A 115,343-nucleotide genomic window follows, 5' to 3' on the forward strand; every position below is an offset into this window, starting at 1 on the left:
CAACGCGTGGCATTTTCACTATGCGTTGATTTTAGTGATTAAGGTGGTTTGCGGCAGCTTAGGTATTGCGTTGCTCACCCCTTAGCAGGGCGTTAGCATTATTTAGCAGGAAATTTCCAAATGGAAAAAATCTTCGAATTAGATTTATCAGACAAAAGAAAACCAAAGTTTGAGCTATACCGAGAGATTAGCCCTTCAGACTACGATATCTATGAAAAAGATATAGAAAACTGGTTTGCAGAAAATTTGAACGTACTTTTCACAGATGCTGACTCCGTGTTTATCTTGTCCCAAGAATCCAAAGGGGAGAAGCAAGCAGATATACTTGGTATTGACTCCCAAGGTAATTTGATAATTATCGAATTAAAAAGAGGACTTGCCGATCGAACTACCGTTGGACAGGTATTAGATTATGCCTCCACGTTATCCACTTGGGAGTATGAGAACTTTAACGCTCGGTACAAGTCTTATACAAACAACGGAACTGAATTAATTGACGAATATCGTAAATTCGTTGACTCCCAAGATTTTTCGAAGGATGAGTTGTGTAAGAAGCAAAGATTATTCATTGTTGCTCCACATTTTGAAGAAGAAATATCTCGAATAGTGCATTGGTTAAGCAGTTACGATCTACCAATTGATGTTGCGCCTTTTACATTGTATCTAAAAGGGGACGAACTACTCCTAAAAGTTAATCAGATCAATGTCGAACCATTATCTTTTGGGTGTAAATGGGGAGGCGATTGGTTTTTTAATACCAATGAAACCTATAGCCGGGGCGCATATAAAAATATGCTAGAGCACTCTTGCATTGCAATTTATGGCTACTCTAACCCAGAAGAAATGCTTTCGGCACCTAATGATGGAGATCGTGTTTTCTTTTATAGAAATGGTGTCGGGATTATTGCAATCGGTGAGTTTGAATCAACTATTGAGCCCAGCAATAGTATTTTTGGTAAGAAAGATGAAGGCGAGTATATAAGGAAAGTCAAAAATATAGTCGAAGTTCCGAATGGCATTAGTGCTTCAGAAGTTAGAGGTTTAGGATATAACTTACCAGTAAGAAGTACTTTGTGTAAAATTTACAATGATAAAGTGGCAGATTTAATTGTGCGTAGAGCGAAAGCATAATGCTAACAAAGCATTTAAGAGTGATTCGCAACGCGTGGCATTTTTACTATGCGTTGTGTTTAGTGTTTAAGGTGGCATGCGGAAGCATCGGTATTGCGTTGCTCACACCTTAATGCGGCGTTAGGGGCTTGAAGGAAAAGGTAAGCATGGAAATTGCTTTTCAGCAGATAAACATTGATGATTTCGAATTGTGCGTTGCTGCGAGAAAAGATGCATACTTTTGTAGTTTTGGGCATTACGATGGTTTCGACGACTTCATCAGTGGTTATCGTGAACGAGTATTAGACCGGTTAGCAACATCAGGATGGTTCTATATCCATATATTTGTGGATGGTCAGTTTGCAGGGCAGCTAGAGTTTCGTAGCTTTTCACCCGAGCCGGAGACTGGCTATGTGTATCTCATTTACTTAAAGCCAAATTTTCGTGGTTCAGGGCTCGCTGCAAAATTGAAGGATTATATTGTAAGCACGTTGAGTACAGCGGGTTGTTTGCGTGCAGTACTTTCAGTAAGCCGAACTAACCATCGAGCTCTCACATTCTATAAGCGCCATGGTTGGGAGTTCGTGCGCAAGAATCCCAAGCACGATGAAACAGACTTTTACCAACTTTGGCTACGCACCTAACAAACTGTTCAAGAGGGACTCGCAACGCGTGGCATTTTCACAATGCGTTGGTTTTAGTGTTTAAGGTGGTCTGCGGCGGCTTTGGTATTGCGTTGCTCACCCCTTAACAGAGTGTTAGCCGTCATGGAGCTTGCTATACTCAAAGTGATAGAATAGTATCACTTTAGTATTCCTTTGGAGCAGCTCTCATGAAAGTAGAACTAGTTACATCACTTAAACGTCAAGCAACTAAGATCCTCGCCGATCTCCACGACACCAAAGAACCAGTGTTAATTACTGAACATGGTAAGCCATCGGCATATCTGGTTGATGTTGATGATTACGAGTTTATGCAAAATCGCTTGGCGATTCTGGAGGGGATTGCACGAGGTGAACGTGCATTAGCTGACGGTAAAGTGGTGAGTCACGATAAAGCCAAGGACAAAATGTCAAAATGGCTGAAATAATCTGGACTGAGCCAGCGTTATCTGACCTCAACGATATCGCTGAATATATCGCACTTGAAAATATCGTAGCTGCAAAGCAGTTAGTGCAAACGATCTTCTCCAAAGTCGAACGCCTGCAAACTTTCCCAGAGTCAGGTCGTATTCCATCCGAGCTAGAACATTTAAGTTATCGTGAAGTTGTCGTTAATCCATGTCGTGTTTTCTATAAACAAGACGGTGACAAAGTGTTTATTCTGTTTGTTATGCGTGCAGAGAGAGATTTGCGTAAGTTCCTGTTGAGTAAGCAGTAACCTTTAGGAATGAGCGGCTAACAAACTGTTTAAGAGCGATTCGCAACGCGTGGCATTTTTACTATGCGTTGGTTTTAATGATTAAGGTGGTATGCGGGAGCTTTGGTATTGCGTTGCTCACACCTTAACAGGGCGTTAGAGCGCAGGAGAAAAAAGTATGAACATGACCGATATAGTTGAATACATTTCATATCTTATTGCCGGCATTATTATCGCTCCCTTCGGCTTTATGTTGTTTAAAGAATTCATCGGTAAAGATCGCAAGACGGCCACAAATGAAGTCAAATCTACGGTAGGAGACGACTCGAGAAAGTTCCTGGGCGGTAGATATAGTGATGCAGTTGTAGGTCAGTTTGTCGAGTTTAAACTGATAATAGCGATAGGTTTGCCAGTAGTTCTATTTCTAGAGATCTCTTCCTTGGTAAATTCTCTTTTGAAAGTTCTGTTCAACCTTTGAGTTACGCTCTAACAAACTGTTCAAGAGGGATTCGCAACGCGTGGCATTTTCACTATGCGTTGGTTTTAGTGTTTAAGGTGGTATGTGGCGGCTTTTGTATTGCGTTGCTCACCTCTTAACAGGGCGCTATGTTTAAGTTTAGTTTTATCAAAATAAAAGGTTTTTATGGGAGTTAGTTCGAATTCAATAATTCACTTTACCGATAGCTTAGATGCTATTAAAGGGATTATAAAAAATAGTTTTAAACTAAAGTATTGTCGAGAGTATATATACATTGGTGATGATTCCTATGTGGATATATTAGTGCCAATGGTCAGTTTTTGTGATATTCCGCTGTCTGAGATAAAAGAGCATATAGATAAGTATGGTTCGTATGGAGTAGGGCTAACAAAGGAATGGGCAAGAAAGAATCATCTTAATCCCGTTTTGTATATAGATAAGAACTCTTTTTTAAATAAAACTCTGGGTTCTGCGGTAGAGTCATATATTATAAGTAAGCATCAAGGAAAGAATCCACTACACGCTTTACCCATCGAAGATCGTCCAGTTATTGATATATTGAGATATGTTAAAAATTACCAAGAGGATTTAAAAAGAAAAGAAGAAACAATTCCAGATTATCGGTTTTATGACGAGCGCGAATGGAGATATGTTCCAGATGTAAATGAAGATATAGGATTTTGCTTCGATAGGGATAAATTGGAGGGGTTTGAAGACGTATATGCTGATAGTCAAGAAAAACTAAGCGATCTAAAGTTATCATTCAGTCCTGAAGATATTAGCTATATCATAATAAATGATGACAGTGAAATTCATGAGATATTACGGTTTTTGAAAGAGACTATGGGAGGAGAGTTTTCTTATAAATCAATCGAAAGGTTGTCAACAAGGATTTTGACTGTAGCTCAAATAAAAGGTGATTTTTAAACATAACAAACTGTTCAAGAGGGATTCGCAACGCGTGGCATTTTCACTATGCGTTGGTTTAAGTGATTAAGGTGGTATGCGGCGGCATCGGTATTGCGTTGCTCACCCCTTAACAGGGCGTTATAAAGCAGAGGAACATCAGTGAAACTTGGTAGAAATGAGCCATGTTGGTGTGGCTCAAAGAAAAAATACAAACGTTGTCATTTAGGGCGTGATAAACAAGCTCCTGTTGATAAAGGTACGATAATGAAAGAGATGAATAGCTTCAACTCAAAAAAATTTTGTAGCGTACCAGAATCGATGAAATCTGAATGTTCAAAGAAAATCATCAAAGCGCATTCAGTATCAAAAAGCTCCTCCCTAAAATCTATAGCAGCAGATGGACATGTTTATACTACCTTCAAAACAAATCATGACTTCTCTATGTCTAAAAGAGTCCGTCCAAAGAAAGTAGGTATTAACCAAGCCTCAGTGTTTACTGGTTTCTGCTCAACTCACGACAAAGACATATTCGCTCCGATTGAAGACAATGCGTTTGATAAAAGTCCATACCATTGTTTTCTTGTGACATATCGATCTTTATGCCGAGAACTTTTTGTAAAAGAGAGCGCTGCAAATACATTTAGCTTTGCCCAAGAGTTAGATAAAGGTAAATCTCTTAGTGAACAAGTCATGATACAACAAATGGCTAAATACTATGGTTCAAATAATGATCTTACAATGGGAGACCTGCGGTACCTGAAGCAGAAGCTTGATCACATGTTTACGGCTGCTGCCTTTGATGACTTACATCACTTAGTCGTGGAACTTGAATTACCTCCGCGGGTTATGACCAGTGCGGTACTGGGGTATACGGTTGGCTTCGATGGTGAACTGCTTCAAACGATATCTAATGATCCCAAGGATGTACCAGATTATGTGTTCATTAACTCTTTTGCTTCTGAAAACAAAGGGTACATTGTCTTGTCGTGGTTGAAAGAGCATTCAAGAAGCAATTTAAAATTTGTTAACCAACTCCTTCAGACAGGTTCTGTTTCAAACTCACTTTCTATTTTCACCTTCGCAATGGTTGAAAATATTTACATATCACCAGAGTGGTGGGAAAGTCTAAACGAAGCAGAGCAAGAAAAAATTTGTGCTATTTATGCTCAAGGCGCTACCGAGCATACAGACAATAATGTGTTAGTTGGAATTCCGGTCTTGGATGAAAACCCTCTAATAAACACGGTCACAGTTGGGGAGTTTGCTTTGTAACAAAGCATTTAAGAGTGATTCGCAACGCTTGGCAGTTTCGCTTCGTTCAAGTATAGCCAAGCGCTGCTCACACCTTAATGCGGCGTTATATTGCCATTGGAGATTTGCGTGGAAATTGATGATTTAATTTATTCTATTCGTGAAATCATTTCCGATGTTGCTATTGAGACTGAGCAAGATTCAGTTCTGTATTCTATTGTTTCGGTTGATAATAGTGCAGACTACAACTCTGTCATATATAGCTTGTACATGCTAGAAGATACTCAGTTGGCAAAACATGCCTTTCTTATCCGCTGTGAATCTTTGTCAATTGGTGAGCTCTACCTTTATTTCTACGGGGTTTTTAATGCTATTTATATGCAGCAACAAGCTTTGTTAGTAATTCTTCGAAAAATGGGTATAGAGTTTAATCCTAAGGCACTTCGGGATTGTACGATCTTTGACCTTCGCAATAGCTTTGCTGCTCATGGTGCAAATCGCGGAGGGCGGGATGTCAAAGAGCATAGTTTCATTCTCGATCGTCACGCATTGCAGACAGGCAAAGTTAGCGGTTACTCGGCGAATCACGAAAGTGGCTTTATGTCTCATGATTATCACATTAGTGATTTGATAAGTGATTGAGATATAACCTTATTAGCTCATATTGAGTTGATCCATGATAGGGTCAGAGAAAATAGTAAGCTGACAATATAACAAATTGTTCAAGAGTGATTCGGCACGCGTGGCATTTTTACTATGCGTTGGTTTTGGTGATTAAGGTGGTATACGGCGGCTTTGGTATTGCGTTGCTCACCCCTTAACAGGCTACATGGATTCCCCCGGTTGCCAAACATCCGCTAAACTTCAAGTGATGGGTTTTGGACTGCCGCTCTACATTCGGCCTACTTGTCAATGAGTTTGTGTTCATCGTGGCCCTGATGACTTGCGCGACTGCGGTGCCTTATTCGTTAGACGACATCTAGTGTGTCCGCCGCGTTAACAGGCTCTCCGCAAGTGGTCTTAACCTATCTCCATCATTAGCGTCTGCAATGACCCGGTGGGTTTAACTCTTAATAACGCTGCTTAGGCTTTAAGAGGCTAAGCAGCGTAGTTCTCATATTCGGTTTGATTGTGGAGTAAAGACCAGATGATGTGAGCATTTTTCGCGGCAAGTGCCACAATCGCTCGGTTTAGTCCTCGTCTTTCCTTTATTTGGCGACACCACTGACTCAACCTATCTTGTTTATCACCAATCGTGGTAATGACAGCTCGAGCACCGTGAACGAGTAAGGTACGAATATACTTGTCGCCATGCTTCGTTATCCTCCCTAACCTATTCTTTCCTCCTGTAGAGAACTGTTTAGGGACAAGACCTAGCCAAGCTGCGAGGTCTCGACTCTTATCAAATTGACTGCCATCACCAATCGCCGCAATGATGGCGGTTGCGGTCTGTGGCCCCACGCCTCGAACCTTCAGAAGTCTTTTCGTATTGTCATGTTGTTTTGCCATAGACTGAAACGTAGTTTCTGTGCCTTCAATTTGTTGGTTAAGGTTTTTTAGGTGCGAATATGCTTCGTTGATAATTTGTCGCGCTTGATGTGGAAGTTGATTTTCAGCATCTTCTAGAATATGTGGAACTTGCTTCATCAGAGAAGCTCTTCCTGTAGGCATGACAACCCCAAATTCAGACAATATGGCGCGTATCCGGTTCATCAATGCAGTTCTTTCTCGAACCCAGTGCTCTCGCATGCGGTGAATTGCCAGGACGGCTTGTTGTTCAGGCGATTTTATGGGGACAAATCGAGTAGATGGTCTCTGGACAGCTTCGCAAATAGCAGCGGCATCATTCAGGTCGTTTTTTCCTTTTATTCGGTAGGGGGCAAACATATTTGGCTGCCATAATACGACAGTCATGACCGAGTTGATTGAATGTTCTTGCCCAATAATGAGCGCCACCGCAAGCTTCTAACCCTATACGCATAGAAGGCAGTTTTGCTATGGTATTAAGCAACTTAGAGCGTGTGACATTCTTGTGAAGAATGACTTTGCCATGCTGGTTAATAGCATGAACGCTGAAGTGATTTTTAGCGAGATCGATACCGCAATAAGATAGATTAGACATGGAGCCTCCAGTAATAGTGTTGATCACTTGAGTGTAGCAGATCTTCGGGAGGGGGAATCCATGTCATTCGTTATGCAGATTATCAAATAAAGAGTAATTAAATGGAAAACGGTGCAAATACTATTGGTACGTTATTAGGTTGGAATGATCTAGGCTTGTTTGCGTTAATATTTGCCACATTGTAGGTCATAATAGGTTTTTGGTTGCAATCACGAATTCGATATTCGATTAAAAATGAGTACGATCAAAAAATCGAACAGCTAAAAGTTGACTTCAACTTTAGCATCAAAAAGAGAGAAGAGGCTGCTTTAGTAACTGATTTGTTAGCAGAGTGGATTGGTCGTCCAGAAGATTGTAAAATGCTCAACAAATTACTTTGGGAGGCATCTCTTTGGCTACCTGACGAAGAAGCTTTAGAGATAAACAAGCTTCTCGCTCATGAAGGGGATATTACTACTAAGAAAATGATAATTAAAGTTCGTAAAATTATTCAAGGTGGAGAAACGAAAGTTACAGCTGATGATTTGACTAGTTTTGCGAACAAATCTGCATAACAAACTGTTTAAGAGTGATGCGCAACGCGTTGCATTTTTACTATGCGTTAGGTTTAGTGGTTAAGGTGGTATGCGATGGTGTCGGTATAGCATTGCCCCACACTTCAACAAGGCCCTATATCTCAGGAGAAAATATGAAGATAGAGGTGCATGAAATATCACCCCATGAAAAGGAATTGATTCAAAACTTGCTGCAATTTTACGAGTACGAATTCTCAATATATGAAGAAGATGATGTTGATGAGAAAGGCTATTTCGAGATTGCAGATATTGATGAATACTTCGATATTAAAGAATACACGCCATTACTAGTTCGAGTCTCAGGGCTACCAGCTGGTTTTGTCATTGTTAATTCAGACCCAAATGCTGAACAAGGGAGATACCTCATTGAAGAGTTCTTCATAATGAAGAGGTTCCAGCAAAAGGGCGTGGGGAGTGATGTGGCAAGTCAGGTTTTTGATATGTTCGCCAAGATTGGGTTGTTAGGGTGATAAGTGAAAACGTAAAAGGTCAATCATTCTGGAAGAAGGTAAATAGGCCATTACACTGATGGGGACTTTTCTGTTGAGGTTTTCAACGATGAATCGTGGGAAGGCCCGATATATACATTTAGTAAGCCAAAGTAAGGAATACGTCACTCGTGGCTTAATATAATAGAGCGTCCTAGCGATGGACGGACAAGCGTTAACGGGATTTTTATATGCTAAACATTCGGCAAGCTCATACCGGAGATATAAGCACCTTAAAGAAGTTACAGTTTCAACTTCATGAATACCATCAAGCGAATTTACCAAATGACTTCTTATCACCTGATGAAATAGAACAAAACATCGATTTACATAAAATCATCGAAAGTGAAAGCTCGATTTTTCTTGTTGTTGAAAATGAAGAGCATTTAGTGGGTTTTATTTTTGGTGAGCTATGGGATCGCAAGTCTTGGACTTTAAGGCAGCGTAAGATTGCAAGTATTGAACAGATTTCGGTGGATTTAAGCTTTAGAAATCAAGGCGTCGGGCTGAGGCTAATCGAAGCATTTGAGGAGCTGGCGATTTCTAAAGGTGGGGAAGAGCTTTGGTTAGAAGTTTACTCTTTCAATGAAGCCGCATTGAGTTTGTATCGCAAAGCCGGTATAGAACCCAAAATCCAAATTGGCCAAAAGGCGTTAGTCCGATAATTCAATGAATAAATGATGTCATGAGCCTGTTGAGATAGGTATTTCCCATGCTCGTTGTGAGGTACAACCTCTGAGACTCCTGTCGCGGAATGGTTCTCCACTCTTATCGTGAAAGAGCTGGTACGTCTGTGTTCGATGTATAACAATGCATTGAAGAACTTATGGAAAAGTATCGTTGATAATCTGAGTATTAATGTCTTCGATACAAACAAGGATGACACATGGACATTTTGATTTTTTGTTTAATCGTTGCTGCTTTGCTTCCTTATATTGCAAAAATACCCCTTGCAGTTGCTATGCACAAAGCTGGTGGCTACGACAATAACTATCCTCGTGAACAACAGGCTGAATTGAAAGGATTTGGTGCTAGGGCGTTAGCCGCGCATCAAAATGCTTTTGAATCTTTAATAGTATTTGCCTCTGCGGTTGTTGTTGCTATATCGACCGACACTATCAACGTGAATGTTCAGTTCCTAGCGTTGACACATATTGTCTTCAGAGTTGCCTACCATGTGCTTTATTTATTGAACTTGGGCATTTTGCGTTCGATATCTTGGGCAATTGCGATGGGCTGCGCGTTTGGCATTATGGGGCAATGTCTTTCTGGTTAATCGTTCGAGAAGAATCATATTGAATTAAAGAAAAACGGCCCGTCAGGGGAGTTGGGCCGTTACAAGTGTAAAGCTGATTAACGTTCAGGAGTCGTTAACAGTCTCACTGCGCTGTCTACCGCATTGTCGATACCTTGTCGGCTCTCCAACTTACCAGAACTTGCCGGGCCAAGTGCGCATGCGTAAAGAGCAAGCTGCTTATCAAATGGCAAATCCAATTGCTCATAGAGATTTTGGCGAATCTTTGCGTGGTGTTCTGGTTCTTGGTTAGCAAGGTTGACAAGCGTGTCGTAAATAAGCGTTTTCATATAATTCCTTTTTTATTGCACGGGGTGCATATGTATTGTATTCGATTACAATCAGAAATTAAGAAGCACCAATCACAGAAAAATGGTCTGATATAAATTCGCTAAGCGAAGTAACTTCGATATAGCAGGAATTTAAAATTCAATAATATAAATGAAACTCTGTGTTGGTTGTTTTGCTGATTCTACGCACGTCAATGCTATGAAAAAGAGCACTAATTTTGCGAGGCGAATGGTCTGAATTCAGGCTCTAAAAAGCTTACTTTCTTGTAGCCTAAATGGTTTAGTGATTGTCTTTTGTTATTCACGAATCCGTTAACAAAAGCAGATGAAAAATGCACAAGTTTGATTTTGAGAACTTCGTATAGTGAGAAAAAAAGAGCGGTCAATCGCTCCTTTTTCTATTTGTGGAAGTACTAACCATCCAGGCGCTTAAACACATCGTTAATCAGGCGCTCTCGGTCATTTATTGCTCTGTCGAGAAAGTCTTTTGGTGCGTTCGTTTCTGGAGCGTACTTACTACTCCAAATCATCATTTCTAGAAGAATAGGCAGCATATCCTTGCCTTTTTGTGTCAGAGAGTAGACCTTTTTTCGCTTGTCAGAAGGGTCTACCTGTTTCTGAACTAATCCTTCTTTTTCAAGATTTTCCAAGCGACTCGACAAAATGTTTGTGGCGACTTTTTCTTCTGAGCCTTGTAGCTCGGAGAAAGAGTGTTTACCAAAAAACATCAGATCTCTCAGCACAAGCAGGCTCCATTTATCACCAACGATATCCAGAACATTGGAAATAGGGCAGTCGGAGCGTCTAGACATGATATTCCTCGATTTAATCTTTAAAACTGTGGTTATGATAATTCACTTGCATTTTGCAAGCAAATTATTTAACTTGCAAAATGCAAGCTAAGTTAAAGCCACGAGGAAGTGGGCGACGAGAACCGAAATTGGAGTAACTTATGACTAATTCAAAAATTGAGTTTGAATCCTTTATTAAGGCTCATTGGAGTCAGGAAGACAAAGCGAATGCAGAGGCGGCGTTGACGTTTGTACAGCAGATAATGAACGATCATAACTTTGACGCCATCCGAGAGCGCTTCAAAGGTAAAAACTATAAACAGCACAATCGCAATATTACAGATGGTATCGAAGGCGTTATCAAAACCATGAGTGATTTGGTGAAAAATGCACCAGAGTTTAGTTACGATGTGAAGCACGTTTTTGTTGATGGAACACACGTCATTGTGCATTCTCATGCCACGCTTAAGGCAGCACATCGTGGTGATGATTCAAAAGGGATGAACATCATCGATACATGGAAAGTGGAAGATAGTGAATTAGTAGAACATTGGGATGCAGTTCAAGGAATCAGCATGGACATGCGACTGTATAACCTGTTTGCTGGTGGTAAGGTACGGAATACAAATGGGGTGTTTTAAAACGCTCGTATTTCCGTTTCCGAAGATGGAGTGTAAAGGGTTTAAGTTCGTGCGTTAACTCTCCATTCTGTTCATCACAAAGCATGTATTTAAAGGATTAAAAGAGCACTCGTATGGAGAAACATTGCGTCGTTCTTGGCGGAGGTGGTTGGATGATGGGAGAGATCCCAAGCCAACTCGACCAGTACATCTTGTCTTTAACAGGCAAGAAGAACCCCAAAATCTGTTATCTCTCAACTGCTACTGGCGATGCGGAAGAGGTCATCACCCGCTTCCACAATGCTAAGTTGAGCGAACACCTCACGCACTTTCCTCTGTTCAAGTTAGAGAAAGGCTGGCGAACCAAGTTGTTCGAGCAAGATGTGATTTACGTTGGCGGTGGCAATACCCGTTCTATGTTGGCTCTCTGGAAAGAGTGGGGCATCGATGACATTCTCAAAGAGTGTTACAACCGCGGCATCATACTTTGCGGGATGAGTGCTGGCGCTATTTGTTGGTTCGATTATGGGATTACCGATAGCGATCCAGAGGCTTACACCATCATCAAAGGGCTCGGTCTTTTGAAAGGTTTAGCATCTGCTCATTTTGTTGAGAACGACGAGAAACATGACCTGTTTGAGCGCTTTGCTCATAGCCATCTTGATGTGATCTGCTACGGCATCAGTGATTATGCCGCCCTGCATTTTGTCGATGGTAATCCAAGCAAAGCCATATATAGCGATGAGAATGCTCAAATCACAATCCGAAATGACAATGATGAGATTTCAAAGAGATAAGCCCAGCTTAGATGCGCTTACACGACTGTGCAAAAGCGGGAGTAGATGTCTTCTATTTTGGCTTCGAAGGCAGCCAAAGGCATTACAATGGCAACAAATTTTGTTATCTGACAGCTTAAGAGTGCTGGGCAACTACCAAACTTCAATAAACATCGGAGAGCGTGTCTCGAAAAGCGCTTTGAGTAACAAGCATCAGTTTTGGGCTTTGCACGTTTTGGCAACATCAAAACAGTACATGGGCGACTATGATGAAGCGATAAGCTTGTTCATACAAAGTCAGGCGTCTGCCACTGAGCTGTATTTGAGCTTTAGTTATCAGCATTTGGGCAAGTTGTATGTCGAGCAGGGGCGATTGAAGGAGGCAGAAGCGCTGTTTAATGAAGCACTTAACATCAGGCGAAAATACGATAAGCCGCTTCTGGAGTCATCGACGTTAAAAGCGCTCCAAGGATTGGAAGAGTTAAGGAAGAAGAGTACAAGGAACGTATATGAACCGTTTTTCATTGCCATTGTATTGCTAAGTGGACCTTCCGTGTTACCTATTAGCCTAGAAGCATTCTTCCTCGTTGAGCTCGTTGGCTTTCTAGGAATATGGTCAATCTGTTCCAGCTATGTATATGCTATCTGTGCTCACCCTTATACACGACGCTTTTGGGCATGTTTTACAAGTCCGGAGCAGCATTGGCTTACTCATTTTCCAATGATAGAACTGAAACGTCGTCCGTCTCTCCTCATTCACATGCTGCCATATCGAAGCGTTGTAGTGTGGTCCATCCCTATACTGGTTAGTGTTCAGCTTATGGCAGGTTTTCGCTTTTAGTACAGATTTGTGACCGGTTAGAAAGAGGCGATGTAATTGAACTAAATATCAGTCTGTTTCTAATTGCTAGTCTCTCCAAACTCTTTATATGTCCTTTTGACTAACTTATCGCTAGTGGTTTGATGAGGGCATAGGCGACTCAGGGAGGAGAGTAATGGAAGCACATTGGAAAGTAATAGAAGCCTTAGCGAATGGCACGAACCCGATAACAGGAGAGGCGCTGCCAAGTGAATCTCTCTACAACGAGCCTATCGTTATTCGAGCAATGTTTGTTGTTTTGCAAGATTTAAAGCAATCATCAAAAGTGAACAAAACCAAAAGAACCATTGAGCAAAGACAGCGAGAAAATGAATCGAATGGTTTACCAAAGAACGCAGGATTGCCTTGGACACCGGATCAGCGCGAGCGTTTATCTGAGCAGTTTTCCTCTGGTACAGAAATAACCTCGCTCGCAGAAGAGCATGGTAGAACCCGTAATGCCATAACCGCGGAGCTAAAAAAGCAAGGGCTGATAGAAGCTTAACGTTTCAATAAACAGCTTCGTAAATAAAGAAAGCCCCGCAAATAGTGCGGGGCTTTGTAGCGACAACCATGCGTTAAGAAGGGTCGATACCTTTGATGCTTTCGACTTTCTCTTTTCTATCTCTCGATACTTTTCCTAAAACTAGGCGATAGCTGGCGTCAAACTTGGTTTGTTTCGCTCAACGACGCTAATTGAAATCGCTAGGAACAGAATATCTTTCACAAGGAAAAAGTTCGCAATCAAAACACCGTCGGAAACTTTCCAAGTATTTGGTGTCGTAACTAGGAAGCTCAGTGTCGCGAGGAAGATAACGCTTGCAGCAATACCAGAGTAGTAAGCAACCGTTGGCTTTTTCAATCCAACCAATAGGCCGAGTGCGACGATGATTTCGGTTAAGCCAATGATATTAGATACGGCTTGAACGGAAATGATGCCATATAGCCAAGACATGGCCGGGTGATTAACCACCAAAGGTTCAATTAATTTGGCTTCAGTTGGGGTGAATTTATAAATACCCAACCAGATAAGAACAAGGGCAACGCCAAATACGCCAAGGTAGTAACCAAATTGTGTCGGTTTTTGGGAAACAGATGATGCATGCATAATAACTTCTCCTATAAAAGCATGTTTTCAAATGACCGACAGTTGAATTATAAAATTCTTGAATTTATGGTTATATAAAATAACTAATGTCTATATAGCAAAAAGACGAAGAATAAAAAGGATTGGCTTAGATGGAATTTATTCCTGTAGATTTATCACGTCATTTGGATTTGTGTATCGCGTTTCGAAAAGACGCTTATGAGGTCAGTTTTGGCCATCAGGATGGGTTTGATATTCAAGAAATCACTTCTTGGTTTCAATCGATCGTCAATGACAACGAAGCGGGATTCTTCCATGTCATCAAAGATGGTCAAATCATCGGGCAACTGGAGTGCCGACATCCGGTTTTGGACGATGAAGGGCTGCGATTTGGTTACATCAACCTGTTTTACTTGAAGCCAGAATTCCGCAATCAAGGACTAGGGGAGCAGTTACAAGACTTCTTATTGAAGCGTTTTATTGATGGTGGTTGTGCCTACGCCAGATTACGCTACATTCCGGGCAATGATGCCGGTGAACGTTTTTATCGAAAACATGGCTGGTATCCAGTGGGAGAGCCAAGTGGGCGAGGGCAACTCATGCAGATTGATTTATTAAGAGGCATTGGATGATTATCCGTGAATTTCGTGAGCAAGATGCCCCGATACTGTGGGCTCTTTTCTACAACACTATCCGCAACATTAATCTTAGAGATTACACCGAGCAACAAGTGAAAGCTTGGGCGCCGGACGAATTTGATGCACAACTGTGGCTAAAGAAAATGACCGCTATCCAGCCTTTTGTCGCTGAGCTAGATGGCGTCATCATTGGCTACAGCGATGTTCAGCCAAGTGGGTTAGTCGATCACTTTTTCTGCCATCATGAATACCAAGGCCAAGGTGTAGGACGTGCATTGATGACTCATGTAATCAAACAAGCAGCAGCAAAAGGGCTGGATAAGATCTATTCAGAAGTGAGTATTACCGCTCGTCCTTTCTATGAGCACATGGGTTTTACTGTTGTGAACGAGCAGAAAATCGAAGTGCGTGGTGCAACGTTAACCAACTATGTAATGGAAAGGCACTTAGACAAAAAGGATGTGTGATCAATAAATAATCCTCGCTCAATTAGTGAGCTTGAACACAGATACCGCATGTTTTCTGCGGTGAATAAGAGTTCATTGATCTAACACCAGAATTCCTCCTCAAAAGCGCGCGCATAATTTCTCTTCGGAGTGGCGAAAGGAAGCCAGTTAAAACAGCTCCTTACGTCAGTTATCTCACGGCAAACCATCTCAGGAAGAGAAGTAGTACTATGCGCCCTTATCTCAAATACATCATCCCAACGGTGATCCCTTTGCTCATTTTGCTGATGCCATTGTCAGCGTTTCCATTTGAAGGTATGACCATCATTCAGCAGCGCGTTATCGCGATATTTTTGCTCGCTGCACTTTGTTGGGTATTTGAACCGATCCCAATTTACGCCACCTCTGTGGTGATCATCGTGCTTGAGTTGTTGCTCGTTTCCAACAAGGGCATCATTTTCTTTCGGCTTGATGAGGGAGAGCCTCATTTTGGTGAGTTGCTGCAATACAGTGACATCATGGCGACGTTCGCCAGCCCAATCATCATGCTGTTCTTAGGTGGATTCTTCCTCGCGATGGCGGCAACCAAGTATCGATTGGATGTGAACTTGGCGCGCGTACTGCTTAAGCCGTTCGGACAAAACCCGAAATACGTCATGCTGGGTTTAATGCTGATTACCGCAATCTTCTCGATGTTCATGTCGAACACAGCAACGACGGCTATGATGTTGTCAATCTTGACGCCGGTTATCGCGGTGTTTGGCCCGAAAGATCCAGGACGCATTGCGTTTGCGTTGTGTATCCCTGTCGCCGCAAACATCGGCGGTATTGGTACTCCAATTGGTACGCCACCAAACGCGATTGCATTGAAATACCTAGTGGGTGACAACCTTATTACCTTCGGTGAATGGATGGTGTTTGGCGTACCGTTTGTCATTGTGATGATGGCGCTAGCATGGTTCCTGATCGATTTTCTCTACAAAGCTGAGACGACCAACATTGACCTCAACATCAAGAGTAAATTCTTGAAAACGCCGAAAGCCATCATTGTTTACATCACGTTTGCGGGCACGATTCTGCTTTGGTTGATGGGCTCGGCGCACGGCATGAACTCATACACGGTAGCTTTGATTCCGGTCGCGGTATTTTCACTGACGGGCATCATTAACAAAGAAGATCTTAAGAAGATTTCTTGGGATGTGCTTTGGTTGGTATCAGGCGGTATCGCGCTAGGTCTAGCACTTGATAAAACAGGTTTGGCGAGGCTGGTGGTTCACAGCATTCCATTTGATGAATTCTCGCCTTATGTGGTGCTGTTCGGTGCGGCATTCCTATGTTTGCTGATGGCGAACTTTATGTCTCATACCGCGACAGCGAACTTGCTGATGCCAATTATGGCGGCGCTCGGGACTTCAATGGCATCGTTAACACCTCTCGGTGGTGAAGTGACGCTGATCCTAGTTGTGACCTTTGCGGCATCGCTTGGTATGTCTCTGCCAATCAGTACGCCACCAAACGCGTTGGCTCACGCTACAGGCCATGTGCAAAGCAATCAAATGGCGCGCGTTGGTGTCGTGTTAGGTGTGGTTGGTGTGTTGCTGAGTTTCTTGATGGTGTGGATCCTTCACACCGTAGGGCACATTGGTTAAGCCATGTACGAGAGCAAATTAGATACGCTGGTAGAGCGTTATTTCAATCATATCGAGCGTCGCATAACGGTGTCGGCAGGCTCGGTATTGATTGAGCAAGACGGCTACAACGAGCGGCTCTATTACGTATTGTCTGGCGATCTTGCTGGTTATTTCTCTGAGGATGGCAAAAAGCAGACTCAGGTGTTTGCGGCATCGAAGGGCGCGTTTATTGGTGTGCACAGTTTCTTCTCTGGAACGTGGACCGCCTCTTCAACGGTGATTGCACAAACGGACGTTGAGTTAGCGTGGATTGAGCGTAATACACCTGCGGTGGAAGCAGGTAAATACGGCCCTTTAACCGCGCAGTTTATGCCGGTAATGGTTAACGAGCTTTCTCGCCGTCAACGCCGAGCGATGCAAGAAGCGTTGGGCAAAGAGAAGGCATTGCAAAAACTGCACACCGCAGAGCAAATGACGACACTTGGCCAACTTGCAGCAGGTATTGCGCATGAGCTTAACAATGCCATTGGTGTGGTAAGCAGTAAGTCAGAGCGCTTGGAATCGGTGATCATGGGATTGCTTGAAGAGGTGCATCCTGAGGCGAGTCAGTTTTTTGATTTTGGATTGATGCAAGGGCAAAAAATCTCTTCAAGTGAAGCAAGAACACGAGGACGACACTTCGAGAAATATTACGGTCTGCCGAAAGATTTAGCCCGTGAGTTAGCTCGCGCTGTCCCGACCGATTACCTTAACGAGCATTGGTTAAAGCGCCCAGAAGAAGCGATTCGTTACTGGCAGATGGGACGTGATTTGCACGATCTGCGCATTGCTTCAAAACACACCGTTGGCATCGTGAAATCAGTGAAGCAGTTAGGCCGTACAGACATAGACAAAGAAGAAGGGCTCAGAGTCAACGACTCAATAAACCAAGCGCTTGCGTTGCTACAAAGCGATTTAAGGCGTGTCAGTGTACGTTTTAGTCCGGCTGATTTACCTTTGTTTGTAGGCTCGCAAACCGAACTGGTGCAAATTTGGGTCAACATTTTAAAGAACGCTTGCGATGCGATGAGAGAAACGGACTCGCCAGCGATAGAGATACAAACGCGTGTGAGCAAAAATAAGATCTTAGTAACCATTGCAAACAACGGTCCTGAGATTAACGAAGCGACACGCAGAAAGATTTTCCGACCAAACTTCACGACCAAGAAAGGTGGCTTGTCGTTTGGCTTAGGGCTAGGGCTGTCGATCGTGAAGCGAATTGTGGCGGGCTATAACGGTTCGATTGCAGTGAAAAGCGACAGCGAAAAAACCATATTTAGAATTAAACTACCGGTAGAGGACGAACATGGACAAGCTTAATTTAATTTGCGTTGATGACCAGCGAGAGGTGTTAAGCGCGGTTCTGCAAGACTTACAGTCGTTAAGCCAGTGGCTCAACATTGAAGATTGCGAGTCTGCCGATGAAGTACTTGAATTAATGGATGAGTTAGACGCGGAAGGTGAGATGATTGCGTTAATCATTTCTGACCACGTGATGCCGGGTAAAACCGGTGTTGAGCTGCTAACTGAGATCTCCAAAGACAGTCGATTCATCCGTACGCGCAAAGTGCTGCTTACCGGGCAGGCGACGCACACGGACACCATCAATGCGATTAATTCCGCGGGTATTGACCGTTACTTCGAAAAACCGTGGCAGGCAGAGCAATTGGTGGAGTGTGTGAGAAACTTGGTGACGAAGTACATCTTCGATATGGGCTTAGACTACACCGAATACCACGAGCACTTGGATCAGAATGTTGTGTTTGACCGTCTGAGATAACCGCTAAAAACGATACAAACTGAGCTAGAAAACTCGCTAGCTCAGTTAGATTTTGTCGTTGTTTGAAGCTATTGGTTTAAAAAGAAACTACTGGCTTAAAGTGTATCGACTGGCACTGGCCACTGATAGTGGTTTCGAGAACCAATAACCTTGCAGATAATCCACGCCCATTTCCGCAAAGAAATCACACATCTTCGCGTCTTCAATGCCCTCAATCACCACTTCGATATTCTGTTCGCGACACATGGTGATCAAGAATTTCAAATACTCATGTGACGAACGGTTGGTGAGGGTTTTCCACGCCATCGATTTATCGATCTTAATTTGCGTCATTGGCAAATCAAAGAAGCAGTTTAACGAGCTGTATCCTGCACCAAAATCATCTAAGGAGAGGGCGAAACCAAGCTCTCGCAACGTATTTAATGGCGCAATGGCGGCTTGGTTATTGTCCAGAATAAAGGTCTCGGTCAGCTCAAGCACAATGGCTTGCGGCTCTATGCCGACCTCGTCTGTCATCGCTTTGATTTTGCTCGGGAACTCGCTATTGAGAAGCTGTAAAACAGACACGTTCACATTCACGCGAACTTGATTTTGATAGCGTTCGCGATAGCTCTTAATGAACTGACATGCCTTCTCAAACACCTGGTAGCCAAGCTCGACAATCAAACCTTTGTTTTCCGCTACAGGGATAAACTCATCCGGGTAGATTTCGCCAAACTCTTTGCTGCGCCACCGTACCAGAGATTCAAAACTCACCACTTGCAGATCGGATGCACTGACGATTGGCTGAAATTTTACGCTCAGCGTTCTTTCTTCCAGGGCGTTTTTCAAACCTTGCTCAATAAAGAAATAACGGTCCACTGCATACTGCGTTTTCTGGCTGTATACCGCGATGCGATCTTTGTTCTTTTCGTTCGCGTATTGGCATGTGCGGGCTGCTTTACGGACGATCTCTTCGGCAGAATGTTCTGGGTCAACACAAGGGTATAAGCCGATGCTGATGTTGCTGCCGAGGTACTGTCCTTCTTCCACGACTGCTTCGTGATAGTTTTGCTTAATGGTCTGAGCGTAGGCTTGAAGCGCTTCCAACGGCACATCATCGAGCACGAGGATGGCAAAGTCATCATCGTGAACCCGATAAACGGTGCAGTTAGGGGAAGGGAGGTGGCTTAAGGTTTGCAGCAATTTCTCAACCAAGCCGTCGACAAGCTCACTGCCGTACTGGTTGAGGTAAGATTTGATCTCTTCAATCTGAATGTAAAAAATCGATGCGTGAGTGCTTTGAGATTTCACTAACTCATTAATATTCAGCAGCAGGTGCGCGCGGTTTGCCATACCAGACGCGTTGTCATGGAAGGCGACCTGATGGATGTAGCTTTCCATCAGCTTTCGCTCAGAAATGTCTCTGTGGCTGCCAACCATGTAATGACCTTGTTCTGTTTCTTTGGTCATTGCGACGCCTTCAATCCAAACGTATTGACCATTTGGTTTGCGCAGGCGGTAGGTTGTCGTTACACGTGTATTGTCGGTATTGATGTGGGCGTCAACGCGTTTAGACAGGCGTTCTCTGTCTAATGGATGCACCAAATCTAACCATCTATCGAGGTTAATGCGGCCCGCATTGATGCCAAATTGCTCATAGAAGCGCTGGTTGTAGAAAACCATGGTGCCAAACTCATCCATGTAGAAGAGTCCTTCACTGAACACATCGAAGATATGGATGAAGCGTTGTTCAACGATCTGCAAAAACTCGCGATCGTGCTCAGAAATGGTTTGATCAACCTTGTTGGTCAAGATACTGCCTCCGCAATCCAAATTGCTGTGGAGATAAGTATATAAGTCGGGCTACACGCAAATGACATATTTTTGAAGTTTGTCCTTTTACACTGCAAACGAAGCTAGTCGAATCAGATTGGCAGTCTGTTGTGTTAATGAGCTTAAAGAGTTTCTGTGTAATAGAGTAATTATTAGAATAATGCGACTAATAATCGGTATTTATAAAACTTTGGTCAACAGTAAATACTATTTGTATTAAGTAGTTATTGATTCAACACCCAAATTATCGAAATTCTTACCACTTGTGATGATTATTTGAGCTAAGCCCATAAATTAAAAGTGGTTTATTGAACGGTGAACGTCTCATATATTGACTGAATGCTCATTAATTTTAAATGATAGCGAATTCTTATAACAGTGAATGGTCAGATCTCTTATAATGCGTCTGCTAAATAACAGGTGTTAAAAGTTTCGCGATATGCAGTACAAACCAGAAGACTCAATAAAGATAGCCATTGCAGATGTAAGTATCGGTATGTTCGTGACTGCAATCGAACAAAATAAACGCGTTAACCTCGCCAATGCGGGACGTGTTTCCACTGCGCAGGGCATTCAAAAGCTGCAAGCAAGTGGGGTGAAGTTCGTTTGGGTCGACCAGAAACTTTCTGCTCAAGAGTGCGTGTTCAAACCTGTTGAAGAAGAACACGATGTCACCTTAGCAGCCTCTGAGGTTATGACTACGCCAAAAATTCAACGCGCGTTTCGTTCTCGCGAAGCGCAGCATAAACGTGCCAAAAAACTGATTGCGGAAGCGAAGTGTTTGGCGCAAAAACTGCTCAACCAAACCTTTGAAGGCAAGGTCATTGAAGTCAACGAGATTGAATCGTGGGCGGATGACATGATCGACAGCGTCTTTATCGACTCTGACGCGCTTCAGTGTGTGTCGGCGCTGCGGCAAAAAGACAGCTATTTGCTTGAGCATTCAGTGAACGTCGCTTGTTTGCTGGTTTCTTTCGGTAAGCATTTGGGCCTCGATAAAGACACGCTCAAACAGTTGGCGATTGGTGGCATTATTCATGATGTGGGTAAAATCAAAGTCGATGACGAGATCTTACATAAGCCAGCGCGTTTAACGCCGGAAGAATTTGAGCACATGAAGCTGCACCAAGTGTTCGCAGGTGAAATCATTCTTGGCGTAAAAGGCCTGAGTGATGTCAGCCGAGATGTGTGTTTGATGCACCATGAGAAGCTCGACGGTACCGGTTATCCGTTGGGTTTGTCTGGCGACCAGATCCCAATGCACGGGCGCATGAGCTGTATCGTGGATATCTACGATGCGTTAACGGCAGACCGCGTCTACAAAAAGGGCATGAGTTCGGCTGAAGCATTCAAAATCTTGTTGAGTTTGACGCCATTCCATCTCGACCCAGATTTAGTGTACAAATTCATCAACTGCATCGGTGTTTACCCAGTGGGTTCGATTGTTCAATTAAGCGATGGTCGAGTCGGCATTGTTTGGACATCCAGCGACTCGCAGCCGCTAAAACCAATCGTGAAGTGCTTCTACTCGCGCAAATACAAGCGTTACATCGATGTGGCGATGGTGGATTTGAAAAACAGCTCTCACTCGATAGAGAAAGCCATCGCACCTTCATCGTTAGAAGTAGACCCAAAACCTTTCTATGACTAACGTACAGTGACTGCTTATTTGATGCGATCTGCGAATGATCTTGTCGAATAAGTAATCACTTTACATGGTTGCATATTCCCAGTATGTTGAATGCATAACTAAACAGCTCAAAGTAGGTTAGGGGAGAGATAAACAGAGGTTTGTTACTCTGATTTCTGACCCTGACTTCCTGCCCTGGCTTCTAAATCAGAGCGCTCATTGAGGATCTCGATTAACTTTGAGCTTGTTCAGTTGTGGTTAGAATGATGTGGTGTTTTGCTCTATTGCGTTTCATGGATCGAAGCGAGAGTAAGACAGCTATTCCACGTGATTCGCTTATTCATCAGCACATTGGAAAGGAGCGCCAATGCAACTCGATACTTGGATCTATTACACCCTCGCAATACTTGTCCTGACTGCTTCTCCTGGCCCGAGTTCGCTACTTTGTTTGAGCAAAGGTGTGAGCAACGGGTTTCGCCACGCCTTTATGACCGCACTTGGTAGCCTAGCTGCGATTACTATTATTCTTACCCTGTCTTTCACTGGTCTTGGTGTTGTGATTGCTTCTTCGGAGCTGGTCTTTAACATCATCAAATGGTGTGGCGCGGCGTATCTTATTTGGCTTGGTATCCAAGCGTTGCGATCAAAACAAACCGATTTCTCACAAGCAAAACCAGAACAAGCAGCGTCCGATTATTTAAGTGCATTTACCAGCGGCTTCATTGTCGGTTCGAGCAACCCTAAAGCGATCGTATTCTTCACGGCACTGTTTCCTCAGTTTATTGATCCTTCTGTATCGCTATTCTCTCAGTACATCATTTTTGCTAGCACGTTTGTGGTGTTCGAACTGAGTTGGTTAACCTTTTATGGCTTGTTGGGTGTGAAGACATCGGACTGGTTATTTGCAAAAGGGAGAGCTAAGTTGTTCAACCGTCTGACTGGCGGCGTATTCATCAGCGCAGGTGTTGCTTTGTCGACCGCGCATCGAAGCTAAATGACAGCAGGTTAAGCTAAGTTATTAAATCTTAGGCTAAATTAGAAAAACCTTATTTCCAAAATGGAAATCGGCGTTTTGGTTTTTTTCATTAGTGGCAAAGACTCTTGGCGCGTAGAATTCAACGCGTCCCTTCAAGATTGATTTGAAATGAACAAATAATTTGAGGGGCGTATTCGTTGTATTTTCTCCAGGAACATCTTAGATGACTCAAAGCCTTTCTGATCTTCAGCAGCGTTTCCTTGCTATCGCGACTGATAGCAACTTGTCTCCAAAACAGAAATCAAACTTTCTTGCTTTGGAAGCCGAAGCCACTATTCCATATATGACCGTCTCTGACGAGGTAAGCCAAGCAATGCAGCAAGGCGTCATATGTGACATGTTTGAAGGTCACGCGCCGTTTAAGCCGCGCTATGTTTTGCCAGATTACGCAAAATTTCTTTCTCAAGGTTCTGAATACTTGGAGTTAGCTCCAGCAGAAGATTTCGATGATGCGATCAACATGTTGACCATCATTTACCATCATGTGCCTTCGGTAACCAACATTCCGGTTTACCTTGGTCAACTTGATGACGTGCTAATGCCTTACGTTGGTGAACTCACTGACGAGCAAATCTACAAAAAGCTAAAACACTTCTGGATCATGCTTGATCGCACGTTGCCAGATGCGTTTATGCACGTGAATATTGGCCCGACGGACAACATCATTTGTCGTACGATTTTGAAAGTAGACGCCGAGCTAAAACAGATCGCGCCAAACTTAACCTTCATGTACGACGAAACCGTCACTCCAGACGATTTGCTAAAGCAAGCAACACAAAACATTTGTGAGTGCAGCAAGCCACATATCGCGAACTACCCAATGCACGCGAACGCGTACGAAGGTGGTCGTTTTGGTATCGTGAGCTGCTACAACTCTCTGCCATTGGCTGGTGGTTCAAACACGTTAGTGCGTATGAACCTAAAAGAAGCAGCAAACCGTGCAGATAATCGTGAAGACTTCTTCAACAACGTGCTGCCAGAATATCACGGCTTGATGGTTGAGCTGATGGACGCACGCGCTCTACATTTGCATGAAAAGTCTGAGTTCTTCAAAGGCTTCTTAACGCAAGAAGGCCTGATTGAAGAATCTCGCTTTGCGCCAATGTATGGCATCTACGGTATGGCAGAAGCGGTAAACGTATTGCTAGAGAAAGAGGGCAATGCAAGCCGTTACGGCCAAGATGCAACGGCAAACGAGCTTGGTCACGCTATCTCGGCAAAACTGTCTGAATTGGTAGAAAGCACGCCTGTGAAGTTTGGTCTAGAAGGCAAAGCGCTACTGCACGCACAAGGCGGTATCAGCCTAGATTTGGATGTAACGCCGGGCGTTCGTATTCCTTACGGTAACGAGCCAGATCCCGTGTCTTACGTGCAAGCAACAGCAGGCCACCACCAATACTACCGTTCTGGTATCAGCGACATTCTGACCATCGACGAAACCGTGAAATCAAACCCAGAAGCGATGTTCAACCTGTGTAAAGGTGCATTGAATGCTGGCTATCGCGAGTTCACGGCAAACGTTGCGTCAAACGACTTGGTTCGCGTAACGGGTTACATGGTGAAACTGTCTGATATCGCGAAATACGATGCAGAAGGTTCACGTACCAATACCACATTCCTAGGTGCAGAAGCGGCGAAGAACACCGGTATTTTAGAGCGTTCACCACGTGTGGTGAGCCACGAAATGTCACCGACTTACGCTAAGTAATTGGTGACGGATAAGAATAAGATGGCTAGACGATCGGAACACCTCTTGGCTAAGGTAACTCGTATCCTTCCGTTCTCTTGTGTTGATGGACCGGGAAACCGTCTAGTCATCTTTCTACAGGGTTGTAACTATCAGTGCATCAACTGCCACAACCCGCACACCATCAATCACTGCAATCATTGTGGTGATTGTGTGAGTGAGTGTCCGGCTGGCGCACTGAAGTTCGACGAAAGCAACAACGTTGTTTGGCTTAAAGAGGAGTGCACCCACTGCGACCATTGTATAGAGATATGTCAGCACCAATCTAATCCAAAAATTACTGACTACTCTGTGGAGGCAATGCTCGATTTGATACGCCAACAGCGCTTTTTCATTAGCGGTGTTACTGTATCCGGTGGGGAATCTACCTTACAGCTTCCTTTCATTACTGAGCTGTTTAAAGGGATCAAACACGATCCTGAATTGCAGCATCTTACTTGTTTCATCGATAGCAATGGTTCTTTATCCACCGCAGGTTGGGAAAGAGTGTTGCCGTACATGGATGGCGCGATGATTGACCTTAAATCGTGGCAAAGCGAAACGCACCATTGGTTGGTCGGGCGAGATAACCACCGTGTATTCCAAACCATTCAGTATTTAGCGCAAGCAGGCAAGTTGTACGAAGTGCGTTTGCTTCATATTCCGGGTAAAAGCGATTTAGATACGGAAGTTGCAACGGTGGGGCATTATCTGCAAGCGTTGCCAGCATCGGTCAACATCCGTTTGAATGCCTTTCAGCATCACGGTGTAACGGGTGAAGCTCTGGAATGGGAGAAATGCTCCCAAGATGAAATGGAACGCTTTCACGCTCAATTAAGTCAATTTGTCAGTAGACCAATGACCATGCCATCGGTCTACGTGTAGCGCAGTAAAGATAAAAAGGCTTAGAGTTTATTCACTCTCGGCTTTCGACATCCACCAAGGGTCTCACAAGCCTTAAGCACTTGTTGTTGTAGCCATCTTAAAGCGGGATCGTTCAGGCTCGCTTTATTCCACACCAAACTATACGCCACTTGTCCGTACTCAAACGGCAAAGGTCTCTCTACCAACCCCTTAGCTTGCAGTGCCATTCGCGCCCAAAGTTTTGAGCAAGTGAACAGGTAATCAGAGTGGTGGCACATTACCGCTGCCGACCCAAAATCTGCCACGTGCATGGCGACGCTGCGTTTAGCGTATCGCTGAGTTAGGTTCTGCTCAAAGTAAGGCTGGGATAGGTCTTTATCGTGAATACCAATGTGTCTCGCACACAAGTAGTTCTCGACCGACAGCTCTTCTTTCACTAGCGGGTTATTGCTGCCCATCAAACAGATCATTTCGTCTTCTAGAATTGTCTGCCAAACCAAATCTTTGTTGTGCGTAGGTGGTTGGCTGATGTCGTGCGGCAGAATCATAAAATCGACCTGACCACGGATCAGAGAATCAAAACTCATTTGTTCTTTGGCATACACGTTGAGTTGTGCGCGACTCCCCATTTGCTGAGATAAGTCTTGCAGCATAGGTGCGAAGATCTCAAACGTGCTTTCACGCATTGCCAAAGAAAAGCGACCTTCGTAATACGCGGGATTAAACGAGCCTTGGTAAAGCAAACCGTTCATGCTGGAAAGAATGCCATGAACAGAAGGGCCGATGTTCAAAGCAAATGGAGTCGGGACTAAACGAGTGCCATCGCGGTAGAAAAGGTCGTCTTTAAGAATGTCGCGCAGTTGGCTGAGCGTTTTGCTCACGCTGGAAGGGGTCACGCAGAGCTGTTCCGCCGCTTGAGTCACGCTGTGTGTCGTGAGCAGCATGTGCAATACAGTAAGGTGTTTAAGGCTAATGCGTGAGAGTGTTATGTAATCCATTCGCAAGGCTAATTCGTGTGATTTTTCTCAGTATATCAAAATATTATTATGAAACATTTTTTTACGATTGTTGAAGCACGTAAAAAGAGGCGTTTCAATTCGAGCTCGATGCAATAGTTTGGCTCAACTCGGCACTTGATGGGGTGAGTATGGCTTATAACCCTTAGAGGACGAAAGATGCTTTACACAAGCCTGACAAAATAAGGGATTGCGTACAAAGGGAGGAGGTGATTTACTCGCGTTTCCTAAGTAACAGAGGTTTTAAAAACTTAATGGACGACCCCTTTAGTCGACTGAACAATTCACTGTATGGCTTCCAATCACCGGAGGCGTACTCATGTTAGAACTTTTCATGCAACCAGAAGCGTGGGCTATCTTCGCTACCTTGTTTGCTCTTGAAGTAGTCTTAGGCGTTGATAACGTCGTATTCATCTCCGTTCTGTGTGAACGATTGCCACAGCACCAGCGTAAACTTGCCCGAAACCTAGGTATTGGCCTAGCGGTGATGGCGCGTATTGTTTTGGTGTTCTCGATCTCTTGGATCATGCAACTTACTCAGCCGTTAATCAGCTTCAGTGACTACGCGTTTACTGGTCGTGATTTGATTATGATTGCGGGTGGTGCATTCCTACTGGCGAAAAGCTTGAAAGAGTTGTGGAGTTGGTTAACCCACACTGAGCACGGTCACTCGACTCATGTTCGTACTGGTCTGGCTGTGGTTTTACTTCAGATTGTCGCGGTTGATGCTGTGTTCTCGATGGACTCGGTGATTACTGCGGTTGGTCTAACAAGCGAAGTACCAATCATGGTGGCGGCGATCATTTCGTCAGCGATTGTGATGGTGTTGACGGCGGAGAAAATCAACAACCTAGTGACGCGTTACCCGGGCTTTAAGACCCTTGCTCTACTATTCCTAGTATTGCTAGGTGGTCTGTTGATGGCAGAAGGTTTTGCTATTCACATCAACAAAGGTTACGTGTATTTCGCGATGGCGTTTGGTCTAGTGTTGGAAATGTGTCATATCCAACTTAAGAAAAAGCAACGCCCAGTGATTCAACGAATTCGTCCAATCCAACCTCGTTCTATTGCGCTTCAAACGCGCTAATTGAAACGCAAACAGTAGACCTAAATAGCCGCTCACACGAGCGGCTTTTTTACGTCTGAATCTTGTTACTTAAGTAGATTTGTCGTCTCGATAAAAAACGGAATTTGTTGTTGTAGCACGGATTTCTTATATAGACCGCCCAAACCCACACGAGTGAACAAAATAGAATGAATAAATTGATCGACGCGTTATCGACGCACGGATACTACATCTGGGATGATTTTATTTCTCAAGAGGAAGTGGCTGAGCTGCGTGACTGTATTCCTGACGATTGGAAGAAAGCACGTATTGGTCGTAACGACGACGTGACTCGTATTGAAACCATTCGTAGCGATAAGATCCAATGGTTGAAGCGTGACATGGGTGCGCCAGTGGCGTCTTTCCTAGACAAGATGGAAGAGATTCGTTTAGAAGCAAACCGCTACTTTTTCCTAGGCTTGTTCGAGTACGAAGCGCACTTCGCGAAATACGAAAAAGGTGACTTCTACCAAAAACACCTCGATTGCTTCAAAGGCAATGAAAACCGCCGTCTAACTACGGTGTTCTACATGAACGAATCGTGGAGCGAAGAAGACGCTGGTGAGTTAGTGGTATACGATTTGAATGATAATGAGATCGCGAAGATTCCGCCGCGTTCAGGTCGTCTGTTTGTATTCTTGTCTGAGCAATTCCCACACGAAGTATTGCCGACAAACGCGGAGCGATTCAGCATCGCAGGTTGGTTCCGTATCAACGGTGTGAAAGACAACCAGTTAGACATCGCACACTAAGCCATCTACACGTGCTTATTTGCAGTGTTTACATGCTTTCAAAACAACAAAGGGACGCCGAACTGGTGTCCCTTTGTTTATTCTGCTTACTGACTTTGTTTGGCGCTAAACTTCTGTGGAGAGCTGATAGCACGCCTGCATGTCGGCAGATAAAACCTGATAAACATCGGAGCACAGTTTGCCTGCTTCAACCTGTTCATCCATGATGTCGGCAATCTCTTGCTGCGTCATGCGGCCTCGATATGGGCGATCTTGAGAAAGCGCTTGAAAGACATCGACAACGGCAATGATACGAGAAGGCACATCCAACGCCTCCGCTGTTTTATGATAAGGGTAACCAGAGCCGTCTAAACGTTCATGATGGTTGGAAGCCCATTCAGCGATTTTCGCATTCGGGAATACCTTGTGCAGGGCTAGTTCAGTATCAATAGTATGGCGCTTGATGCGTGTGTATTCTTGCTTGTCCAGTGGGCCTTCTTTGTGAAGGATCTCATCAGGGGTTTTGAGCTTGCCAATATCATGAACCAGTCCCGCAATAAAAATCATCTCTTGCTCGTGTTCATCCAACCCCATTTTCTTCGCTAAGTAACGAGACAGTTCTGCCACTTTTTGAGAGTGCTGATAAGTAAAAGGACTCTTGGCATCCACAATACGCGCTAAGAACAACCCTAAGCTGTTCATGTCTTCGATGGTGAGTTGCTTCTGCAGCCAATCAATGTTCTCAAACTGAAGTCCAATGGTTTCTATGTGTTCAGATTCCATCGCAAACCAAAATGCATCCGTCATGATCAGCTTAACCATGGCATCGCACATATGTGGGTTAAACAGTGTGCCTGCGTTAGCCATAACACACTCGGCAATCAACTCTTCGTGCAAAGTAACCAAGTCGCTATGACAGTTGGAAACGTAATGCGCGCGCATAAAATCGAGACGATCAGAAAGATAGAGTAGAGCTGCGACGTCTTTTTCAAATGCTGGAATATCGATGTGTTCGAGATCGATCCAATGAGTGTGGTGATAAAGTATCGGGGTTGAAAATTGGGTGAGTAATCGACACTGCTTAAGCGTGTGGTAGCCACGAATACAGTGCGCTTTGGCGTCTTGAGGAACGAGCTGTTCGAGCAACATCATGTGCTCGCGAGTTTCTGAGACACCACAATCATGAACCATGCCAGCAAAGTAACAGAACTCTGCTTTTTTAATGTCCCAACCAAGAGTGAGTGCACATTGATATGCGATGTACGCGACTCGATGACTGTGATGCGTATCATCAACACCTACGTAATCTAACGCGCGTGCCACCCAGATGAGGGCCTGTTTTAGATCGACTTCAAATCCCGAGGCAGATTGGGAGTAGGAAGATTGCTTCATTGTTAATACCGACGTTTCTACTGCCTATGCGTTGATTATTATGTTGTTTTTAAGGGAATGCGGCAGCGAACTGGAACCTAAAAACACGTGCATAAGGCTTAGTTATAGTTATGCCGAGAATGATACTGGTTGTCGCACGTAAATTTCATCCGTAGCTCGGAACTATCGATCATTTATTTGAACTACGTATTGATTTGGAAAGAATTTTCTCACTTCGATTGACATCTTTTGAAAACCCCTTAAATAGTGATTTAAAGTATTCTCATTATCATGTTTGTAGTAAAAGGTAAGTTATGAAAAGAGTCGTAGTGTGGGGCGCAAGCAGCGGTCTTGGTTTGGCAATTGCACAATATTTTGCAGAGAAAGGTGCTGAAGTTGTCGGTGTGGCGAGAAATCCAGACAAAAGCCCAGAATTAAAGGCGATTTGTCAGGCAACGTTTGCATGTGATGCCACGATTGCTGAAGAGGTTGATCGCGTTGTTGAGCAGCTTAATCAAGAAGATATCATCATCAGCACGATGGGCAGTTTCCGTGCAGACATCCCAGTAGATTACCTTGGTCATCGTCACCTTATCGATACTGTCTGTAAAGCATCACTCAAGCGTTTTGTTTTGGTGACGTCACTTGGTTGCGGTGATAGCTGGAAATACCTTTCTGACCGTTCTAAAGCGGGTTTTGGCGGAGTTGTGCGTGAGAAGTCATTGGCGGAAGCATGGTTACAAACCAGTGACTTGGATTACACCATCATTCGACCAGGTGGCTTGAAAGATGGCGAAGTGACAGGCAATGGTGTGTTGGTTGAACCTAAAGAAGTGCATGGTTTGGTATACCGTCAAGAAGTGGCTCGTTTACTGTTTGAGATGCTGGAAAATGGTCAAGGAAGCGGTGAGATCTTCCATTGTATCGACCCAGAGCTGACTTACTAAGCTCACACGATAAACTGAATAATCCGCAGGGGCAGAACTTAGGCGCTGTCCCTGCTTTCGTTTGAATAGAGTACGACTTGGTCACGCCCTAGATCTTTTGCGGCATACAAGGCTTCGTCTGATTCATCTAACAGGCGGTTTGGGTCTATGATGTCGGCTTGTGCGCGCTCTGAAAGGCTAATACCAATGGAGATGGTTAGATACTTGATGGTTGGTTCATCATGATGAATGATTTCCAATTGTTTAACCCGCCCGCGGAGTTGGTTGCCTCGCGCTAACGCTTCTCTCGCATCATGCACAGGAGCGAGAACTACAAACTCTTCCCCGCCTAATCGCAAAGCGTAGCCATGCGTTTGCACCGCGAACGATTCTAAAGTCTTGGCGACTTTTTGTAGCGCTTTGTCTCCTTGTAAATGCCCTCGGTGATCGTTGAACTCTTTAAAATGGTCGATATCAATAAAGAAGCAGGCGATGAACATCTTGTTGGATTGATAGCACAACGAGCGGAAGGAGGCTTCAAGCGAACGACGGTTATACAGACCGGTTAAAGGATCGTGCTTCACCATGTCATCCAGCTCTCTGTTCTTGCGGACCACTTTGTCGACAAGATGGCTAAAGGCGCGTGCTAAATCTCCGATTTCATCTTTCCTTTTAGTGTTCGGGACTTGAAACAGGCTGATGGTTTCAAAGTTCTGGCGCATAAAGGTCGACAGATTATTGATTGGCGATGAGATGTGGTAAGACAGTAAAAGTAACAATGGATATGAGATCGCCATGCCGAGGACGATTTCGCGAATTGAATCCACCACAAATTCATCACGAATCTCACGCACCAATTCGATGTCATACAGCAGTTCTATGTTGCCTTGAATGTCACCAGTTAATGGCAAAGTGATGTAGAGAATGTCTTTCTCAAAGCTCAGGTGACTTTTACCGATTACTCGACAAGGATAGAGATCGAGAGTGAAATCTTCTTCGAGTTCCTTGCTCATATAATACTGCTCACGTGCGTCATTGAGACGAGCCAATAAATACTTCACTTTCACATTGGCTTGGGAACCGGTTTTCTTGACCGAGGTGAGCCTAGCGATGCGCTGGTCTAGGTCTTGTTCGAAGGTCGGAGGGTAGTCTGAACGCCAGATTTCTTTTGCGTCACGATTGTAAGTAACAGACACGGGAGAATTCGTCACGGAGGAATAACCGTTAACGTACAAATAACGCAAGTCGGTGTGCATCTCTAGCTCATCTTTAAAGCTGGGCAGCATGAGATTGGCGTAGTTACCGCCATGCACCGCATCACTGACATGATGAACCAGTGCGCTTGCGCTTTGCTCGCGAGACACGATCGTCGTTTTGATGATGGTATCCATTGAGTTATGAAAATTGTAATAACCCAAACCACCTATCATGAGAATGACGAGAACAAAGTGCGAGAGGAAGATCTTTATTCTTATTGATGTTCCCACGTAATGAACTACTCGTTAAACACATCAATGATGGGTACGGCACATGTCCCATTGATGCAAATGTCCTTATATCCGTTATGACAGCGGTAGCACGTTTCAATCCTCAATGACGGATGACGATCTGATATGTCGTTTCCCTGCCGATCATAACTCCCGTAAAGCACTTCACCAGCAAGATGCTCGGTGACAAAAATAATGTTTTCTTCTTCGTAAACTGCAACTGCCGTTAAGCCATCGGAATAGGGGCCGTGCTTTTTGTAAGCATCTACTTTGTGTTTCGGAACATAAATACTCAGGTTGGTGCCTTTACCTTGATTCGTCCAGTTGTACATCTTGACGGTCTCTTGAACAAACGTGGGCGTATCTGGCGGCAATACCACGTCTCGCCCAGGGATAACACTTTGTTTAACAAGCACAAGTTTGTCGAGGTTTTCTGGGAAGCTCGCCAATGAGCCCGCAAAAACGGATCCTGAAAAGACCAACAAAGCAAATGGCTTGTATCCCATGGCTCGTCCTCAACCATTAGTACTTAAGTTATAGAATAGTAGATAAATATTGGTTTGGTCGGCTTAGGAGCGTAGATGGATGAATACGGAATTCTGTGAACCCACTATCTCGAATTGAAGAAAAAAGCATCTAGAATGAATACTCAAAAACAAAAGGACTTTGTATGTTGAAACATCTGCTTTATCGCGGTTACACCAATGGACTGAAGGTGGCCGCTTACGTTCTTCCTCTGCCGAAACCAACGTTATTTTCAGGCCCCGGTAGCATTCATGAACTCACGGAAGCTATCGCCGATCTCGGATTTAAAAAGCTGCTCCTTGTCACCGACGAAGGTCTAGTAACAATAGGAATGGCAGAGCAAGTAGCAGAAAGTGCCAGAACGAGAGGTTTAGACGTCGCACTTTATGCAGAGGTAAAACCGGACCCTACTTATGATCAAGTTGAACGTGGATTAAATGTCTACCTAGAATCCGGTTGTGATGCGATTTTGGCGCTCGGCGGGGGTTCTGCAATGGATTGTGCCAAAGTGATTGCGGCCAGAGTGACCAACAAGAAATCCATCAAGAGATTGGCCGGCTTGTTTCGCGTGTGGAGAACACCTGCGCCATTATTTGTGATTCCCACAACGTCAGGCACTGGTTCTGAAGTTACCGTCGCGGCGGTCGTTTCCGAGCCTGATACTCACCACAAAACCCCTCTAATGGATCCGAAGTTAGTACCTTTGATGGCAGCGCTAGATGCCAATCTACTCGTTGGTTTGCCTGCAAAGATAACGGCTGACACCGGTATAGATGCTCTGACTCATGCGATTGAAGCCTACATATCCCGCAACGCGACGACGGAAACTAAAGCGTATTCCGTTGCTGCTATTAAACTCATATTCCAATATCTCCCTCGTGCCGTAGAAGAGGGCAGCGATATTCAAGCTAGGCAAAAAATGGCGATGGCGTCTTACTATGCAGGCCTTGCCTTTACCAAAGCGAGTCTTGGTTATGTACACGCGTTCGCGCATAACCTAGGTGCCAAGTACGGCCTGCCTCATGGAATGGCAAATGGTCTTGCTTTGCTGCCTGTGCTCCGGTTCTCTTTCTCTGAGATTGAGCTACAACTTACCGCGCTAAGCGAAGCGTTAATCGATGCGCAAAGTGAAGCTATGCCAAATGCACAAGCGTTCCTCGACAGGTTGGAAGGGCTGTACAACGAGATTGGCATCGAACAAACGTCATCTCTGTTGAAAACCTCTGACACTGACGCGTTGGTGACTTTGATACTTAAAGAAGCGCATTGGAATTATCCAGTGCCTAAGTTCATGAATGAAGAAGAGTGCGCCCAATTGCTTGCGGAAATCAGAGTTTAATCGTTGTTGTATAAAATTATTTACACGTGTGGATTTTTATCCTTACACTTTGCTTGATCTTATTATAAAGATCCTACAGAATCGTCATCATTCCAAATATGGTGTTAGGTTTGGTGTGCTGTAGCCCGATCTGGTGCTGATAAATCTTATTAAGCTGTAAAGATAAATATACAATGAGTCGATCTAAAGTGTTTGGTAGCACCCTGATTATTGCAGGGACTACGATTGGTGCTGGTATGCTGGCGCTTCCTCTTGCGTCTGCAGGTATTGGTTTCTCAACCTCTCTTATTATCATGTTGGGATTGTGGGCATTAATGGCGTTTACGGCGCTATTGATGCTTGAGCTTCACCAATATGCGGACAGCAGTGCAACCCTTCATACTTTGGCGAAGCAAATCCTTGGCCAGAAGGGTAAGTGGGTTGCGAGCTTTGCGATGCTGTTCTTGTTCTACTCATTGTGTGCCGCTTACATTGCTGGTGGCGGTGCTCAGTTTGGTGACCGTCTAACAGAGTGGTTTGGACTGGATATTTCAGGTTCGACTTCTACCATCATCTTTACTCTTATCGTCACTATGGTTGTGACGGTTGGTACAGGAACGGTAGACAAGGTTAACCGCGTGCTTTTTGGCCTAAAGATGGTGACGATGATCGCTGTGCTGTCTTTCCTTGCGCCAAACGTGACCGAATCTTACTTACTGAGCATGCCAATTGAACAAGGCCTTATCGTTGCAGCAATTCCAGTCATCTTCACCTCTTTTGGTTTTCACGGCAGTATTCCTGCGATTGTGAACTACCTAGATGGCGACACCTCGTCTCTACGTAAAGCCATCATCGTTGGTTCTACGATTCCTTTGGTTATTTACATCTTCTGGCAAATCGTGACGCTTGGTGTTGTGAGCCAAGATACACTAATTGAAAACGGCGGCTTAAGTGCGCTTATCGGTCAATTGTCTCAAACGGTTCACCAATCAAACCTTGGTAGCGTAGTGGGTGTATTTGCTGACCTTGCTCTTTTGACGTCTTTCCTTGGTGTGAGCTTAGGTCTGTTTGAATTCTTGGGCGATACCATTAAAGGCGACAGTGAAAAACCAAACCGTCTGGTTGCTGCTGTAATTACTTTCACACCGCCATTAGGTTTTGCATTGTTCTACCCACAAGGTTTCATCATGGCTCTGGGCTACGCAGCTATTGCTTTGGCTATTCTTGCTATCTTCTTACCATTGGTGATGGTGTTGAAAGTGCGCCGCTCTGATGAGTTTACAGGAGAATACCGCGTGGCAGGTGGTCAGGGAGCACTATTAGTAACGGGCATTGCAGGTACGGGAATTGTGATAGCGCAGCTACTCATTACTCTGGGCGTGCTTCCTGCGCTGGGTTAATCACCAAGCTGATAGATAACGAACAACTCATCATGTATTGAAAAGCCAGTGTACGAAAGTGCGCTGGTTTTTTTGATCTGGATTAAATTACCGTAGAATATTCGGTGAAAAGATTGGCGAAAATCTGTTTTTATTTCGTACACTTAAGTTGTGGTATGTCGTTAATTTAGGTGGAGAAAAGCCGCTCTAATCACATCAAATACGCTGACTTTCATGAGCCTTTTCTTCTGGTTTCTCTACTTGGTGTGGAGGTGAAGTATGGCGCACCGGAGCTTTTACCCGTTTGCAAAACCGCTCAATGAGCAAATGCAAACACTGAAGAATAGGATGCAGGCACATTTACCGTGTGTCGATAGGGTGTCTTTTGCAAAATACCACCCAAAACAAGGCATGCTAAAATCCTTTGCTGAGAGTGAGTTCGACACTTGGTGTTTGGCTCATCATGAAGCGCCACTTCGTAAACTTCATAATTTAAGCATTGCTGCTGACAATGCCATTCCTCGTCTTGTTAACGATCTCTACGACATCAACCACTGTCCGCGCATTCAAACCTTATTGAAAGAAGGTTATCACTCATCTGTTGCGGTCCCTTGTTACGATCGCCAAACCTTTACTGGCTTCGTCTTTCTCAATTCGATTCAACCGAATGCGTTCAGTGCAGAAGCTTTGAATGGGTTAAAGCCTTACTTTGAAATGGTTCAGTTCGCGGTGGAGTCGGAAGACCATGTCGTTAACGCTATCGAGCTGTTAGCGGAAAGAATGCAGTGCTTGATGCCAGGTTATTCACCAGAGGTTTACTCGCACAGCAAACGAATGGGCATGTACGCTCAATTGATTGCCACCCAACTTGCTGATACATACCAATTCAGTGACGAGGTTGTGGAGCAAATCGGCATGTTCACTCGTTATCATGCTTTGAGCGATATTAAGCTTCCGGCAGATATCGTGTGCAATCGTCGCTGTGTGAATGCAGAACAAGAAGCGCTGTTAACGGAGCACATTGAGCAATGTGTGGAATCAGCCGATAACATTGTGGCAAGAATCGGTAATCCGGTTCATCCGAGTGTCACTTTGTTCCAACAAATCATTTCTTACCAACATGAAAACCTAGATGGCTCTGGTTATCCGCATGGGCTTGAGCATTCAGGTATTCCAATCGCTGCGCAAATAGCAGCCGTCGCCAATGTGTTTGATGTCATGACCACCCATCATCCATATCGTCAAGCGTGGTCAATTCCGTATGCCTTGTTAGAACTAGAGAAACGTGTGTATCAAGGCTTGTTATCCCGAGAGTGCGTGAATGCCTTGCGCGAACATCAAGGCTATCTAAAACAGATCATTCATAAGTACCCAGAGCACTACGCTGGTATGGGTTTAATGTGAGAGTAGAGGAGCAAACCGTGAAGGGAATCAAAATATTGACTAGGAGGTCAGAATAAATAATACTGTACATGTATACAGTAACTCGTTTGGAGGTGAAGTATGTTGTGGGAAACCCTAGAAAGAGTAAACCGCTTACGCCAACAAGCACTTGCGAATGCTGAATTCGTAGAGTCTGCAAAGGAACATGAAGAAGCTTTGCAAGACCAAGAGTATCATTACCAACCAAGAAAGCGTTCAGCCAAGGACAAACAAGGTAAGAAGTCACTGGCCGATATCTATAAAGAAGTAGAGTTTGGCGCTGACGCTCGTCATTAACTGGTTTAACAATGCTGCGACTCTCATCCTACTTTTCTCACCGTCGCAGGTCGTCCGTCAGCGAGCGCTGTACAATTGCAACGCTCGCTGCGTTAATAACAATCCCGATTTAATCTCTTCGTGACAATGTCACTATTAACGTATCGAAAGCATAAAAAAATCCCCCGAACAGTCGGGGGATTTTTTAGAAATCTGCTTTGCGTACGTAATGGGGGTTTTTGTACTTTTTCTCGGGACCAAAAGTAGAAACCACCAATTTATTCCATAACGCTTTATCAAACTCGCCTTTAGGAATCGAAGGATAGAGGGTTTCTTCCTCTTCTCTTGCAAAGTTCATGTACTGCTTTTTCTTGATTTGGTTGTACTTCTTAGCAATTTGATTGTGCTTTCTTACCCATTCAAGTTTGTACTCACGCAGAACTTTTTCACCTTTCTCTGCATCCATACGAGACAAGAAAAGACGCTTGTACGACACTTTTCTATCCAGCATGGTACGCATGACGGTTTGAATGTACTTACCGTGATGAGTAATGGTGATGTCATTCTCATCAATAGGCGTGATGCACCAGCTCTTTGGCAAAAAGCTTGGTTTCTTAAATTGCTTATTACGTTCCATCAGCACCTGATGAAGAACTAAATCAGATGTGCCGCGGAAAGTCTTTTGCCACTTAGCGATTCGAATTTGTAACGAACCTGGCAAGCGATAGATGTTAGTAAACTTATCTTGGTCCATGGACTTCAGTCATGAAATTAATATGCAATAGAAAACAGTCCGACATGAGCTGTGAGCGAAACGAAAAACACTTTAGCGGGGATAGCTCGTGTCGATAATTAACGCGATTTTACAACGACCTCGCGGATAATAGCGAGGGGTTATGTCAATAATAGGTAAGAAATAAAGAAATTGTTTAGATTATGAATGGAACTTTCGTATAAGAAAAGCCCGCAGCATAGCTAACGGGCTTCAAGTCAGTGGTAGTGCATTATGCAGACTGTTTAAACAGCTTCCTCGAATTGCTTGTCGTCTTCCTCTTCGATTTGCTGAATATGGCGATTGGCTTGCTGAAGTTGATACATCTGTGCATATCGACCATTTTGTTTTAACAGCGCCCTGTGTGTACCACTTTCAACTAAATCTCCGTGATGAAGAACGATGATTTGGTCGGCATCCAAAATCGTCGATAGGCGGTGAGCTATTACAACAAGCGTCATGTCTTGACGAAGCACTTCAAGGCTTTTTTGAATTAACGCTTCTGTACCCGAGTCGATGTTTGCCGTTGCCTCATCCAAAATCAGAATCTTAGGCTTAGCGACAAGTACACGTGCGAGCGCAAGCAATTGTTTTTGACCTGCCGAAAGGTTTGTTTCACCTTGACCAAGTTGTGTATCTAATCCGTTCGGGTAACGACGAATCTGTTCGACAAGGCCGACTTTTTCCAGCGCATCCCAAATCTGCTCATCTTCGACCGTTCTGCCCAGAGAGATGTTCTCACGCACGCTGGCTGGGAGGATATGTGGGTCTTGCTGTACCATCGCAACGTCTTTACGCAGCACGTCTTTGCCTAAAGATTTTAATGGACGCCCGTCAATCCGTAGTTCACCGATTTCGGTTGGATAGAACCCCATGAGCAAAGAAGCGAGTGTGCTTTTACCGCTACCGGTGTGGCCAACAAGCGCAATAAAATCTTGATGCGACGCTTTCAGGGAAATGTCCTTCAATACGTCTTGTTTGCCATCGTAGCTGAAAGTCAGGTTGTTAAGCTCAATCGCACCTGTTTGCAGTGGCTTATGGTCATCGCCGTATGTTTGCTCTTGCGCATCGATCAACTCGAATACACGCTCACTCGATACCAATGCTTGCTGAAGCAATGCCAACTGCTGTGTCATCTCAATCAAAGGCTCGGTCACGCGCGCTAGGTAACTGATGAAAGCGTACAGAACACCCACGCCAATCAGCTCGACACCATTGAAGCCAAAGATAGCGACAAGAGAGAGTAGGGCAAGGCCTGCGAGCAAATCCATCAGAGGGCGCAATAGGTAGCCATTCAAACGAATCACTTTCTTCGAGGCAACCAGATGGTCGTCAGTGAGGCCGTTAAACTGTTTGTTGAAGCGCTCTTCTTGCAGCATTAACTGCACCACACTCATACCTTGAATGGATTCGCTTAAATTGGCGTTAATGTCTGTCAGTAGGTCACGCATGTTTCGATAGCTTTCTGTACTGAGCTTTTTGAACAAGTACATAAAGCCGATTACGATTGGCAGCAGCACCAACACGACGATGGTTAGCTTCCAACTCATGTAAAACATGACGCCCAACATTACCAAGATCATTACTGCGTTTTTCACCACAGTGGCGATCAATAACTCATAAAACTGTTGCAGCGATTCCGTATCGTTGGTGATACGAGAAACCAACTTACCCGCAGGAGTGTAATCAAATGCCGATAAAGGCTGCTTGATCACGCCAGAGAAAACCTGTTTACGAATCGTTTTGATCGTGTTGGTTGCCACAATACTAAATTGCAATGATTGGAAGTATTGAAACACCGCTGAGATAAGCTGCAAGGCAATGTAACCTGCGGCAAGTGAGATCAATATGTCACGCGAGTAATCACCTTTCGCGATGTGTTCATCAATAAAATATTGAATCAGCCAAGGTCCGCCAGCACTGGCTAACGCCGCGATAAACAGTAGCGCCAAGCCTTTTAGCATCGGCTTTGGCTGTGACAATGGGTAAGACATTAACCGTTTAAACGTTGTCGATTGCTTCATGATTAGTCCTCCATTGCCTGTTCTAGTTTCTGGTACTGGTACATCTCCGCATACCAACCCTCACGTTCCAGAAGTGCTCCATGCTGGCCACGTTCTGCTATGTGTCCGTGATTCAACACCACAATCTCTTCTGCCGCTTCTAGAGCAGTGAGACGGTGGGCAATGACAATCAATGATTGCTCTCGATAGTAAGTCTCTAAGTTCTTTAGAATCTGGTGTTCGGTACGTCCATCAACAGCGGATAGGGCATCGTCCAATACCAACACTTGGGCATTAAGCAGCATGGCGCGTGCAATGGCGATACGCTGTTTCTGACCTCCAGAAAGGGTAATGCCTTTTTCGCCCACTTCTGTTTGGTAGCCTTCAGGAAACTTCTCAATATCGTCGTGGATACAAGCCAGTTTCGCCGCTCGATAAACGTCTTCTTTTGATGCGCTAGGGTTGCCCAGAGCGATATTGTCGAAGATAGATTTAGAGAACAAAAACGGGCTTTGATTAACAACAGCAAAACGGTCTCGCCACTCTGGCAGGACAGCGTCCTTGATTTTGACATCACCAAACTGAATCGTACCGTTATCCATATCGTGTTGGCGAAGCAGTAAGGTGAGTAAGGTTGATTTACCACTGCCAACTGGGCCTGCAATGCCGAGCATTTTTCCTGGCTCAAGGGTGATGTGAACATCAGTTAGTGCTGGTGGCAGATCTTTAGACCAGTGGAACTCGTCAATTTTGATCTGCAAAGGCAAAGGTTGAGTGCCCAATGACGTTTCACCACTGACGATCTCTGGCTTTTCATCGAAGATTTCTTGCAGACGGTTCCACGCAGCAGAGCCTCTTTCCAAGATGTTAAATAGGAACGCGAATGCCAGCATAGGCCAGATCATAAGACCCAAATACATAGTAAATGCGGTCAAATCCCCAAGTGTGATATCACCTTGGTCAACTAAGTAGGCACCAGACGCCACGCTCAAAAAGAAAGACATACCAATAGTCAGCTGAATGGCTGGATCAAAGCGCGCATCGACACGGGCAACGGCAATGTTCTTCTCGCCTGTATCATCCACAACCTCTTCAAAACGTTGCTGCTCTTGGTTTTCTAACCCGAAAGCACGCAGCATACGTACGCCATTTAGTGACTCTTGAGTCATGTCTGACATCGTAGAAAAGGCTTCTTGTGCGATTTTGAATCGTTTATGCAGAATACGAACGATGAAGAAGATGATGATGGCAAGAAACGGCATCGGCAATAATGCCATTGCAGTCAGCTTCCAACTGATTTGCGTCACCATGATGATCAGTACCGCGATGCCAGTGATCAGAGAATCGGCAGCAGTTAACACACCTTCACCTGCGGTCATAACAATGTTGCGAACATCGTTCGTACCACGAGCCATCAGGTCGCCAGTTTTGTATCGTTCAAAGAATCGAGGGGGCTGAGTAGAGACATGACGATAAAGGCGATTACGCAAAATGGTGCCTAGTTCCCAACTCGCGCCAAATAACCAGATCCGCCACAGTATTCGACAGCCATATATCGCAAAAAACAGCACAATAAGGCCCAATAACCACATCACTAAGGTACTGGTTTCGAGGGTATTATCGACCACACCATCGACAATAATACCGACCGCTTTGGGAGGAACAAGCTGAAGGGCGGAAATGACGGCAAATAGCAGGATGGACCCCACATATTGTTTCCATTTTAGTTGGAAATACCAACGCAGCTGCCAGAATATTCTCATTTCGCCTCCTGCTTAAATTATTGAATTTGTTATGGAACCATTATTGAGCGAATTGATGAGTTTACAAGCATAATTTTTGAGCGAAATGAAAAACAACACAATGTGTCGATTTTATAGAGGCTCGATGAATAGCCGCCTTATGTATTGCTGAAAGGGGAGGATGTAACAAGATATTGTGAAATTAATGTTAATTGCAGTTTTGAGGGGTTCCGTCTCAAACAGAAAGGAAAGCTTCAAAAGTATCACTCTTGAAGCTTATTTTTACCGGTTTTAGCAGTCTCTGGTTTGAATTCCGTACTTTATTTGACCACCTGCTGTTTTCGGATAATAGACTTCTACGTAGCAAAGGTTGAATATGTCGACAGGCTTATTAGCAAAGCCAATTAAGAAGTAGGGTTCATCTTCATCGTCCACTCCGTACCAACGATTGATAGTCAGTTTTGGGTCAAACCCGGCGAGCTCTTTTGCTGGAATCACATTCTTGATATATCCGTAGTAGCCAATCAGATCGTTGACGCCATCGTTATTCAAATCAATGTTCATCAGTTCACCAGCGTCGACGTTCTCTTGCGATTGGAGCACCGCTTTTGCATAGACTTGATTGTTGGCTGTCATCAGCGCCTCACGAGCACCATACAAGACAGCAATGCGGGCATCCTTCTGGATACCAAGAAATTTTGGGAGCGCAACGACACTTACCACCCCAAGAATGACGATACAAACCACCAATTCTATCAGTGTAAAACCTTTGGTATTACGCACAGCCAACCTCCGAATATGTATTTTTATAGTCTGCTATTCTGGAGCAAAATTATGGCTGGAAAGGTATTGAAAAAGAATGAAGTTATGCGATGAATGATTCGGTTCTAATATATAAAACAAGTTGCTTAAAATTGCACTCGGAATTTATTCAATCTCACACAAAAAGTAAGTGTAATCTCAATAAGAAAAAGCCCCAATCCTTTGAAGGTATGGGGCTTTAAATCATCACTTTATGAGGTGCTTGTGGCGGCGTGTGAGCCTTGTTTGAAAACAAAACGCCAAATGAAAAGAACCACGGTTATGTAAGCTAGACCAACGCCAAGCGCTTGCCAGTGCATGCCGTTATACATCGCGATTGGCATCAAAGAGATGATGAAGATGTCAGTGATTGAGCCTGGGACATAAGCGATGGCGTAATCATCAAGTACCTTGCTACGCATCTTTGGATCAACGATACGAAGTAGAGCAATACCCATAGCTACCGTACCGGTTAACCAACCCCAAGAGAAGATGCCTTTCTCAAACCAATTCTCACCCATGATTCGTGGTGCTACCCAAAAGATTAACCAAAGTGTGAAACTTACACCGCCAATTGCTAGTACTACCATAGGCATTAAGTACTGGGCTAAGACGGTAATCTTGATGGCTGAGATACCAAAGATAATCAAATAATCGGTACTGATGCCCGCAGCGTGTTTGAATGCACCGTCACAAAGATAGCGTGAAGCTTTGGTTTGTTTCGCGATGATTCGCACAAGCATGCCGCCAAGGAAGCCAGTTACAAACGTCGGGATCTGTACCTTATCGTGGAAAGAAGACAAGTAGTTGGCGGCGACATAAGAGAAAGCGGTTACGACAACCACTAGCGCAGCGTGAATCGCGAAAGAATCAACTGACAGGGAAGACATGGTGTCTTTCATTACCGGTTCTTGATCATCAGGCTTAACAAGGCCTTTGCGTTCGTGTTCGTCCATGCTATCGAATGTCGTAAAACTACGAATCCAACCCATCTTCAATGCAAATTGCAGCATGAGCATGCCGACAGAAATTGAGATGAAGATACCCACGGTTGCGAAGGTTAAACCTAGTGTGAAGCCATCTTCCCAGCCAAGCCCCGTGAAAATTTCACCAACAACAGAGGCTGAACCGTGACCGCCCATAAAGCCTGCAGACATTGTCACACCAAAGCCGGGATTAATCTCTGGCCAAAAGAAGGTAGTGATCGCGAGACCAAACATTGCTGCAAATAACCACTGTGAAACAGAAGCGATTTGGTTGAATGCCCACAATGAGCCAGCGCGTTGTGCGACGGTTTTAGGTGATGGAACATCCGTTGCCAGACTTAACGCAGAAAAAAGTGCAGCAGTTAACAGGCTTGCGTTAGCGGTAAAGGTATCGGTCCAAGGCAGTACGTCTAGCAGGGCTGGTCCAAAAATTAGGCCGAATAATCCCGCGAGAACCGCCGATGGAATGTACATACGTTGCAGTAATGGCGTGTGAACGCGAATGACTTTTGCCAAAATCAATAGTAAGCCAGCAATGGCTAAGTCAGTCAGCATTAGACCTTTAGGCATTTTATCCTCCAGTAAATGCAGTCAAGGGGTAGCGTCCTTGTGACCAACCTTGATTGAAAAATCGCTCCCAACGAAAAAAGTCACATACGTGACCAAAAGTGTTGAGAAATCAATGTCGTTTTCATAAGCAAAGGAATGTGCTTATGCAGTTTGAAATGAGTGCAAATGTCGTGATTGCGCACGAACTTGAAGAGAAATTAGATTAAATTTCTCGATGTTATTTTGATAGTTCACTCAGGAAAGGCGGCAATCCTAGTCACTTTGTCAGAGCAATGCAATTGATGGGAATCAACAAATGATGTTCACTAAATGAGCGTTCTTTACTAACGACATGAAAAATAAAGATAATTAGCAAGAAATAATATTTGTTGTATCGACAACAAAAGTTGATTGAGTGGTTAAATTGTCGCCGCTTTATGGTGTGGCGTTAGGATTCACATGCGAAAGAACAAAATCAACCAAGGTGCGGTTTTTAAGGGAAAGCTGTTTTGAACGGTAAAGCAGGTGGATCGGTTTTGGCTTGGGAGCATGTTGCTGGAGAATTTCTACCAAGGCACCAGATTGGATTTCCTGTTCAACTAAGATCTTTGGTTGCAGAAGAACACCAGAGCCTTTTAACGCGGCAAACTTAAGTACATCGCCATTATTAGACGTTAATCGGGTGTTGCTGTTTCCAAAGGTATTAGATGGCATGTTCACCACTTGTTGGCTTTCTCCTTGGTGATACTGAAACCCCAAACAATGATGATGTTCAAGGTCATCAAGCGATTGGATAGGGGCATGTTGCTCAAGGTAAGAGGGTGAGGCGCAGTAAGTCATGTGGTATTCACCCAATTTTCTCGCGACTAACGACGAATCGACCAATTCACCGATTCGAATAATCACGTCAGCTTCGCTTCGATATGGGTCAATCAAATTGTTGTCCAACATCAGCTCAACGTTCAAATCGGGAAATTCAGCTAAGAAGTCAGCCACGATAGGAGCAATGACCTTTTTGCCATACGTGACAGGGCAGTTAACTTTCACTGTTCCGGTTGGACGGTTAATCAGCGTCTGGATTAGGTTCTCTGCGTTGGTGATGTCTTCAATAATGCGGTGGCATTCTTGATAGTAGAGTCTGCCAGCTTCGGTTAAGGACTGTTTACGCGTGGTGCGATGAATCAGCTGTGTACCTAAGCTTTGCTCAAGAAAGCTCACGTGCTTGCCAACCATGGTCGGTGAAATATCAAAGTGGTGTGCAGCATTACGAAAGCTGCCATGTTCGACCACGTAAGCGAAAACTTTCATGCTTGTTAACTTATCCATTGCACACCTAGAGTTGATAAAGAAATAACTAAAGCAGAGTTTATCAATCAAATGAGGTTAATTACAGTGGACGTATGATTAAGAATGGAGAAAGAGATCCATCATGAGCGAGATGATTTTTGTTACCGCCGAACTGAAAATGAATGCCGATAAGCCAAGACAACAAGTGGTTGAAGCCATTGAACAATTTTGCCTTGATATGCAAAGCGAAGCGGGGTGCTTGCAAGCGAATTCGACCTACGATTCTAAAGATCCACAACGTGTGATTCTTTGGGAGCGATATGAAAACCGCGCCGCGATTGAAGCGCATTTTGCTATGCCGCATACACAAGCGTTTATTGCGGCTGAAATGGCAGAGTTAGTTCAAGCATTCGAAACCCAAGCTCAATAGGAGAGGCGAACATGAAATGGGGCATTTTAGGCACAAGCTTTATCTCAGGTGTCATGGCTGAGGCAATCCAAGGCGATGACAAGAGTGAATTGTACGCGGTTGCTGGGCGTTCGGAGCAGAACTTAAAGGCATTCGCTGAGCAGTATGGCATCGAGAATACGTTCACCGATTACGATGCGTTGATTGCCGATGAGCAAGTCGACATTATTTACATCGCATTGCCAAATCACCTTCATCATGACTTTATCGTTAAAGCGGCAGAGCAGGGGAAAGCGATCCTGTGTGAAAAGTCACTCTCGGTAGATATGGAAAAAACCGAGTTGGCACTAAAAGCAGTCGAAACGCACAAGGTATTCTTTGCTGAAGGTTTGATGTACTTGCATCACCCGTTGATCAGCGAGTTGGTTTCGGTGCTTAAATCGGGAGAGGTTGGTGAACTTCGCTCCATCCATACGTCTTATATTGCGTCGATTGCGCAGTTTGTTAATCCAGACAGTAAAGGTGCTTTGTATAATTTAGGTTGTTACCCAATGTCATTGGTGCATTTGGTGGTGAAAACCATGTTGGGTGAACAAACCTTTGAGAACCGTTCAATGACAGCGATTGGTCGACAAGGTAACGATGGGAATATCTGTGAATCGAGTTTGATGATGCAATTCGGTGAGCAGCAAACGGCGAGCGTACACACTGCCGAAGATCATGGATTGAAACACCAGTTCACCATTCTGGGTAGTAAAGGGTGTATTACGTTAGATTCGAACCCATGGCTACCAACGCAAGAAAACCAGTTTAGTGTGGAAATTTACGAGACGTCGAAGCGTGAAGTGTCTGTTCCGGCAGCTGGGGACGCTTTCTTCTATCAAGTGCGCAATATTCGCCAAGCGGTTGAAGCAGGGCGTATCTCATTAGAGAACCCTTGTGCAACATGGGAAGACTCTCACCGTATTATGCAGCTGCTGACTGAGTGGGAATCACTGGCTTCAAAGTAAGTCTGTACTTGAACCAATGAACATAAAAACGGCGCACTAAATCCAATATTTGGTGCGCCGTTTTGTTTTGGGTTCAGTCTCTGTTAAATGCGATTATCGCCGGTGCTGAACGCAATGATTTGGCTGATCTCAGACAGACTTCTACCACTTTCTTGTTGCCATTGAACAAACGCTTTGTTGGTGGCATCGAGCGATTTTTTCGTATCTTTGCCACCTTCAATGATCTTGCAATTACGCAGGTAAGCTTCAACGTCGCTAGACAAGATGAAGGTATCAACGCCCATTTGACGCAGTGTGTAAGGGCCTGTATTTCCACCTAGGCGATTACCGCGTTTCTTCAAATATGCCCACAAGTCGGTGATTTTCTCTTGCGGCCAATCGGCAACCATTTTGCCAAACGAGCCGTATTCGATTTTTGCTTCGTGGATCATACGAGCGTTGGCAGGAATCGACATGACTTTAGTGAGGTGGCGAATAATGCGTTTATCTGTTGCTTTGGTTTCCCATTGCTCGTCTGACAGCATCAACAGCGGCTCAATCTTAAACCCAAAGAACACTTCTTCGAAGTTCGGCCACTTGTTGCGAACAACGCTCCACGAAATCCCACTTTGGAATACCTTCATCGAAAAAGCGGCCAGCCAACGGTCGTCGGGAATCGCTGCCAATTCTTCTTTGCTTAGTGGATGAGACAAAAGCGCTTCAAGTTGATCTTCACCACCTTTACGCTCGGCAGCGCGCTGATAAATCGCGTCAAATTTTTCGATACTCATAAAAGAAGTTAGTCCTAGTTTATGTCGATATTTGCGAAACATACTACGCTTAAGTGGCTGAATCGTAAATTGATGGAGTGTCACAAATGAAGAAGGTCACATTAACGTTTGTCGGAGAAGGTTCGGATCGTATTGCGGAAAAATTCTATGCGTGGATGACGGACGGTGGGTTGGAAGACAGCATGATTGAGAATTTATCTGACCGTGAAATCTCAGTGGTCGGCATCAGTGATATGGATAATGAAACGCGTGATGTGGTGATCAATACGGAAATGAACTAACGAGTCGTCTTTGGTCAGCTAGTAGAATCAGACAAAACAAAGCCCTTCACGAGAAGGGCTTTGTTGCGTTTATAAGCGTGAGAGCCTAGTTATTTACCAGCGTCAGACCGCTTGGTAGTGCGTCACCAAAGATACGCTTCGATTCGCTCTCAGAAAGCTCTTTGACTTCTTCAACCAGTGATACCCAAGATTCAGGCACCTTGCTTTGCTTCAGCTTGGTGAGAACTTGCTCACGGTAGTCGTCTGAGATATCAAATAGGCGGTCGCCTGTCTTACGACAAATCATTACGGCTGCGAAAGCGATCATTGGCTCTTTCTGCCAGTTCTGTTCCAACAGCTTAGGTAACCATTGTTCCGCTTGTTCACGAGGAATGACGTTATGCTGGCTGCCATACAAAGGCGTACGCGATGCCAAGCGACCCATAGCCCACCAGTGCGCTTGTTCGAACTGGTTATGGTTGATGGCTTTGCTCAAGAACCACGTAGCCAATAGAACCTTGTCTTCGACTTCTAAATGCTCCAGAGAAGCAGACAAGCGCACCATAGACTCGTAACCCATATCTTGTGCCGCTTTAGCGGATTGTGGGTTTTTCATCGCGCCAGGGTGTAGGTATTTCGCGATGTCCGCCAAGATAGTCTCTTGTTGCTCTTGGCTTAAACCACCTGCGATACGACGCCAGAATACCCACCAGTCAGTCCAACCTTGATGGTTCTTAAACTGAATGTTTTGCTGGTAGAGACCCCAAACTTGCTCAATGCGCCATGAGTCGGTTGGATCGCCAAAGCCCGGACGCAGTGCAAAACCTGCTAAACGAAGCCAGTTTTTCTCGTGCTGTTCAGAGCGGCGGCGACGCTTACGACCTTGTGCAAAGGTATCAAACAGTTGACGTAGGGTCGTGAAATCCCACTCGTCACGTTTGCCCAGTTTCTTCTCAAGATCTTTGGCTAAGGTTTTGATCTCTTTGCTTTCTGCGCTTTTCTTGTTACCGCTGTAAAGGCGAGCGATCAGCTCCTTACATTCGTTCAGTTTAGGGTGAAGCTTAACTTGCTCGCTGTCATCGGTTTGCTTGTTACGAACTTCGAATTCCAGCTCCCAACGTTTGCTGTCATCTTCTGCGCTGACACATTCCATCTTAAGTGTGCCGACTTCAGTCAACTGACACGCCAGCTGTACTTCTACGCGCTCTTTTTGGTTGGCTTTCAGTTCGGCGCCTTCACCTTCAAGTGTGGTGATATAAGGCGGCAGAGGGGCAAACAAGTCGGGGTCAACGTCAACCATGACGCCGTTTTGAATAGCGGTGTTATTGGTTAAGGTGTCGTGGGTAGAAGTCAGCAGGTTAAAGCGAACTGGTTCACCTAGAGTAAGCGAGAAACGACGACCACTTAAGCGGATCTCGTGACCTTCTTCTGTACCTTTTGCAAGCAAACAGAGCGCTTTGCCCATCTTGTTCTTCTCTTGAAGGTGCAAGAAGTAAGAACGCGCTGCACCACCACCAATTTTTAGCTGTGCACCACGACGTGCTTTACCAAACGCAACAGCACCTAATGCAACAGACCAATCTGGATGTGGGTTATCTAATACCGTAACCGGAGCGCCGCGCCAATCGGACAGTAGGGTAGTGACACGCTCAGTCACAAGTTCACTATTGAACACACCACCGTTGAGTAGCAAACCGACTGGAATGGCATTTTGTTTGTCGTCTTCAATGCCAAGAGCGGCACGAGCAACTTGTTGGTGTTGAGTTAAGAACTCGGCAACGTGCTTGCTCACTGCTGGGTCAGCAACGTATGGAAGACCAAACTCGACAACCGCGCTGCGACGTTTGTCTGGTACTTCACTGAAATCAGAAAGCGGGAAGAAGCCATCCAAAGCGATTTGGTGCACTTCTTGTTTGCTCAGCCCAATACTCTTTGTTCCGCCAAGAAGTTTCGAGCCGCTGCCCAGCATGGTGATCTTCACTTCTTCAGGTGCACTCGCTGAAAGCAGGTTTTCTTTCGCTTTACGCGTTTGCTGAATTAGCTTAGTCAGGCTTGCTGCAGTGAGCTTCTTACTTTGGTTGAAGCGGCTTTCCGCAAGGTGTGCTAATGCTAAATCGAGGTTGTCACCGCCTAGCATCAAGTGCTCGCCGACACCAATACGGTCAAGGGCTAGTTCATCTTGAGAAGAGAAACTGGCTTCAATCAAGCTCAAGTCGGTAGTACCACCGCCCACATCACACACCAGAATCAGCGGTAACTCTTTGAGCTCATCAGCTGCGGTTTGCTGGTGGCGTGCGTACCAGTCGTAACATACGGCTTGTGGCTCTTCGAGCAGAACGATTTTCTTTAAACCTGCCAACTCAGCGGCTTCAAGCGTGAGCTTACGAGCGGTTTCATCGAACGACGCTGGAACGGTCACAACCACATCTTGGTCTTCTAGCTTATTGCTAGGGTGACGGTAATTCCATGCTTGACGAATGTGGTTGAGGTAGCTTGCGCTGGCAATGACGGGGGATACTTTATCTACATCTTGTGCACCAGCCCAAGGAAGAATGTCTGAGCTACGATCCACGGCTTGGTGCGATAGCCAGCTTTTAGCACTGGATACCTGACGTCCTTCCACCTTAGCGCCTAATTCACGAGCCCATTCACCCACGATCACATTACTAATGTCGCCAGAGACAGGTTCGTTTTCCCAAGGAAGTGTTAGGTCAGAAGGGGAGATTTGACCAACCGCTGGGTGATAGCGAAAAGAGGGCAGTAATGGTTTACGAACCACTTCACCCGGACCAATCAATTGGTCGATGTCGAATAGGGATACTTCGGATTGTTCAAGGTTGTCGGTGATTTCACAGTACGCCACCACAGTGTTTGTGGTGCCAAGGTCAATACCAACAAGAAAACGAGGAGATGCCATACAAACCTTCGTGTATTTAAAAACGGCACCCGATTGGATGCCGTTTGATTTCTATTTATTCTTCTTCGTTTGAGTTGCTTTTCGCGTCTTCGCGCACATCGAACTCAACATGCCATTTTTGACCGTTATCAGCGGCAATGGCTTCTAAGTAAAGCGTACCAAGCTCTGTGACGCGAGAGGCTAGGGTTACCGGAACCACTTCACCTTCACGACGACCTTCAGATACAGGCAGCGTTACTTGGATTTCTGGAAGCTCTTCAAGCTCTTCTGGTGCCCAGTAGTCTAGGTGAGTACCTGCTAGGTCATCACGACGAACCGTTGAGCCGAAGAATTGGAAGTTAACCGGCTGACCGATGATCAAACCAAACTCTTGGCTTGGTACGTCAACGCTTGAACCTTCTTCCATACCAAATGGTGCAACACACAGTGCTTCCATTGGAGGCGCCATGCCCGGAATCGCTGGCATCGCACTTTCGATACCTACGTAGTACGCCGAAGCAATACCACCACGGATACGAACGCCTTGACCACGACGTACAGAGCCGTAGTAAGCCGCACCGCTAGCAACCGCAAGGTCTAGATCCACACCTGTTAGGCGTTTCGCCATTTCTGCATCTGCTTCAATTAGCCATTCGTTGATCGTGTCTTCTAGACGAGTTGCTAGAAGTTTCGATTTCAGAACACCACCGTTGAATAGGATTGCGGTTGGCTTGATGAAGTCAGCTGATTGGGCTGCATCCGCACCTGGCATACCAGGCATGTTAGCGAATGGGTTGAAGTCTTGAGCTGCTGCTTCTGCGCCATTTCCTGAAGCAGAAAGGGCATTAGCTTGCTTAGACAAGAATGCAGCAATGTGACGAGTGATGCCTGCATCTTGTGCGTAAGGCAGACCCATTTGCGTTAGTGCACCACGGTTACGTTGAACAGGGTGGTCCGTAATCGCAACTTGAGGGAAGAAGCCGTCAACCAGTGTTTGTTGTACTTCTTCTTGAGTCAGTTCTGTTTTCAGCGTTGCGCCAAGCAGTTTAGAACCACGGCTTGGTACTACAATTGGCACTGATTGAAGTTCGCTGTCGTTCAATAGCGCTTCTTTCGCGTCACGACATGCGTGTGTCATTGCCTGAACTTGCCATGGCTGTAGCTCTTTGCCTTCTTGCGCTAGCTTCATCTTCAAGCGGTACGCAAGTGCAAGGTCCATGTTGTCACCGCCAAGTAGGATGTGTTCACCTACCGCGATGCGGTTCAGAGTTAGGTTGCCGTCGTCTTCAGTTACTTCAACCAAAGAAAGGTCGGTTGTACCACCACCGATATCGACCACAAGTACGATGTCGCCAACTTCAACTTCGTCGCGCCATTTGTCGTTACTGTTGTCGATCCAGTTGTAAAGCGCAGCTTGTGGCTCTTCTAGAAGCGTTAGGTGTACAAAACCAACGTTGCGTGCTGCTTCTGCTGTTAGATCGCGAGCAGCAGGATCAAAAGAAGCAGGAACCGTAATAGTCACGTCTTGATCGGCAAGGTTGTGATTTGGGTTCGCGTGATTCCAAGCGTCTTTTAGGTGCTCTAGGTAAAGCTCTGTCGCACGAAGAGGGGATACTTTTTCCACTTCTTCTGGGCTACCTGCTGGCAGGAAAGCATCACGACGGTTTACACCAGCGTGGCAAAGCCAAGATTTCGCACTTGCAACAAGACGAATTGGCGTTTTCGAACCTAGGTTACGTGCAATTGCACCAACCAGAGCTTTTGGCTCGCTCGACCACGGAAGAACGCGTGATTGCGGGTTCATTTCGTGCTCGTGCGGCTGGTATAGGAAAGAGCCTAATTGGCTACGAGTTTCTACCGTACCCGGCGCAGTAAGCTGCGGGATAGGCATCACTTCAACGCGAGCGTCTTCGTCGTGAGTATCAACAAAAGACATGACACAGTGTGTTGTACCTAAGTCGATACCGACACTGAATTTAGGCGTCTGTTGAGTTTCAACAGACGCTTCTTGAGAATGGTTTTCTTGGTTCATGTGTTCCATTACAGCTCAACCTCAGCTGGAGCGATCACAGATGCATCGTAGTTCTCAGCCAGTTTAGGCAACGTCATTGATGTTGCTTTCCAACCTTTGTGAACTAGCGTGCCGTTGAATGGCGCACTGCCTGTTACGTTGCCAGTTAGGCGGATTTCTTGTGGGTTGAAGCCTTCTTCAACCGTAATGCGAGTTTCTTCGTCTTCGTTACGAACGTGCGCTAGCGTCACGTAGTCGTTAAGTACTTTCTGACCGCCAGTGTGGATTACGCGAGCGGCCGCGCCTACTTCTTCATCAGAGAATGACGTTAGGTCTTCTTTTAAGAAGTCAATTAGGCGAGCTTCTTGTTGCATGATAGAAAGCAGCTGCATTGCAGAGTCCGTTGATGCAGTTGCAAGTTTTGATTCAACTTCTACAACACGCTCTACGACTTTCTCTACTTCCACTACTTTTTCTACTTCAACGATCTTCTCAACTGGCTTCTCAACCTCGACGATTTTCTCGACCGGTTTTTCTACCACTTTCTCGACCACTTTTGATTTGCGCGATACCGCGATCAGAAGAAGCAAAACACTCGAAGCTGCCAAACCAGCATGCAGCATATCGAACGTTTGAGGAATTAGGTTCAAATCAATGTTCATGACGTTTTTTCTCTTTCTATTGATTTATTGGTGCTCAGTATTGGCTCATGTGTTTACTAAAAGGATCGTCTTTGCGACCTGCACCAAGTTTAGACATTAAAATGATGGTGGATGGTAGCATATTCAAGGCTTAAGACTGTAATAATTCGTGAATATACCGCATGATTAGCATGAAAAATCAACGATTAGACGGAGCGGCAAACGTTGTTGCTTGATGTTTACCCACATGTGGCGCAGTATTTCCATCATTATCGAAGCATTGCACGCAAAAAACGTGGAACACGAAATGACATATAGCACGGCTCAACAGAGCATTTTCAAACGATATTCTGCTTCTATTGTAGCCTTTATTACGGTCATTATCGTTACCGCTGGCATGGTTGGTGTTGCCTATAAAATTCAACAGCGTTACACCATGACCATCTTTGATACCTTGGCTGACCGCCAAGCGGAGTCTCTTAAACTTGCCGTAGAAAACGATCTTGAGTTCATCGGTGCAGGTGCGAACTTTTTTCATTCCGTTGATAAGTCTTACTGGACGCAATTTCCTTACTATGCGAAGCAAGTAGTGGGCAGCTCAGAGAGTTTGATTGCTTTACAATGGATGCAACGTGTTGAGCCGAGTGAGTTAGAAAGTTACCTCGCTAAGACACGTCAAACTTTCCCAGACTTTCAGATCTTTACCGTACCCAAGGATGGCGAGAAGACATTCGGATACATCCTTAAAGACGATGCACCTGCTTACGTGGCAACTGATATTTATCCAAGAACCGCAACCAACCTGTCTTTGCTCGGCTTTTATTCCTCACGTCTGCGTTTTGAGTTGATCCTAGATGACATCATTACTCATGACAGAGCCAACATTTCAGACAAAGTTCGTCTATTACAAGATGGCTACGACCAGTCATTAGAGAAAACCGGTTTATTGGTTTATCACCCAGTATTCAGCTTCGACAAACAAGAATTGCTTGGTGTCGTTGTTGGGGTAGTGCGCAGCACGGCTTACTTCGATCAACTGATCACAAAGACGGCAACGGAATTGGATATGTCCGTCAAGGTTGAAGATAAGGGGTTTGATGCTTACGACGATCCTCTGTTGTTTAAGAGTGAAAACTGGAACGCTTTAAACGGTAAGATCATCAGCCGTACTATTCATTTGCCAAACCGAGATTGGGTCATCGAATTTAAACTTTCGGAATCCGTATCTGCGTGGGAGCGTTCAGTACTGTATGGTACAGGCATCGCGGGTTTGGTTATCGCCTTCTTGATTAGCTATATCGTTAATCTACAGTCGCGTGAGAAGGAACGCCTTGCGGTGATGCTCGACAATAAAACGGTGGAGCTAAAGCGCATGGCAGAGTTAGATCCATTGACCCAATTACTGAACCGACGCGTATTTAACGATAACTTACTGCACTACATTAATAGTGACGTTAAGTTTTCTTTAGTGGGCTTCGATATTGACCGTTTTAAGCTTATTAACGACAAATATGGGCACTTGGCCGGTGATGAAGCGTTATTGCACGTAACCAAGTTGGTGAACGCAAATCTACTTGATGGTGACCGCTTTTACCGTGCCGGTGGTGATGAGTTCTGCATTTTATCGCGAGTGACGGACAAAGAAGAGTTGGCCGTCTACTTAGATAAGCTGCGTGGGATAGTGGCGAGCTCTCCGTTTGAGTACGAAAGTACGCCAATCATTTGTTCGCTGAGCATCGGTGCTGCGGTGCACAAAGATGAAGATCCTGAGAGTTTGTTCCACAAAATGGACGTGCAGCTCTACCAAAGTAAGGAAAATGGTCGAAACTCTGTATCGATCGGCGATTAATTCAGCGAGCAAATTCGAGTTTTGAGATTGGTTACGGTAGAATCTCACGCTTTCAAATTTACGTTAGGAATCAAGACAAACTATGAACCATAACCGTATCGTCTGCTTCGATTTAGAAATGTGCTGCTGGAATGAAAACGGCGTGGGTCGCACGGGCGAGATCATTGAAGTTGGTTTGGCTGAAATAGATTTGTCTAAAGGTGAAATCGTAAAGCGCGCGCAATACTACGTGAAACCAGAACACGATGAAGTTTCTCTGTTCTGCGCCGAGTTAACGGGTATCACACCGCGTAAGATTGAAAAGCAAGGTCGACCACTAGAAGAAGTTCTCAAATCGATGCTGAAGAACTTTGGCGGACGCAATAAGATTTACGCATCATGGGGACGTGATGACCTTATCTTGCTTGAAGAGTGCCAACAAAAAGGTATTGATGCACCATTCACCGAGTTCATTAACCTAGCAACCTTGTACCGCATTCAAAACCGTCTTAAAGAAAAACGTATTGGACACAGAGCAGCGCAAGAAGCCAAAGGTATCGAGTGGGAAGGTCGTCAGCATTCCGGTTATGTGGATGCATACAACTTGGCGAAACTTGCACTGACCATGCTATAAGCTTCTGTTTTCATAAATCTTTCATTGGATTTCAGTCTGCTCGTCATAAGCCAGCTCTAAATTAGTTATTAATAAATAACAACAATGTTGGCTAGACTCTTGCGGAGATGACGATGTTTGATTCGGGCAAATCCAGACTAGAGATATAAAAAACGCGCTCATGTAGCGCGTTTTTTATTGGTTCTTATTTTTGTTGAGGCTGTATTTTATTGAGGTAGCGCTTTACTGAGACTGTAGTTTTGCTCGGATAAAGTCGCTGTGGTCGACGTAGAGTAGCTCTGCTGTTTTGCGAATTACGGCATCTTCCAATGGGTCAATTTCACCGTCAGCGTACGCCACTTCCCACATACTCTTAATCAGTTCATAGCGGGTTTCTTGTGAAAGTTCACGCAGTTGAGACGTAAAGTCATAAAGGGAAGTCGATTCACTCGATCGGTTCTGAGCCTGATTCAGTAGTGTGTCGGTCTCTTCTTCCGTTAGGGAAAGCAATTTCATGATCAAAGAGCGTTTGGTTGCTTGCTCTCTTTCATCGATTTGATGGTCCGCACCAGCCACTTCACAAAGCAAGCAGGCTATCGCCATATTGGGTGACAGCGTGTTGGATTGGCTAAGGTCCGAGCCTTCTATAAGTTGTTTAAATAATGAAGTAAGCGAATTAAACATGTTGAGCACCAAGCTGTTATCTATTTATTTAAAATGGTAATGGATTGAGCAAATCTCAAGGTCTTGATGAAATTTGATCAAGATCTCATACGATTGAGATGACATTTTTGCTCAATACAGTATTTGACCGCCAAAAAGCGGATTTATTCCTCAACCTTTGTCGGCGGGAAATCGATTGAATCGCCTTCACTCGTTAAGATACTGATATTATTTGGCTTTCCGTCTTTATCCAATCTCAGCTCGCCAATCGCACTTTGGTTCACGAGTCGATAAAAATTGTGGTTGCTTGGTGCGCGTTTAAAAATCTTCAAACGCTTACGTTTGGTAAACAAGTTCAATGGCGAGCGAGGGCTATACAGCAGACGATCCATTGCATCACATGCGCTCAGAAGTTGCGCTGGAAACTGGTTCTTAATCCCACTACACGTAATCTGATAGATGTTTGGACTATTACGGCGAAAACGCAATTTGATGTCATAGGCGAAAGAGTAGTGTACATCACCAGAGAGAATCACGAAGTTAGTTGGGGTTTTGGTGTGAGTGAAAATACTGATCAAGGTATTCGCACTGCCCGGATGCGCCATCCAGTTTTCCGCGTCAATCAACAACGGCTGACCAAAACTGGTCATGATACGTTGCAGCGTCTCAATAAACTTCACACCAAACATGGGTGCAGCAGAAACGATGATCACTTTGTCTTGATGCATCAACTCTTGTTGGAATTCAATCAAGGCTTCCCAATCCATCAAGCCCGACGGTTTATTCATGCGTGATTCTGAACGCCAACGACGAGTACGTGTATCCAGTACCACCACTTTTGGTGAGGTGTGAATCGTGTAGTGCCAATCTTCAAAACGATAGAGGTACTTTATGAACTCGTCTTGAGATTCTGAAGTCAGCTCTTCAAAGTAACGGCGCGCATGCTCCATAAACGGGGCGTTGAATTTTTCTGGCGCGTTTCCCCAACCTTGGCATAGCCAGTAAGCGATCAGGCTGTTACCGATGATGCGATGTGAGAAGAGGTTCTCATTGGCTGCTTTTTCCCAGCCAACCGTTAGGTTCCAATCGTCGGTCACGTCATGGTCATCAAAGATCATATAAGTAGGAACGTGAGCGAGTAAATGCTGGACTTTATCCAAGCCTTCGACAAACGCATCAATATGGACTTTCTCATCACGCCAATGTTGTTGCCATTTCGGCTCTAACGCTTTTCCGCCCGTTATAAATTCTCTTTCCAATAAACGTTCACGATTGACTAACGTCCAAGGTACTGGAGACCAAACGAGTAGGTACATCGCAAACAGCTCGGCAAAACTGATGAGGTGGTTTTCGCATTCACGTGAACTGAAAATAGGGGTGCCACGATGAGGGAAGAACTTGCTAAGTAAGCTGCCATCGTCCACGTAGTGGGGCAGAATGTTATCTCGACCATAAAAGCAATCTGGGCTTTGATACAGTTCTTGCGTGTTTTTGATCGGTGCTTGCGCGAACTCTTCATCAGGCAAGCCTAGTAACTCGACCAATTGCTCAATCGCATCCAGCATTGGACCGGCTACATGATCGGCATAGATTTGGTCACCGCTCATGATGAGCATATCAGGGCGGTCTTCTATCGGCTGGCTAGCAACTTTTGCGTCAGCTTGAACTAGTGTGTCTTTACTAAAATGATGTGGGTTACGACATGAGCCATGCAGGACATAATCGGCTTTTTTAATGATTAGGAACTCCACACCTTGCGCTGAATCTGTGTCTTCACCGTAGACTAGGTGGGGCATCAACTCGGTTAACAAACCGGATTGGGTATGGATTTGATAGCGCAATGCTTGATGGGTAGGAAACTCACCTTGCAGCGTGAGCATGCAAACCCAAGCGCGTTTACCAACTTGTAATAGATGCTCTGCCGATACTGGTTGAGAGTAATATTGCGCCCCAGTGGTTACATCGTTGATTTCAATCAAGCCTTCAAGAGGTTGCGTCGTCACCAACCAAATGTTCACTTCCGTTGCGGTGACTTTTCTTAAAATCGGACCGGCAACAATCAGAGGAAGAGAGGAAAGTTCGTTGGTGTTGAGCGATGTTGGCAAAGCGGTTCCTTAATATTTTGAATCAGTGTTCTGAATCTTCTTCGAGTATTTCGATAACTTGCGAACTACTAAGTTCATGTCCCATCAGAAATAAACCTAACATAGCATCGGCTTTAGATGCACTGTCGCTGTCTTCATCGAGAATTTGCTGTAGACGAGTACGGATCAGGTCGATTTCATGATCAACAAAACCGCGACCTTCTTCTTCGCCTTGGCCATCTTCTGGTGCGTTATCGAAATGCATAAACAGCATGTCACCATCAAGAGTGGTGCTTTCCAAGCGTTCTGGTAGCCATTCTTCACCCATCACGATATCGGGGTCGCTACCTTCCGGCAAGTTGTTGATTATGGAGATGAGTTCGGATGCTTTCACGATAAACTGCGGCTTTGGTCATTGGTTTTCTATTGTATCGGCGAATCTGGCAAAAATCTAAATCTCATTGCTGAGAGAAGAGAGAATTTTGACCGTTTCGTGTTTGATTGCGTGCAGAGTAATCAACCAATGAAAAAGAGCTCGTTTCCGAGCTCTTTGTTAAAGGGGGAGGCTGGGTTTATTGGCAGCTGCCTTCAAAAGTCCATAGCCAATAGTTATCGAATGGATTCGCCCCCCAGTTGTCTTGTGAGGCGACAAAGTGATTGCCCCAGTATTTCACCGCCGTGCCCGCAGGGTAGTAATAGTAAGGAGACCACTCTTCTAGGTCTGCACACTGATCTTGTGGAACTGGCTCTGGTTGTGGCGCTTCTAACTCTGCGCTCACTGCCACATAAACGTCCGATGAACCTTGCGTGTTCGCCGCGAGTACGTAGATATCTGCTCCTTTAATACCACTGAAACCGCAATACTCGTGGTTACCTTGGTTAGTCGAAACGCAGTCGTAGTCAGAAAGTGTTGCTGGACGGTCGATTGCAACATACATGTCGACATTGCCATAGCCATTGTAAGTTTGCACCCATACCTCATCAGCCGGAGACTGACGCAAGACAAACTGTTGTTCGCCATTCGGTGTGATTTCAACAGGTGTTGGCATATTGATTTCCAACTCTGTCGTCCCTTGCTCTGGATCAGGATTCGGTGTTGGCGTTGGTTGTGAATCGCCGCAGTTCATTATTTGCACCCCAACTTCTGCGAACGCTGAGGTTACTGCAGAGCCATCATATCCAAGTTTTTGTGCTGCTTTACAAACGCCTTCCGCACCTTGTTGGAAGTTCGAGTTAGGTTGCCAGTAAAGTTGGTTGGCCGTCGCATAAGCAACAAATGCTTTCTTGATGTCCCAACTTGGGCTCATTGCCAAATGGTAGAAGGCTTTGTTGAAAATGCCTGAGCTGTGGTGCACATCGATGCCATTGTAGTATTGGTTGATATGGTCGATCGAGGAACCGTCATGGCTTGGGTTGATGAAGTAACGCATAGCTGGCGAGTATTTCATAACGTGTTCGCCCATCTTCCAATTAAAGCTGCCATGCACATATTGGCTAAGTGCTGCAGCGGCGACATCGGAAAAGGACTCATTCATTCCGCCCGACATACCACGATATTCCAACCCAGAGTTTTGCTCGGTAAAGCCATGGCTAACCTCATGAGCAATAACGTCCCACGTTGCCAGTGGGTACATTGAGTTATTGCCGTCACCAAAGGTCATTTGGCGACCATCCCAAAAAGCATTCCCGTAGTTCGAACCGTAGTGAACTCGCATGGTTAGCTTTTGACGAATAGGACGCGCACCAATCCAATCTTGGTACATATCAAACACGCGTTGACCAAAATAGTGCGCATCATTCATTGGAGCGTAGGCGCCATTTACTTCTCGATAGTTATTCACGTTACAGTCAAAACGATGAACTTGGCCACCCCATTGTTGGTTGTTCATGTTGAGGGTTATGACGTTTTCACTGTCCATTTGGCAGTATTGATTAACTTGGAATCCACCAAACTTGGTGTTGGGACCAAAGTAATAACGGCCGCTTTTGCGGTTGCCTCCCGGTCCTTCGGCTTCCAAAAACGCGATCCCATCCCATTGGTCGACGATCTCGCCTGATTTTGCGTCCACCAAAGTGATAGGGCGGGAAGGGCGGAAATTCTTAATCTGGATTGCATCGACTTTGTAAATCAACCGCGCGGTTTGTTGCTCATCTAACCAGACCATTAGCTCTGCCTGAGCGTCATCACTTGGCGAGTTTTCATTACTTGGAGATGTGCTTGCGGCGACACCTTGACGGTTGCCCGTTGCGATCTCAATGGCTTGCTTGCCACTGATCATAGGTAGGGTTGAATCAATATCGCTCTCAATGCCGACAACAACATCACCATCGACAGGTTGAGCAAATCCTCGAGTAGAGAGATCGGCTACAACGGAGTGTCCGTAAACCGGTATGCCGTAATGGAGTTGCTGTTTGCGAATCAAAATTTGATTACCGATTTCGACTCGATTGATGTCTCGATAACTCAGCTTAGTGTTCGCCGCGGAATAAGACGCTCGTTGTGTGTTATTGAGTGCCGTAGATAGATCCGTTTGTGAATGGTCCAGAATTTGTGCTGCATGTGAAGCAAAAGCGAAGGGCGCAAGCGTTAATAAAGTGACGTTTCGCATAGTTTACCTTTTATTATGTGTATTTATTTGCATAAGGAATGCGAGTGCAGAGTAAAGATAATTAAGCGATATGTTTAAGTGCAATTAATTGAATATTTGACGTTAATTCAAAATAAATTTATAAATTGTTCAAGGTTTGTACTGTGATATGAAGGTAGACGGAGTCTTGTAGGAATTTTTACCCGATCTTAGACCAAAGTCAGATATACTCTTTTTCAATCGAGACCTTCTCAAATTACAGTGACATAGGAGAGCTATGAAACACCTAGTAGGAGCATCGTTAGTATGTTCTGGTTTATTGCTGAGCGGTTCGGCGTTGGCTGAAACAAAGCACGCGGAGCAAGAGTGGGGCATTGCGGCAATGTACCGAACGGCATCGATCCCGTTTTATACAGCCAATGATGACTCAACGGTGAGCACGTTTGTGCCAATGATGTTCTTTGAAAACGAACACTTGTACATCGACGGTATCGAAGGCGGTGTGTTCTTATTTGATGAGAGCGATTCTAACTGGCGTACCAGCGCCATCATGCGATTACGCTTTGTTGATATTCCTAAATCCATTCAAAATGCGTTTGAAGGGGATCGTGTCGATTTCGGTGGCCAAATTCGTTATAACTTCGATGAAAACTGGCGCGCTGAATTTGAAGTCATGACGGATGACGAATTTCAATTTCACTCTAACTACCGCATCGCTGCGAACTATGAATTGGGCGATTGGGAGTTAGAACCCTCTTTTACCATTCGTTATAAAGATGCCGACTTCAACAGTTCGTACTACTCATTTAAAGATTCAACAGGTGAGAAAATTGGTGCGGGTATTGATGCGAACTTGGGTATCAAAGCACGTTACCACGTAATTTCTAACCTGTATCTATTGGGTGAAACCAGCATCACGCGTCTGGATAGTGAGGCGTATAACAGCCAAATCGTAGAAGACCGTTACCAAGGTGAAGTGTTCGTCGGCTTTGGCTTCTTCAACGATAAAGGCAAAGAGCGTAAGTCTGATTTGCGTAATCGCCCGTATCTTCGAATTGCACATGGCTGGGCAACACCTTCGAACATGGGTGACATCTTTAAGTTCAATGCTGAGAAAGATGAATACAATAACCAACTGACGTCTTTCTTCTACGGGCATCCGCTGACTGACGAGCTATTTGGCTTACCTCTAGATATCTATCTAACCCCAGGTCTTGTTCACCATTGGTCGTCAGACGTGCAATCTTCTAGCACTGAATATGTGATGGCGATTAAAGCGTATTACACCTTTAATTGGCCTACGAAATGGCGTTTTGGTGTTGCAGAAGGTATGTCTTACATCGATAACATTACCTATATCGAAGGGACAGAGATGGAAGAGAAGGGTTATACACCAAGCAACCTGCTCAACTATCTCGATTTCTCATTGGATGTAAACGTCGGTGACCTGTTCAACCAAAAAGATTGGGAGAACATGTGGGTCGGTTACTCACTGCATCACCGCAGTGCGATCTTCGAGAACGCATCACAGTTTGGTCGTATCAAAGGCGGCAGTAACTACAATACGATCTACTTCCAGTACGATTTTTAAGCTCAGCTGAAAACAAATATAAATAAGCCTCATCTTGACATGAGGCTTATTTATTTCCTGTTAATTGGTAATTATTCTTATTTCTATTCTTCTGTATTTGTAATTGTTATCCATTCAATTTAAAAACTATTCTAATATTTAATTGAATTGACACCTCTCTGACCTATTAATATTTCATTCATATAAAACGTTGGAATGAAATATAAGATTGCATTTTGTATTTTTTAATAATTGACTGTGGTCAAGATTATCACCCCTTAAATCTACAAGGATATTAATAGTGGCGGGTGGCCATGCCTTAGTTGCTCAAGGCTTGTGCTATCTAGCTTAATTGATGGTTTTGTAGAAATGTTGCTTTGATTTGCCTTGTGTATTAATTAAAGCGAAATTAGATATTTTCAATGAATGCCTATTTTGAAAATACAATCTCTATGTCTTTTATTTCTAACGAGTGTTCTTTCCCCACTTAAAGCCATTAATTAAGCGCCACGACCAAATTCAAAAACGTAATTTAGGAAAAAACCATGAGTCAAAATGGTAAGTTTAATATTACTCGGCGTGATGCTTTAAAGGGCGGCTCTGCACTTGGCGCTTTGGCGTTAGCAGGAAACGCGCTTTCTCTCCCGTTTGCAACTAAAGCGGTTGCCAAAGAAACACCAGCAAAACCAAACGAAAAAATTGTCTGGTCGGCATGTACCGTAAACTGTGGTTCTCGTTGTCCACTTCGTATGCACGTGGTCGACGGTGAAATCAAATGGGTAGAAACCGATAACACGGGTGATGATGTGTACAACCACAATCACCAAGTTCGCGCTTGTTTGCGTGGTCGCTCTATGCGTCGCCGTGTTTACTCACCAGACCGTTTGAAATACCCACTTCTTCGCGTTGGTAAGCGTGGTGAAGGTAAGTTCAAACGTATCACTTGGGATGAAGCCTTTGACCTCATTGGTGATAACCTAAAACGCATCATTAAAGACCACGGTAACGATGCGGTGTACCTAAACTACGGTACAGGTACGCTTGGTGGTACAGTAACTAAGAGTTGGGATCCGAGCGCGACATTGGTTGCACGTATGATGAACCTTTGTGGTGGTTACCTAAATCACTACGGTGACTACTCTGCAGCAAACATCGAATGTATGTCAGAGTACTTCTACGGTTCATTCGTTGATAACAACTCGATTGATGATGTTCAAAACGCAGACCTATGTCTGATGTTTGGTAACAACCCAGCAGAAACCCGTATGTCCGGTGGTGGTCAGGTTCACAACTATGTGGATGCGAAAAACATCAGTCACACTCGCACGATTTGTATCGACCCTCGTTACACTGACACCGCTGCAGGCCGTGAAGACCAATGGATTCCTATCAAGCACGGTACAGATGCAGCTTTAATTGCAGCCATCGCCCATGTATTGATTACGGAAGACAAAGTCGATCAAGACTTCCTTGATCGCTACTGTGTGGGTTATGACCGTAAAACGCTTCCTGCATCAGCGCCAGAAAACGGCAGCTACAAAGATTACATCATGGGTACTGGCCCAGATGGCATCGAGAAAACCCCAGAGTGGGCACAGCCTATCACGGGCATTCCAGCGGATGTGATTTTGAAACTTGCACGTGAAGTTGGCGATGCTAAACGCATTTACATTACCCAAGGTTGGGGTCTACAACGCTCAGCGAATGGTGAGCAAGCGTGTAAAGCGGTAATGATGTTGTCATTGCTACGTGGTCAAGTTGGCTTGCAAGGTGGTGGTACTGGTGCTCGTGAGGGTAACCACTCATACCCATTCCAACGCTTCCCGAAAGTGCCAAACCCGATCAGCGCTTCTATCCCAATGTTCCTTTGGACAGACGCGATTTACCGCGGTACGGAAATGACAGATTTGACCGACGGCATTAAAGGCGTTCAGAAGCTACAAAACAACATCAAGTTCATCTGGAACTACGCAGGTAACTGTCTGATTAACCAACACTCAGACATCAACCGCACACACGAAATTCTTCAAGATGAAAAAGCGTGTGAAATGATTGTGGTGATCGATAACCACATGACGTCTTCTGCGAAGTATGCCGATATCGTATTGCCAGACTGTACAACGTCAGAGCAATCGGATTTCTGTATGGATGGTGCGGCTGCATCAATGCCTTACTTCATCTTTGCGAGCCAAGCGATTAAACCTCGTTTCGAATGCAAACCTATCTACGACATTATGTCTGGTGTGGCAAAACGCATGGGCGTGTTTGATGAGTTTACTGAAGGTCGCACTCAAGAAGAGTGGCTGCAATGGATGTACGCTCAGACCGTTAAACAAAATAACGATCCAAACTTGCCGTCTTACGATGAGATGAGAAAGCAGGGCATCTATAAGAAGCAATTCGACCGTCCACACGTGGCGTACGAAGACTTCCGTCGTGACCCAGAAGCGAACCCATTACCATCGCCATCGGGCAAGATTGAAATCTACTCAGAGACGTTAGCGAAGATCAACGAAGAGTGGGAACTGGACGAAGATGAATCTATCAAGCCATTACCAGAATACGTTTCGACGTTTAATGGCTGGGACTCTCCTGATCGTAAAGAGTACCCACTTCAGTTAACGGGTTTCCACTACAAAGCTCGTGCGCACTCTACGTACGGCAACGTCGACATCCTAAAAGCAGCGGCACCACAGGAACTTTGGATCAACCCGATTGATGCAGCGTCACGCAACATCGATAACGGTGACTTGGTTAGCGTGCGCAGCAAGTTCGGTGAAATGAACGTTCGCGTAAAAGTAACCCCACGCATCATGCCACACATCGTTGGCTTAGGTGAGGGCGCATGGTACTCACCAAATGGTAAAGGTGTTGACCAAGCGGGTTCAATTAACGTGCTGACGACACAACGTCCAAGCCCGTTGGCAAAATCAAACCCGAGCCATACCAACCTCGTTGAAGTGACGCTAATTAAGAAAATGGGGGCTAAATAATGAGCACAGCGAAGCAGTATGGCTTTTACATTGATTCAAGCAAATGTACTGGCTGCAAAACATGTCAGCTCTCTTGTAAAGACAACAAAGATCTGGGTATCGACCGCAACTTCCGTCGTGTTTACGAATACGTAGGCGGCAACTGGACAGAAGAAAACGGCGCGTTCCGTCAAAACGTGTTCGCGTACTACCTATCGATCTCTTGTAACCACTGTACTAACCCTGCGTGTACCAAGGTTTGTCCATCAGGTGCAATGCACAAGCGTGAAGAAGATGGCTTTGTTGTTGTTGATGAAAGCGTGTGTATCGGCTGTAAATCTTGTCACATGGCGTGTCCTTACGGCGCACCTCAATACAGCGAAGAAAAAGGTCACATGACTAAGTGTGATGGCTGTTACGAACGTGTCGCAGAAGGCTTAATGCCAGTGTGTGTTGATAGCTGTCCATTGCGTGCGATTGAGTTTGGTCCAATTGATGAGCTACGCGCGAAATACGGTTCAAACGCGGATGTGGCACCACTGCCAGATTCTCGCATTACGAGCCCGAACTTGATCGTGAAGCTAAATCCAAATGGTCGTCCAACCAATGACCGCACTGGTTTCCTACAGAATCCAAGAGAGGTGAAATAATGTTATACGAAGCACCATTAGTTGCCTTTACGGTTCTTGCTCAAACAGCGGTTGGCGCACACCTAACGGTTAATGCGTTCGAGAAATTCGGCAAGCCACCACGCGTGACAGAACCTCGTATGAACATCGCACGTTTCGCAATTTTGGTTGTAATGGGATTGGGTTTCTTGTTCTCAACCACTCACTTGGGTAGCCCACTTCGTGCCTTCAACGCATTAAACCGTGTGGGTAGTGCGGCGCTATCTAACGAGATCTTAACGGGTGCAAGCTTTCTGTCTCTAGCGGGTTTGTACTGGTTGCTGACGATTCTAAAAATCGGTAGCGAAGGCGTTCGTAAAATCGTGAACTGGTTGTCTATCGCCGTTGGCGTGATTTTCATGTTCGCGATGGCAAATGTTTACCAAATCGAAACGGTACCAGCATGGTACTCACCAATGACAACGGTTGCGTTTTGGTTCACGGTCGTGACTTCAGGTCTGATGTTTGGTTACACGCTGATCAACGTATTGGACGTGACGGCTGAGAAAACCAATCGTCGCCTAATGTGGGCTGGTGTAAGCCTGATTGCGCTGAACCTAGCGTTCTCAGTAATGCAGACGATTTACTTCGCAGGTATCTCAACGGCGATTCACAGTGGCTTGGATCAAATCACAATGCTATCTGGCTATGTTGCTGGTCATGTGTTGTTGCTTGTGGTTGCTGCTGCTCTTTGGGTATTCGCTGAGTTGTTTACCGCAGAAGGTCGTCAGAAGAACTTGCTGGTTATCGCGGCATTCGTTGCTTTGTTCGTCGCAGAGATTCTGGGTCGCAACGTGTTCTACGGCATGCACTTTACATCTGGTCTGTACTGATAGCCGTTATTTGTGCTGATAAACATTATTTGTACTGATAACAATTAGCAGAGTGGGGCGAGTGTTCGTCCCACCTCTTTTCCGTTTCACTTAATCGAAGAATAAAGACAACAGTCATCAAAGGTACTTCATGCAAATTTCTCAACTTGAACCACAAGATACCAGCATCGTTCTTAAGCTGTTTGGTGCACTGTTTTACTACCAGCCAAAAGATTACTCGGCGGCAAATCTCGATACGTTGCTGAGCAATACTGATACGCCAATCGAAGCGCTCAATGACATGCTACGCAGCTTTCAAAACGAGAGCGAAGAGGCTCTGCAAATGGAGCACGATCGCATGTTTGCCGGTATTGGTGAGATGCCAGCGCCACCTTGGGGTTCGGCTTATCTGGATAAAGAAGCGGTGTTGTTTGGTGAATCAACCATTGAATATCGTTACTTCTTGCAGCGTTGTGGTTTTGCTTTGGAATCTGACCAACGTGAGCCAGAAGACCAGATCGGCTTGATGCTGATGGTGTTAGGCATGTTGATTGAAACTGAACAGCAAAAACTGGCGGCTGAAATGCTACGCGAACACTTGATGACGTGGTTTGGCTTTTTCAACAAACGCTTCAAAAAAGCCGTGACACTGACGCCTTACTCAAAACTGTCGAACCTTACTGAAGAATTACTTCAGTCCTTGAGCGATCAATACCAAGTCGTTATACCAGCAAAAAGAGATTACTCGGATGCGCCAGTCTGAATCGGTTGATCTAAGCAAGCGACGTCTGTTTTCGTTCCGTCGCGCGCCAGTGGAACAAGCTCAAGAGCCTCGTGTTAAAGCGAGACCGCCGTATGCGGTGGAAGAGTCTATGTTCACTCGGTTGTGTGATGGATGCGGAAAGTGCGCTTCTGCATGTCCGAGCCAAATCATAGAAATGGTCGATGGCGTTGCCGCGTTAGACATCAGTTACTCGGCATGTGATTTATGCGGCGCGTGTAAGTCGGCGTGTCCTACATTGGCACTTTCAAACCAAACAGAGTTTACAGGCTTGATAGCAACTATCTCGAACAGCTGCGAAAACTTATACGGTTATTGTGGTAGTTGTGAGGACAGTTGCCCATATGATGCTTTGCAATGGCAAGATGATATCAAACCTAATATTGACGCTGCAAAATGCAAAGGTTGCGGACAATGCGCGCAAAGCTGCTACAACAGCATGATCAGCTTTGACTTAAAACGATAAAAAAGGGATTGGCGCGAACCAATCCCTTTTTGTTTATACTCAATTCTATTTAATCTTACGCCAAGGTTGCCAATTGGCTTTGCGCAGCTGAAATGCCTTTCGCTGCTGCGTCATCACCCATGTTTAGCGCTTCTGCGTAAACAAACTCCACATCCGTGATACCAACAAAGCCCAATACTGTGCGTAAGTATGGAGTCATGCTGTCAGTTGGTGAGTCTTTATGAAGACCGCCACGAGTGGTGACTACGATTGCTTTCTTACCTTCAATCAGACCTTGAACGCCATTTTCTGTGTATTTGAATGTCACGCCTGCACGAGCAATCAAATCAATCCAGTTTTTAAGCTGAGTTGGAATCGTAAAGTTGTACATTGGTGCTGCGATAACCAAAGTATCCGCTGCTTTGATTTCTTCAATTAAGGTATCAGACAGGTCAACCACCGCTTGTTGCTCTTGTGAAAGATCCTCTGTTGCACGTAGTGCTGTCGCAACGGAAAAGTCTAAAACTGGCAGTGGATTTGCAGCTAAGTCACGAACAGTTAGCTTATCTTGGTCTACATTTTTGATGAAGTCTTCAACCAGTTTGTTTGATTGAGAGTAATCGCCAAGGATGCTTGATTTAAGAGCTAGTACACGAGACATATGGATTTCCTTTAATAAGTGCTTTCGGCTATGTGATGCATTATAGGCAATGCCCATCGACTCAAAACCCGATGGATTCGCTTAAGTTGTTCGAAAAAATTGAATGATTGCTTGAAGCTGCTTTCCGTTATCTTGTTCTAGCCCTTATGTGCTACAATCCGCGCAGTTTTATGTAATGAAAAGAATAGGAAACGCTTTGACTTCGTCACAGCCCCCAAAAAAGAATCCCGCTGAAGAGCAAGCGACACCGTCAAATGGTGCGCAAAATGCCAAAGCGAAGCAGGCTAATGCATCTCAAGCACAAGCTTCTCAGAATGCTACGCCTCAGGCTCAAGTAAATAACGCGGCGTCACTACGCAAGGCACTTAACCAGTGCATGATGCGTGATCGCTTCCGCTTGAGTAAACGAATCTCTGGTGCAAGCAAAATCAAAAAAGACGCAGCACGTAACGCTGTGTTTGATGAAATCGCATTAGACATCGCCAAATCCATGATGGTTGTGGAGCAACGTAGTAGCTACAAACCAACGATTGAATACCCTGAAATCCTGCCTGTCAGCCAAAAACGCGACGACATTGCGAAAGCGATCGAAGAAAACCAAGTGGTTATCGTTGCAGGTGAGACCGGTTCAGGTAAAACCACTCAGCTACCAAAAATCTGTGCTGAGCTTGGTCGTGGTAAATTTGGTCTGATTGGTCATACTCAGCCTCGTCGTCTTGCGGCGCGTTCGGTTGCGAACCGTATTGCCGAAGAGATGGAAACCAAGCTTGGTGAGTTTGTTGGTTATAAGGTTCGATTCAACGATCAGATCTCTGAAAATACCCAAATCAAATTGATGACGGACGGTATCTTGCTGGCTGAAATTCAGCATGATCGTTTCTTGAATCAATACGACACCATCATTATCGATGAAGCGCACGAGCGCAGTCTTAACATCGATTTCATCTTGGGCTATTTGAAAGAGTTGCTACCACGTCGTCCTGATCTGAAAGTGATCATTACGTCGGCAACCATCGACCCTGAGCGTTTTTCAAAACACTTCAACAATGCCCCAATCATTGAAGTGTCAGGTCGTACTTACCCAGTAGAAACGCGTTACCGCCCACTAAGTGGTGATGACGATAATGATCGCGATCAACTTGAAGGTATCTTCGAAGCGGTAGACGAACTGTGCGATGAAGGTTTAGGTGACATCCTGATCTTCATGAACGGTGAGCGTGAAATCCGTGATACCGCGGATGCACTGTCTAAACGTAATCTGAAGAGCACGGAAATTGTGCCGCTTTACGCGCGTTTGTCGGCGGGTGAGCAGAACAAGATTTTCCAACCTCATGCTGGTCGTCGAATTGTACTGGCAACCAACGTAGCAGAAACCTCGTTGACGGTTCCGGGCATCAAGTACGTTATCGACCCAGGTACGGCGCGTATCAGCCGATACAGTTACCGTACTAAGGTTCAGCGTCTTCCAATCGAGCCAGTTTCTCAGGCGAGTGCGAACCAGCGTAAAGGTCGTTGTGGTCGTGTGGAAGAGGGTATCTGTATCCGCTTGTACTCAGAGGAAGATTTTGAGTCACGTCCGGAGTTTACCGATCCTGAGATCCTGCGTACCAACCTAGCGTCGGTTATCTTGCAGATGACGGCACTTGGTTTGGGCGATATTCAAGCCTTCCCGTTTGTGGAAGCACCTGACAAACGCAACATTCAAGACGGTGTCCGCCTTCTAGAAGAGTTAGGGGCAATCAATTCTGATGCGAAAGAATCGAAGAAACGTCTAACTAGCATTGGCCGTCAACTTGCACGCCTTCCAATCGACCCACGTTTAGCACGTATGGTCTTGGAATCACCAAAGCAAGGCGCATTAAAAGAAGTGATGATTATTGCGGCAGCATTGTCGATTCAAGACCCGCGCGAGCGTCCAAGTGACAAGCAGCAATCATCAGATGACAAACACAAACGTTTCTTCCATGAAGACTCAGATTTTCTGACGTTTGTGAACCTGTGGAACTACATCCAGAAGCAGCAAAAAGCGCTGACGGGCAACCAGTTCCGCAAGCAATGTAAACAAGATTACTTGAACTACTTGCGCGTGCGTGAGTGGCAAGATGTGTACTTCCAAATTCACCAGTCGATGCGTGAAATGGAATTCAAACTGAACGATGAGCCTGCGTCTTACCATGGCGTACACAGTTCAATCCTAGTCGGTTTGTTGTCACACATCGGTATGAAAGACCAAGAGAAGAATGAATACCAAGGCGCGCGTAACGCTCGCTTCCATATCTTCCCTGCATCAGGTCTATTCAAGAAGCAGCCTAAGTGGATCATGTCTGCTGAATTGGTGGAAACCTCAAAACTTTGGGGTCGCATCATCGCGAAGATTCAACCTGAGTGGATTGAACCATTAGCGAAGCACCTGATTAAGCGCAGTTACAGCGAGCCGCATTGGTCGAAGAAACGTGCAGCAGTCATGGCACACGAGAAAGTGATGCTTTACGGCGTGCCAATTGTGCCGAAGCGTTTGGTGAACTACGGCAGTATCGATCCAACCGTCAGTCGTGAGCTATTCATTCGTAGTGCGCTGGTGGAAGGTGAGTGGGAAACCAAGCACGCGTTCTTCAAGCAAAACCGTAAGCTTCTTCAAGAAGTGGAAGAGCTTGAACACAAATCTCGTCGCCGTGACATCTTGGTGGATGACGATGAACTGTTTGATTTCTACGACCAACGCGTTGGCACTGAAGTTGTCTCTGGCAAACACTTCGATACATGGTGGAAGAAAGCGTCGAAAGACAACAAAGAACTGCTGAACTTCGAGAAAGAGATGCTGTTCAAGGGCGATGCAAGCCACGTTACCGATTTGGATTACCCGAACTTCTGGCATCAAAACAACCTGAAACTTAAGCTGAGCTACCAGTTTGAGCCGGGCGATGACAGTGACGGTGTGACAGTTCACTTACCGCTGCCGATCTTGAACCAAGTCGAGCCTGCGGGTTTTGACTGGCAGATCCCAGGTTTACGCCATGAGCTTGTAGTGAGCTTGATTAAATCGCTGCCGAAGACAGTTCGTAAGAACTTTGTTCCTGCGCCAAACTATGCCGATGCTTTCTTAGCTCGTGCAACACCAATGGAAGCGCCACTGCTTGACTCATTAGAGAAAGAGCTGCGCCGAATGACGGGTGTGGAAGTTCTGCGCGAAGATTGGAATATGGATCAAATTCCGGAGCACTTGAAGGTGACTTTCCGCGCGGTTGACCATAGAAATCGCAAGTTGAAGGAAAATAAAGACCTTCACGAATTGAAAGAGAGCTTGAAAGACAAAGTTCAAGAAACCCTTTCAAAAGTTGCGGATGACGACATCGAGCAAGAAGGTCTGCATACGTGGAGCTTTGGCGAACTCCCTAAGGTATACCAACAAAAACGCGGTGGTTACGACGTTAAAGCGTACCCAGCGATTGTGGATGCCAAAGACAGTGTTGAAATCAAACTGTACGAGACCGAATACGAGCAGGTCACGGCAATGCAAGCGGGTCAGCGTCGTCTTATCTTGCTGAATGTGCCGTCGCCAATTAAATACCTGCACTCTAACTTACCGAACAAGTCGAAGTTGGGTCTGTACTTTAACCCTTACGGTAAAGTGCTGGATCTGATTGATGACTGTATCGCGTGTGGTGTCGATAAGCTTATCGAAGAGCAGGGCGGTTTGGTTTGGGAGCCAGAGAAGTTTGATGCACTGAAAGAACACGTTCGTGCTGAGCTTGGTGATACGGTGGTGGACATTGCACAGCAAGTGGAAACTATCCTGACGACCGCTTTCAACATCAATAAGAAGTTGAAAGGTAAGATCGATTTCACCATGGCGTTCGCGTTATCGGACATCAAAGCACAAGTCGAAGGGTTGATCTTCAAGGGCTTCGCGACAGAATGTGGCTGGAAACGCCTGCCAGATATTCTTCGCTACATGCGTGCGATTGAGCGTCGTATGGAGAAGCTGCCGATCGATCCAAACAAAGACCGTTTGCACATGCTGAAAGTGGAATCAGTGACGAGCGACTACAAAGAGCTGCTCAACAAAATTCCGAAAGGCATGGTGATTCCTGAGAACGTAAAAGAGATCCGTTGGATGATCGAAGAGCTTCGAGTGAGCTTCTTCGCTCAACAATTGGGGACTCCGTACCCAGTTTCTGATAAACGTATCAAAAATGCGATTGATGCTTGCTAAGCGATCGGTACAATAGCGGCAGTTTTTTTCTTGTGGGGTTTGCTGAGTAATCAATGGTTTGTCCAGTGGCAAGCTCGATTGGTACAGTAATTGCAGTTATTCACCTACAAGTGATTTTAAGTCACAAGGGAGGCAATGGTTCGCCTCCCTTGTGTTTGCAGTACCAACCTCTGCTTGATGCAGAAGTGGGTAATAATAAAGAGTAAAGGTTGATGATGAAGAAAACTCTATTGGCAGTGGCACTTCTAAGTGCTTCTTCTGCAGCAATGGCAGATTCATGGATTTATGGTGGTGCTTCTGTAGGTCAGTCTGACTACAAAGGCGAAACAGACACGTCTTACTCTGTACACGTAGGTACAGGTATTCTGCCAATCATCGGTATCGAAGCGGGTGTTACTCAACACGGTGAATTCAAGATCGCTGGTCAAGAAACTAAACTGACTTCTTACTACGCTGCGCTTAAACCAAGCATCGACTTCGGTCCTCTGCATGTTTACGCGAAAGGCGGTATCCACCAGTGGGATAAGAAAGTTTCTGGCGGCAAAGACGACGATGATGTGGATCTAATGTACGGTGTAGGTGCGGAATACTTCATTTTCGGCCCTATGTCTGTTGGCGCAAGCTACATGAACTACACAGCGGGCAAAGACGACATCGGTACGTTCTCTCTAAACGCGACACTACACTTCCTATAATCGTCGAACATTTCGAAGATTTATTTGATAAACACCGGCAACGCGCCGGTGTTTTTTTGTCTGTAAATCACACAAATAGACATTGAACAGAAATTATTCATTTGTTGTTCTTAAAACCCGCCACATTTTGAATATAGTATTTACCTAGATACATAAGGAACGCGATGCAGTTCGCGTGATGTTCCGTTCAGGAATCGAACAGGAAAGGTATAACTATGAAAACAAAACTCTCGTTATTGGCTTTGGCGCTATGCTCAACATCTGCACTTGCTGACTCTTGGCTTTATGCTGGTGGTCAAATTGGTCAATCAGACATCGATAGCGAAAACGACACCACTTATGGCATTCATGTTGGTACGGGGATCTTGCCGCTGATTGGTATTGAAGTGGGCTATTTCAACCATGGCCAAGTGGATTTAAATCTTGCTGGTAACCGAGGTGATGTAGATTTCTCTTCTTTCTACTTAGCCGCAAAGCCAAGTATCGACTTTGGTCCTCTGCACGTTTACGCGAAAGGTGGTATTAACGCGTTTAACGTCGAATACAATGGCAATCTGAGTAGCTTGGACAAAGACGATGGCGTGTCTTACATGTACGGTGTTGGTGCGGAATACTTCTTGTTAGACAACATTTCTGTCGGTGCAAGTTATCAAGCGTTTGGTGTTGATATCGATGGGGACAGCGATACAGTAAGTAGCATCACAGGTAACGTGACGTTCCACTTCTTATAATATGGCTTCAGACAGAGTCGTTGGAATCGTAAGATTTGGTTTGATTTGAATATGAACAATGAGAAAAGCCCGCCGTTATTTTGAATAAAGTAACGGCGGGCTTTTTGTTTAGTCCTGAATCGGATTAGGTCGGCATTGTATGTTGGTTAGAGGGACAAACTTGTCGTCTTTCTCGTAATAAACGCCACATTCCTCTTCACGAAGTTGCAAGGTGTATTGATCGGGCAATTCTGTTTCTGCGCCGTTCAATGGCATGTTGTAACTCTCCATCAATTGCCCAGAAACAACCAACAAATGTGAGTTTGTTTCGAAGGTATTTGACGCAATTTTTGGTGGCACTTGGTTGCCTTGAATTGTCGTGATCGCTTGTTGGATCTCAGTCACTGTGTCTGCAGACGTTTTAATGCTTAGTGCATTGACTGCATCATCGCTGTGACCTGAAGAAGAGCAACCCATTAGCATCACGCTGATACCCGCTCCGGTAATTATTGCTTTTGTTCTAGTTAATTTTGACATGAATAGCCTCTTGTCGAAGTGGATCAATCCCTTTATCAAGTGGAGTGCCACCTAGCATAGGCATCGCTCTTGGAGCTGCCGCCACAGCTGGCGCAGGAGGACAAGTACCTTCTGTAACCATGTAATTTAGTGCAGCTGAAAGCATGCCTTCAGAGGGATCTCCTAATGGTTTGCTTAAATCATCTGCCACAACACAGCCTTCCACTTTGTCATCTATACCAATAGTAGACGATACAAGATTTTTTGCTGTAGGTGTAAAGCCATCGGCAAAATCGCCAAATCCTTTAGCATTCGAAGACTTAAACTGAATGGTGTAGTACATGTTGCCGCAGTTTTGCTCTGGCGAGAAGCCGTATGGCTTACCCGTTGTCGTGGTACCAATTTGAACCACTTCGACATCAATACCACGAAGACCATTGATGAGAAGTTCACTTGAAGACGCGGTGTTGTCAGTAGTCAGAACATAAACGCGTTTCGCACTTAATGTTGGTAGGGCAATGTCAGTCAAGATACCTTTACCCCAATCAATTTCAGTATCGACAAAGTTATAAACGTTATTTTCTACCTTGCCAGAGTTCATGATCTTGTCGTTGTAAATCAGTTCAGCGAAGGTGGCATTAGGATGTGTGCCTGCCAACATGTAGCCGACCTGCGCAGACTGCCAAACTAAGCCGCCACCGTTGTAGCGTAAATCCATCACGATCTCTTCAACGTTTGCCGCTGACAACTGATTAAACGCATCGATAAGCGGCTGTTGCGCAGTCACTTCAAAAGCGTTGTATTGCATGTAGCCGACTTTTGTTCCGTTGTTGTCGATGACTTTTACATTACGAACTGGGCTAGTTGCGACATCTGCTGATGTCAGAGTCACCACCTTCGGAGCGCCATCAACGGTTTCAAACGTGAAGGTGTAGTTTTGACCTAGCGTAGGAGAGAAAAGCGTATTGTTGATGAAATCAATCTCAGAGCTCGAAGAGGTGTTCACAACATCAACATTATTGATTTTCAATAGCTTGTCACCACGAGCAACGCCACTTGAAGATGCTGGAGAGTTATCTTCTGTGTAAGAAATGATGATTTCTCGTGGTTCATAGCTTTGAACAAATTTCCAGTTAAAGCCGAAACCAGCAACAAGACCCGCTTGTTGTGATTTCATGAAATCGTCGTAAGAGCGAGTGAAGTGGAATCGATCCTTGTATTGGCCAGAAGCCGTTCTTTCTGTCGTTACCAGCGAATCAAAATAAGCCGCAACGGTAGGGAAGTTGTCCGGGTTGATATCTGGGATCTCGTCATACCAAAGATAGGTATCATTACTGAACGCACGTAAGAACATTTTTTCTTGCAGTGCTGAACCTATTTGGTCTGGATAATAATCCCCTGTGTATGGGTCAATACCTGTTCTAGCGATGCTACATTTATTCGCAAACTCGCTAGCCGGGGTAGAGAAGTCTCCTGCTGACCAGGTTATGTTATTGCCGACTGCAGTGCTAGAGCTATTTCCATTGTCACCGCCGCCTCCACAGCCTTGTAACAATAGAAGAGGGAGAGTTGCCACCAACGCTGTGTTCTTATACTTCAACATAAATTTCCTTATTTCTGTGACATTTATAGATTTGAATTGTTTTTAATAAATTGCCTATAAGCCACTCGAATGTATAGATCTTGTTCGTTGCTGTGCAAACACTAAGCAAATTAGTGTGATTGGTGTCATATAAATTAGAGTAAAAATTCAGTTTACTAATTTAGTTAAATCTAAAAATTCATTAATAAATAGCAAGTTAGTGCTATTTTTGACGCGAAAATTCACGATGACACTTCTGTAATTTTAGACGATTGAAAGTGGCTTCAGAAAAGCATTGAACGACAGAAGAATGCTAGGCAAACAGTCCGAGCATGACGAGAGTCGACGCTTTGTGGTCGACTCTTTGAGTTTATGGAGTTAAGAAATTTGATCGAGTTGGTACTGATACTTTCGCTCTAAGGCTTCATTGCCCGCAGCGCGTTCTAATTCCACCATTAAGCGGAGAGAGGGTTTCTTGACCCCGTACATTTGGTTAAAACGCATCAAGCGAATACGAGCATCGGTGTAGTTTCCGCTGTCGATCTCTAACTTAGCTAATTGAAGGATAGATTTAGGACGGTGAGGGTCATGGTCGATAGCGCGAGTGAAGTAGTACTTTGCTTTTTCAGCTTGATTCGACTTTAGTGCACAAAATCCGGCGTTCTCGTAACTAGCAGGGATAAGGTAATAGTAAGGCTGCTCGATCGCACGATTGAACATTTTATCTGCTTGGCTGTATTCACCTTGTTTACACAGGAAGGTGCCGTAATTGTTCAGTACGTTACCATTTTTGGGATGCTGGCGAAGAGAGCGTTTGTACATCTGTGCTGCTTTGGAATCTTCACCTACGGTTTCGTAGTAATGCGCCATCGAAAGCTGAGCTCGATAGTAGCTAGGTGCGTGGGTAAGGGCTTGCTGCAGATTATCGTGTGCTCGGATCATACTGCCACTCTCTAAATAGCCGAGACCGAGAGCGATTCGTGACTCTGCCATAGAAACCGGATCGGCTTTCACAACTGGACTGTTTCCATCTTCATTGACGGTGACACACCCAACCAAACCTAGCTGGCTTGCTAACACTAATGCACCGAGTTTTCCAAGCTTCATATATATGCCCCACATCCCTGATTCACACAGCATGATATGAATTACGATGCAAAAGCCTATTGGGGAAAAAATACTATGCGATCAGGTTAGCAAACTGATACAAAAAAGCCGCCAGTTGGCGGCTTAGTTCACACTCTAAATTCAGGCAGTTAGTCGTCTTTGGTGAAGGCGTCTTCGCTGAAATGATCCAGATCGTACGGCGTTTGTTGGTAAACGCAATAGTTCAACCAGTTAGAGAACAACAAGTGTCCATGGCTGCGCCAACTCGCACAAGGTGGATTGTCTGGGTTGTTGTTCGGGTAGTAATTGATTGGAATGGCAGGTTCCATCCCTTCGCCCAAATCTCGAATGTATTCATTATGGAGTGTGTGAGAGTCATATTCTGGGTGACCAGTGACAAACACATTACGTTTGTCTTTTGTGGTTGCTAGATAAACACCTGCGACATCGGACGTTGCGAGAATATCGAGGTCCGTATGTTCTTCTAAAAACTCCGGCGAGAAATCTGCATAACGAGAATGAGGTGCTAGGAACGTATCATCGAAACCACGTAGAAGAGGGTGGTACTGATGATGGATAGAGTGATGGTACACGCCCGATAGCTTTTCTTTGCGTGTTTTCTTTGGCAGGTTGTATAGAAGCTTCAAACCCGCTTGTGCAGCCCAGCAAACATAAAGTGTGGACGTGACGTGATCTTTTGCCCACTCCATAATGGTCTTCAAGTGATCCCAATAAATCACATCTTCAAACTGGACCAAACCTAATGGAGCACCAGTAATGATAAGGCCGTCGAAGTTCTTGCCTTTTACCATTTCAAATTGACGATAAAATGTGTCTAGGTGCTCCGTTGGTGTGTTCTTACTTGGGCGATTATCGATTCGTAACAGTTCCACGTTCACTTGAAGTGGGCTATTAGAAAGTAGGCGAAGAAACTGAGTTTCTGTCTCAATCTTCTTTGGCATCAAATTGAGAATAAGCACTCGCAATGGACGGATTTCCTGACTCGCCGCTCGACTTTCGCTCATCACAAAGATGTTCTCTGTCCTTAATACATCGCTAGCGGGTAACTGATCTGGAATTCTAATTGGCACGGCTTTCTCTCCCTAAGCTTAACTTTTTAGACGTCTATACTTCTAAAGCTAACGTAATTACTGACGGATGTCGACATGAAATGTGACTTTGAACCTGATTTCTTTTGTTCCTACTTTCATCTCACACAGGAGCCAAACATACAAAAGAGACTCTACATATGAGAATGGCGCTCTTTAGAATAAAAAACCTAAGTCGAACTGTTCTAATTTTAAATATTCCAATCACTTATTTTCAGTAAGTGAATACTTGATTGCGCTAATAATCCGGAAGGTTAAATTATGCCGATGTAAGATAATTAAAATTATTAATTCATTTAATTTAGTTGGATTATATTCTAAATCTTGTTTTTATGTGATGCGTTGTTAAAGGTTATGACAAGTTACTTTGTCTTTTATCGAATGATATGCTAACAACTAATTTTTAATATCTGTAATTTGGCTGTGTACGATTGAAATTGATGAAGTAATAAATTAAAGTTTGAATTTATAGAAAATAACATCTCCTATAAAGATATTGTAGGAAAAAACCGAATAATGGTCTTGTTCGCAAGCTGAGTCGGTAGAGAACGCTGAGTTTTCTTGAAGTTTAATCAGTGTGGGGCAGGAGGTCTAAGCGCTAGAGGCCAATGAACTTGGATCTTATCATCAACACCTACTTACGTTGTTAGACACCGTTTTCAACGCTCTTATATCACCATTAGGATGAGCCTTAGATAAGAACTCTATTTAGATATTGTGTGATTTAAAGCGAACAAAGATTGATAAGATTAAATTAGAAATAAAATATAGGCTTGTAAGTTTAGTTCTGAGATATAAACATATCAATGACAAAGTTTTTGATTCTTAACGTTGGAGCTATTTTGATGATTGAGAATCATATATTATGCATCATTCATTAACACGTCAGTTAGTGTAGGTGGTTTATTAAAAGGTGATAGCAGGAATAATATAATGATATTGAAACTATTTCTGTTGATGCAGTGAAAACTCACCTTGTTGATATAAACCGGAAAAAGCCCAGCGTTCGCTGGGCTTTTTTTTATGTGTCTTATGCCAGTTGGTCATTACCTTCGATCAAGTAGTGATTACTGATTGAACCTGCGGTTCTAGCGTTTAGGTGAGGCACATACTCTGGGTCATTCATAAAGTCGAGTGCTGCTTGGCGAGAAGGCCATTCGATGATAATGCGAAGCGCCGGTGCTTCACCATTGCCTTCTAGTTGTTCATGCACGTTAGTTCGTGCGATGTACTTGCCACCGTGTTTTTCCACCAGTGCGTTCGAGACGCTGACATAAGCAGGTACCCAGTCTTGGGTTGTAGGGGTTACATCTAATACTGAATAGTAAGTCACGGTATGCTCCTTGATTGCACGTTAGCCGATGAAATTTAGCTTAATGCAGTCTGGTCATTTCGATAAGAGAGAGCGGAATCGAAACACTTTTTAGATTCCATTGAAAATCCAAATTGATTAGGGGTTATTACTCAATTGGTATGAATTATCGACTCAAACTGACGCTCTGCAATTGTGATTGCGGCAAGATTTCTGAGTACATTTTTGTGTAACGAATACGGTAGCGTTTGAAGAGAATTATGAGATCGAGTTAGTATAAATTTTGAGCCTTAATACCAATAAAGATACTAATTGGCTCGCCAGCACGTACTTAAATACGTTGTATGGAAAATCATCGTCAGTGGAGGACATTATGTTCGGTATGTTTAAAAGAAAAGAGACCATTCAGAGCATTGCACATCAAGTTCCTAACGTCTTGCTTAGGGAGTTTGGCGATAAGGACGTTTATCTGCCAGACGAAGTCGACAAAGCGTTGGCCGAACTTGGGCACGACAAAATGGAAGACATGATGCGTTATCAATACGCTTACGGCATGTTTACCAGTTTGGCGAGCTATGAGCAGTTAGGTTTAACCGAAGAGCTTGGTAATTACGGCCACTTCCAGCGTGAGGTTGGTAAAATGCTTCTCAACACACCAGAACCGATTGATATGCATATCTACTTTGAGCTTTCACAGCAGCATCATTTTAACCATGCTAAAGCGGATGTTGGCAATGAAGCGACTGTGGTCGATAGTGCAGATGGTGGCTTAATAGTGGCAGAAAGGGCATTCCAAATTCACTTTCTCGCTGACTTCCCCCATGAGTCTGATCTTATTGCACAATGGTACTTTGATGAGTGGGCTTACACTGTTCCTGGTGTGACGCCCACTCAAGTTCGCGAGAAGGTTTTACTCAAAGCCAATAGCCGCCATGCATTTCCACTTTCACTTGTGGTTCATGATGAAAACAATGACCTTGTAGCAGTCGCTGAACTCAAGATCCGAGAGAACATTCATTTCCCAGAGTATGAGCACTGGTTAGGTGGAGTCTACGTCGATGCCTCATCACGCGGTAAAGGTTATGCTGCTGCGCTGGTCGTTCGTGCACAAAATCACGTGTTTCAACTTGGCATTCCAAAATTGTTTTTGCAATGCGAACCGCATAATGAAGCTTTATATCTGAAATACGGTTTCCGTCCTCTACATAACGCTTCACACAACGGAGTCCAGACCATCATTATGGTTTGGGAGTCATCCGAGCTAAGTTCTTGATATCTTTCATCCCCCCCACGTTAGTGCAATTTAAATCGCCATTCGCTAAAAAATAATAGGTTATAAGTAACAATGTGCATATTTTGACGTTGGTCAAAAATGTGCCACTTTCTCCGTCGTTTTTATTCAACGTGTTCAATACTCATTTGAAGTTGGATGTCGAGTTTTGGAATGAAGATCATGGAGAGAGATATGCGAAAGTGGCTAGGTGCACTCACGCTCACTGGGTTATCAGCGTGCAGTTTATCTGAAGATATCTACATGGAAGGGCGAACACTTTACTTTAATGGCGAAATAACCGCGGAGAGCGTGCGAGAAGCCATCGAGCTTGCCAACGTTCAACCGCATGGTGTTGTTGCCTTGATGATAGACAGCGACTCAGGCGAGTATCGACCAGCGATGGAACTAGGACGCTGGGTTTACAACAATCAGGTTCATTTAATCGTCAATGGAACGTGCGCTTCTGCTTGTGCGAACTATGTTCTAACAGCGGCACCGAGTACTTTGGTTATGAAAGGCTCAGAAGTGCTTTGGTTTGGTGGCGCGATGCAAGATGAATGGGACACCGATGGCTTTGATCAACAAGAACTTGAACAATGGCATCAATCCTTAAGTTTGTGGCGTCAGCACGAAGAAGCCTTTTTTGCACTGGTTGCGGTAAATCCAAAGATCACCATGTTTGGGCACTTGAACAAACGTGAAAAATTACACAAAGCAGGTTGCGATACCAGCAACGCAGCTTGGATGTATCACATTGATGATATGCAAAAGTTGGGGTTGGACAACATCGTTTATGCGGATCCAGATTCGTTACTTACAGCCAGAAATGACGCGTCTGCCTGCGTGATTAATTTGGAAGAGACCGACTTCTAACTGCGATTATTACGCTGGTGTAAATGTGAGTTGCATCACTTTTTATAGCGTACTGACGGATTTTGATTATAATGCGCCGCTCAGAGATTCGATATGTCATCGAGTTCAGGTTAATTGAGCGTTGTTTGCCTTATGTTCAAAATGCTTGTTTCTATGCCTCCACTGGTTGCGCTGTCTATTGCTATCGTGTGTGAGGTGATTGCGACTTCTTCTATTCCAAAGACAGAACAGTTTACTAAGTTGATGCCGAGCACCGTGGTTATCATCGGTTATGGTATCGCTTTTTTCCTACTGTCTGTGACCGTAAAAAGCATGCCAGTTGGTATTGTATATGCGATCTGGAGCGGGGCGGGGATTGTACTTGTGGCTGCTGTCGGTTACTTCCTGTACGGACAAAAACTCGACCTTGCTGCACTCGTCGGTATTGGTTTCATTCTTACTGGCGTTATGATTGTGAACTTGCTGTCTAAGACTGTTGGTCACTAATCCATAGATTTACCAACAAAAAGCCGCGAATAGTTCGCGGCTTTTTGCTATCTGAAGAAACACTCTTTGGTTATGTAAAGAAACATGGATGCGATTAATTCGCCATCGCCTCAATCAATTGGCCTTCTCGGCGACGCTTACGATTTCGGTACATTACGGCACCAATTGCTGGCAAACTGAAGGCGATAAAGCCCAGGATCAAAGCAGATGCGCCTGTTTGAGTGCTGATACCTGCTGGCACATCGAATGAAACGAAGATGGTCACCAGACAGCTAACCAAGCCAAGTGTTGCCACCAACATCATACCGAACTTGCCGCCAGGTACGCGGAACGGACGCTGAATATCGGCGTGTTTACGGCGTGAGACCAAGAAGCTAACGAAGATACAGATGTACATTACCATGTAGAGTTGAGTCATCAGAATATTCAACAGCCACATACCTTGGTTCACGTTTGGCACCAAGATGAACACCAAAGAAAGCACACTTACAATCGCGCCTTGCAGCAACAGAAGTGGAACTGGCGCTTGGTTCTTGTTCTCTTTTGATAATGTCAGCGGCATGAAATGGTCTTTCGCAGCGACATGTAAGCTCTTAGTTGGTGCAATGATCCAGTTATTCAGGCTCGCTAAGCTACCAAACACAATCGCGAGCGCGATAACTGGTAGCATGAATGACATGTTCAAATCATCGAAGAACGCTTTGAACGCCAGAATAACCCCTTCGCTCAAGCTTGAATGATCGCTCGATACTACGGAAGAGATCGAAAGCGAACACGCGGTTAGAGAGACCAGAATCAACACGGTTGAAGCAATAAGTGCTTTTGGATAAGTCTTTTGCGGGTTATCGACTTCACTCGCGTAAGAGGTAGTGATCTCAAGCCCTGTTAGAGAAAGCACAACCGCGGTAAAGCCTGCACCAATGCCATCTTGTGAGAAATCAGGTAACCAGTCGGATGCATGACGAAGTGAAATATGCGATTCACTTGGATTGGTGTACGCCCAGTAGCCGCCTAAGCCGATGATCAGCAGGATAGGGAAGATAAGCCCAAGCGTACCGAACACATTCGTAATGAGCGAAGACAAACGCAGACCGAAGATATTCACCAAAGTCAGCGCCCAGAAAATCACGTTAATCATGATCAACATAAAGATGTTGTTCTGGGCTAGTTCAGGGAAGAAAGGATACGCACCGGTTGCGACGATAAACGAGATGAGAGGTGGGTAGTACACGATGTTCTCAGCATACTGATACCACACGGTCGCAAAGCCAAAGTTTGGACCTAACGTCTCTTTACCCCACAAATACACACCGCCTTGTTGCGGGTAGGTGGTACTCAATTCTGCACACACTAATGCCGTAGGGACGAAGAAGCAAAGACCTGCCAGCAAGAAGAAAGAGATGGCGTGACTACCAAATAAGGCGGCACCCGGAATGTTCCTTATGCTGTCGACGGAAGTAACCGTAATCATGATGACAGAAAAGACACTGAGTTTGACGGCGGATTTGGCGATATTGCTCATTCGATACCTTTAATGATTGAGCCACGTGTCTCGGAGGGAGAACCCGCGTGCTACAAGTAAGACGGGCGTATTGTAGGGCTGCACGAATCTGCCGGTATATAGCCAAAAATGGTATGTATTTACTCAAAAATGAACCGAAATCTCAGTGGTTTAATCGTAATCAATTTAAACGTTTGCTCTGGTCAAAAAACGCAAGATTGCGTTAAAAAATGCATATTAAGAAATGTGTTTATAGCGAATTATTTATTACCAGAATCCTAGAAATTTGGTCGAAATACGCCATTGTTTGACTCTAACCTTGGGGGAAGGTCTAGATTGAGGGCAGTTAGAGTGATTTAGAAAGCGGAGAAAACCATGGGATGTTGTAATCAAGCGCCAAAAGGTGGCACCGGAAAACTCTCTTATTTGCTGGGATTGGTTGCGGTGTTATTTGTCGGGATCTTAGTATTGGCCGCGGTTTTTGGCTAATAGAGCAGTATTAAAAAACACGCCCTAGAGCGTGTTTTTGTGTCTGTCATTGGGTGCTAAAAACGGGTGTTAGCTAACCCAATACCAAAGAAGATAAACAGCCCACCACTCACGTAGTTCAGCCACTTACTGGTTTTGGAAGAAGTGAGCAGTGCTTTCACTTTGGTGGCAAAGAAGATCACAAACAAAAACCAACTCGCGACGATGCTTGCCTGTAGCGCACCCAACATCATGCTTTGCTCCAGAATGTGTTCAGGTTGCACAAACTGAGGGAAGATAGATAGGTAAAACAACACGATTTTTGGGTTAAGAAGATTGGTCAGTAATCCTTTCGCAAAGGCTTGTTTCAGCGTCTGCTCTTCTATCTTGCGGTCGAGCTTTAGCTTTTGATCTGCCAGCTTAAGGCCACTTTTCAAGTTATTGATCCCCAGCCATACCAAGTAAGCGACACCCATCCACTTTAAAATATTAAATGCTAATGCGGACTGAGAAAGCAGCAAACTTAACCCCTTCGCAGATACAAACGCATGAATCAGAAAGCCTAGCGCCACGCCAAGGATATTGGCTATCGCGAAGCGGCGACTCTGCGTCAGGGCTGTAAACAAAATCAGCAAAGCGTTAGGGCCGGGTATCACGGCCAGAAAGAAAACGATGCCGCCAAACGCCAACAAGGTATCGAAGTTCATACTTGTTCCAATTACAGAGAATGTCTCATAGCTATTATGGTGAGACTTTACACCCACATGTGTTGAAAAACAAACGATTAGAGTGCGACGTCATCGTCAGTTTTGACCGGATAAAAACGCTTCGATATAAGACTTTTTCTCTCTTATAAAATCGATAAACAGTTGCGACTTCTGCGGTAAGTGTTTTCTGTCCTGATATACCAAGAGCATGGTTTTATCTTGAGGAACCCAATCATCCAAAATCACTGTAAGCTGTTGGGTTTGCAATTCTTGGTAGAGCATAGACTTTGGCAGATAACAAACGCCTGCACCGTCTAAGCAAAGTTGTTTGCTAACAAAGAAATCATCGGTTGTGACGCTGCCAGCTTCGGTCACTTCTACCACTTCATCTTTCAGGCTAAATCGCCAAGGTAAAAAGTATCCCTCCACGTGATTGCGGATGCACGGCGCTGCATTCAATTGACGCGGGTGTTCGAACTTGGGGAGAGCGCTAGCCAGAGCACTCGAAATAGCCAAAACATACTTCACGGGAGAGAGCGAAATCGCCACCAAAGAAGAGTCGCTCAACGGGCCTAAACGAAAGGCAAAGTCCAAACTCTGTTTCGTCATATCTTGATATCGATTAGACGAAGCAAGGTTGATCTTAATCGTTGGATAGCGTGCTTGAAACTCCGCAAATAGGGAGGCGAGTAGGTTCTGACTAAGTGCACGAGGTGCAGTAATATTGAGTGTGCCAATCGGCTTGCTCGCGGCATCTTCCGCTTCATGATAAAGCTCGCTGACCGTATCTGAGATTAACTGAGCTTTGGGCAGGACTTGTTGCCCGAGTTCGGTGAGTGACAATGATCGAGTGGAGCGATTGATCAACTTGCCGCCAAGCTCTGCTTCCAACTGCTGAATCTTTCTACTCACGGTTGTTGTCGGCACATTGAGTTGCCTTGCCGCTTCAGCAAAGCTATTGAGCTCAATGACGCGCGCAAATAAAGGCAAGGCTGATATCTCTTTCATGTTAACTCTATTTTTCTTCATCCCGAATGTGGGATAGTGAAGCCCAGATTAACTATCTAGTCAATTTTTACGGGATTAACTAAAGTTACTCCATACCGCAGCGGCATGCTGCAAACACAGAACATACGCTCAATCTCGGTAGGAGAACATCATGGACATTCTAGTTTTAGGCGCAACAGGTAACACAGGCTCAGAAGTGGTTCGTCAACTACAACAAACAGGCGCAGATTTTGGTGTCATGGTAAGAAATACCAACTCAACAGCAACCATGAATCTTCAGCCAGAACAAGTTCGTGAGGGTAACTTTACCGACGTTGCTGCGATGGAAAAAGCGATGCAGGGTGTAAAACGTATTTACGTCTCTATGCCGATTCATCAAGACAACAAGCTTTGGGTGGAGAACGTCATTGCGGCGGCAAAAGCAGCAAATGTTGAGCACGTTGTTAAGCTATCGGGCATGGGGGCTAAGAGTGATGCGGGTTCAGAAATCATTCGTACCCATGTAGTCACCGATGATTTAGTCAAAGCATCAGGCTTGGCTTGGACCATTATTCAGCCAAACTCTTTTTTCCAGAACCTCTTTGGTAGCTTAGCGACCATCAATGCAATGGGTAAATTCTTCTTACCGCTTGGTGATGCAAAACAAAGCGTGGTGGATATTCGCGATGTAGCGGCAGTGATTGTTGAATCGCTTATCGGAGAAGGTCACGATGGCCAAACTTATTTACTCTCTGGTCCTGAGGCTCTAACTTTTGCACAGCAAGCGGAAGTGATCTCTCAAGCGTCAGGCAAGCCAATCGAATATGTGGCTATTTCTGAACAAGACGCGGCCGCAGCGATGAAAGAAGCAGGAATGGATGAATGGTTTACCAATGCGTTGGCTGAAATCATGGCTTGGTTCGGAACGGGGGCTTACACAGAAGTGACAGACACCGTTGAGCGAGTGACTGGTAAACCAGCACGTAACTTCAATGACTTTGCGAACGAATTTGCGCATGCGATTGAGAAATAACATCCTAAGAATTTAATGACAGGGGAGCCAAGTGCTCCCTTTGTCGTTTTTTGAATGTGAGATTTCAAACATGTTTATCTTCTCTAAAGCTTTATAATCATCAAGAGATTATCAAATAGGATTAGATAATATGTTGCTTGAAGATCTTCAAGTAGTGCTCAAAGTCGCTGAGTTTCGTAGCATCACAGGAGCCGCGACCGCATTAGATATGAGAACCGCCACGGCCAGTGCGGCGGTAAAAAGAGTAGAGGCTTCTTTAGGGGCTGAGTTATTTGTGCGAACCACGCGCCATTTGCGTTTATCCAGTGCGGGTGAGCGTTATCTTCCTCAGTGTGAAAAAGCACTCGAACTGTTAGAACACGCGAAACAGAACATGCGTGAAGATCTCGACATTATTGATGGGGAAGTGCGAATCGCGCTTTCTTCCGATTTAGGACGAAACTTAGTTACTCCTTGGCTCGATGAGTTTATGGACAGTTATCCGCAGGTGACGCTGAGAAGCAACATCAGTGATAGCAACGTGGACTTCTATCGAGACTCTGTCGATATGGCACTGCGTTACGGTGCACCGACAGATTCCAGCATGTATGGGTTTAAAATCTGCAATGTGCCAAGGTTATTATGCGCAACACCAGAATATCTTGCGGAACATGGAACGCCTAAGCACCCACAAGACTTAATCGAACATAATGGTTTGTTGTATCAACTCCACGATACGTTGCAGGATGTTTGGGGGTTTAGTGACGGTGATAGTGAACACAAGGTCAAACTCAAAGGCAATCGAGCTTCCAATGACGGCGATTTAGTCCGACGTTGGTGTGTCTCTGGAAAGGGCTTGGCTATCAAATCGTGTTTGGATATGTCGCAAGATTTGCTCAAAGGCAACGTAGTGAATGTCATGAGTGAATACAAACCAACACCAACGGAACTGTGGCTGATTTGTCCGAGCAGACAATCAATTACGCCAACCGTAAGATTGTTGCGCGATCTGTTCAGAGAAAAAACTAAAGTCATTCTTACTGATCTGGTGGAAAGTGGTTTATTGGAACAAAGCGTACTTAAAAACTGACTCAACAAGGGAGCCTTTTCGCTCCCTTTTTCCTTTTATTGGGCGATAGACGAGAGAGACACTCTCGGGACGCTCACTCTTTCAAAATTCATTTCTCGAAACGCAACTACTCGCTGCGGCGGAACTACCGCTTGCCATCAGTACAGTAAGCCGCATTTTTATTACAATTCGACGAAAATCACGGCATTTTTCTTAGATTTGATAAAGTCGCCCGCAATCTCCGAAAGTTCTTATTGTGTAGCGTATCAAAGAGCCCTACACTCCGCGCGCTTTAGTTTTTAATAAGCACAGTCAATGATAATAACTTTTCGTATTTATCGTTGTTTTTAAGGATTTTTATAGACAAATTCGTCTGATGACACACTCATGAACAAGCACAAAGCACCAAAATTCAAGGCAGAATTTTTGGCACCTCGCTACTGGGGTACATTGATCATTATTAGCATCATGTACCTTCTTAGCCTCCTTCCATTTCGTGTACAACTCGCGCTCGGAAGCGGAATTGGTCGCATTGCGATGCGATTAATGAAAAAACGACAAGTCACGATCAAACGTAATTTAGAGCTGTGTTTTCCAGACATGAGCGACCAAGAGCGTGAGACGATAATAAAAGAAAACATCGATAACGCGGGTATCGCACTGTTTGAAACCGCGATGGCGTGGTTTTGGTCAGATAAACGTGTCAGCAAACATGTCAACATCGAAGGGATGGAACATATCGAAGCGTTAGAACAACAAGGTAAAGGTGTTCTGATGTTAGCAGTGCATTCCATGAATCTAGAACTCGGTGCGCGAGCATTTGGGATCCAAAAGTCGGGTTCTGGTGTTTACCGCCCAAACAACAACCCATGTTTTGACTACTTCCAATACAAAGGACGCTCTCGCTCGAATCGTACTTTGATTGATCGTAAAAATGTAAAGGGCATGCTGGAAGCACTGAAGACAGGCCAGCGTGTTTGGTATGCTCCTGATCACGACTATGGAACACGTCGATCGACGTTTGCGCCTTTGTTTGCGGTAAAGCGTGCCTGTACAACAACGGGAACCAGTTTGCTGGTGGATGCAACGGATTGTGCCATTGTGCCATTTACTATGGTTCGTGAAAGCAATGGGCAATACACTTTAACCATTAGCGCTCCAGTTGAAGGCTTTCCAAAAAACGATCCAGACCAAGCCGCTGCGTTCGTAAACAAGATCGTTGAGAAGTCGATCATGGCATGCCCTGGGCAGTACATGTGGCTGCATCGTCGCTTTAAAACTCGTCCGGATGGCGAATGCTGTTTGTATAAACCCCAACTTGTACCTGCGATGTAATCTACGAGCCCAGACATTTGTTCTGGGCTTTATTTTATCTGTCGATTCATTTCTGATTGATTGATTGATTGATTGATTGATTGTTTGTTTGCCACAATAGCGACGTTTGATGACCAAGGATGAACCATGCTGACAGGATTGAACCACATTACGATAGCGGTGAGTGATTTAGAATGCTCGCTCGGTTTCTATATCAACGCGCTCGGTTTTAAGGGACACGTGAAGTGGAAACAAGGCGCGTATCTTTCTTTAGGTGATCTCTGGCTTTGTTTATCGGTTGATAAGCCAGACGAGAAGAGTGATTACTCCCACATCGCTTTTTCTATCTTACAGCAAGACTTCACTGACTTTTCTTATAAGCTTATTGAACTCGATATTGCTCAGTGGAAAGAGAACAAGAGTGAAGGGGATTCGTTGTATCTTCTCGATCCTGATGGGCACAAATTAGAAATCCACAGTGGTGATTTGTACTCGCGATTAGAGAGCATAAAGCATCAACCTTATGAAGGTTTAGAGTGGTTGTAGGAGCGTTTAGATGAGATTATTTTTCGCTCTTACGTTTGATCAACGCAGTAAGTCACAGCTCAAGCAGATCCAAGATAGGCTTCAACAACATGTGATAGAAGGGCGCTATACTTGCGTCGATAATTTTCATATTACGTTGGCTTTTATCGGTGAATCGACAGAAAAAGAAACGCAGCGTCTTATTGATATTCTTCATCAACTTAGCTGCCGTTGTGAGGAGATTACGGTCGATCACCTAGGTTCATTTCGCCAAAGTGGCAGGCAACTGGCTTGGTTAGGGATTAAAGATAATTTAGCGGTTACAACACTGCAAAACGAACTCATAGAGGCATTAGAACAGCATGGCTTTGTGACGGAGTCACGTGACTATGTTCCTCACATCACACTTGCTCGCCACGTCGATAAACAAGCACCACTTGATGCTGTTGAGATATCACCTTTACCACTCCCTATTTACTCAATCGCCTTAATGGAAAGCAAAACGGTTGATGGAAAGCTCGTTTATCACGCGCTAAAAGAAGTAGTTTGCTAGCACTTTCTATACATTAGTTCAGCCAGTAATCAATAATGGCTGAACTGACTTCTAAATGATTCCCGTTTTTTAGCTTGGCTTTTTCAACAGGTTTTCTGCCAGTTTCCCAGCGACAAGTTGGAACGCTTCTAGCTCTTCCTCAGACACATTTAACGTCATCTTTTGAAAGATCTCAGCATCGACGGCTTTGATCTTCGACAACACTTCATTGCCTTTCTCGGTGGTCAACAAACACTGGCTGCGTTTATCTTCTGGATTCGGTCTCTTCTCAATAAAGCCTTCTTCAATCAATGTCTTAATTAAGCGTGTGATTTGTGCTTTATCTCGGTTTAAGAAGTTCACCACATCCATTGCCGTACATGGTGACTGTTTGCTAATGATTTTTATCACCCGGACATGCATAGGTGCGATAGGGAGTTCTAGTTGCTCAATTTGCTCGTGCAGTTGACGCTTTAAGACGTGCACAAGATGGAACAGATTATCCAGCGATTTTGGATTCGACATGTAACACTCCAAACAAAGGTGGTTGACATTATCAACTAAATAACTATAGTTGACATTATCAACTTAATTGAGAGTAACTTCAAGAGCGAGAATTGAATGACAGAATCCTTGACCATGTCGAATGAACTGACACAACCGGCGAAGACGCCACTGATTCATAAAATTGCTGTTGTATTAGGGATGATGACACTAATGGGAGGGACGCTGACAGGCGTGATGACTTACATGAACGTAGGCTATTCCGATTCTTTCTTCAGCGATTGGCTGCGCTCATTCTTGATGGCGATTGTCGTCCTTATGCCAACGGGTATGGTGATGATGACGCTAATGACCAAACTGGTTGGCAAACTATTTAGCCGCGCCAGTGAAAAGCAGAAGAACCTTGTGGTTGGTGTCTTTATGGCGCTGATTATGGAATCCGTTATGGCGTTTATCACCGCCGCTAACAACATAGGGTTTGAGGACGTATCCGTATTTGGATCTGCTTGGTTAAAAGGACTTTTCGCTGCGTTACCTGTAGCAATGGTGTTGATGACCATTACATCCATGACCATCAAGCCAAAGATTGAACGCTTTCTAAAAAGCGAGTGAATATTGATTGGAGAAATGAGATGAGAAAAGACAACCACTACCGCATTACTATTGAAGAAGTAAACGTAGAGGAAGGCCGTGAAGCAAAAAGCTTGAGCTTTGAAGTTCAAGATCGCGAAGACATGTTGAACATCGTAGATAAGATCGGCCAGGGCAGCGGGCTAGAACCTGCAGATGCGACACGCGTTGGTGTTGCACTTCGTCTGCTTGGTCCTGTGATGATGAAAGATCGCAAGCATCCGTTATTTGCTGATTTCATGCCACACTTCAGAAACTTCATGCAAAACATGAAGAGTACGGTGAAGCGTAATCTAGCTTAATTATAAGCTTCTGAGCGCTTTGAGTAGACTCTAGCGCAAACAAAAAGGCTGGTATTAAACCAGCCTTTTTTCGTGTGATGACTTGGCGAAAGTTATTTACCCAAGTATCGGCTTTCTAGATGTGCTTTGAAGTGTTTCGCGTTTAACACTTCACCTGTTGCCTGCGTCACCAAGTCATCGGTCGAGAACAGGCTGCCTTTGCTCCAGATATTGTCTGATAACCAAGTAAAGATTGGCGACAGATCGCCAGAGCGAATCGCACTATCTACGTCCACGGTTTTCTGCATTGCCGCCATAAACTGCGCCGCGTACATTGCGCCAAGCGTGTATGATGGGAAGTAACCAAAGGCGCCATCTGTCCAGTGGATATCTTGCATACAACCGTTCTTAAAGTTGCCTTCTGTCGATAGACCCAAATAAGCCTTCATCTTCTCATTCCACAACTCTGGAACGTCAGTGTGCTTGATCACGCCGTTCATTAAGTCGCGTTCAATCTCGTAACGTAGGATAACGTGAGCAGGGTACGTCAGTTCGTCAGCGTCAACGCGGATAAAGCCTTTTTCTACGTGCGTGTAGATTTTCGACAAGTTGTCTTGGGCGAACTCAGGACCTTCAAAATGGTTAGAAGCCAGACGAGCAAGGTGCTCAACAAATGCTTGGCTGCGACCCACTTGCATCTCGAAAAACAGAGATTGAGACTCATGGATGCCCATTGAACGAGCTTGGCCAGCCATTGTGCCTGCTAACGATTTTGGAAGACCTTGCTCATAACGCGCGTGACCTGTTTCATGCACGATGCCCATCAATGATTGTACGAATTCTTTTTCATCGTAACGGGTGGTAATACGGACGTCGGTAGGAACGCCACCACAGAACGGGTGAACACTTTCATCAAGGCGGCCATGTTCGAAGTCGAATTGAAGCAGCTTCATGACTTCCAAACCCAGTGCTTTTTGCTTTTCAGCAGGGTAATGACCGTTCGGAAGCAGGATGTTGTTGGCTTTTTGCTTTTCGATGGCTTCATCAATCATTGATGGTAACCAGGTTTTCACGTCCGCAAATAGCACGTCTAGAGACGCAGACGTTGTGCCTGGTTCGTACAGTTCTAGCATTGCGTCGTAAGGTGACGTGCCGGTCGCTTCTGCGCGAATTTGAGCTTCTTCTTGAGAAAGCTTAACCACTTCAGCCCAGTTCTTTTCGAAGCCAACCCAATCGTCATTGCCACGTTGGGTACGCCAAGCATGCTCACATTTAGAGCCTGCTAGTGACTGTGCTTGCACCAAAGATTCAGGCAGCAGGTTTGCTTGTTGCCAATCGCGTTTCATTTCACGCAGTACGGCTTGATCTTGCGTTGATAATGACTCTTCTTCTGCTTGTGCAAACAGGTCACCTAAATGAGGTTGAGTCATAAGAGAGTGCATATGCACCTCTAGTTCAGCCATCGCGTTAGAGCGGGCTTCCGCACCACCTGCTGGCATGACGGCAGCTTGATCCCAACCTACGATTGCAGATAGGTGACCAAAGTTAGATACTTTTTTTGAATGTTCGACGAGTTTTTGAAATGCGCTCATGTGACTACTCTTTGTTATGTTCTTTCCTTAAACGCCCCAAATGGGGTCCTTGAACGTACGTTCATATCTCTCGACACCGATGCAGAGAAAAAGGCAGCATCAAGACAATGCCGATAGAGAAGTGTGTCTAATTTACGATTTATTAACAAATAATGCAGGTCTATTGTGCACAAATTCAGTCACTTGTATAGCACACCGCAAAAGTTGCTTGCGAATCAAGCGGATTGACGGTATTGATGGGTGATACACAACAACTTACTAAAAGAATATGGATATTTTAAATTTTGAGGCATTTCTTATTGCCATTACGATTTTGACGCTCACGCCGGGATTGGACACCGCATTGGTGATTCGCAATACAAGCCGCGCAGGTCTTAAAGATGGTTGTACAACCAGCTTGGGGATCTGTTTCGGGCTATTTGTTCATGCGCTGTTTTCTGCCGTAGGTATTTCTGCCGTTCTTGCTCAATCTGCTGAACTGTTCCAAATGGTGAAAATGGTGGGCGCCGCTTACCTAATTTGGCTTGGTTTGAGCAGCCTACGTGCACTGATGAAGACAAATGGCGGCATTGCGGTTTCTGAGCAAGCGCATCAAGCTTACAGTGGCAAACGCTCGTTCCGCGAAGGTTTCCTTTCTAATGTATTGAACCCAAAAACCGCCGTGTTTTATCTCGCTTTCTTGCCTCAGTTTGTTAACCCTGAAGGTTCTCCGTTGTTACAATCAATGATGATGGCTTCAATCCACTTTATTATTGCGATGGTATGGCAATGTGGTTTGGCTGGCGCTTTGAACTCAGCAAAAACACTCTTGAAAAACGCGAGCTTCATGAAGTGGATGGAAGGGGCAACGGGTGCTGTGCTTGTGGCGCTTGGTATTAAACTACTTGTAGAAAAACCAGCCTAATGCGTGTTCTTATTCGAATTGTCATCGCTTTAGTTCTTTTCATCGTCGCCTTAGTCGGAGTTGTCGCATGGAAGACGGTTCCCCAGTTGAACTTCGCCGAGAAAGGAATGAGGTGGGATTGGCACTGGGCTTACTTTGAGCCGTTTTCCAATGGCATCCAAGCCACGCGCACACAAGATACCAAACAGTTACTGTTACGTCGCGTTTACTTAAAAGAGTCAACCGCAGTATTTGTAGGAACCACACTAGACAACAAATTCGAGATTGATGTGGTTAACCAAGAAGCGTGTAAGCCTGAGAGCAGTAAATGGGTGTCTGTTTCGGTGAATGGTCAGCCGATGTCTCATGTTCCTATGCTTTGTGAAGATTCGGGAGAGAGCTACATTTATCGCTTTGTTGGCAGTAAGCTAAGAAGCCTAGAGTTTGGTATTGAAGATGACTTCATTCGCGAAGACTTCAGTCAATGGCCGATTTCTGAGATAAAAGCGGACCAGTTCAAGCAGCAACACTCTTCTTTCTTTAATAAGCAAGGTGATGGTGAAGAGCACCAATGGTTGCGAGATTAAGTTTCTGGTGAAACTTTGAATAGAACAAAAAGAGACAAGCGTCGATGCTTGTCTCTTTTTATTTGTCTGGAGGTTGAGTGCTACATAAGCATGAAGCTTTTTACTCTAACCACTTAATCACGTTATCCCACAGGATTGGGTCAACGTTCCTTGCGTCAACCAACTCTTTGTCCATGAAAGGTTTTTGATACACTTCGGACTCGCTCATGATGCCTAGTGTTTTGAACTGGCGGAAGAAGCGCAAAAGACGCATAACGCGATCGAGCCTTTCGTCTTGATGAACACATCGGTTGATGACAAAACCAATTTTGATTTGGCGAGACTTAAAGATGTGTTTCTCGATTAGCGTGTTGATGAATGGCAACGATGCATGCAAATCAATAGGTGACGGTTGCATTGGTATGACTATGTAATCGACGTATCTAAGGTAACGCACTAAGTCGCTCTCTGAGAAGTTGGCCGGAGAATCGATCACCACGTAATCTGTCGCGTTACTGACCTTAAGCGTTACAGCAATATTAGACAAACTGCGAAGGGAAGGGTTATAGCTCTGATTCGGTAGTGCATCGATGCCATCGGCCCAGCGATTGGTAGATTGCTGTTTATCGAAATCTATCAATTCTACCGTATGTCCATTTCCGATGAGTTTGCTGGCCAAACTGGCAGAGAAAGTCGACTTTCCCACACCACCTTTGAGATTTAAGACGATGATCTTTTTCGCTTTTGAGTAAGCGATACTGGTTTGGCGTTGTTTTACAAGCGGCAGCAAACTGTTTTCCCCAAATTACTAAATCAGGGCATTATGTACAATTTGTTAACTTAATTGGTTGGCATCCCATAAAATCATTCCTTGCTAATGCTTATTCTGAAGCTCGTTTTCCCTTATTTCATCAGTGCTCAAAGCAAAGAGTGTTCTGAAATTAGTAAAAAAGCCCGCGATGGGGAGTCGCGGGCAAGTTGTTGGTGATTCGTTGTTATTATTATTGAGTGTTAGTTTGCTGCCTGAACGGTCATCTCTGCACCTTCAAACCCAAGTGCGCTTAGCTCATTAGCATCAAAGTTGGTGGTAACTTCTACATCGCCCACGCGCTGAGTGTTACCTTGCGGCAAATCGTTCGCTGAGCGCGTGCTGATTCCAAGAGGACTCGCTTGGCCAATTTCAATGGTGCCTGCGTATTGAGACTCCGCATAAAAATCACCGGATACGTACGAGTAGAAAGGTCGTAAGCTCGCGCCTGTGGCGTATTGCATGCTGCTCAAACCTGCTTCTTTGATTGCCCAACTCCAATCCCACCATTTCACTTCACCCGGAATGTAGCGGTGATCCCATTGGTAACGAATATCCGCCGATTTATCGCTGCCACGTCCCATGGTAAAGGTGTGGCTTCGGTATGGACGATTGTCTGGGTGTGTATGCCATGCGTTGCCGCCCCAACGAAGGAATCCGTAGAAGTTCACGTCATAGCTAACGTCGGCATTGAATCGATATGGGTAAGAGATGGTAGAGCGGTACAACTCAACACGGACTGGCAACTCAGAGTTCGCAGGCACCATTGGGCGAGCTTGTAGTGTCACTTGCTCGCTGGTGGATGCGCCGTTTGAGTTTGAGAAGCTTTGGTTTGCTTCAAGCGTAATACTCAGTTTGGTGTTACCAACCAATGGCCATTTGAACTCGTTTTCTGTCTTCACTTGTTGGGCGAAACCGTAACTGTTGGTCTTCGACCAGTTGGTAGACTCGTCCAGTTTCAAATCCACTACGATTTGCTGCGGTGTGTTACTGTAGTTTCTCGCCATGGCGGTGATGGTTTTAACAAGCTCGCGATCCGATTCAACCACATCACCATGCCAGAAGTTTTTATCGTTTAGTGTGTAGGTAAAGTTGTCGACGGTGATTTTGGTTTTTTCACCACAACGGTAACCACTGCAAGAGCCACTGTTGTTACCTTGAATCACCCAGCGATCGCCCACGCGGTCAACTTTCATGTCTTCACCCACGTATTGGCTATTGTTGCCGCCAACCCATGCGTAACCAAGATTATGCGCAAGATAACTTAATGGGCGAACAAAGGCAGAGCGATCGGTGACTAGCTCATATTGAACATCAATTTCATCGCCTTCAGGAATCGCACGAGCTGGATAGTTCGGGATTTCTGATTGTGCTTCGTCTGGGTAACAGAAGGTTTTGCCATTCGGAGTATCACGTTTAATTAATCCATGATAACCCGGTCCCATGATCACCCAATCGCCTTTGAGGCCCGTGATCTGCCATTGACCCATACGAGCAAGTAGGGCACTTTTTTGCTCTTCAGCTTCATATCGGTCAAGTGGACGATAACCTGCTCGGCAGACATCTTCACCTAACTGGTCGAAGACGATTTGGTCTGGATATATCTTTGCATTTACACCACTTGCGAATGTAGACAGGATGGCGGCGGACAATAAACTAATGTTGATGTTTCGCATGAACGTTCCCTCATGGCTGTATTTTTATTTGTTTTATGTGCCCCGATCTCGAGGACAGGTTTACTGTTCCATGCTGATAGGATTGATAGTACTGAAAATAGTTGAAATATTATTACTGTAACGAATCAGTGAGTTGTATTATTGCATCTGTCATTTTCAACTAATGAAATCGATTGCCTTTTGAAAATAAGAGCAATAGCAGGTGGGTATATTCATGAAAGATTAAAATAGAATATTTACTCAATGACGAGGCTGGATATTGTCAGAATGAATTTGGAAATGATTTATACGATTTTAACGAAACTTACACCTCAATTTATATAAGCAGAATCTAATGAATAAGTTTTTTAAATTTAATAGTACAGACTTAAACATTAGTAATAATTAAATTTACTCATACTTAATTAGAAATAAATGAAGTAATAGGGAGTGAAGCCTTGTAATGAGTGACTTTTAAGCGAATAAAACTCACTCATCACAAGGCGAATATCAAAAGGGTTATTTCAAGCGAAAAGTTTATCGCTTAGCCAACAGTTTAGTGCGGCCAGTTTGTTTATCTCGGATAAGAGAGAAGGTTTCAGTTTGAAGCAGTACTTCGATATCAAAATAGATAGGGTCATCGTTTAGCACAAGATAGGGCGAAAGAAACGAATCATTTAACGCAGGGCGAATTTCTTGCACCGATAGCAGATTCATTTTGCCAGAGACTGACAAGCTCGTATCTGAATAAGGGCGTGACTTGCCCTTAAAGCTAAGGATGATGGGGTTCGACATTGATTCGTCTTGTAACGAAGCGATATGAGTGATAACGCGGTGATTGACCCGGGTTAAGCCATCAATCCGAACAGTGTGCTCATGAGGAAGAATATCGACCACACTGTGGTGATAGCGTTTATCTTCGGTATCGTGATAGCAAGGTAGCTTCCAAGCGCCGAAAAAGACCACGCAAGAGAGGGCTACGGCAATATACGCCTTCATTGGCTTTCCTCCGCAATAAACTGACCAATCGCTTGAGAGGCTTGTTCGAACTGACCTGCCGTATAGAACACATTGATGGATTTTCGCGTGTGCTTATTCAACCAAGACAACTCAGAGAACTGTTTGTTTTCCTCGATATAAACCACGCAATGACACTGATGTTGAGCCAGCAAATGTTCAAGCTGCGTTGATAACTGCGTATTGGGATCGGTGTACACCTCTAATGTCCCAACAGTGTGTTCATTTAAGGCTTTGTTGCGTTGAGGGTGACTGTATTTGCTATGAAACTTACTCGCACTTACTAGACTGGCCGCAAATAGAATGCCCAGTGAAACGATATAGCACGCTAAGTTTTTATAGTTGGTTTCATGTTTGTTCGGCAGTGGTGGTGTTGGCTGCTGCACTGATTTCTGTTGTACTTTTTCATCTGGTGGAGTCGCAGCGACAAGGCATTCGTTCAGCAAGATGCCTTCAACTAAACGATACCCGACCTTAGGGACAGTAACGATAGGGGACTCATTTATTCCCACTTTGGTAAAGGTCTGCCTGAGAACACTGATGCTCTTCGCCAACGAAGTTTCACCAATGTATTCGTTCCCCCACGCAAATTGCACAATGTCTCGCTTTTCAACAACTGCGGGGGAATGTTCGAGAAGCAAAGTGAGGATTTGTGATTCACGATACCCAATTTTTACCGTTTTATTGCTGTTAGAAAGCGTGTTTTTAATAGGGTTATATAAGATCATACGATTATTTTTGTTTTTATTATAAAGCGAAAGAGACGAGTAGAAAGAACCACTCATCTCTGTTATATGAATAAAGATTAAAATTAGGTCACTTTTATTTTGATGGTTTTAATAGTTAGCTACCTATTGATAGAAGAAACCATAATCATAGTAAAACATCAACTTTGTGCCATGTTAATCTTTCATTTAGTGATATAGCTTCAATGAAAGAGCCAAAATAATCACACAGCAATAATATGGTTTAGGGTTTACTAAATAACAGTGATGCTGACATTTAATTTAATATTGTCACACATATCATTATAAGTTTAATTATTTGATAACTTGGTAGGAATTATTAGCCGAGTGGAAAATAAAAAGTGAAGAGTTAAATAGAATGAAAGGAATAACGAGAAAGGGGTAGATAAAAAAGCCCGCTGAGTCAGCGGGCTTAAAGTTTCTAGCTTGGATTATGCTTTCACTGCATCAAAATCATCCGATTGAGATGACGGCTTGAAGAAGAGTTTTGTTTCTTCCAACACTACATGGCGCAGAGCGATCAAACCAATAAGGTTAGGAATTGCCATCAGACCGTTTACGATATCGGCCAGTAGCCAAATCATATCAAGGTGAAGGAACGCGCCAGATGCTACCAAACCAACGAAAATCAGTTTGTATGGAAGCACAGCTTTGGTACCGAATAGGAACACAACGCAACGCTCACCGTAGTAGTTCCAGCCAAGAATGGTGGTAAACGCGAAGAACATAAGACCGATAGACACCAGCATTGGGCCTAATGTCTCTGCGTTCAAACCAACGGCAAATGCGTGTGTTGTCATCGCTGCACCTGCAAGGTCACTTTGCCATGCACCCGTAAGGATCAAAGCAAGACCTGTCATGGTACAAATGATGATGGTATCGAAGAAGGTACCCGTCATTGAAATTAGGCCTTGTTTAACACAAGAATCCGTTTTCGCTGCTGCGGCTGCCATTGGCGCACTACCCAAACCTGATTCGTTTGAGAATACACCACGTGCGATACCAGACTGGATTGCCAGCATAATACTTGCACCCAAGAAACCACCAGTTGCTGCGGTTGAAGTGAATGCAGACACCAACACCAACTCAACTGCGTTTAGCAATTGGTCCGCATTCATGATGATCACACTCAAACACGCTAGCACATAAAATAGAGCCATTGCTGGAACCACTTTACCTGCTACGCTCGCAATCGACTTTATACCACCCAATGTAACGAATGCCACTAGCAGTGTCAGGATGAAAGCCGACAGCTCACGGTTTACACCAAGAGAAATCTCGCTTGCATCAAGAATCGCATTTACTTGTGGGAAGGTACCGATACCAAAACAGGCAACGCCCAATGCAAATACCGCGAACATGATAGCCAGCGCTTTCGAGCCAACACCATATTGCAGGTAGTACATAGGACCACCAATCATTTGGCCTTTGTCGTCAACACGACGGTATTTCACCGCAAGAAGACACTCAGCGTATTTGGTTGCCATACCGAATAGGGCAGCAAGCCACATCCAGAATAGGGCACCAGGGCCACCAAGTTTGATTGCGGTAGCAACACCAACGATGTTACCTGTACCAATGGTTGCAGACAGCGCAGTACATAGCGCTGCAAAACTAGAAACGTCACCCTGTTTATCAGATGACTTATCTTTACTGAATACCATCGCTAACGCAGTTGGTAGATGTTTAAATTGGATCAAGCCTAGGCTAAAAGTGAAGTAAACACCGGTACCCACGAGCAAAAGCAGCAGTGGTGGACCCCAGACAAAGTTATCAATGGTTTGAAGTAAAGATTGTAGGTCGTTCATGATTTCCCCTTAATAAAACAACTAATAAGGAGAAGAGGGAAAGGACGAGATCAAAGATCTCGAATAGCCATGCTATTCAAAATAAGGCGGGAACGCCAAATAGTTAGGTTGTTACTTTCCACTCCTCTGTCCTTTTGCCTGAGAGTTTCACCCCGCACACATGTGCAGGACTTGCTCCTTCGGCGACCGATTTAACGGTTCTCTCCAGAGGTTCCTCCAACTACAGTCCCCGCTACCAAGGTAGCACCTGAAATAGTTAATTCTTCGGCGAGTTACTCTAACCAAATGTTAAAATTTGGTTAATAACCACTCTCCTGCAGTCTTCATCGGAACATTTACTCAATCAAATGAGTAAAGGTTAGTTAATGATGCTGGTCACCATTAACGTGTGAACTCTATCATGTTTTGTTACCATTTCAACACCCAAATGAAGATTTATTTTCAACACATTATGCGGGTTTTGTTGTCTTAGTTTCATAGACTTGCTGATTAATTGAACAAATAACTCTCTATGTTGGTCATTCTTGGTATGTATGGAAGGGGAGAGACCAATGGTAGGATTTGATGAGAGTTCTCTAGGCTGGTGATAAGTTGTTCAGTTTAGAACAGAAAATTGATCAAAACGGGAGCAATCGCTTCAAAATCTACGCTAAGTTGACCGTAAGCTACGTAGAAATAGGTTACAATGATTCCTTGCGCAACTGTCTATGGAATCGGATAAGTTCTTATTATTGGACAAGGAGACGGTATGACCAGATTGTTAGCCATAGCGGTATTGATTGGAGTAGCGTTTGTGCTATTTCGTTATCGTACCAATGAAAAAGTCCAAAAGGCGACCGTGATTACCTTGATCGGCGCATTCTTAATTTATACCGCGTCAATCATGATTGCGGAACTCACTCGCTAGCAAACCAGTAGAGTCCTTGGAGTAAGATACGGTGACTTCTCAAAATAATATTGAAGACCAAGACGAAGTAGTTGTCATTGAGGAGCGCGATAAGCGTACTCACATTTATATCGCGATTGCGGCCGTATTAGGTTTAGCGTTCGGTGGTTTGGCTGGTTCTGCAATGACAGCAAGCAAGTGGGAGTCGACCTATCAAGTGCTGGAAGAAAAGTACCAAGCACTGGCACAAGACAAAACGAACTTGGTCTCTCAAGTAAAAGCACGTGAAGCGGGCTTAGATAAAGAAATCGACGCTAAAGTCGCGACACTGTTGGCAGAGAAAGAAGAAGCGCACAAAGCGGAACTCAAAGCACTTCAAGAGCAACTGACTGAAGTGGAGAAAGTGAACTTGTCGCTTGAGTCTCAAGTGAAAGAACAGAAAGCAACGTTGAACACGACCAAGAGCGAGAACGACAAACTTAACCGTCAAGCAGACATGCAAGCGACCATGTTTGAACGTTCACGTGAAGTGTTCCGTAAAGAGCTGCAAATCTCCCAAGAGCTTGAGTCACTAGAGAAAGAACGCCAAGCGCTGTTACCGAAAATCGAAACGCTGAAGAAAGAGTGTGATGTTTTCTTAGAAGGTAAGTCTTGGGATGTGAAATCTGACGCCTGTGACAAACACGATGAAGCGAATTCACGACTCAGCCAAGTTGACCAGCTCATCGAAGTTCACAAGATGGACTTGAAACAGATTAAAGAAATCACTGAAGACATGGGGCTGTAGCGTCAAAGCGTAGAGCGATTACGATCTTCAGATTTTTAAAACAATATTTTCAAAGATTCAGAAACAAAAAAGGAGCTCAATGAGCTCCTTTTTTATGTGCGATTTTCGCTAGAACTATTTTTTGCTACAACAACTACCTAGGATTAGATGCGAGATGCATCGTAGCCTGAAGCCAACAGCAATTCACGCTCGTGCTTGATCAACTGAGCACGATCTTCAATCAGTTCGTTAAGTGCTTGAGAAGGTTTACCCGCCAGCGTTTTAAATGCATCAAACGTCTCAGCACTGTCGATTTCATCAATCATGCTGCTGATGACGTTACGCGCTTCGCAAGGGTTATCATCGGTGGTGAAGTACTCTACTTGTTTTGCCGCAGACTTCATTTCGGTTAGCAGTTCTAACGGGCTACTTTCTTTTGCCACTGCCATGTAATTATCAAGTACACGCTTCGCATACAACAATTCTTTTAGTGGGATATCTCGGCCACTTACAATCAGCGATTCATTAAGGATCATACTTGAGCTCATTGGCATTCCTTTTTTATCAATAATTCAAACTTCTTGGGCATTCGCTTGAGTCTAATTTATTGAAGTCTGAATGGGAATGCCTAAAAAGCACATTATTAAACGATTTTTCTGACTATTTACGCCTTGCTAGTGACTAAGTACGCAAATTGCGTGTTTAGTAGAATCTTCAGAAGATAGGTCAGTCAGGTGTTATGAGTGTTCGATTGCTCTCTGAGTGGATCAAATGTGGCGTTATCGGTTCTCAATATTCAACATTAATTCATGAAGAAGCGACCTGGCGTCACCCCAAAGCTTTGTTTGAATAGATGATTAAAAGCACTCACGCTGGTAAAACCGCACTCCATTGCAACGGTGGTGACCGGTAGGTTTTGCGCCAACAATGTAAGAGAGTGGAACAATCTCGCTTGTTGACGATACTCGATGAAAGACATGCCAACTTCGTTGCGAAACAAGCGGCTCAAAGTGCGACTGCTAACGTTAATTTCTTCTGCCCACTGTTTTAAGGAACGATTATCCGCAGGCTCATCCAATAGTGAGTTACAAACCTGTCCAAGCTTGGCATTGTTGGGAAGAGGGATCTGAATAGACGCTTGCGGCGCGACTTTCAGCTGATCCAACAGAACTTGAACAATATGCCAATACGCCTTTGTACTTGCTGAATCGGCTGGTTGCTCTGAAAGGTGAATGATCATCTCACGCAGCATTGGCGACACGTTGAGAACATCACTCTGGTTTGGCAGTTCAGTGTCGATGCTCGGCAACAAGTAGACGTTTTTCATTGCCGCATCGCCATACATGTACACCTTGTGGCTCTCATGCGCCGGGATCCACACCGCTCTTTGAGGTGGAACCACCCATAGCTTAGATTCTGTCTCGACCGCCATCACACCACTGCTAGCGTACACCAATTGGTTGTGCTGATGGCAATGCCAATCAATGACGTGTCCATTGGGGTAGTGCTTGGGAATGACCACCGCTTCTAAGCAATTGATCCTGTCGTCCAAACTGATGGCTTTGATGTTTTGGCTCATTTGAGCAGTAACCTGTCTTGATAGAATCTATACGCCAAATGCTAGCCAGATAAACTGAGCTTGTCATTAATTAGCTATCCGTTATTTGGTTTGGAGTCGAGATGAACCGTTCCTTTCACTCAGGTGTCCTCAATGTGGGCCATGCGCTTAATCATTATTTCTTGCTCATTTTTCCTTCTGTCGTACTAACGCTGCATAAAGAATGGGACATGAGTTACGCAGAGCTGCTCCAAGTGGGGAGCGGGGCAATGCTGGTTTATGGTGTGATGTCCTTGCCTGCTGGTTGGTTGGCGGATCGTTGGAGCCGAAAAGGCATGATGCTCGTGTTCTACTTCGGGATGGGTACCTCTGCGTTTCTTACCACTCTCGCGCAAACGCCATGGCAAATGGGATTGGGGCTTTGTGCCATAGCCTTGTTTGCCGCGATTTATCATCCCGTCGGTATCGCACTTATCTTTAGCTCTGCAAACAAAACCGGCAGGGCTATCGCGGTAAATGGATTAGCAGGTAACTTAGGTTTGGCGTTTGCTGCAATAGGAACCGCTTTGTTGTGCCAATGGTTCTCTTGGCAAGCCGCATTTTATGTTCCAGGCCTTGTGTGTTTACTAACTGGCATCGTGTACTGGTATGCATCGAAAGGTGTTACTGATATCGAACATGCGAAACGTCGATGTGACGACGTAACGATGTCTTTGCGACAACTCAAAGTGCTGTTCGCTTGTGCTGCGGTGGTTGTCTTCTTTGGTGGTTTGGTCTTTCAATCTACGACGACCTCGTTACCTAAAATTATGGATGCACAATTTAGCCAATCATTGAGCCTTTCAAGCACATTAACCACATCGATTTTTGTTTGTGCTGCGTTCATTCAGCTTGTTGTGGGTGAGTTGCTCGATCGCGTTGATATCAAGAAGCTGCTCGCCTGCATTGCTGGTGGGCAACTGTTATTCCTCCTATTAGCGACGGTTACTCATGAATGGTCATTGGTTCTTGTGTTTATTGGTTTGATGCTGTGTACATACGCGCAAATACCAGTGAACGATTGGCTTATTGGCCGTTATTCCGATGTGAAATGGCGCTCGAGAATCTACGCCGTTAAGTACACATTAAGCTTTAGTACTGGACCTATCGCGTATTGGCTTATCGCAGCGACTTATTCTCATACACAAGAGTTTGCATTGATGTATTTCATCCTTGCTGGTGGGATGGGGCTTGCATCACTGAGCGCAATGATGATGCCTTCCTCACGTAAGCACACCGAAGAACAACCTGACTTCGCACAGTGACTTTGAACGTATTTTGATTTGTGCAAATTCTGCATAAGTGATGTACCGCGCGTGTGGTTTTTCCGTTTCGAGCGCTCCCTATAATGCTCCTCAATCGCTAAGGCGAATCGAATGATATGAGGAAAGCAATATGAGCGACCAATTCCAAAATGCAGTACTTGACGACCAAGCATTGATCTCAGGTTTGAAATCCATCAACGAAACGTGGGGTGACTTAACGGTTCGTGTTGCTGGTAAAGTATGGGGCCTGCCACTTATCGACCAAAAAACCAAAGCACTTATCACGATTGCCATCGACCAAATGGCATTGAATGTTACGGGTGATGGTAATCCATTTGGTGCTCACGTTGATATGGCGTTGAAGCAAGGCGCAACTTACGAAGAAATTGAAGAGCTGATCGTCTTTGCTTCTGCATACACAGGCTTCAACAAAGGTGCGACCACCATGGGAGCACTGAACAAAGTACGTCACGATCGAGGAGACATCTAATGGCAATTCCAGGATTAAAAAAACCAGATCACATTGGTTTTACTGTACCGAATTTGAATCAAGCGATTGCGTTCTTCCGTCAGCATTTTGATTTTGAACTGGCATACGAGTTTGGGCCTTTCGCATCGGATGATGACTGGATGACGCAGCATTTGAATGTTGATGCTCGCGCACAAATTACCAAGATTGCCGTGATGAGTGCGAAAGGTATCAATCTGGAGATCTTCGAATACGCAGACAACATCGAGCGTCGTTATGAAGCACCAAACAATGCCGATATCGGCGGTCACCACCTTGCATTTTATGTCGATGATATGGATGCGGCAGTGGCTTATCTAAAAGAGCACGGCATCAAGGTGTTGGGAGAACCTTCTGTGATGACAGATGGCCCAACAGCAGGTGAAAGCTGGGTTTACTTTATGTCGCCTTGGGGCATGCAGCTTGAGTTGGTGTCTTACCCGAATGGGAAGGCGTACCAACGTAACAGCTCTGTGGCTTTGTTTGATCCACGATGAATATTCTGTTTGTTTTCTTGGTCGTGGTGTCAGGAATGGGCCTGTCGTTTGAGGCAGGTCTTCTTGGCCCACTGGGTGAGCAAGTAGGGCACTTATGGGCAACGTTGAGCATCTTCGCTGTAGGCGCAGCTCTGCTTTGGCTGATTCGCCTGTTCGTTCCTACTCACCATCAGGTTGAATGGCACACAATTCCGAAGTGGCAGCTTATTGGTGGCTTTCTTGGGCCTATCTATGTGGTGGTGCTCACGTTGTCGACTCCATTATTAGGTGTGGCAATGACCATGATTTGTGTGTTGTTTGGTCAAATCGTTAAGAGCTTTGCGATCGATTACTTTGGCTGGTTTGGTATGGATAAAAAGCCAACTAACCCACTAAGAATGCTTGGTCTTGGCTTTATTTTACTCGCGCTGTGCTGCGTGTACATGGGAGCGCAATGATGGTTTTTGTCATCTTACTGGCGATTATTTCAGGCATGGCGTTGAGTGCTCAAGCGGCTATCAACGGCAAATTAGGCGCAAAAGTGGGCGTGATTCAAAGTTCATTTTTAACCTTTGGTGTCGGTACGATTGTCACCGCCTTGCTGATTTTCTTTTTCGAACCAGCACAAAGTACAACTTTGTTGTCCGTGCCTAAATGGCAATTAACGGGGGCGTTATTTGGCATTGTCTACATGGTGGTAATGGTCGCTTCAGTACCGAGAATCGGAGTGGCGATCGCAACCGTCGCCACCATTTTAGGGCAAATGATCATGAGCTTAGTGATTGATACGCAAGGTTGGCTAGGAAATACGCCTATCGAGCTAAATTACTGGCGCGTGGCTGCAATGCTGAGCATCGCAGGGGCGTTGGTCTGCATCTATTTATCGAACAAAAAGCAGGAGCAATAAAGTGGCGAACAAAACTCTTATCGTATTTTTTAATCTTAAGCCGACCACATCGGAAGCCGAGTATTTGAATTGGGCAAAGGCTGTTGATCTTCCAACCGTAAATCAACTCAATAGTGTGTCTTCGTTTGAAGTGTTTAAAGGCGAAACCTTGTTTGGTCAGAACCAAGCATCGCCTTGGCAATATTTTGAAGTGATCAATATCGAGTCAGAATCCGCGTTTGCGGAAGACATCCAAACAGACGTGATGCAGGCGGTGGTTGAGCAGTTTCAGCAGTTCACTCAAGATGCACACTTTGTGGCGACGACCAATATTCGTGATTTGAATTCGTGAACGGTAAAAACGTACTGGTTAGAAACATGACTTCGCATGTGGCATTAGCTCGCTAGTTTGGCCATTCAAAAAGGTAAGTAATTTGATTGCTTGCCTTTTTCTCGTTTTGACCGTTACGCTTAGATCGATTGATATGGAGATACTCTGTGAATTACGACGTTTCGTTGCTTGAGATAAAGCTGTTTTTGATGACCACTCAGTTTGGTAACTTTTCTGAGGTTGCTCGCAGGCAGGACATGACGCCTTCTTCGGTATCGCGAAAAATGGCGCATCTAGAAGAGAAGGTAGGCACAAAACTACTGCATCGACACACTCGCTCTATCTCATTAACGGATGAAGGCACTGCGTTTGCCAAGTACTGTGCGGAAGTGATTCAGCAGTACGAGTTGGTTGTTGAACGCATTGAGCAAAGAGCAGACACGCCTCGTGGAATGGTAAAAATCAGTGCGCCGGTCGCATTTGGACGGCAGCACATTGCGCCTTACCTCTCTGAACTGCTTGAGCGTTACCCGCTGATCCAAATTGAGATGCAGCAGACGGATCATTTTGTTGACCCAGCAGCAGATTCGATTGACTTGCTGATTCGTATTGGCGTTCCTCAAGATTCTTCCATGAGAATGAAACGCTTTGGGAATCAACATTATTTGATGGCGGCCAGCCCAAGCTACCTCAAAGTGCATGGTGAGCCTCAATCACCGCAAGAGTTAGCGCAACACAATTGTTTGGTGTTCAAAGGCACCAAAGGGCTACAACGTTGGTTTATTGGTAAAGATAAAGAGAAGCTGGAAGCGTTTGATGTGAGTGGGTCACTCTACAGCAACAATGCTGAAACGTTAGTATCGGCCGCGGTTGGGGGCTCGGGGATTGTTGTGTTTCCGAGTTGGTTAATTGGCGAAAAGATCAAATCAGGCAAATTGAAAGCCATCATGATCGAACATCAAGTCTCGACCTCTTCAGAAGAGCAGATCATCAGTGCGCTGTATTTGGAGACTGACAACTTGGCGGCGAAGGTTAGGGTAGTGATTGATTTCTTGTCGGAAAAATTCGGCACACCTTGTTACTGGGACAAGCTGTAAACACAATAAACCGAACAAGAAAAAGGAGCGCATTGAGCGCTCCTTTGTTGTTTTTATTGTATTGCTTTTGAGTTGTACCAGTCGTTTTGGTATGCCTTAGAGGCAAACAAAGCGTTGGCCTTAGCGCGTTCAACGATTGTTGGATCCACTTCAATAGGCTTCATTGTTTGGTTATCGAAGTTGTACTGCATGGTCGATACCTTTTCGCCCGGCGAGAACACAACGAGATTGTCTCGGGTTAAGTAACCAAAGTTCTTGTCGTATTGCATCATGGCACGTTCGTCTTTGCGTGCGAGAGGCTTAGTAAGATCACGGCCAATCATCGGCGTTTTCGCATCCACACCAATCAAAGAAAGGAGCGTAGGTGGCATATCTAGGTTATTGGCAATACGGTCGTCTTTACGTGGCTTAATGTCTTTACCAAGAATCAATGCTGGGATGTGGAAGTGCTTCACTGGCACTAAGTTAGCTCCGGATACACGGGCATCGTGGTCAGCAATGATGATGAAGACCGTGTCGTCCCAGTAAGATGATTTCTTCGCTTTATCAAAGAAAGTACCAATCGCGTAATCAGAATATTTCACCGCATTATTACGCGTCATGTATTCAGAGTCGTAAGGCTCAATCTTACCTTGAGGGTATTCGTAAGGGCTGTGGTTGCTCGAACTAAATACCAAGCTAAAGAAAGGTTTACCGGTTTTTGATAGACGTTCGAACTCTTGATCTGCCTTGGTGTAAAGGTCTTCATCACTCACACCCCAAGAACCAACAAACGATGGGTTTTCGTAGTCTTTCTCTTCGATGATTTGGTCAAAGCCGTTACCAAAGAAGAAGGTCTTCATGTTGTCGAAATTCGCTTCACCACCATAAATGAATTCTGTGTGATAGCCATTGGCTTTCAGAAGATCTGCAATCGTAAAGAAGTTGGTTTGACTCTTACTCAGCTTTACAACCGCACGGGATGGCGATGGTGGGAAACCCGTTGTCACCGCTTCAATACCGCGAACAGAGCGAGTACCGGTTGCGTACAGTTGAGTAAAGCTCCAGCCTTCCGTCATTAGCTTGTCGACGTTTGGAGTCAGTGGTAGCCCGCCCAGTGAACCCACGAACTGCGCTCCTAAACTCTCTTGCAGCAAGATAACCAAGTTCTTTGGCTTGCCTTGATAGCTCGCTTCGTTGCTGTTCATGGTTGGCAGAACTGACGGATCAAAATTCGACTTAGCAGAAGAAGCACGAACGAGGTCTAGCATCTTCTGGCTATCCATTTTTCCGTAGAACTCTTCCGCGCTCTTTTCTGATTTCATATTGTTTACAGCAAACAACAGAGAGTATGAGGAGTTTAGTGCCAAATCATTCATCAGTGGGTCGTTAGAAAATGCCACCATTGCAGGGTTTAGAGGGCGATGTCCCAAAGAAGAACGTGCACCTGCAACACCAATTAGAACCACTAAAATGGCAAGAACAGGACGCCATTTCCAGTTTACTTGTTGTGCGTTGTCGGTGAGCTTTTTACTCCATTTCCAACCAAGGAAAAGGGTAAGCGCTGTGCCTACAGCACCAATAAAGAGCTCTAGTTTGTAACCAGTCCAAAGCATGCTGAACACTTCTTTTGGATAAATCAGGTATTCAACAAACAAGCGGTTTGGGCGTAGGTCGTATTCTTGAATAAACGGAGCAGTGGCCAATTCCATGTAAACCAAGATCCACAAACCTGCGACCATCCAACAACGTAGAACCCACTTCCAGCATTCGCCGACCTTACCTTGAACAGGCAATAGAGCAGAAAGTAAGCCCGGAAGAATGAACAGCCAGCAGATAGTGGCAAAGTCTACGCGTAGGCCCTGACCCAAAATATAGATAAGGTCGTTAAAAGATTCGATTCGGTCAGAGAGCCAAATGGCGAGTAAAATCCGCGAAACGGAAAGAAAAGCAAGTGAAAATAGCGCAAATACAGCAATAGGCTGCAAAGGCCCAAATGCGGGCTTCTTCATAAATATTCCCTAATTTACTGATGTAACTGATTTTTATGGCGTGTCTTTTATCAAAGAAAACGTGAAACAAACGTGAAATATAAGGCTTATTTATAAATTTAATTGTAATGATTAGTACGGCTTTGTAAGGGGGAGTAATGCCATACGGCATGCGCAGTTCGGTTTGTCGCCACGAAACGCGTCAAAATCGTAGGGTTGATTTCTATAGATTTCTTATTTAGGGTGTTGGGTATGAACTATTTAGCTATTTCTATCTCAACCAACTGTTGTTGTTGCACCTCCCAAGACGTGCGGCGGCTTTCGCGTAGCTATTAGTTAGCAAAAGATCATACAGACATATTAAAGGCCGCCGATGTTTTCATCCGCGGCCTTTTTGCATTTAAAGGAATAACAATATGAGCCAGTCAAAATTACAACTATTCAATACACTGGGGCGTACCCTTGAGCCGTTCAATACCATCGAATCCGGTAAGGTTGGTTTGTACGCTTGTGGCCCAACGGTGTACGACTACGCGCATGCAGGCAACTTAAGAACCTATCTTTTTGTAGATGTACTAAGGCGCACGCTTGAGCTCAACGGTTACGACGTAAACCACGTTATGAACATCACAGATGTTGGTCACTTGGTGTCTGATGCCGATACCGGTGAAGATAAAATGGAGAAGGGCGCGAGAAAGCAGAACAAGTCTGCTTGGGAGATCGCAAAGTATTTTGAAGACGCGTTTTTAGATGATCTCACTAGCCTCAACATCACCAAGCCTTCCATCATTTGTCGCGCGACTGAACACATACAAGAGCAGATTGAATTCGTCCAAGAGCTTGAACAAAAGGGCTTTACCTATCAAACCTCCGATGGCGTTTATTTTGATTCGGCCAAACTTCCAGATTATGGAAAACTTGCCAAACTGGACCGTGAGGGGTTAGAAGCGGGGATTCGCGTCGAAATGGCAGAGAAAAAGAGTCCAACCGATTTCGCTCTCTGGAAGTTTAGCGGCGACACACCAAGACAAATGGAATGGGAAAGCCCTTGGGGAGTGGGTTTTCCGGGTTGGCACATTGAATGTTCTGCGATGGCAGAGAAGTACCTTGGGGAGGTGTTCGATATTCATGTTGGTGGGGAAGACCACATCCCAGTTCACCACACCAACGAAATTGCCCAATGCCAAGCAAAGAATGGACACGTTCAAGCGAATTACTGGCTGCATGGCTTCTTCCTTCAATTGAACAAAGAGAAGATCTCCAAGTCCGGTACGTCACTTCGTCTTGATGCGTTAATCGAGAAAGGCTATGACCCGCTGGCTTACCGTTACTTGGTGCTGACCAGTCATTATCGCAGTCATTTGAGCTTTACGTGGGAGAGCTTGGATGCCGCACAAACAGCTTTAAAGCGCCTGAAAGCGAAAGTGTCGACACTACCAGAAGGTGGCAAAGTGGACCAAACGTATGTTGAGCGTTTTATGTCACTCATCAATAACGATTTAGCCATGCCACAAGCGATCGCATTGATGTGGGAGTTACTCGGAAGTGCATTAAACGATGCAGATAAAAAGGCAACGGCACGCTACTTTGACCGCGTGTTTGGTTTGGAGCTTGATAAAGTAGAAGAAGAGGAAATCCCTCGTGAGATCTTGGAATTGGTAGAGTTGCGCTTGCAAATGAAAAAGCAGAAGGAATACCAACAAGCTGACGAAATCCGCCAGAAAGTTGCCGAACTCGGTTATAGAATCAACGATGCTGGTGATGGCTCAACGGTAAGTAAACAAGGCTAGCAAGCTGGAAAACTGGAAAACAAAAAGGCTCACTGCGATAGTGAGCCTTTCTTATTGAAACGATAAATGCTCTCGTAGTTATTGAATCGCTAACTCAGGTTGTGAAGCCGTATTCGTTTCTGCGGTTTGGTTGTACTTCTTAATTACCAGCGTCAAGCGAATCAGCATTGCAATTGCAGCGGTGGTTAAGCCGGTCACGATACCAATCCAGAAGCCTTCTTCGCCCATTGCAGGAACGATTTCATCTGTGATACCCAGTAACATACCAAGTGGAAGCGCCAAGCCCCAGTAGGCTAGAATCGCCAGAATCATCGGGATCTTAGTATCTTTGTAGCCACGCAGAGCGCCGTTTGCAGAGGTCTGTAGCGCGTCGCTGAACTGGTACATTGCAGTAAACATCAACAGAGTAGCCGCCGTTGCGGAAACTACCGGATCTGTGGTGTACAAACGAATGATCCATTCTGGGAACAACAGGAAGAAGCCGACTGAAATCAGCGACAGTAGCGCTGCGGTAATAATGCCAACCAAGCTACGGTGTGAAGCTGTTTCAAGCTTTTGTTCACCCAAGGCATGACCAACGCGAATCGTGATACCAAAGGAAAGGCTCATTGGGATCATGTAAGTCATGCTAGAGATGTTCAGTGCAATCTGTGCTGCGGCAACGTTCTCTGCACCAATACGACCAATCAATAGCGCAATCACCGCAAAGATGCTGCCACAAACCGCAATGTTCAAACCAATCGGCATACCGAGTTTGAACAGCTGTTTGATCTCTTGCCATATCGGCTTTAGCTCAGCGAAGTGCAGAATGTTTTTGTAGTGATGATGGCGTTTGATGTAGCTAAACAGTAGGGCAGACATCAGCCAATAAACCAAGCTCGTAGCCCAGCCACAACCAACCGCACCCAATGCAGGCATGCCGAATTTACCGTAAATAAGAATGTAGTTAACAGGGATGTTTACCAGCAAACCAATCACCGAAATCAGCATGGGCGCGCGAGTGTTGTTCATCCCTTCGCAGAAGCCATTCAAGGTGTAGAAAAGCGCAATGCCCGGAACACCAAATGCCAATGCAACCACGTAATCACTGGCGATAGGAATGATCTCAGGCGCAACGCCTAAGCCAACCAGAATGCTTTCACCAAGCAGCAAGTAAACAATCAAAATTGCGCTAACGAACGCCGACAACCAAAGCATCTGAATAAACGCGATACGCACATTATCCAAACTTTGTGCGCCGCGGTGGTAAGCCACGACAGGCGTTAATGCCATGATGATACCGCGAAGCAATAGCGAAACGGGTAGCCATAAACTGGTGCCAAGAGCGATCGCAGCTAGGTCGGCAGCACTCACTTGGCCTGCCATTGTCGTATCAATAAAGCCCATCGACTGAGTAGCAAGCTGCATCAGAATGATAGGGATCGATAGGTGTAACAAAGCGCCCGATTCTTTAAAAAAGCGAGAAAAAGAGGAAGGTTTGTTTTGCATGGATGTAATTAAACACCAATATCAATGCACCAGTGGAAGCAGGATGGCGTTGTGCATTGTAGGGTGTGCCGCGTAGGCACGCGCAATATACGGACTTTTGTTATGAGGTTCAATGTGTAATTTAGATCACAAGAAAACGATTGCTTTGGCTGTTGAATGTATTATTTGCTTTATGAATACATTGCGTTATTTACTGGTTGTTTTTAGATGAAAACAAGCAATTTTCGACACGCTCGTTTCAATAATAATCAGTCATTATTCCGCTTTTCGATGGTTACAAATCTTTTTATCTGACGTCTCGATTTATTTATTGTGTGATTATTTTCTTGGTGATATTTATCGCCTTAGTTTAGGCAATGCATGGAATAAAGAATGGAAGCCGAGCAATTAGAAGTACTCAATTTCATTAGCCAATACCCACCTTTTGATGACTTACCGGAAGAGCATCTAAGAAACATCGCAATGAATGCTGAAGTCGCGTATTACCGCGCAGGGACGGACATTCTCAAGAAAGGCGATGACATTCGTGATTTGTACATGATCCGCAGTGGTGTCGTGGAAATCTTCCGCCGCAAAGGCGAGTTGTACAACCGTATCGACGCTGGTGGCTTGTTTGGACAAATGGGGTTGTTGATGAACAACCGTGTCCGTATGCCAGCCAAAGCGATAGAAGACACCTTGGTTTACTGCATTCCAGAGAAGATCTTCACTGAGCTATGTGACGAGTTTGAAAACTTCGCCGATTTCATGGAATTGGAAGACAGTGCGAGGCTGCGCACTGCGGTATCAAACCACTCAGATGGGAATGAC

The 115,343-nt window shown here is 44.8% G+C and carries 111 protein-coding genes, 2 pseudogenes and 1 riboswitch (1 of these 114 running past the window's edge); of the genes and pseudogenes, 70 read left to right on the forward strand and 43 right to left on the reverse strand.

Translation table 11 applies throughout. From position 1 onward, the window contains the following. Nucleotides 1-120 precede the first annotated feature (120 nt). The 8 genes from H735_RS03610 (at nt 121) to H735_RS03645 (ending at nt 5,749) form a co-directional block, all read left to right on the forward strand. Nucleotides 121-1,131, forward strand: a complete 1,011-nt coding sequence (locus H735_RS03610) for a PDDEXK family nuclease (RefSeq protein WP_020196832.1) — start codon at nt 121-123, stop codon at nt 1,129-1,131. A 146-nt stretch (nt 1,132-1,277) separates the two neighbouring features. After that, nucleotides 1,278-1,754 (forward strand): GNAT family N-acetyltransferase, encoded by a 477-nt coding sequence (locus tag H735_RS03615; RefSeq protein ID WP_020196831.1) that lies wholly within the window; start codon nt 1,278-1,280, stop codon nt 1,752-1,754. A 188-nt stretch (nt 1,755-1,942) separates the two neighbouring features. After that, nucleotides 1,943-2,200: a type II toxin-antitoxin system Phd/YefM family antitoxin gene (locus H735_RS03620; RefSeq protein WP_020196830.1), complete on the forward strand. Its 258-nt coding sequence runs from the start codon at nt 1,943-1,945 to the stop codon at nt 2,198-2,200. After that, nucleotides 2,188-2,490 carry a type II toxin-antitoxin system RelE/ParE family toxin gene (locus H735_RS03625; protein ID WP_020196829.1) on the forward strand — a complete coding sequence of 101 codons (303 nt, stop codon included), beginning with the start codon at nt 2,188-2,190 and terminating at the stop codon, nt 2,488-2,490. Before H735_RS03620 ends, H735_RS03625 begins: the two co-directional genes overlap by 13 nt. 157 nt (nt 2,491-2,647) lie before the next feature. Next, on the forward strand, nt 2,648-2,947 hold the full coding sequence (locus H735_RS03630) for a hypothetical protein (RefSeq protein WP_020196828.1): 300 nt from the start codon (nt 2,648-2,650) through the stop codon (nt 2,945-2,947). Nucleotides 2,948-3,112: 165 nt separating this feature from the next. Next, on the forward strand, nt 3,113-3,874 hold the full coding sequence (locus H735_RS29585; RefSeq protein ID WP_020198108.1) for an abortive infection system antitoxin AbiGi family protein: 762 nt from the start codon (nt 3,113-3,115) through the stop codon (nt 3,872-3,874). 141 nt (nt 3,875-4,015) lie between these two features. Next, nucleotides 4,016-5,128: a YecA family protein gene (locus tag H735_RS03640; protein WP_020198109.1), complete on the forward strand. Its 1,113-nt coding sequence runs from the start codon at nt 4,016-4,018 to the stop codon at nt 5,126-5,128. Between the two features lie 108 nt (nt 5,129-5,236). Then, nucleotides 5,237-5,749, forward strand: a complete 513-nt coding sequence (locus H735_RS03645; protein WP_052268482.1) for a hypothetical protein — start codon at nt 5,237-5,239, stop codon at nt 5,747-5,749. A 456-nt stretch (nt 5,750-6,205) separates the two neighbouring features. Here H735_RS03645 and H735_RS03650 read toward each other — a convergent pair. Next, a pseudogene (locus H735_RS03650) lies at nt 6,206-7,229 on the reverse strand (IS110 family RNA-guided transposase). 203 nt (nt 7,230-7,432) lie between these two features. On the opposite strand from H735_RS03650, the gene H735_RS03655 reads away from it, so the two are divergent. The 4 genes from H735_RS03655 to H735_RS03670 all read left to right on the forward strand — a co-directional run bounded on the left by H735_RS03655 (nt 7,433) and on the right by H735_RS03670 (nt 9,568). After that, a complete protein-coding gene (locus tag H735_RS03655) occupies nt 7,433-7,783 on the forward strand; it encodes a hypothetical protein (RefSeq protein WP_020195963.1) in 351 nt (116 codons plus the stop codon). A 17-nt stretch (nt 7,784-7,800) separates the two neighbouring features. Beyond that, nucleotides 7,801-8,274 carry a GNAT family N-acetyltransferase gene (locus tag H735_RS03660; RefSeq protein ID WP_306301436.1) on the forward strand — a complete coding sequence of 158 codons (474 nt, stop codon included), beginning with the start codon at nt 7,801-7,803 and terminating at the stop codon, nt 8,272-8,274. Between the two features lie 209 nt (nt 8,275-8,483). After that, nucleotides 8,484-8,957 carry a GNAT family N-acetyltransferase gene (locus H735_RS03665; protein ID WP_020195961.1) on the forward strand — a complete coding sequence of 158 codons (474 nt, stop codon included), beginning with the start codon at nt 8,484-8,486 and terminating at the stop codon, nt 8,955-8,957. A 221-nt stretch (nt 8,958-9,178) separates the two neighbouring features. Further along, nucleotides 9,179-9,568, forward strand: a complete 390-nt coding sequence (locus H735_RS03670) for an MAPEG family protein (RefSeq protein ID WP_020195960.1) — start codon at nt 9,179-9,181, stop codon at nt 9,566-9,568. Nucleotides 9,569-9,645: 77 nt separating this feature from the next. Here the strand turns inward: H735_RS03670 and H735_RS03675 are convergent, their stop codons facing one another. Together H735_RS03675 and H735_RS03680 are read right to left on the reverse strand one after the other, a co-directional pair. Continuing rightward, nucleotides 9,646-9,876: a PAS factor family protein gene (locus tag H735_RS03675; RefSeq protein WP_005442035.1), complete on the reverse strand. Its 231-nt coding sequence runs from the start codon at nt 9,874-9,876 to the stop codon at nt 9,646-9,648. A 413-nt stretch (nt 9,877-10,289) separates the two neighbouring features. Then, entirely contained in the window at nt 10,290-10,688 is a 399-nt protein-coding gene (locus H735_RS03680; RefSeq protein WP_080641587.1) for a winged helix-turn-helix transcriptional regulator, read from the reverse strand. A 140-nt stretch (nt 10,689-10,828) separates the two neighbouring features. Between H735_RS03680 and H735_RS03685 the strand changes: the two genes are divergently transcribed. The 4 genes from H735_RS03685 to H735_RS03705 all read left to right on the forward strand — a co-directional run bounded on the left by H735_RS03685 (nt 10,829) and on the right by H735_RS03705 (nt 13,427). Further along, nucleotides 10,829-11,308 (forward strand): nuclear transport factor 2 family protein, encoded by a 480-nt coding sequence (locus H735_RS03685; protein ID WP_020195959.1) that lies wholly within the window; start codon nt 10,829-10,831, stop codon nt 11,306-11,308. Between the two features lie 113 nt (nt 11,309-11,421). Next, nucleotides 11,422-12,084: a Type 1 glutamine amidotransferase-like domain-containing protein gene (locus H735_RS03690; RefSeq protein WP_020195958.1), complete on the forward strand. Its 663-nt coding sequence runs from the start codon at nt 11,422-11,424 to the stop codon at nt 12,082-12,084. A 100-nt stretch (nt 12,085-12,184) separates the two neighbouring features. Beyond that, nucleotides 12,185-12,904 carry a tetratricopeptide repeat protein gene (locus H735_RS31515; RefSeq protein WP_227741537.1) on the forward strand — a complete coding sequence of 240 codons (720 nt, stop codon included), beginning with the start codon at nt 12,185-12,187 and terminating at the stop codon, nt 12,902-12,904. A gap of 154 nt (nt 12,905-13,058) precedes the next feature. Next, entirely contained in the window at nt 13,059-13,427 is a 369-nt protein-coding gene (locus H735_RS03705) for a hypothetical protein (protein WP_020195956.1), read from the forward strand. A 141-nt stretch (nt 13,428-13,568) separates the two neighbouring features. Here the strand turns inward: H735_RS03705 and H735_RS03710 are convergent, their stop codons facing one another. Next, nucleotides 13,569-14,030, reverse strand: coding sequence for a DUF417 family protein (locus H735_RS03710; RefSeq protein WP_009704234.1), 462 nt, complete (start codon nt 14,028-14,030; stop codon nt 13,569-13,571). 131 nt (nt 14,031-14,161) lie between these two features. Between H735_RS03710 and H735_RS03715 the strand changes: the two genes are divergently transcribed. The 5 genes from H735_RS03715 (at nt 14,162) to H735_RS03735 (ending at nt 18,543) form a co-directional block, all read left to right on the forward strand. Beyond that, nucleotides 14,162-14,641 (forward strand): GNAT family N-acetyltransferase, encoded by a 480-nt coding sequence (locus H735_RS03715; protein ID WP_020195955.1) that lies wholly within the window; start codon nt 14,162-14,164, stop codon nt 14,639-14,641. Next, a complete protein-coding gene (locus H735_RS03720) occupies nt 14,638-15,114 on the forward strand; it encodes a GNAT family N-acetyltransferase (protein ID WP_020195954.1) in 477 nt (158 codons plus the stop codon). The genes H735_RS03715 and H735_RS03720 overlap by 4 nt, the downstream gene beginning before the upstream one ends. 209 nt (nt 15,115-15,323) lie before the next feature. Then, on the forward strand, nt 15,324-16,742 hold the full coding sequence (locus tag H735_RS03725) for an SLC13 family permease (protein ID WP_020195953.1): 1,419 nt from the start codon (nt 15,324-15,326) through the stop codon (nt 16,740-16,742). 3 nt (nt 16,743-16,745) lie between these two features. Beyond that, a complete protein-coding gene (locus H735_RS03730) occupies nt 16,746-18,083 on the forward strand; it encodes an ATP-binding protein (RefSeq protein WP_020195952.1) in 1,338 nt (445 codons plus the stop codon). After that, nucleotides 18,070-18,543, forward strand: coding sequence for a response regulator (locus tag H735_RS03735; protein WP_005442071.1), 474 nt, complete (start codon nt 18,070-18,072; stop codon nt 18,541-18,543). Before H735_RS03730 ends, H735_RS03735 begins: the two co-directional genes overlap by 14 nt. Nucleotides 18,544-18,630: 87 nt before the next feature. Here H735_RS03735 and H735_RS03740 read toward each other — a convergent pair whose 3' ends face one another. Next, nucleotides 18,631-20,337, reverse strand: a complete 1,707-nt coding sequence (locus H735_RS03740; protein ID WP_020195951.1) for a putative bifunctional diguanylate cyclase/phosphodiesterase — start codon at nt 20,335-20,337, stop codon at nt 18,631-18,633. A gap of 460 nt (nt 20,338-20,797) precedes the next feature. Here H735_RS03740 and H735_RS03745 point away from each other — a divergent pair, with 460 nt between their 5' ends. The 4 genes from H735_RS03745 (at nt 20,798) to H735_RS03760 (ending at nt 25,635) form a co-directional block, all read left to right on the forward strand. Beyond that, complete coding sequence (locus tag H735_RS03745) at nt 20,798-22,009, forward strand: HD-GYP domain-containing protein (RefSeq protein WP_005442074.1); 1,212 nt, start codon at nt 20,798-20,800, stop codon at nt 22,007-22,009. Between the two features lie 346 nt (nt 22,010-22,355). Further along, nucleotides 22,356-22,982 (forward strand): LysE family translocator, encoded by a 627-nt coding sequence (locus tag H735_RS03750; protein WP_020195950.1) that lies wholly within the window; start codon nt 22,356-22,358, stop codon nt 22,980-22,982. A 205-nt stretch (nt 22,983-23,187) separates the two neighbouring features. After that, nucleotides 23,188-24,732 carry a YjjI family glycine radical enzyme gene (locus H735_RS03755; RefSeq protein WP_020195949.1) on the forward strand — a complete coding sequence of 515 codons (1,545 nt, stop codon included), beginning with the start codon at nt 23,188-23,190 and terminating at the stop codon, nt 24,730-24,732. 21 nt (nt 24,733-24,753) lie between these two features. Beyond that, the gene (locus H735_RS03760) at nt 24,754-25,635 is read left to right on the forward strand and encodes a YjjW family glycine radical enzyme activase (RefSeq protein WP_027726674.1); all 882 of its coding nucleotides are present in this window, start codon (nt 24,754-24,756) and stop codon (nt 25,633-25,635) included. Between the two features lie 20 nt (nt 25,636-25,655). On the opposite strand, the gene H735_RS03765 is transcribed toward H735_RS03760, so the two are convergent. After that, a complete protein-coding gene (locus H735_RS03765; protein ID WP_042605818.1) occupies nt 25,656-26,612 on the reverse strand; it encodes a LysR family transcriptional regulator in 957 nt (318 codons plus the stop codon). Between the two features lie 337 nt (nt 26,613-26,949). Here H735_RS03765 and H735_RS03770 point away from each other — a divergent pair, with 337 nt between their 5' ends. Continuing rightward, nucleotides 26,950-27,717, forward strand: a complete 768-nt coding sequence (locus tag H735_RS03770; protein WP_020195945.1) for a TerC family protein — start codon at nt 26,950-26,952, stop codon at nt 27,715-27,717. 167 nt (nt 27,718-27,884) lie between these two features. Then, a complete protein-coding gene (locus H735_RS03775; RefSeq protein ID WP_005442095.1) occupies nt 27,885-28,487 on the forward strand; it encodes a 2OG-Fe(II) oxygenase in 603 nt (200 codons plus the stop codon). A 105-nt stretch (nt 28,488-28,592) separates the two neighbouring features. Here the strand turns inward: H735_RS03775 and H735_RS03780 are convergent, their stop codons facing one another. Beyond that, the gene (locus tag H735_RS03780; RefSeq protein WP_020195944.1) at nt 28,593-29,858 is read right to left on the reverse strand and encodes an HD-GYP domain-containing protein; all 1,266 of its coding nucleotides are present in this window, start codon (nt 29,856-29,858) and stop codon (nt 28,593-28,595) included. Between the two features lie 293 nt (nt 29,859-30,151). On the opposite strand from H735_RS03780, the gene H735_RS03785 reads away from it, so the two are divergent. Further along, nucleotides 30,152-30,784, forward strand: a complete 633-nt coding sequence (locus tag H735_RS03785; protein WP_020195943.1) for an SDR family NAD(P)-dependent oxidoreductase — start codon at nt 30,152-30,154, stop codon at nt 30,782-30,784. Between the two features lie 38 nt (nt 30,785-30,822). Here H735_RS03785 and H735_RS03790 read toward each other — a convergent pair whose 3' ends face one another. Together H735_RS03790 and H735_RS03795 are read right to left on the reverse strand one after the other, a co-directional pair. Beyond that, nucleotides 30,823-32,181 carry a GGDEF domain-containing protein gene (locus H735_RS03790; protein WP_227739879.1) on the reverse strand — a complete coding sequence of 453 codons (1,359 nt, stop codon included), beginning with the start codon at nt 32,179-32,181 and terminating at the stop codon, nt 30,823-30,825. A gap of 77 nt (nt 32,182-32,258) precedes the next feature. Further along, a complete protein-coding gene (locus tag H735_RS03795) occupies nt 32,259-32,756 on the reverse strand; it encodes a hypothetical protein (RefSeq protein ID WP_005442105.1) in 498 nt (165 codons plus the stop codon). A 164-nt stretch (nt 32,757-32,920) separates the two neighbouring features. On the opposite strand from H735_RS03795, the gene H735_RS03800 reads away from it, so the two are divergent. From H735_RS03800 to H735_RS03815, 4 genes are all read left to right on the forward strand, one after another. Beyond that, nucleotides 32,921-34,114 carry an iron-containing alcohol dehydrogenase gene (locus tag H735_RS03800; protein ID WP_020195941.1) on the forward strand — a complete coding sequence of 398 codons (1,194 nt, stop codon included), beginning with the start codon at nt 32,921-32,923 and terminating at the stop codon, nt 34,112-34,114. 173 nt (nt 34,115-34,287) lie between these two features. Then, the gene (locus H735_RS03805; RefSeq protein WP_020195940.1) at nt 34,288-35,493 is read left to right on the forward strand and encodes an aromatic amino acid transport family protein; all 1,206 of its coding nucleotides are present in this window, start codon (nt 34,288-34,290) and stop codon (nt 35,491-35,493) included. A 258-nt stretch (nt 35,494-35,751) separates the two neighbouring features. Then, the gene (locus H735_RS03810) at nt 35,752-36,876 is read left to right on the forward strand and encodes an HD-GYP domain-containing protein (RefSeq protein ID WP_027726673.1); all 1,125 of its coding nucleotides are present in this window, start codon (nt 35,752-35,754) and stop codon (nt 36,874-36,876) included. Between the two features lie 99 nt (nt 36,877-36,975). Next, nucleotides 36,976-37,191: a hypothetical protein gene (locus H735_RS03815; protein WP_005442113.1), complete on the forward strand. Its 216-nt coding sequence runs from the start codon at nt 36,976-36,978 to the stop codon at nt 37,189-37,191. 184 nt (nt 37,192-37,375) lie between these two features. Here H735_RS03815 and H735_RS03820 read toward each other — a convergent pair whose 3' ends face one another. From H735_RS03820 to H735_RS03845, 6 genes are all read right to left on the reverse strand, one after another. After that, nucleotides 37,376-37,924 (reverse strand): MSHA operon transcriptional regulator, encoded by a 549-nt coding sequence (locus H735_RS03820; protein ID WP_020195938.1) that lies wholly within the window; start codon nt 37,922-37,924, stop codon nt 37,376-37,378. A 263-nt stretch (nt 37,925-38,187) separates the two neighbouring features. Then, nucleotides 38,188-39,966: an ABC transporter transmembrane domain-containing protein gene (locus H735_RS03825; protein ID WP_020195937.1), complete on the reverse strand. Its 1,779-nt coding sequence runs from the start codon at nt 39,964-39,966 to the stop codon at nt 38,188-38,190. 2 nt (nt 39,967-39,968) lie between these two features. Next, nucleotides 39,969-41,708 carry an ABC transporter transmembrane domain-containing protein gene (locus H735_RS03830; protein WP_020195936.1) on the reverse strand — a complete coding sequence of 580 codons (1,740 nt, stop codon included), beginning with the start codon at nt 41,706-41,708 and terminating at the stop codon, nt 39,969-39,971. 270 nt (nt 41,709-41,978) lie between these two features. After that, nucleotides 41,979-42,470 (reverse strand): prepilin-type N-terminal cleavage/methylation domain-containing protein, encoded by a 492-nt coding sequence (locus H735_RS03835; RefSeq protein WP_009704256.1) that lies wholly within the window; start codon nt 42,468-42,470, stop codon nt 41,979-41,981. 230 nt (nt 42,471-42,700) lie between these two features. Beyond that, entirely contained in the window at nt 42,701-44,044 is a 1,344-nt protein-coding gene (locus H735_RS03840) for a sodium/glutamate symporter (protein ID WP_020195935.1), read from the reverse strand. 414 nt (nt 44,045-44,458) lie between these two features. Further along, nucleotides 44,459-45,349 (reverse strand): LysR family transcriptional regulator, encoded by an 891-nt coding sequence (locus tag H735_RS03845; RefSeq protein WP_020195934.1) that lies wholly within the window; start codon nt 45,347-45,349, stop codon nt 44,459-44,461. Nucleotides 45,350-45,452: 103 nt separating this feature from the next. Here H735_RS03845 and H735_RS03850 point away from each other — a divergent pair, with 103 nt between their 5' ends. Both H735_RS03850 and H735_RS03855 read left to right on the forward strand, forming a co-directional pair. After that, nucleotides 45,453-45,740 (forward strand): putative quinol monooxygenase, encoded by a 288-nt coding sequence (locus tag H735_RS03850; protein WP_020195933.1) that lies wholly within the window; start codon nt 45,453-45,455, stop codon nt 45,738-45,740. An 11-nt stretch (nt 45,741-45,751) separates the two neighbouring features. Continuing rightward, nucleotides 45,752-46,729: a Gfo/Idh/MocA family protein gene (locus H735_RS03855; protein ID WP_020195932.1), complete on the forward strand. Its 978-nt coding sequence runs from the start codon at nt 45,752-45,754 to the stop codon at nt 46,727-46,729. Nucleotides 46,730-46,812: 83 nt separating this feature from the next. Here the strand turns inward: H735_RS03855 and H735_RS03860 are convergent, their stop codons facing one another. Further along, a complete protein-coding gene (locus tag H735_RS03860; protein ID WP_005377694.1) occupies nt 46,813-47,499 on the reverse strand; it encodes a DNA-3-methyladenine glycosylase I in 687 nt (228 codons plus the stop codon). A gap of 86 nt (nt 47,500-47,585) precedes the next feature. Between H735_RS03860 and H735_RS03865 the strand changes: the two genes are divergently transcribed. Further along, the gene (locus H735_RS03865; protein ID WP_005377692.1) at nt 47,586-47,780 is read left to right on the forward strand and encodes a hypothetical protein; all 195 of its coding nucleotides are present in this window, start codon (nt 47,586-47,588) and stop codon (nt 47,778-47,780) included. An 85-nt stretch (nt 47,781-47,865) separates the two neighbouring features. Here H735_RS03865 and H735_RS03870 read toward each other — a convergent pair whose 3' ends face one another. The 3 genes from H735_RS03870 to H735_RS03880 are packed head-to-tail and all read right to left on the reverse strand — an operon-like array spanning nt 47,866 to nt 53,328. After that, complete coding sequence (locus H735_RS03870; protein WP_020195931.1) at nt 47,866-50,676, reverse strand: Hsp70 family protein; 2,811 nt, start codon at nt 50,674-50,676, stop codon at nt 47,866-47,868. A gap of 55 nt (nt 50,677-50,731) precedes the next feature. Then, on the reverse strand, nt 50,732-52,696 hold the full coding sequence (locus tag H735_RS03875) for an Hsp70 family protein (RefSeq protein WP_020195930.1): 1,965 nt from the start codon (nt 52,694-52,696) through the stop codon (nt 50,732-50,734). Further along, nucleotides 52,696-53,328 (reverse strand): DUF2760 domain-containing protein, encoded by a 633-nt coding sequence (locus tag H735_RS03880; protein ID WP_005442696.1) that lies wholly within the window; start codon nt 53,326-53,328, stop codon nt 52,696-52,698. The genes H735_RS03875 and H735_RS03880 overlap by 1 nt, the downstream gene beginning before the upstream one ends. A 286-nt stretch (nt 53,329-53,614) precedes the next feature. Here H735_RS03880 and H735_RS03885 point away from each other — a divergent pair, with 286 nt between their 5' ends. Further along, complete coding sequence (locus H735_RS03885; protein ID WP_027726672.1) at nt 53,615-55,156, forward strand: sensor domain-containing diguanylate cyclase; 1,542 nt, start codon at nt 53,615-53,617, stop codon at nt 55,154-55,156. 82 nt (nt 55,157-55,238) lie between these two features. Continuing rightward, complete coding sequence (locus tag H735_RS03890) at nt 55,239-55,769, forward strand: 3'-5' exonuclease (protein ID WP_005442698.1); 531 nt, start codon at nt 55,239-55,241, stop codon at nt 55,767-55,769. A gap of 222 nt (nt 55,770-55,991) precedes the next feature. On the opposite strand, the gene H735_RS03895 is transcribed toward H735_RS03890, so the two are convergent. The 4 genes from H735_RS03895 to H735_RS03910 form a co-directional block, all read right to left on the reverse strand. Next, complete coding sequence (locus tag H735_RS03895) at nt 55,992-56,432, reverse strand: tellurite resistance TerB family protein (protein ID WP_005451837.1); 441 nt, start codon at nt 56,430-56,432, stop codon at nt 55,992-55,994. A gap of 143 nt (nt 56,433-56,575) precedes the next feature. Then, a complete protein-coding gene (locus tag H735_RS03900) occupies nt 56,576-58,516 on the reverse strand; it encodes an alkaline phosphatase D family protein (RefSeq protein ID WP_020195928.1) in 1,941 nt (646 codons plus the stop codon). A 22-nt stretch (nt 58,517-58,538) separates the two neighbouring features. Further along, a complete protein-coding gene (locus H735_RS03905; protein WP_005442702.1) occupies nt 58,539-58,889 on the reverse strand; it encodes a VC1380 family protein in 351 nt (116 codons plus the stop codon). A 178-nt stretch (nt 58,890-59,067) separates the two neighbouring features. After that, a complete protein-coding gene (locus H735_RS03910; protein WP_020195927.1) occupies nt 59,068-61,104 on the reverse strand; it encodes a M4 family metallopeptidase in 2,037 nt (678 codons plus the stop codon). Between the two features lie 256 nt (nt 61,105-61,360). Between H735_RS03910 and H735_RS03915 the strand changes: the two genes are divergently transcribed. The 6 genes from H735_RS03915 (at nt 61,361) to H735_RS03940 (ending at nt 68,352) form a co-directional block, all read left to right on the forward strand. Beyond that, a complete protein-coding gene (locus H735_RS03915) occupies nt 61,361-62,674 on the forward strand; it encodes a MipA/OmpV family protein (protein WP_020195926.1) in 1,314 nt (437 codons plus the stop codon). Between the two features lie 524 nt (nt 62,675-63,198). After that, entirely contained in the window at nt 63,199-65,646 is a 2,448-nt protein-coding gene (locus tag H735_RS03920; RefSeq protein ID WP_005442705.1) for a DmsA/YnfE/YnfF family dimethyl sulfoxide reductase, read from the forward strand. Continuing rightward, nucleotides 65,646-66,275, forward strand: a complete 630-nt coding sequence (locus H735_RS03925) for a DMSO/selenate family reductase complex B subunit (protein WP_005433785.1) — start codon at nt 65,646-65,648, stop codon at nt 66,273-66,275. Before H735_RS03920 ends, H735_RS03925 begins: the two co-directional genes overlap by 1 nt. Further along, nucleotides 66,275-67,126: a dimethyl sulfoxide reductase anchor subunit family protein gene (locus H735_RS03930; protein ID WP_020195925.1), complete on the forward strand. Its 852-nt coding sequence runs from the start codon at nt 66,275-66,277 to the stop codon at nt 67,124-67,126. Before H735_RS03925 ends, H735_RS03930 begins: the two co-directional genes overlap by 1 nt. Before the next feature lie 130 nt (nt 67,127-67,256). Then, a complete protein-coding gene (locus tag H735_RS03935; RefSeq protein WP_020195924.1) occupies nt 67,257-67,868 on the forward strand; it encodes a TorD/DmsD family molecular chaperone in 612 nt (203 codons plus the stop codon). Then, complete coding sequence (locus H735_RS03940) at nt 67,855-68,352, forward strand: 4Fe-4S binding protein (protein ID WP_020195923.1); 498 nt, start codon at nt 67,855-67,857, stop codon at nt 68,350-68,352. Before H735_RS03935 ends, H735_RS03940 begins: the two co-directional genes overlap by 14 nt. A gap of 55 nt (nt 68,353-68,407) precedes the next feature. Here the strand turns inward: H735_RS03940 and H735_RS03945 are convergent, their stop codons facing one another. Next, nucleotides 68,408-68,992: an FMN-dependent NADH-azoreductase gene (locus H735_RS03945; RefSeq protein ID WP_020195922.1), complete on the reverse strand. Its 585-nt coding sequence runs from the start codon at nt 68,990-68,992 to the stop codon at nt 68,408-68,410. Nucleotides 68,993-69,167: 175 nt separating this feature from the next. On the opposite strand from H735_RS03945, the gene hrpA reads away from it, so the two are divergent. The 3 genes from hrpA to H735_RS03960 all read left to right on the forward strand — a co-directional run bounded on the left by hrpA (nt 69,168) and on the right by H735_RS03960 (nt 74,631). Further along, the gene (gene hrpA, locus H735_RS03950) at nt 69,168-73,205 is read left to right on the forward strand and encodes an ATP-dependent RNA helicase HrpA (RefSeq protein WP_080641585.1); all 4,038 of its coding nucleotides are present in this window, start codon (nt 69,168-69,170) and stop codon (nt 73,203-73,205) included. Between the two features lie 215 nt (nt 73,206-73,420). Next, nucleotides 73,421-73,900, forward strand: a complete 480-nt coding sequence (locus tag H735_RS03955) for an outer membrane beta-barrel protein (RefSeq protein WP_009704276.1) — start codon at nt 73,421-73,423, stop codon at nt 73,898-73,900. 215 nt (nt 73,901-74,115) lie between these two features. After that, nucleotides 74,116-74,631 carry an outer membrane beta-barrel protein gene (locus H735_RS03960; RefSeq protein WP_009704277.1) on the forward strand — a complete coding sequence of 172 codons (516 nt, stop codon included), beginning with the start codon at nt 74,116-74,118 and terminating at the stop codon, nt 74,629-74,631. Nucleotides 74,632-74,739: 108 nt separating this feature from the next. On the opposite strand, the gene H735_RS03965 is transcribed toward H735_RS03960, so the two are convergent. The 5 genes from H735_RS03965 to H735_RS03985 form a co-directional block, all read right to left on the reverse strand. Beyond that, on the reverse strand, nt 74,740-75,147 hold the full coding sequence (locus H735_RS03965) for a hypothetical protein (protein ID WP_020197659.1): 408 nt from the start codon (nt 75,145-75,147) through the stop codon (nt 74,740-74,742). Next, a complete protein-coding gene (locus tag H735_RS03970; RefSeq protein WP_020197658.1) occupies nt 75,131-76,729 on the reverse strand; it encodes a S41 family peptidase in 1,599 nt (532 codons plus the stop codon). The genes H735_RS03965 and H735_RS03970 overlap by 17 nt, the downstream gene beginning before the upstream one ends. 357 nt (nt 76,730-77,086) lie before the next feature. Next, a complete protein-coding gene (gene pilW / locus H735_RS03975; protein WP_020197657.1) occupies nt 77,087-77,815 on the reverse strand; it encodes a type IV pilus biogenesis/stability protein PilW in 729 nt (242 codons plus the stop codon). 149 nt (nt 77,816-77,964) lie between these two features. After that, complete coding sequence (metA, locus tag H735_RS03980; RefSeq protein ID WP_005442735.1) at nt 77,965-78,906, reverse strand: homoserine O-acetyltransferase MetA; 942 nt, start codon at nt 78,904-78,906, stop codon at nt 77,965-77,967. 1,048 nt (nt 78,907-79,954) lie between these two features. Then, entirely contained in the window at nt 79,955-80,257 is a 303-nt protein-coding gene (locus H735_RS03985; RefSeq protein WP_020197655.1) for a DUF1330 domain-containing protein, read from the reverse strand. Between the two features lie 352 nt (nt 80,258-80,609). Here H735_RS03985 and H735_RS03990 point away from each other — a divergent pair. The 4 genes and pseudogenes from H735_RS03990 to H735_RS04005 form a co-directional block, all read left to right on the forward strand. After that, a pseudogene (locus H735_RS03990) lies at nt 80,610-81,005 on the forward strand (hypothetical protein); the annotation flags it as partial. Between the two features lie 111 nt (nt 81,006-81,116). Then, nucleotides 81,117-81,509, forward strand: coding sequence for a GNAT family N-acetyltransferase (locus H735_RS31520; protein WP_272947356.1), 393 nt, complete (start codon nt 81,117-81,119; stop codon nt 81,507-81,509). Nucleotides 81,510-81,701: 192 nt separating this feature from the next. Beyond that, entirely contained in the window at nt 81,702-82,382 is a 681-nt protein-coding gene (locus tag H735_RS04000) for a hypothetical protein (RefSeq protein ID WP_020197653.1), read from the forward strand. 153 nt (nt 82,383-82,535) lie between these two features. Then, complete coding sequence (locus tag H735_RS04005; RefSeq protein WP_005442747.1) at nt 82,536-82,868, forward strand: DMT family transporter; 333 nt, start codon at nt 82,536-82,538, stop codon at nt 82,866-82,868. Nucleotides 82,869-82,962: 94 nt separating this feature from the next. Here the strand turns inward: H735_RS04005 and H735_RS04010 are convergent, their stop codons facing one another. The 3 genes from H735_RS04010 to H735_RS04020 form a co-directional block, all read right to left on the reverse strand. Continuing rightward, nucleotides 82,963-84,390 carry an APC family permease gene (locus H735_RS04010; RefSeq protein WP_020197652.1) on the reverse strand — a complete coding sequence of 476 codons (1,428 nt, stop codon included), beginning with the start codon at nt 84,388-84,390 and terminating at the stop codon, nt 82,963-82,965. A 524-nt stretch (nt 84,391-84,914) separates the two neighbouring features. Beyond that, complete coding sequence (locus H735_RS04015; protein WP_020197651.1) at nt 84,915-85,544, reverse strand: LysE family translocator; 630 nt, start codon at nt 85,542-85,544, stop codon at nt 84,915-84,917. A gap of 96 nt (nt 85,545-85,640) precedes the next feature. Then, a complete protein-coding gene (locus H735_RS04020) occupies nt 85,641-86,552 on the reverse strand; it encodes a LysR family transcriptional regulator (RefSeq protein WP_020197650.1) in 912 nt (303 codons plus the stop codon). Between the two features lie 151 nt (nt 86,553-86,703). Here H735_RS04020 and H735_RS04025 point away from each other — a divergent pair, with 151 nt between their 5' ends. From H735_RS04025 to thpR, 5 genes are all read left to right on the forward strand, one after another. Next, nucleotides 86,704-87,564 carry an SDR family oxidoreductase gene (locus H735_RS04025; RefSeq protein WP_020197649.1) on the forward strand — a complete coding sequence of 287 codons (861 nt, stop codon included), beginning with the start codon at nt 86,704-86,706 and terminating at the stop codon, nt 87,562-87,564. A gap of 130 nt (nt 87,565-87,694) precedes the next feature. Continuing rightward, entirely contained in the window at nt 87,695-88,633 is a 939-nt protein-coding gene (locus H735_RS04030) for a LysR family transcriptional regulator (RefSeq protein ID WP_020197648.1), read from the forward strand. 366 nt (nt 88,634-88,999) lie between these two features. Further along, nucleotides 89,000-89,947, forward strand: coding sequence for an LpxL/LpxP family Kdo(2)-lipid IV(A) lauroyl/palmitoleoyl acyltransferase (locus tag H735_RS04035; protein WP_020197647.1), 948 nt, complete (start codon nt 89,000-89,002; stop codon nt 89,945-89,947). Between the two features lie 126 nt (nt 89,948-90,073). Beyond that, nucleotides 90,074-90,472 carry a fosfomycin resistance glutathione transferase gene (gene fos / locus H735_RS04040; RefSeq protein WP_020197646.1) on the forward strand — a complete coding sequence of 133 codons (399 nt, stop codon included), beginning with the start codon at nt 90,074-90,076 and terminating at the stop codon, nt 90,470-90,472. 10 nt (nt 90,473-90,482) lie between these two features. Further along, nucleotides 90,483-91,004: an RNA 2',3'-cyclic phosphodiesterase gene (gene thpR, locus H735_RS04045; protein ID WP_020197645.1), complete on the forward strand. Its 522-nt coding sequence runs from the start codon at nt 90,483-90,485 to the stop codon at nt 91,002-91,004. A gap of 69 nt (nt 91,005-91,073) precedes the next feature. Here the strand turns inward: thpR and H735_RS04050 are convergent, their stop codons facing one another. Next, complete coding sequence (locus H735_RS04050; protein ID WP_020197644.1) at nt 91,074-91,508, reverse strand: MarR family winged helix-turn-helix transcriptional regulator; 435 nt, start codon at nt 91,506-91,508, stop codon at nt 91,074-91,076. A gap of 96 nt (nt 91,509-91,604) precedes the next feature. Here H735_RS04050 and H735_RS04055 point away from each other — a divergent pair, with 96 nt between their 5' ends. Both H735_RS04055 and H735_RS04060 read left to right on the forward strand, forming a co-directional pair. Beyond that, nucleotides 91,605-92,099, forward strand: a complete 495-nt coding sequence (locus H735_RS04055) for a DUF2798 domain-containing protein (RefSeq protein WP_020197643.1) — start codon at nt 91,605-91,607, stop codon at nt 92,097-92,099. A 20-nt stretch (nt 92,100-92,119) separates the two neighbouring features. Continuing rightward, nucleotides 92,120-92,419, forward strand: a complete 300-nt coding sequence (locus H735_RS04060; protein WP_020197642.1) for a DUF3861 domain-containing protein — start codon at nt 92,120-92,122, stop codon at nt 92,417-92,419. A 92-nt stretch (nt 92,420-92,511) separates the two neighbouring features. Here the strand turns inward: H735_RS04060 and H735_RS04065 are convergent, their stop codons facing one another. Beyond that, nucleotides 92,512-93,990 (reverse strand): carboxypeptidase M32, encoded by a 1,479-nt coding sequence (locus H735_RS04065; RefSeq protein ID WP_020197641.1) that lies wholly within the window; start codon nt 93,988-93,990, stop codon nt 92,512-92,514. Between the two features lie 268 nt (nt 93,991-94,258). On the opposite strand from H735_RS04065, the gene H735_RS04070 reads away from it, so the two are divergent. Both H735_RS04070 and H735_RS04075 read left to right on the forward strand, forming a co-directional pair. Beyond that, the gene (locus H735_RS04070; RefSeq protein ID WP_020197640.1) at nt 94,259-94,894 is read left to right on the forward strand and encodes a LysE family translocator; all 636 of its coding nucleotides are present in this window, start codon (nt 94,259-94,261) and stop codon (nt 94,892-94,894) included. Beyond that, a complete protein-coding gene (locus H735_RS04075) occupies nt 94,894-95,460 on the forward strand; it encodes a hypothetical protein (RefSeq protein WP_020197639.1) in 567 nt (188 codons plus the stop codon). Before H735_RS04070 ends, H735_RS04075 begins: the two co-directional genes overlap by 1 nt. Before the next feature lie 100 nt (nt 95,461-95,560). On the opposite strand, the gene H735_RS04080 is transcribed toward H735_RS04075, so the two are convergent. From H735_RS04080 to H735_RS04100, 5 genes are all read right to left on the reverse strand, one after another. Continuing rightward, nucleotides 95,561-96,229, reverse strand: coding sequence for a ParA family protein (locus H735_RS04080; RefSeq protein ID WP_020197638.1), 669 nt, complete (start codon nt 96,227-96,229; stop codon nt 95,561-95,563). Between the two features lie 221 nt (nt 96,230-96,450). Then, nucleotides 96,451-97,923, reverse strand: a complete 1,473-nt coding sequence (locus H735_RS04085) for an aerolysin family beta-barrel pore-forming toxin (RefSeq protein ID WP_020197637.1) — start codon at nt 97,921-97,923, stop codon at nt 96,451-96,453. A 516-nt stretch (nt 97,924-98,439) separates the two neighbouring features. After that, nucleotides 98,440-98,901, reverse strand: coding sequence for a hypothetical protein (locus tag H735_RS04090; RefSeq protein WP_005443522.1), 462 nt, complete (start codon nt 98,899-98,901; stop codon nt 98,440-98,442). After that, nucleotides 98,898-99,647, reverse strand: a complete 750-nt coding sequence (locus H735_RS04095) for a winged helix-turn-helix domain-containing protein (RefSeq protein ID WP_027726821.1) — start codon at nt 99,645-99,647, stop codon at nt 98,898-98,900. Before H735_RS04095 ends, H735_RS04090 begins: the two co-directional genes overlap by 4 nt. A gap of 449 nt (nt 99,648-100,096) precedes the next feature. Further along, on the reverse strand, nt 100,097-101,473 hold the full coding sequence (locus H735_RS04100; RefSeq protein WP_005446084.1) for an alanine/glycine:cation symporter family protein: 1,377 nt from the start codon (nt 101,471-101,473) through the stop codon (nt 100,097-100,099). Between the two features lie 116 nt (nt 101,474-101,589). After that, a riboswitch (glycine riboswitch) is annotated at nt 101,590-101,691 on the reverse strand. 530 nt (nt 101,692-102,221) lie between these two features. On the opposite strand from H735_RS04100, the gene H735_RS31300 reads away from it, so the two are divergent. Both H735_RS31300 and H735_RS04110 read left to right on the forward strand, forming a co-directional pair. Continuing rightward, on the forward strand, nt 102,222-102,380 hold the full coding sequence (locus H735_RS31300; protein WP_005434065.1) for a hypothetical protein: 159 nt from the start codon (nt 102,222-102,224) through the stop codon (nt 102,378-102,380). A 31-nt stretch (nt 102,381-102,411) separates the two neighbouring features. Then, nucleotides 102,412-103,146 carry a chromosome segregation ATPase gene (locus tag H735_RS04110; protein WP_020197635.1) on the forward strand — a complete coding sequence of 245 codons (735 nt, stop codon included), beginning with the start codon at nt 102,412-102,414 and terminating at the stop codon, nt 103,144-103,146. Nucleotides 103,147-103,289: 143 nt separating this feature from the next. On the opposite strand, the gene H735_RS04115 is transcribed toward H735_RS04110, so the two are convergent. Continuing rightward, nucleotides 103,290-103,673, reverse strand: a complete 384-nt coding sequence (locus H735_RS04115) for a hypothetical protein (RefSeq protein ID WP_009704311.1) — start codon at nt 103,671-103,673, stop codon at nt 103,290-103,292. Between the two features lie 254 nt (nt 103,674-103,927). Then, nucleotides 103,928-104,704: an AraC family transcriptional regulator gene (locus H735_RS04120; RefSeq protein ID WP_020197634.1), complete on the reverse strand. Its 777-nt coding sequence runs from the start codon at nt 104,702-104,704 to the stop codon at nt 103,928-103,930. 101 nt (nt 104,705-104,805) lie between these two features. On the opposite strand from H735_RS04120, the gene H735_RS04125 reads away from it, so the two are divergent. The 7 genes from H735_RS04125 to H735_RS04155 all read left to right on the forward strand — a co-directional run bounded on the left by H735_RS04125 (nt 104,806) and on the right by H735_RS04155 (nt 109,285). Then, nucleotides 104,806-105,987, forward strand: a complete 1,182-nt coding sequence (locus H735_RS04125) for an MFS transporter (RefSeq protein ID WP_020197633.1) — start codon at nt 104,806-104,808, stop codon at nt 105,985-105,987. A 130-nt stretch (nt 105,988-106,117) separates the two neighbouring features. Beyond that, on the forward strand, nt 106,118-106,477 hold the full coding sequence (locus tag H735_RS04130) for a carboxymuconolactone decarboxylase family protein (RefSeq protein WP_020197632.1): 360 nt from the start codon (nt 106,118-106,120) through the stop codon (nt 106,475-106,477). Continuing rightward, nucleotides 106,477-106,992: a VOC family protein gene (locus H735_RS04135; protein ID WP_020197631.1), complete on the forward strand. Its 516-nt coding sequence runs from the start codon at nt 106,477-106,479 to the stop codon at nt 106,990-106,992. Before H735_RS04130 ends, H735_RS04135 begins: the two co-directional genes overlap by 1 nt. Further along, nucleotides 106,989-107,429: a DMT family transporter gene (locus tag H735_RS04140; protein WP_020197630.1), complete on the forward strand. Its 441-nt coding sequence runs from the start codon at nt 106,989-106,991 to the stop codon at nt 107,427-107,429. The genes H735_RS04135 and H735_RS04140 overlap by 4 nt, the downstream gene beginning before the upstream one ends. Then, nucleotides 107,426-107,878: a DMT family transporter gene (locus H735_RS04145; protein WP_042979524.1), complete on the forward strand. Its 453-nt coding sequence runs from the start codon at nt 107,426-107,428 to the stop codon at nt 107,876-107,878. Before H735_RS04140 ends, H735_RS04145 begins: the two co-directional genes overlap by 4 nt. Nucleotide 107,879: 1 nt before the next feature. Continuing rightward, a complete protein-coding gene (locus tag H735_RS04150) occupies nt 107,880-108,209 on the forward strand; it encodes a hypothetical protein (RefSeq protein WP_020197628.1) in 330 nt (109 codons plus the stop codon). Nucleotides 108,210-108,355: 146 nt separating this feature from the next. Beyond that, entirely contained in the window at nt 108,356-109,285 is a 930-nt protein-coding gene (locus H735_RS04155) for a LysR family transcriptional regulator (RefSeq protein WP_020197627.1), read from the forward strand. A gap of 53 nt (nt 109,286-109,338) precedes the next feature. Here H735_RS04155 and H735_RS04160 read toward each other — a convergent pair whose 3' ends face one another. Then, the gene (locus H735_RS04160) at nt 109,339-111,276 is read right to left on the reverse strand and encodes an LTA synthase family protein (protein WP_020197626.1); all 1,938 of its coding nucleotides are present in this window, start codon (nt 111,274-111,276) and stop codon (nt 109,339-109,341) included. 395 nt (nt 111,277-111,671) lie between these two features. Here H735_RS04160 and cysS point away from each other — a divergent pair, with 395 nt between their 5' ends. Continuing rightward, a complete protein-coding gene (cysS, locus tag H735_RS04165) occupies nt 111,672-113,045 on the forward strand; it encodes a cysteine--tRNA ligase (protein WP_020197625.1) in 1,374 nt (457 codons plus the stop codon). A gap of 78 nt (nt 113,046-113,123) precedes the next feature. Here the strand turns inward: cysS and H735_RS04170 are convergent, their stop codons facing one another. Beyond that, nucleotides 113,124-114,533, reverse strand: coding sequence for an MATE family efflux transporter (locus tag H735_RS04170; protein ID WP_020197624.1), 1,410 nt, complete (start codon nt 114,531-114,533; stop codon nt 113,124-113,126). 372 nt (nt 114,534-114,905) lie between these two features. Between H735_RS04170 and H735_RS04175 the strand changes: the two genes are divergently transcribed. Beyond that, nucleotides 114,906-115,343, forward strand: partial view of a DUF294 nucleotidyltransferase-like domain-containing protein gene (locus H735_RS04175; protein WP_020197623.1) — the 5' portion only. Its footprint extends 1,443 nt past the window's final position; 438 of the gene's 1,881 nt are visible here — the first part of the coding sequence; the start codon lies at nt 114,906-114,908; the stop codon falls past the right edge of the window.

The sequence above is a fragment of the Vibrio owensii CAIM 1854 = LMG 25443 genome, from assembly GCF_000817815.1.
Classification (GTDB): domain Bacteria; phylum Pseudomonadota; class Gammaproteobacteria; order Enterobacterales; family Vibrionaceae; genus Vibrio; species Vibrio owensii.

What these genes read in the sequence shown, in the direction of transcription:
- H735_RS04020 (WP_020197650.1), bottom strand. Translation starts at nt 86,552, where the DNA reads ATGAAAGAGATATCAGCCTTGCCTTTATTTGCGCGCGTCATTGAGCTC.
- H735_RS03705 (WP_020195956.1), top strand. Translation starts at nt 13,059, where the DNA reads ATGGAAGCACATTGGAAAGTAATAGAAGCCTTAGCGAATGGCACGAAC.
- H735_RS03885 (WP_027726672.1), top strand. Translation starts at nt 53,615, where the DNA reads ATGACATATAGCACGGCTCAACAGAGCATTTTCAAACGATATTCTGCT.
- H735_RS03850 (WP_020195933.1), top strand. Translation starts at nt 45,453, where the DNA reads ATGAGCGAGATGATTTTTGTTACCGCCGAACTGAAAATGAATGCCGAT.
- fos (WP_020197646.1), top strand. Translation starts at nt 90,074, where the DNA reads ATGCTGACAGGATTGAACCACATTACGATAGCGGTGAGTGATTTAGAA.
- H735_RS04140 (WP_020197630.1), top strand. Translation starts at nt 106,989, where the DNA reads ATGAATATTCTGTTTGTTTTCTTGGTCGTGGTGTCAGGAATGGGCCTG.
- H735_RS03670 (WP_020195960.1), top strand. Translation starts at nt 9,179, where the DNA reads ATGGACATTTTGATTTTTTGTTTAATCGTTGCTGCTTTGCTTCCTTAT.
- H735_RS03800 (WP_020195941.1), top strand. Translation starts at nt 32,921, where the DNA reads ATGTTGAAACATCTGCTTTATCGCGGTTACACCAATGGACTGAAGGTG.
- H735_RS03820 (WP_020195938.1), bottom strand. Translation starts at nt 37,924, where the DNA reads ATGGACCAAGATAAGTTTACTAACATCTATCGCTTGCCAGGTTCGTTA.
- H735_RS03925 (WP_005433785.1), top strand. Translation starts at nt 65,646, where the DNA reads ATGAGCACAGCGAAGCAGTATGGCTTTTACATTGATTCAAGCAAATGT.
- H735_RS04030 (WP_020197648.1), top strand. Translation starts at nt 87,695, where the DNA reads ATGTTGCTTGAAGATCTTCAAGTAGTGCTCAAAGTCGCTGAGTTTCGT.
- H735_RS03930 (WP_020195925.1), top strand. Translation starts at nt 66,275, where the DNA reads ATGTTATACGAAGCACCATTAGTTGCCTTTACGGTTCTTGCTCAAACA.
- H735_RS04120 (WP_020197634.1), bottom strand. Translation starts at nt 104,704, where the DNA reads ATGAGCCAAAACATCAAAGCCATCAGTTTGGACGACAGGATCAATTGC.
- H735_RS04145 (WP_042979524.1), top strand. Translation starts at nt 107,426, where the DNA reads ATGATGGTTTTTGTCATCTTACTGGCGATTATTTCAGGCATGGCGTTG.
- H735_RS03620 (WP_020196830.1), top strand. Translation starts at nt 1,943, where the DNA reads ATGAAAGTAGAACTAGTTACATCACTTAAACGTCAAGCAACTAAGATC.
- H735_RS04035 (WP_020197647.1), top strand. Translation starts at nt 89,000, where the DNA reads ATGAACAAGCACAAAGCACCAAAATTCAAGGCAGAATTTTTGGCACCT.
- H735_RS04095 (WP_027726821.1), bottom strand. Translation starts at nt 99,647, where the DNA reads ATGATCTTATATAACCCTATTAAAAACACGCTTTCTAACAGCAATAAA.
- H735_RS04060 (WP_020197642.1), top strand. Translation starts at nt 92,120, where the DNA reads ATGAGAAAAGACAACCACTACCGCATTACTATTGAAGAAGTAAACGTA.
- H735_RS03965 (WP_020197659.1), bottom strand. Translation starts at nt 75,147, where the DNA reads ATGTCAAAATTAACTAGAACAAAAGCAATAATTACCGGAGCGGGTATC.
- H735_RS04025 (WP_020197649.1), top strand. Translation starts at nt 86,704, where the DNA reads ATGGACATTCTAGTTTTAGGCGCAACAGGTAACACAGGCTCAGAAGTG.
- H735_RS03760 (WP_027726674.1), top strand. Translation starts at nt 24,754, where the DNA reads ATGGCTAGACGATCGGAACACCTCTTGGCTAAGGTAACTCGTATCCTT.
- H735_RS03865 (WP_005377692.1), top strand. Translation starts at nt 47,586, where the DNA reads ATGAAGAAGGTCACATTAACGTTTGTCGGAGAAGGTTCGGATCGTATT.
- H735_RS03895 (WP_005451837.1), bottom strand. Translation starts at nt 56,432, where the DNA reads ATGTTTAATTCGCTTACTTCATTATTTAAACAACTTATAGAAGGCTCG.
- H735_RS03675 (WP_005442035.1), bottom strand. Translation starts at nt 9,876, where the DNA reads ATGAAAACGCTTATTTACGACACGCTTGTCAACCTTGCTAACCAAGAA.
- H735_RS04115 (WP_009704311.1), bottom strand. Translation starts at nt 103,673, where the DNA reads ATGAGCTCAAGTATGATCCTTAATGAATCGCTGATTGTAAGTGGCCGA.
- H735_RS04070 (WP_020197640.1), top strand. Translation starts at nt 94,259, where the DNA reads ATGGATATTTTAAATTTTGAGGCATTTCTTATTGCCATTACGATTTTG.
- H735_RS03890 (WP_005442698.1), top strand. Translation starts at nt 55,239, where the DNA reads ATGAACCATAACCGTATCGTCTGCTTCGATTTAGAAATGTGCTGCTGG.
- H735_RS04125 (WP_020197633.1), top strand. Translation starts at nt 104,806, where the DNA reads ATGAACCGTTCCTTTCACTCAGGTGTCCTCAATGTGGGCCATGCGCTT.
- H735_RS03875 (WP_020195930.1), bottom strand. Translation starts at nt 52,696, where the DNA reads ATGGAACACATGAACCAAGAAAACCATTCTCAAGAAGCGTCTGTTGAA.
- H735_RS03945 (WP_020195922.1), bottom strand. Translation starts at nt 68,992, where the DNA reads ATGTCTCGTGTACTAGCTCTTAAATCAAGCATCCTTGGCGATTACTCT.
- H735_RS03665 (WP_020195961.1), top strand. Translation starts at nt 8,484, where the DNA reads ATGCTAAACATTCGGCAAGCTCATACCGGAGATATAAGCACCTTAAAG.
- H735_RS03660 (WP_306301436.1), top strand. Translation starts at nt 7,801, where the DNA reads ATGCGCAACGCGTTGCATTTTTACTATGCGTTAGGTTTAGTGGTTAAG.
- H735_RS04170 (WP_020197624.1), bottom strand. Translation starts at nt 114,533, where the DNA reads ATGCAAAACAAACCTTCCTCTTTTTCTCGCTTTTTTAAAGAATCGGGC.
- H735_RS03735 (WP_005442071.1), top strand. Translation starts at nt 18,070, where the DNA reads ATGGACAAGCTTAATTTAATTTGCGTTGATGACCAGCGAGAGGTGTTA.
- H735_RS03630 (WP_020196828.1), top strand. Translation starts at nt 2,648, where the DNA reads ATGAACATGACCGATATAGTTGAATACATTTCATATCTTATTGCCGGC.
- H735_RS04160 (WP_020197626.1), bottom strand. Translation starts at nt 111,276, where the DNA reads ATGAAGAAGCCCGCATTTGGGCCTTTGCAGCCTATTGCTGTATTTGCG.
- H735_RS03690 (WP_020195958.1), top strand. Translation starts at nt 11,422, where the DNA reads ATGGAGAAACATTGCGTCGTTCTTGGCGGAGGTGGTTGGATGATGGGA.
- H735_RS03730 (WP_020195952.1), top strand. Translation starts at nt 16,746, where the DNA reads ATGTACGAGAGCAAATTAGATACGCTGGTAGAGCGTTATTTCAATCAT.
- H735_RS03845 (WP_020195934.1), bottom strand. Translation starts at nt 45,349, where the DNA reads ATGGATAAGTTAACAAGCATGAAAGTTTTCGCTTACGTGGTCGAACAT.
- thpR (WP_020197645.1), top strand. Translation starts at nt 90,483, where the DNA reads ATGAGATTATTTTTCGCTCTTACGTTTGATCAACGCAGTAAGTCACAG.
- H735_RS03825 (WP_020195937.1), bottom strand. Translation starts at nt 39,966, where the DNA reads ATGAAGCAATCGACAACGTTTAAACGGTTAATGTCTTACCCATTGTCA.
- H735_RS04005 (WP_005442747.1), top strand. Translation starts at nt 82,536, where the DNA reads ATGCCTCCACTGGTTGCGCTGTCTATTGCTATCGTGTGTGAGGTGATT.
- H735_RS03750 (WP_020195950.1), top strand. Translation starts at nt 22,356, where the DNA reads ATGCAACTCGATACTTGGATCTATTACACCCTCGCAATACTTGTCCTG.
- H735_RS03715 (WP_020195955.1), top strand. Translation starts at nt 14,162, where the DNA reads ATGGAATTTATTCCTGTAGATTTATCACGTCATTTGGATTTGTGTATC.
- H735_RS04010 (WP_020197652.1), bottom strand. Translation starts at nt 84,390, where the DNA reads ATGAGCAATATCGCCAAATCCGCCGTCAAACTCAGTGTCTTTTCTGTC.
- H735_RS03785 (WP_020195943.1), top strand. Translation starts at nt 30,152, where the DNA reads ATGAAAAGAGTCGTAGTGTGGGGCGCAAGCAGCGGTCTTGGTTTGGCA.
- H735_RS03725 (WP_020195953.1), top strand. Translation starts at nt 15,324, where the DNA reads ATGCGCCCTTATCTCAAATACATCATCCCAACGGTGATCCCTTTGCTC.
- H735_RS03910 (WP_020195927.1), bottom strand. Translation starts at nt 61,104, where the DNA reads ATGCGAAACGTCACTTTATTAACGCTTGCGCCCTTCGCTTTTGCTTCA.
- H735_RS03960 (WP_009704277.1), top strand. Translation starts at nt 74,116, where the DNA reads ATGAAAACAAAACTCTCGTTATTGGCTTTGGCGCTATGCTCAACATCT.
- H735_RS03805 (WP_020195940.1), top strand. Translation starts at nt 34,288, where the DNA reads ATGAGTCGATCTAAAGTGTTTGGTAGCACCCTGATTATTGCAGGGACT.
- H735_RS04085 (WP_020197637.1), bottom strand. Translation starts at nt 97,923, where the DNA reads ATGCGAAACATCAACATTAGTTTATTGTCCGCCGCCATCCTGTCTACA.
- H735_RS03610 (WP_020196832.1), top strand. Translation starts at nt 121, where the DNA reads ATGGAAAAAATCTTCGAATTAGATTTATCAGACAAAAGAAAACCAAAG.
- H735_RS03615 (WP_020196831.1), top strand. Translation starts at nt 1,278, where the DNA reads ATGGAAATTGCTTTTCAGCAGATAAACATTGATGATTTCGAATTGTGC.
- H735_RS03770 (WP_020195945.1), top strand. Translation starts at nt 26,950, where the DNA reads ATGTTAGAACTTTTCATGCAACCAGAAGCGTGGGCTATCTTCGCTACC.
- H735_RS03830 (WP_020195936.1), bottom strand. Translation starts at nt 41,708, where the DNA reads ATGAGAATATTCTGGCAGCTGCGTTGGTATTTCCAACTAAAATGGAAA.
- H735_RS03915 (WP_020195926.1), top strand. Translation starts at nt 61,361, where the DNA reads ATGAAACACCTAGTAGGAGCATCGTTAGTATGTTCTGGTTTATTGCTG.
- H735_RS03880 (WP_005442696.1), bottom strand. Translation starts at nt 53,328, where the DNA reads ATGAACATTGATTTGAACCTAATTCCTCAAACGTTCGATATGCTGCAT.
- H735_RS04130 (WP_020197632.1), top strand. Translation starts at nt 106,118, where the DNA reads ATGAGCGACCAATTCCAAAATGCAGTACTTGACGACCAAGCATTGATC.
- H735_RS04015 (WP_020197651.1), bottom strand. Translation starts at nt 85,544, where the DNA reads ATGAACTTCGATACCTTGTTGGCGTTTGGCGGCATCGTTTTCTTTCTG.
- H735_RS03680 (WP_080641587.1), bottom strand. Translation starts at nt 10,688, where the DNA reads ATGTCTAGACGCTCCGACTGCCCTATTTCCAATGTTCTGGATATCGTT.
- H735_RS03955 (WP_009704276.1), top strand. Translation starts at nt 73,421, where the DNA reads ATGAAGAAAACTCTATTGGCAGTGGCACTTCTAAGTGCTTCTTCTGCA.
- H735_RS03860 (WP_005377694.1), bottom strand. Translation starts at nt 47,499, where the DNA reads ATGAGTATCGAAAAATTTGACGCGATTTATCAGCGCGCTGCCGAGCGT.
- H735_RS04065 (WP_020197641.1), bottom strand. Translation starts at nt 93,990, where the DNA reads ATGAGCGCATTTCAAAAACTCGTCGAACATTCAAAAAAAGTATCTAAC.
- pilW (WP_020197657.1), bottom strand. Translation starts at nt 77,815, where the DNA reads ATGAAGCTTGGAAAACTCGGTGCATTAGTGTTAGCAAGCCAGCTAGGT.
- H735_RS31300 (WP_005434065.1), top strand. Translation starts at nt 102,222, where the DNA reads ATGACCAGATTGTTAGCCATAGCGGTATTGATTGGAGTAGCGTTTGTG.
- H735_RS03710 (WP_009704234.1), bottom strand. Translation starts at nt 14,030, where the DNA reads ATGCATGCATCATCTGTTTCCCAAAAACCGACACAATTTGGTTACTAC.
- cysS (WP_020197625.1), top strand. Translation starts at nt 111,672, where the DNA reads ATGAGCCAGTCAAAATTACAACTATTCAATACACTGGGGCGTACCCTT.
- H735_RS04100 (WP_005446084.1), bottom strand. Translation starts at nt 101,473, where the DNA reads ATGAACGACCTACAATCTTTACTTCAAACCATTGATAACTTTGTCTGG.
- H735_RS03855 (WP_020195932.1), top strand. Translation starts at nt 45,752, where the DNA reads ATGAAATGGGGCATTTTAGGCACAAGCTTTATCTCAGGTGTCATGGCT.
- H735_RS03755 (WP_020195949.1), top strand. Translation starts at nt 23,188, where the DNA reads ATGACTCAAAGCCTTTCTGATCTTCAGCAGCGTTTCCTTGCTATCGCG.
- H735_RS03625 (WP_020196829.1), top strand. Translation starts at nt 2,188, where the DNA reads ATGGCTGAAATAATCTGGACTGAGCCAGCGTTATCTGACCTCAACGAT.
- H735_RS03920 (WP_005442705.1), top strand. Translation starts at nt 63,199, where the DNA reads ATGAGTCAAAATGGTAAGTTTAATATTACTCGGCGTGATGCTTTAAAG.
- H735_RS03870 (WP_020195931.1), bottom strand. Translation starts at nt 50,676, where the DNA reads ATGGCATCTCCTCGTTTTCTTGTTGGTATTGACCTTGGCACCACAAAC.
- H735_RS03815 (WP_005442113.1), top strand. Translation starts at nt 36,976, where the DNA reads ATGTTGTGGGAAACCCTAGAAAGAGTAAACCGCTTACGCCAACAAGCA.
- H735_RS03940 (WP_020195923.1), top strand. Translation starts at nt 67,855, where the DNA reads ATGCGCCAGTCTGAATCGGTTGATCTAAGCAAGCGACGTCTGTTTTCG.
- H735_RS04135 (WP_020197631.1), top strand. Translation starts at nt 106,477, where the DNA reads ATGGCAATTCCAGGATTAAAAAAACCAGATCACATTGGTTTTACTGTA.
- H735_RS04050 (WP_020197644.1), bottom strand. Translation starts at nt 91,508, where the DNA reads ATGTCGAATCCAAAATCGCTGGATAATCTGTTCCATCTTGTGCACGTC.
- H735_RS03935 (WP_020195924.1), top strand. Translation starts at nt 67,257, where the DNA reads ATGCAAATTTCTCAACTTGAACCACAAGATACCAGCATCGTTCTTAAG.
- H735_RS03795 (WP_005442105.1), bottom strand. Translation starts at nt 32,756, where the DNA reads ATGGGATACAAGCCATTTGCTTTGTTGGTCTTTTCAGGATCCGTTTTT.
- H735_RS04090 (WP_005443522.1), bottom strand. Translation starts at nt 98,901, where the DNA reads ATGAAGGCGTATATTGCCGTAGCCCTCTCTTGCGTGGTCTTTTTCGGC.
- H735_RS03720 (WP_020195954.1), top strand. Translation starts at nt 14,638, where the DNA reads ATGATTATCCGTGAATTTCGTGAGCAAGATGCCCCGATACTGTGGGCT.
- H735_RS03745 (WP_005442074.1), top strand. Translation starts at nt 20,798, where the DNA reads ATGCAGTACAAACCAGAAGACTCAATAAAGATAGCCATTGCAGATGTA.
- H735_RS03780 (WP_020195944.1), bottom strand. Translation starts at nt 29,858, where the DNA reads ATGAAGCAATCTTCCTACTCCCAATCTGCCTCGGGATTTGAAGTCGAT.
- H735_RS03775 (WP_005442095.1), top strand. Translation starts at nt 27,885, where the DNA reads ATGAATAAATTGATCGACGCGTTATCGACGCACGGATACTACATCTGG.
- H735_RS03810 (WP_027726673.1), top strand. Translation starts at nt 35,752, where the DNA reads ATGGCGCACCGGAGCTTTTACCCGTTTGCAAAACCGCTCAATGAGCAA.
- H735_RS29585 (WP_020198108.1), top strand. Translation starts at nt 3,113, where the DNA reads ATGGGAGTTAGTTCGAATTCAATAATTCACTTTACCGATAGCTTAGAT.
- H735_RS04075 (WP_020197639.1), top strand. Translation starts at nt 94,894, where the DNA reads ATGCGTGTTCTTATTCGAATTGTCATCGCTTTAGTTCTTTTCATCGTC.
- H735_RS03970 (WP_020197658.1), bottom strand. Translation starts at nt 76,729, where the DNA reads ATGTTGAAGTATAAGAACACAGCGTTGGTGGCAACTCTCCCTCTTCTA.
- H735_RS03685 (WP_020195959.1), top strand. Translation starts at nt 10,829, where the DNA reads ATGACTAATTCAAAAATTGAGTTTGAATCCTTTATTAAGGCTCATTGG.
- H735_RS04000 (WP_020197653.1), top strand. Translation starts at nt 81,702, where the DNA reads ATGCGAAAGTGGCTAGGTGCACTCACGCTCACTGGGTTATCAGCGTGC.
- hrpA (WP_080641585.1), top strand. Translation starts at nt 69,168, where the DNA reads ATGAAAAGAATAGGAAACGCTTTGACTTCGTCACAGCCCCCAAAAAAG.
- H735_RS03840 (WP_020195935.1), bottom strand. Translation starts at nt 44,044, where the DNA reads ATGCCTAAAGGTCTAATGCTGACTGACTTAGCCATTGCTGGCTTACTA.
- H735_RS03765 (WP_042605818.1), bottom strand. Translation starts at nt 26,612, where the DNA reads ATGGATTACATAACACTCTCACGCATTAGCCTTAAACACCTTACTGTA.
- H735_RS04055 (WP_020197643.1), top strand. Translation starts at nt 91,605, where the DNA reads ATGACAGAATCCTTGACCATGTCGAATGAACTGACACAACCGGCGAAG.